99 protein-coding genes, 3 pseudogenes and 1 riboswitch are annotated in these 105,601 nt (G+C 73.5%); of the genes and pseudogenes, 51 read left to right on the forward strand and 51 right to left on the reverse strand.

Annotated elements, in window-relative coordinates:
• Together KBZ10_RS30345 and KBZ10_RS19570 are read right to left on the reverse strand one after the other, a co-directional pair.
• Positions 1 to 113 (reverse strand): annotated as a pseudogene (locus KBZ10_RS30345) (IS607 family transposase); the annotation flags it as partial.
• Between the two features lie 196 nt (positions 114 to 309).
• Positions 310 to 1,131: an NAD(P)-dependent oxidoreductase gene (locus KBZ10_RS19570; protein WP_210988960.1), complete on the reverse strand. Its 822-nt coding sequence runs from the start codon at positions 1,129 to 1,131 to the stop codon at positions 310 to 312.
• A 242-nt stretch (positions 1,132 to 1,373) separates the two neighbouring features.
• Between KBZ10_RS19570 and KBZ10_RS19575 the strand changes: the two genes are divergently transcribed.
• The 12 genes from KBZ10_RS19575 to KBZ10_RS19630 all read left to right on the forward strand — a co-directional run bounded on the left by KBZ10_RS19575 (position 1,374) and on the right by KBZ10_RS19630 (position 16,527).
• Positions 1,374 to 2,582 carry a hypothetical protein gene (locus tag KBZ10_RS19575; protein WP_210988961.1) on the forward strand — a complete coding sequence of 403 codons (1,209 nt, stop codon included), beginning with the start codon at positions 1,374 to 1,376 and terminating at the stop codon, positions 2,580 to 2,582.
• Between the two features lie 172 nt (positions 2,583 to 2,754).
• Entirely contained in the window at positions 2,755 to 3,456 is a 702-nt protein-coding gene (locus KBZ10_RS19580) for a GntR family transcriptional regulator (protein WP_210989048.1), read from the forward strand.
• 353 nt (positions 3,457 to 3,809) lie between these two features.
• Positions 3,810 to 4,712 (forward strand): dihydrodipicolinate synthase family protein, encoded by a 903-nt coding sequence (locus KBZ10_RS19585; protein ID WP_210988962.1) that lies wholly within the window; start codon positions 3,810 to 3,812, stop codon positions 4,710 to 4,712.
• A 74-nt stretch (positions 4,713 to 4,786) separates the two neighbouring features.
• Positions 4,787 to 6,493 (forward strand): L-arabinonate dehydratase, encoded by a 1,707-nt coding sequence (gene araD / locus KBZ10_RS19590; protein WP_247702659.1) that lies wholly within the window; start codon positions 4,787 to 4,789, stop codon positions 6,491 to 6,493.
• A gap of 206 nt (positions 6,494 to 6,699) precedes the next feature.
• Positions 6,700 to 7,623: a carbohydrate ABC transporter permease gene (locus KBZ10_RS19595; protein WP_210988963.1), complete on the forward strand. Its 924-nt coding sequence runs from the start codon at positions 6,700 to 6,702 to the stop codon at positions 7,621 to 7,623.
• The gene (locus KBZ10_RS19600; RefSeq protein ID WP_210988964.1) at positions 7,620 to 8,552 is read left to right on the forward strand and encodes a carbohydrate ABC transporter permease; all 933 of its coding nucleotides are present in this window, start codon (positions 7,620 to 7,622) and stop codon (positions 8,550 to 8,552) included. The genes KBZ10_RS19595 and KBZ10_RS19600 overlap by 4 nt, the downstream gene beginning before the upstream one ends.
• A 41-nt stretch (positions 8,553 to 8,593) precedes the next feature.
• Positions 8,594 to 9,931 carry a Gfo/Idh/MocA family protein gene (locus KBZ10_RS19605; RefSeq protein WP_210988965.1) on the forward strand — a complete coding sequence of 446 codons (1,338 nt, stop codon included), beginning with the start codon at positions 8,594 to 8,596 and terminating at the stop codon, positions 9,929 to 9,931.
• On the forward strand, positions 9,928 to 11,292 hold the full coding sequence (locus KBZ10_RS19610; RefSeq protein WP_210988966.1) for a sugar ABC transporter substrate-binding protein: 1,365 nt from the start codon (positions 9,928 to 9,930) through the stop codon (positions 11,290 to 11,292). Before KBZ10_RS19605 ends, KBZ10_RS19610 begins: the two co-directional genes overlap by 4 nt.
• A gap of 199 nt (positions 11,293 to 11,491) precedes the next feature.
• Positions 11,492 to 12,826 (forward strand): polysaccharide lyase family 1 protein, encoded by a 1,335-nt coding sequence (locus KBZ10_RS19615; RefSeq protein ID WP_210988967.1) that lies wholly within the window; start codon positions 11,492 to 11,494, stop codon positions 12,824 to 12,826.
• A 186-nt stretch (positions 12,827 to 13,012) separates the two neighbouring features.
• Positions 13,013 to 14,545 carry an aldehyde dehydrogenase (NADP(+)) gene (locus KBZ10_RS19620; protein ID WP_210988968.1) on the forward strand — a complete coding sequence of 511 codons (1,533 nt, stop codon included), beginning with the start codon at positions 13,013 to 13,015 and terminating at the stop codon, positions 14,543 to 14,545.
• 187 nt (positions 14,546 to 14,732) lie between these two features.
• On the forward strand, positions 14,733 to 15,392 hold the full coding sequence (locus KBZ10_RS19625; protein ID WP_210988969.1) for a GntR family transcriptional regulator: 660 nt from the start codon (positions 14,733 to 14,735) through the stop codon (positions 15,390 to 15,392).
• A gap of 64 nt (positions 15,393 to 15,456) precedes the next feature.
• Positions 15,457 to 16,527, forward strand: coding sequence for an aminotransferase class V-fold PLP-dependent enzyme (locus tag KBZ10_RS19630; RefSeq protein WP_210988970.1), 1,071 nt, complete (start codon positions 15,457 to 15,459; stop codon positions 16,525 to 16,527).
• Between the two features lie 169 nt (positions 16,528 to 16,696).
• On the opposite strand, the gene thpD is transcribed toward KBZ10_RS19630, so the two are convergent.
• The 4 genes from thpD to ectA form a co-directional block, all read right to left on the reverse strand.
• The gene (gene thpD, locus KBZ10_RS19635; protein ID WP_210988971.1) at positions 16,697 to 17,596 is read right to left on the reverse strand and encodes an ectoine hydroxylase; all 900 of its coding nucleotides are present in this window, start codon (positions 17,594 to 17,596) and stop codon (positions 16,697 to 16,699) included.
• Positions 17,597 to 17,657: 61 nt separating this feature from the next.
• Positions 17,658 to 18,062, reverse strand: coding sequence for an ectoine synthase (locus KBZ10_RS19640; RefSeq protein ID WP_210988972.1), 405 nt, complete (start codon positions 18,060 to 18,062; stop codon positions 17,658 to 17,660).
• Between the two features lie 86 nt (positions 18,063 to 18,148).
• Positions 18,149 to 19,417: a diaminobutyrate--2-oxoglutarate transaminase gene (gene ectB, locus KBZ10_RS19645; protein WP_210988973.1), complete on the reverse strand. Its 1,269-nt coding sequence runs from the start codon at positions 19,415 to 19,417 to the stop codon at positions 18,149 to 18,151.
• Between the two features lie 112 nt (positions 19,418 to 19,529).
• Positions 19,530 to 20,093 (reverse strand): diaminobutyrate acetyltransferase, encoded by a 564-nt coding sequence (gene ectA / locus KBZ10_RS19650; RefSeq protein WP_210988974.1) that lies wholly within the window; start codon positions 20,091 to 20,093, stop codon positions 19,530 to 19,532.
• Between the two features lie 454 nt (positions 20,094 to 20,547).
• On the opposite strand from ectA, the gene KBZ10_RS19655 reads away from it, so the two are divergent.
• Both KBZ10_RS19655 and KBZ10_RS19660 read left to right on the forward strand, forming a co-directional pair.
• Positions 20,548 to 21,639, forward strand: coding sequence for an amidohydrolase family protein (locus KBZ10_RS19655; RefSeq protein WP_210988975.1), 1,092 nt, complete (start codon positions 20,548 to 20,550; stop codon positions 21,637 to 21,639).
• Positions 21,640 to 21,879: 240 nt separating this feature from the next.
• Complete coding sequence (locus tag KBZ10_RS19660; protein WP_210988976.1) at positions 21,880 to 22,893, forward strand: SCO1860 family LAETG-anchored protein; 1,014 nt, start codon at positions 21,880 to 21,882, stop codon at positions 22,891 to 22,893.
• A 445-nt stretch (positions 22,894 to 23,338) separates the two neighbouring features.
• Here KBZ10_RS19660 and cobC read toward each other — a convergent pair whose 3' ends face one another.
• The 9 genes from cobC to KBZ10_RS19705 all read right to left on the reverse strand — a co-directional run bounded on the left by cobC (position 23,339) and on the right by KBZ10_RS19705 (position 34,998).
• Positions 23,339 to 24,394: an Rv2231c family pyridoxal phosphate-dependent protein CobC gene (gene cobC / locus KBZ10_RS19665; RefSeq protein WP_210988977.1), complete on the reverse strand. Its 1,056-nt coding sequence runs from the start codon at positions 24,392 to 24,394 to the stop codon at positions 23,339 to 23,341.
• Positions 24,391 to 25,065 carry a cobalamin biosynthesis protein gene (locus KBZ10_RS30615; protein ID WP_374223374.1) on the reverse strand — a complete coding sequence of 225 codons (675 nt, stop codon included), beginning with the start codon at positions 25,063 to 25,065 and terminating at the stop codon, positions 24,391 to 24,393. Before KBZ10_RS30615 ends, cobC begins: the two co-directional genes overlap by 4 nt.
• 224 nt (positions 25,066 to 25,289) lie before the next feature.
• Positions 25,290 to 26,933, reverse strand: coding sequence for a cobyrinate a,c-diamide synthase (locus KBZ10_RS19675; RefSeq protein ID WP_210989050.1), 1,644 nt, complete (start codon positions 26,931 to 26,933; stop codon positions 25,290 to 25,292).
• An 89-nt stretch (positions 26,934 to 27,022) separates the two neighbouring features.
• Entirely contained in the window at positions 27,023 to 27,619 is a 597-nt protein-coding gene (gene cobO, locus KBZ10_RS19680) for a cob(I)yrinic acid a,c-diamide adenosyltransferase (protein ID WP_210988979.1), read from the reverse strand.
• Positions 27,619 to 29,976: a putative cobaltochelatase gene (locus KBZ10_RS19685; RefSeq protein ID WP_247702664.1), complete on the reverse strand. Its 2,358-nt coding sequence runs from the start codon at positions 29,974 to 29,976 to the stop codon at positions 27,619 to 27,621. The genes cobO and KBZ10_RS19685 overlap by 1 nt, the downstream gene beginning before the upstream one ends.
• Before the next feature lie 241 nt (positions 29,977 to 30,217).
• Positions 30,218 to 31,795 carry a cobyric acid synthase gene (locus KBZ10_RS19690; protein ID WP_210988980.1) on the reverse strand — a complete coding sequence of 526 codons (1,578 nt, stop codon included), beginning with the start codon at positions 31,793 to 31,795 and terminating at the stop codon, positions 30,218 to 30,220.
• Positions 31,792 to 32,742 (reverse strand): cobalamin biosynthesis protein, encoded by a 951-nt coding sequence (locus KBZ10_RS19695; protein ID WP_374223375.1) that lies wholly within the window; start codon positions 32,740 to 32,742, stop codon positions 31,792 to 31,794. Before KBZ10_RS19695 ends, KBZ10_RS19690 begins: the two co-directional genes overlap by 4 nt.
• Before the next feature lie 381 nt (positions 32,743 to 33,123).
• A riboswitch (cobalamin riboswitch) is annotated at positions 33,124 to 33,251 on the reverse strand.
• 220 nt (positions 33,252 to 33,471) lie between these two features.
• Complete coding sequence (locus KBZ10_RS19700) at positions 33,472 to 33,717, reverse strand: hypothetical protein (RefSeq protein WP_210988982.1); 246 nt, start codon at positions 33,715 to 33,717, stop codon at positions 33,472 to 33,474.
• Positions 33,718 to 33,741: 24 nt separating this feature from the next.
• Positions 33,742 to 34,998 (reverse strand): inorganic phosphate transporter, encoded by a 1,257-nt coding sequence (locus tag KBZ10_RS19705; protein ID WP_210988983.1) that lies wholly within the window; start codon positions 34,996 to 34,998, stop codon positions 33,742 to 33,744.
• 485 nt (positions 34,999 to 35,483) lie between these two features.
• Between KBZ10_RS19705 and KBZ10_RS19710 the strand changes: the two genes are divergently transcribed.
• The 3 genes from KBZ10_RS19710 to KBZ10_RS19720 all read left to right on the forward strand — a co-directional run bounded on the left by KBZ10_RS19710 (position 35,484) and on the right by KBZ10_RS19720 (position 39,356).
• Positions 35,484 to 36,143, forward strand: coding sequence for a class II aldolase/adducin family protein (locus KBZ10_RS19710; RefSeq protein ID WP_307847518.1), 660 nt, complete (start codon positions 35,484 to 35,486; stop codon positions 36,141 to 36,143).
• 261 nt (positions 36,144 to 36,404) lie between these two features.
• Positions 36,405 to 37,526: an alpha/beta hydrolase gene (locus KBZ10_RS19715; RefSeq protein WP_210988984.1), complete on the forward strand. Its 1,122-nt coding sequence runs from the start codon at positions 36,405 to 36,407 to the stop codon at positions 37,524 to 37,526.
• Positions 37,527 to 37,901: 375 nt separating this feature from the next.
• On the forward strand, positions 37,902 to 39,356 hold the full coding sequence (locus KBZ10_RS19720) for a hypothetical protein (protein ID WP_210988985.1): 1,455 nt from the start codon (positions 37,902 to 37,904) through the stop codon (positions 39,354 to 39,356).
• Positions 39,357 to 39,372: 16 nt separating this feature from the next.
• Here the strand turns inward: KBZ10_RS19720 and KBZ10_RS19725 are convergent, their stop codons facing one another.
• Positions 39,373 to 39,834: a VOC family protein gene (locus tag KBZ10_RS19725; protein WP_210988986.1), complete on the reverse strand. Its 462-nt coding sequence runs from the start codon at positions 39,832 to 39,834 to the stop codon at positions 39,373 to 39,375.
• A gap of 335 nt (positions 39,835 to 40,169) precedes the next feature.
• On the opposite strand from KBZ10_RS19725, the gene KBZ10_RS19730 reads away from it, so the two are divergent.
• The 3 genes from KBZ10_RS19730 to KBZ10_RS19740 all read left to right on the forward strand — a co-directional run bounded on the left by KBZ10_RS19730 (position 40,170) and on the right by KBZ10_RS19740 (position 43,303).
• Positions 40,170 to 41,768 carry an ABC-F family ATP-binding cassette domain-containing protein gene (locus tag KBZ10_RS19730; protein ID WP_210988987.1) on the forward strand — a complete coding sequence of 533 codons (1,599 nt, stop codon included), beginning with the start codon at positions 40,170 to 40,172 and terminating at the stop codon, positions 41,766 to 41,768.
• A 349-nt stretch (positions 41,769 to 42,117) separates the two neighbouring features.
• Positions 42,118 to 42,339: a helix-turn-helix domain-containing protein gene (locus tag KBZ10_RS19735; RefSeq protein ID WP_069811969.1), complete on the forward strand. Its 222-nt coding sequence runs from the start codon at positions 42,118 to 42,120 to the stop codon at positions 42,337 to 42,339.
• A 181-nt stretch (positions 42,340 to 42,520) separates the two neighbouring features.
• Complete coding sequence (locus KBZ10_RS19740; protein WP_210988988.1) at positions 42,521 to 43,303, forward strand: enoyl-CoA hydratase/isomerase family protein; 783 nt, start codon at positions 42,521 to 42,523, stop codon at positions 43,301 to 43,303.
• 69 nt (positions 43,304 to 43,372) lie between these two features.
• Here the strand turns inward: KBZ10_RS19740 and KBZ10_RS19745 are convergent, their stop codons facing one another.
• The 5 genes from KBZ10_RS19745 to KBZ10_RS19765 form a co-directional block, all read right to left on the reverse strand.
• The gene (locus KBZ10_RS19745; RefSeq protein ID WP_210988989.1) at positions 43,373 to 44,128 is read right to left on the reverse strand and encodes an SDR family oxidoreductase; all 756 of its coding nucleotides are present in this window, start codon (positions 44,126 to 44,128) and stop codon (positions 43,373 to 43,375) included.
• The gene (locus tag KBZ10_RS19750; protein ID WP_210988990.1) at positions 44,109 to 45,926 is read right to left on the reverse strand and encodes a glycoside hydrolase family 15 protein; all 1,818 of its coding nucleotides are present in this window, start codon (positions 45,924 to 45,926) and stop codon (positions 44,109 to 44,111) included. The genes KBZ10_RS19745 and KBZ10_RS19750 overlap by 20 nt, the downstream gene beginning before the upstream one ends.
• A gap of 95 nt (positions 45,927 to 46,021) precedes the next feature.
• Positions 46,022 to 46,819, reverse strand: coding sequence for an SURF1 family protein (locus KBZ10_RS19755; RefSeq protein ID WP_210988991.1), 798 nt, complete (start codon positions 46,817 to 46,819; stop codon positions 46,022 to 46,024).
• Between the two features lie 68 nt (positions 46,820 to 46,887).
• On the reverse strand, positions 46,888 to 47,121 hold the full coding sequence (locus KBZ10_RS19760; protein WP_210988992.1) for a hypothetical protein: 234 nt from the start codon (positions 47,119 to 47,121) through the stop codon (positions 46,888 to 46,890).
• 60 nt (positions 47,122 to 47,181) lie between these two features.
• The gene (locus tag KBZ10_RS19765) at positions 47,182 to 48,207 is read right to left on the reverse strand and encodes a DEDDh family exonuclease (RefSeq protein ID WP_210988993.1); all 1,026 of its coding nucleotides are present in this window, start codon (positions 48,205 to 48,207) and stop codon (positions 47,182 to 47,184) included.
• 267 nt (positions 48,208 to 48,474) lie between these two features.
• Here KBZ10_RS19765 and KBZ10_RS19770 point away from each other — a divergent pair, with 267 nt between their 5' ends.
• Entirely contained in the window at positions 48,475 to 49,461 is a 987-nt protein-coding gene (locus KBZ10_RS19770) for a sterol desaturase family protein (protein ID WP_210988994.1), read from the forward strand.
• Between the two features lie 92 nt (positions 49,462 to 49,553).
• On the opposite strand, the gene KBZ10_RS19775 is transcribed toward KBZ10_RS19770, so the two are convergent.
• Both KBZ10_RS19775 and KBZ10_RS19780 read right to left on the reverse strand, forming a co-directional pair.
• Positions 49,554 to 51,092, reverse strand: a complete 1,539-nt coding sequence (locus KBZ10_RS19775; protein WP_210989052.1) for a S8 family serine peptidase — start codon at positions 51,090 to 51,092, stop codon at positions 49,554 to 49,556.
• Between the two features lie 97 nt (positions 51,093 to 51,189).
• Positions 51,190 to 52,719 carry a S8 family serine peptidase gene (locus KBZ10_RS19780; protein WP_210988995.1) on the reverse strand — a complete coding sequence of 510 codons (1,530 nt, stop codon included), beginning with the start codon at positions 52,717 to 52,719 and terminating at the stop codon, positions 51,190 to 51,192.
• 592 nt (positions 52,720 to 53,311) lie between these two features.
• Between KBZ10_RS19780 and KBZ10_RS19785 the strand changes: the two genes are divergently transcribed.
• From KBZ10_RS19785 to moaA, 3 genes are all read left to right on the forward strand, one after another.
• Positions 53,312 to 53,677 (forward strand): DUF485 domain-containing protein, encoded by a 366-nt coding sequence (locus KBZ10_RS19785; RefSeq protein ID WP_374223376.1) that lies wholly within the window; start codon positions 53,312 to 53,314, stop codon positions 53,675 to 53,677.
• Positions 53,674 to 55,311 carry a cation acetate symporter gene (locus KBZ10_RS19790; RefSeq protein ID WP_210988996.1) on the forward strand — a complete coding sequence of 546 codons (1,638 nt, stop codon included), beginning with the start codon at positions 53,674 to 53,676 and terminating at the stop codon, positions 55,309 to 55,311. The genes KBZ10_RS19785 and KBZ10_RS19790 overlap by 4 nt, the downstream gene beginning before the upstream one ends.
• A gap of 180 nt (positions 55,312 to 55,491) precedes the next feature.
• Positions 55,492 to 56,481 (forward strand): GTP 3',8-cyclase MoaA, encoded by a 990-nt coding sequence (gene moaA / locus KBZ10_RS19795; protein WP_210988997.1) that lies wholly within the window; start codon positions 55,492 to 55,494, stop codon positions 56,479 to 56,481.
• Here moaA and KBZ10_RS19800 read toward each other — a convergent pair.
• Together KBZ10_RS19800 and KBZ10_RS19805 are read right to left on the reverse strand one after the other, a co-directional pair.
• On the reverse strand, positions 56,464 to 56,748 hold the full coding sequence (locus KBZ10_RS19800; protein WP_307847519.1) for a hypothetical protein: 285 nt from the start codon (positions 56,746 to 56,748) through the stop codon (positions 56,464 to 56,466). The genes moaA and KBZ10_RS19800 overlap by 18 nt on opposite strands.
• Before the next feature lie 303 nt (positions 56,749 to 57,051).
• The gene (locus KBZ10_RS19805) at positions 57,052 to 57,438 is read right to left on the reverse strand and encodes a DUF3099 domain-containing protein (protein ID WP_210988998.1); all 387 of its coding nucleotides are present in this window, start codon (positions 57,436 to 57,438) and stop codon (positions 57,052 to 57,054) included.
• 214 nt (positions 57,439 to 57,652) lie between these two features.
• Between KBZ10_RS19805 and KBZ10_RS19810 the strand changes: the two genes are divergently transcribed.
• Complete coding sequence (locus KBZ10_RS19810) at positions 57,653 to 57,937, forward strand: GlsB/YeaQ/YmgE family stress response membrane protein (protein ID WP_210988999.1); 285 nt, start codon at positions 57,653 to 57,655, stop codon at positions 57,935 to 57,937.
• 145 nt (positions 57,938 to 58,082) lie between these two features.
• Here the strand turns inward: KBZ10_RS19810 and tyrS are convergent, their stop codons facing one another.
• From tyrS to KBZ10_RS19825, 3 genes are all read right to left on the reverse strand, one after another.
• Positions 58,083 to 59,498: a tyrosine--tRNA ligase gene (gene tyrS, locus KBZ10_RS19815; RefSeq protein ID WP_210989000.1), complete on the reverse strand. Its 1,416-nt coding sequence runs from the start codon at positions 59,496 to 59,498 to the stop codon at positions 58,083 to 58,085.
• 61 nt (positions 59,499 to 59,559) lie between these two features.
• Positions 59,560 to 60,963, reverse strand: a complete 1,404-nt coding sequence (locus KBZ10_RS19820) for a metallopeptidase TldD-related protein (protein ID WP_210989055.1) — start codon at positions 60,961 to 60,963, stop codon at positions 59,560 to 59,562.
• A 5-nt stretch (positions 60,964 to 60,968) separates the two neighbouring features.
• Positions 60,969 to 62,495 (reverse strand): TldD/PmbA family protein, encoded by a 1,527-nt coding sequence (locus KBZ10_RS19825; protein ID WP_210989001.1) that lies wholly within the window; start codon positions 62,493 to 62,495, stop codon positions 60,969 to 60,971.
• 570 nt (positions 62,496 to 63,065) lie between these two features.
• On the opposite strand from KBZ10_RS19825, the gene KBZ10_RS19830 reads away from it, so the two are divergent.
• Genes KBZ10_RS19830 through KBZ10_RS19840 form a run of 3 tightly spaced genes read left to right on the forward strand, consistent with a single transcriptional unit; the run spans position 63,066 to position 65,625 of the window.
• Entirely contained in the window at positions 63,066 to 64,193 is a 1,128-nt protein-coding gene (locus tag KBZ10_RS19830; RefSeq protein ID WP_210989002.1) for an ABC transporter permease, read from the forward strand.
• Positions 64,190 to 64,948: an ABC transporter ATP-binding protein gene (locus KBZ10_RS19835; protein WP_210989003.1), complete on the forward strand. Its 759-nt coding sequence runs from the start codon at positions 64,190 to 64,192 to the stop codon at positions 64,946 to 64,948. Before KBZ10_RS19830 ends, KBZ10_RS19835 begins: the two co-directional genes overlap by 4 nt.
• Positions 64,949 to 65,001: 53 nt before the next feature.
• Positions 65,002 to 65,625: a TetR/AcrR family transcriptional regulator gene (locus KBZ10_RS19840; protein WP_210989004.1), complete on the forward strand. Its 624-nt coding sequence runs from the start codon at positions 65,002 to 65,004 to the stop codon at positions 65,623 to 65,625.
• 78 nt (positions 65,626 to 65,703) lie between these two features.
• Here KBZ10_RS19840 and KBZ10_RS19845 read toward each other — a convergent pair whose 3' ends face one another.
• From KBZ10_RS19845 to KBZ10_RS19855, 3 genes are all read right to left on the reverse strand, one after another.
• On the reverse strand, positions 65,704 to 66,492 hold the full coding sequence (locus KBZ10_RS19845; protein WP_307847520.1) for an alpha/beta hydrolase: 789 nt from the start codon (positions 66,490 to 66,492) through the stop codon (positions 65,704 to 65,706).
• Between the two features lie 52 nt (positions 66,493 to 66,544).
• Positions 66,545 to 67,162 carry a DUF1707 domain-containing protein gene (locus KBZ10_RS19850; RefSeq protein ID WP_210989006.1) on the reverse strand — a complete coding sequence of 206 codons (618 nt, stop codon included), beginning with the start codon at positions 67,160 to 67,162 and terminating at the stop codon, positions 66,545 to 66,547.
• A gap of 62 nt (positions 67,163 to 67,224) precedes the next feature.
• The gene (locus KBZ10_RS19855; RefSeq protein WP_210989007.1) at positions 67,225 to 67,680 is read right to left on the reverse strand and encodes a VOC family protein; all 456 of its coding nucleotides are present in this window, start codon (positions 67,678 to 67,680) and stop codon (positions 67,225 to 67,227) included.
• An 84-nt stretch (positions 67,681 to 67,764) separates the two neighbouring features.
• On the opposite strand from KBZ10_RS19855, the gene KBZ10_RS19860 reads away from it, so the two are divergent.
• Positions 67,765 to 68,379: an ABATE domain-containing protein gene (locus KBZ10_RS19860; RefSeq protein ID WP_210989008.1), complete on the forward strand. Its 615-nt coding sequence runs from the start codon at positions 67,765 to 67,767 to the stop codon at positions 68,377 to 68,379.
• The gene (locus tag KBZ10_RS19865; protein WP_307847521.1) at positions 68,376 to 68,804 is read left to right on the forward strand and encodes an SRPBCC domain-containing protein; all 429 of its coding nucleotides are present in this window, start codon (positions 68,376 to 68,378) and stop codon (positions 68,802 to 68,804) included. Before KBZ10_RS19860 ends, KBZ10_RS19865 begins: the two co-directional genes overlap by 4 nt.
• Positions 68,805 to 68,877: 73 nt before the next feature.
• On the opposite strand, the gene KBZ10_RS19870 is transcribed toward KBZ10_RS19865, so the two are convergent.
• The 5 genes and pseudogenes from KBZ10_RS19870 to KBZ10_RS19890 all read right to left on the reverse strand — a co-directional run bounded on the left by KBZ10_RS19870 (position 68,878) and on the right by KBZ10_RS19890 (position 72,879).
• Positions 68,878 to 70,035 (reverse strand): IMP dehydrogenase, encoded by a 1,158-nt coding sequence (locus KBZ10_RS19870; protein ID WP_210989010.1) that lies wholly within the window; start codon positions 70,033 to 70,035, stop codon positions 68,878 to 68,880.
• A 496-nt stretch (positions 70,036 to 70,531) separates the two neighbouring features.
• Positions 70,532 to 71,176, reverse strand: coding sequence for a dihydrofolate reductase family protein (locus tag KBZ10_RS19875; RefSeq protein ID WP_210989011.1), 645 nt, complete (start codon positions 71,174 to 71,176; stop codon positions 70,532 to 70,534).
• A gap of 30 nt (positions 71,177 to 71,206) precedes the next feature.
• The gene (locus tag KBZ10_RS30620) at positions 71,207 to 71,884 is read right to left on the reverse strand and encodes a DUF397 domain-containing protein (RefSeq protein WP_210989012.1); all 678 of its coding nucleotides are present in this window, start codon (positions 71,882 to 71,884) and stop codon (positions 71,207 to 71,209) included.
• Positions 71,881 to 72,186 (reverse strand): annotated as a pseudogene (locus KBZ10_RS19885) (Scr1 family TA system antitoxin-like transcriptional regulator); the annotation flags it as partial. The pseudogene KBZ10_RS19885 and the gene KBZ10_RS30620, both read right to left, overlap by 4 nt.
• A 21-nt stretch (positions 72,187 to 72,207) precedes the next feature.
• Positions 72,208 to 72,879 (reverse strand): enoyl-CoA hydratase/isomerase family protein, encoded by a 672-nt coding sequence (locus KBZ10_RS19890; RefSeq protein WP_210989014.1) that lies wholly within the window; start codon positions 72,877 to 72,879, stop codon positions 72,208 to 72,210.
• 556 nt (positions 72,880 to 73,435) lie between these two features.
• On the opposite strand from KBZ10_RS19890, the gene fabG reads away from it, so the two are divergent.
• The 3 genes from fabG (at position 73,436) to KBZ10_RS19905 (ending at position 75,674) form a co-directional block, all read left to right on the forward strand.
• Positions 73,436 to 74,155, forward strand: a complete 720-nt coding sequence (gene fabG, locus KBZ10_RS19895; RefSeq protein WP_210989015.1) for a 3-oxoacyl-[acyl-carrier-protein] reductase — start codon at positions 73,436 to 73,438, stop codon at positions 74,153 to 74,155.
• Between the two features lie 5 nt (positions 74,156 to 74,160).
• Positions 74,161 to 74,931 (forward strand): enoyl-ACP reductase FabI, encoded by a 771-nt coding sequence (fabI, locus tag KBZ10_RS19900; protein ID WP_210989016.1) that lies wholly within the window; start codon positions 74,161 to 74,163, stop codon positions 74,929 to 74,931.
• Positions 74,932 to 75,254: 323 nt separating this feature from the next.
• On the forward strand, positions 75,255 to 75,674 hold the full coding sequence (locus tag KBZ10_RS19905; RefSeq protein WP_210989017.1) for a hypothetical protein: 420 nt from the start codon (positions 75,255 to 75,257) through the stop codon (positions 75,672 to 75,674).
• 42 nt (positions 75,675 to 75,716) lie between these two features.
• Here the strand turns inward: KBZ10_RS19905 and KBZ10_RS19910 are convergent, their stop codons facing one another.
• A complete protein-coding gene (locus tag KBZ10_RS19910) occupies positions 75,717 to 76,388 on the reverse strand; it encodes a FadR/GntR family transcriptional regulator (RefSeq protein WP_210989018.1) in 672 nt (223 codons plus the stop codon).
• A 398-nt stretch (positions 76,389 to 76,786) separates the two neighbouring features.
• Between KBZ10_RS19910 and KBZ10_RS19915 the strand changes: the two genes are divergently transcribed.
• The 4 genes from KBZ10_RS19915 to KBZ10_RS19925 all read left to right on the forward strand — a co-directional run bounded on the left by KBZ10_RS19915 (position 76,787) and on the right by KBZ10_RS19925 (position 79,689).
• Positions 76,787 to 78,316 carry a CynX/NimT family MFS transporter gene (locus KBZ10_RS19915; protein ID WP_374223377.1) on the forward strand — a complete coding sequence of 510 codons (1,530 nt, stop codon included), beginning with the start codon at positions 76,787 to 76,789 and terminating at the stop codon, positions 78,314 to 78,316.
• A gap of 43 nt (positions 78,317 to 78,359) precedes the next feature.
• Positions 78,360 to 78,476: an SGM_5486 family transporter-associated protein gene (locus KBZ10_RS30085; RefSeq protein ID WP_282107856.1), complete on the forward strand. Its 117-nt coding sequence runs from the start codon at positions 78,360 to 78,362 to the stop codon at positions 78,474 to 78,476.
• A 354-nt stretch (positions 78,477 to 78,830) separates the two neighbouring features.
• Positions 78,831 to 79,043: a hypothetical protein gene (locus KBZ10_RS19920; protein ID WP_210989020.1), complete on the forward strand. Its 213-nt coding sequence runs from the start codon at positions 78,831 to 78,833 to the stop codon at positions 79,041 to 79,043.
• 94 nt (positions 79,044 to 79,137) lie between these two features.
• Positions 79,138 to 79,689: a histidine phosphatase family protein gene (locus KBZ10_RS19925; RefSeq protein ID WP_210989021.1), complete on the forward strand. Its 552-nt coding sequence runs from the start codon at positions 79,138 to 79,140 to the stop codon at positions 79,687 to 79,689.
• Positions 79,690 to 79,839: 150 nt separating this feature from the next.
• On the opposite strand, the gene serB is transcribed toward KBZ10_RS19925, so the two are convergent.
• Together serB and KBZ10_RS19935 are read right to left on the reverse strand one after the other, a co-directional pair.
• Positions 79,840 to 81,090: a phosphoserine phosphatase SerB gene (gene serB, locus KBZ10_RS19930; RefSeq protein ID WP_210989022.1), complete on the reverse strand. Its 1,251-nt coding sequence runs from the start codon at positions 81,088 to 81,090 to the stop codon at positions 79,840 to 79,842.
• Positions 81,091 to 81,417: 327 nt separating this feature from the next.
• The gene (locus KBZ10_RS19935; protein WP_374223378.1) at positions 81,418 to 83,001 is read right to left on the reverse strand and encodes a streptophobe family protein; all 1,584 of its coding nucleotides are present in this window, start codon (positions 82,999 to 83,001) and stop codon (positions 81,418 to 81,420) included.
• A gap of 254 nt (positions 83,002 to 83,255) precedes the next feature.
• Here KBZ10_RS19935 and KBZ10_RS19940 point away from each other — a divergent pair, with 254 nt between their 5' ends.
• The gene (locus KBZ10_RS19940) at positions 83,256 to 85,811 is read left to right on the forward strand and encodes an FHA domain-containing protein (protein ID WP_210989024.1); all 2,556 of its coding nucleotides are present in this window, start codon (positions 83,256 to 83,258) and stop codon (positions 85,809 to 85,811) included.
• A gap of 200 nt (positions 85,812 to 86,011) precedes the next feature.
• On the opposite strand, the gene KBZ10_RS19945 is transcribed toward KBZ10_RS19940, so the two are convergent.
• Positions 86,012 to 86,782 (reverse strand): transglycosylase SLT domain-containing protein, encoded by a 771-nt coding sequence (locus KBZ10_RS19945; RefSeq protein WP_210989025.1) that lies wholly within the window; start codon positions 86,780 to 86,782, stop codon positions 86,012 to 86,014.
• Positions 86,783 to 87,493: 711 nt separating this feature from the next.
• Here KBZ10_RS19945 and KBZ10_RS19950 point away from each other — a divergent pair.
• The 3 genes from KBZ10_RS19950 (at position 87,494) to KBZ10_RS19960 (ending at position 89,993) form a co-directional block, all read left to right on the forward strand.
• A complete protein-coding gene (locus KBZ10_RS19950) occupies positions 87,494 to 88,651 on the forward strand; it encodes a GAF domain-containing sensor histidine kinase (protein WP_210989026.1) in 1,158 nt (385 codons plus the stop codon).
• Entirely contained in the window at positions 88,644 to 89,291 is a 648-nt protein-coding gene (locus KBZ10_RS19955) for a response regulator transcription factor (protein WP_210989027.1), read from the forward strand. Before KBZ10_RS19950 ends, KBZ10_RS19955 begins: the two co-directional genes overlap by 8 nt.
• Before the next feature lie 174 nt (positions 89,292 to 89,465).
• Positions 89,466 to 89,993, forward strand: coding sequence for a chaplin (locus KBZ10_RS19960; protein ID WP_210989028.1), 528 nt, complete (start codon positions 89,466 to 89,468; stop codon positions 89,991 to 89,993).
• A 292-nt stretch (positions 89,994 to 90,285) separates the two neighbouring features.
• Here KBZ10_RS19960 and KBZ10_RS19965 read toward each other — a convergent pair whose 3' ends face one another.
• Complete coding sequence (locus tag KBZ10_RS19965; protein WP_210989029.1) at positions 90,286 to 91,104, reverse strand: hypothetical protein; 819 nt, start codon at positions 91,102 to 91,104, stop codon at positions 90,286 to 90,288.
• 124 nt (positions 91,105 to 91,228) lie between these two features.
• Here KBZ10_RS19965 and KBZ10_RS19970 point away from each other — a divergent pair, with 124 nt between their 5' ends.
• From KBZ10_RS19970 to KBZ10_RS19985, 4 genes are all read left to right on the forward strand, one after another.
• Positions 91,229 to 92,020 carry an ABC transporter ATP-binding protein gene (locus KBZ10_RS19970; RefSeq protein WP_210989030.1) on the forward strand — a complete coding sequence of 264 codons (792 nt, stop codon included), beginning with the start codon at positions 91,229 to 91,231 and terminating at the stop codon, positions 92,018 to 92,020.
• A gap of 64 nt (positions 92,021 to 92,084) precedes the next feature.
• Positions 92,085 to 92,510 carry an NfeD family protein gene (locus tag KBZ10_RS19975; protein ID WP_307847522.1) on the forward strand — a complete coding sequence of 142 codons (426 nt, stop codon included), beginning with the start codon at positions 92,085 to 92,087 and terminating at the stop codon, positions 92,508 to 92,510.
• 117 nt (positions 92,511 to 92,627) lie between these two features.
• Positions 92,628 to 93,590 carry an SPFH domain-containing protein gene (locus KBZ10_RS19980; protein ID WP_210989032.1) on the forward strand — a complete coding sequence of 321 codons (963 nt, stop codon included), beginning with the start codon at positions 92,628 to 92,630 and terminating at the stop codon, positions 93,588 to 93,590.
• Between the two features lie 58 nt (positions 93,591 to 93,648).
• Complete coding sequence (locus KBZ10_RS19985) at positions 93,649 to 94,416, forward strand: sulfite exporter TauE/SafE family protein (RefSeq protein WP_210989033.1); 768 nt, start codon at positions 93,649 to 93,651, stop codon at positions 94,414 to 94,416.
• A gap of 53 nt (positions 94,417 to 94,469) precedes the next feature.
• On the opposite strand, the gene KBZ10_RS19990 is transcribed toward KBZ10_RS19985, so the two are convergent.
• The 3 genes from KBZ10_RS19990 to KBZ10_RS20000 all read right to left on the reverse strand — a co-directional run bounded on the left by KBZ10_RS19990 (position 94,470) and on the right by KBZ10_RS20000 (position 96,570).
• Entirely contained in the window at positions 94,470 to 94,979 is a 510-nt protein-coding gene (locus KBZ10_RS19990; protein ID WP_210989034.1) for an HNH endonuclease, read from the reverse strand.
• A gap of 229 nt (positions 94,980 to 95,208) precedes the next feature.
• Complete coding sequence (locus KBZ10_RS19995) at positions 95,209 to 95,748, reverse strand: YbhB/YbcL family Raf kinase inhibitor-like protein (RefSeq protein ID WP_210989035.1); 540 nt, start codon at positions 95,746 to 95,748, stop codon at positions 95,209 to 95,211.
• Positions 95,749 to 95,787: 39 nt separating this feature from the next.
• A complete protein-coding gene (locus KBZ10_RS20000) occupies positions 95,788 to 96,570 on the reverse strand; it encodes a sporulation protein (RefSeq protein WP_210989036.1) in 783 nt (260 codons plus the stop codon).
• Positions 96,571 to 96,779: 209 nt separating this feature from the next.
• Between KBZ10_RS20000 and KBZ10_RS20005 the strand changes: the two genes are divergently transcribed.
• The 3 genes from KBZ10_RS20005 (at position 96,780) to KBZ10_RS20015 (ending at position 98,507) form a co-directional block, all read left to right on the forward strand.
• A complete protein-coding gene (locus KBZ10_RS20005; RefSeq protein ID WP_210989037.1) occupies positions 96,780 to 97,088 on the forward strand; it encodes a DNA-3-methyladenine glycosylase in 309 nt (102 codons plus the stop codon).
• The gene (locus KBZ10_RS20010; RefSeq protein WP_210989038.1) at positions 97,085 to 97,696 is read left to right on the forward strand and encodes a DNA-3-methyladenine glycosylase; all 612 of its coding nucleotides are present in this window, start codon (positions 97,085 to 97,087) and stop codon (positions 97,694 to 97,696) included. Before KBZ10_RS20005 ends, KBZ10_RS20010 begins: the two co-directional genes overlap by 4 nt.
• 436 nt (positions 97,697 to 98,132) lie before the next feature.
• The gene (locus tag KBZ10_RS20015) at positions 98,133 to 98,507 is read left to right on the forward strand and encodes a hypothetical protein (protein WP_210989039.1); all 375 of its coding nucleotides are present in this window, start codon (positions 98,133 to 98,135) and stop codon (positions 98,505 to 98,507) included.
• A 511-nt stretch (positions 98,508 to 99,018) separates the two neighbouring features.
• Here the strand turns inward: KBZ10_RS20015 and KBZ10_RS20020 are convergent.
• On the reverse strand, positions 99,019 to 99,747 hold the full coding sequence (locus KBZ10_RS20020; RefSeq protein WP_210989040.1) for an SDR family oxidoreductase: 729 nt from the start codon (positions 99,745 to 99,747) through the stop codon (positions 99,019 to 99,021).
• Between the two features lie 387 nt (positions 99,748 to 100,134).
• Between KBZ10_RS20020 and KBZ10_RS20025 the strand changes: the two genes are divergently transcribed.
• Both KBZ10_RS20025 and KBZ10_RS20030 read left to right on the forward strand, forming a co-directional pair.
• Positions 100,135 to 100,431, forward strand: a complete 297-nt coding sequence (locus KBZ10_RS20025; protein ID WP_210989041.1) for a hypothetical protein — start codon at positions 100,135 to 100,137, stop codon at positions 100,429 to 100,431.
• A gap of 137 nt (positions 100,432 to 100,568) precedes the next feature.
• Complete coding sequence (locus KBZ10_RS20030) at positions 100,569 to 101,153, forward strand: recombinase family protein (protein ID WP_210989042.1); 585 nt, start codon at positions 100,569 to 100,571, stop codon at positions 101,151 to 101,153.
• Positions 101,154 to 101,378: 225 nt separating this feature from the next.
• Here the strand turns inward: KBZ10_RS20030 and KBZ10_RS20035 are convergent, their stop codons facing one another.
• The 6 genes from KBZ10_RS20035 to KBZ10_RS20060 form a co-directional block, all read right to left on the reverse strand.
• Positions 101,379 to 101,540 carry a hypothetical protein gene (locus KBZ10_RS20035; RefSeq protein WP_247702656.1) on the reverse strand — a complete coding sequence of 54 codons (162 nt, stop codon included), beginning with the start codon at positions 101,538 to 101,540 and terminating at the stop codon, positions 101,379 to 101,381.
• Between the two features lie 59 nt (positions 101,541 to 101,599).
• Complete coding sequence (locus tag KBZ10_RS20040; protein WP_247702657.1) at positions 101,600 to 101,803, reverse strand: hypothetical protein; 204 nt, start codon at positions 101,801 to 101,803, stop codon at positions 101,600 to 101,602.
• A gap of 88 nt (positions 101,804 to 101,891) precedes the next feature.
• Complete coding sequence (locus KBZ10_RS20045; RefSeq protein ID WP_210989044.1) at positions 101,892 to 102,725, reverse strand: helix-turn-helix transcriptional regulator; 834 nt, start codon at positions 102,723 to 102,725, stop codon at positions 101,892 to 101,894.
• On the reverse strand, positions 102,722 to 103,237 hold the full coding sequence (locus tag KBZ10_RS20050; RefSeq protein WP_210989045.1) for a DUF6879 family protein: 516 nt from the start codon (positions 103,235 to 103,237) through the stop codon (positions 102,722 to 102,724). Before KBZ10_RS20050 ends, KBZ10_RS20045 begins: the two co-directional genes overlap by 4 nt.
• Positions 103,221 to 103,427, reverse strand: a complete 207-nt coding sequence (locus KBZ10_RS20055; RefSeq protein ID WP_210989046.1) for a hypothetical protein — start codon at positions 103,425 to 103,427, stop codon at positions 103,221 to 103,223. The genes KBZ10_RS20050 and KBZ10_RS20055 overlap by 17 nt, the downstream gene beginning before the upstream one ends.
• Positions 103,428 to 103,683: 256 nt before the next feature.
• A complete protein-coding gene (locus KBZ10_RS20060; protein WP_374223379.1) occupies positions 103,684 to 104,955 on the reverse strand; it encodes a recombinase family protein in 1,272 nt (423 codons plus the stop codon).
• Between KBZ10_RS20060 and KBZ10_RS20065 the strand changes: the two are divergent.
• Positions 104,867 to 105,229, forward strand: a pseudogene (locus KBZ10_RS20065) (DNA-3-methyladenine glycosylase); the annotation flags it as partial. The gene KBZ10_RS20060 and the pseudogene KBZ10_RS20065 sit on opposite strands and share 89 nt — an antisense overlap.
• Between the last annotated feature and the right edge of the window lie 372 nt (positions 105,230 to 105,601).

Raw genomic sequence — 105,601 nt, forward strand, 5'->3', positions numbered from 1 at the left:
ATCGTGCGTGGCCCGACCCGCTGAGCCGGTACCGGCAACATCCCCTCACGGAACCAGCGATACGCGGTCTGCGGATGCACGCCCTGCGTCTTCGCCCATTCCGTCAGATTCACGCTCTGACAACGACCCTCACTCATACATGGTTACGCTCACTTACCCGACTTCGAGGACCAGCAGATGGCGACCCCTCTCCGGACGCGTCCAGCCCGTGGACGAATATCTGGCGGCCCTCTGCGCCGCCTCGCGGAGCGCGGATTCCGGACCTCCGGCCTGAGGCCCGGCCCGTGCCCCCGTCCGGCGGCCGGGTGGTCAGTGCGGCCAGCGGGGCGGGTTGGTGCAGAAGTGGCCGCCCAGGTGGGCGTGGTCGGGGTCGGCCGGGTCGAGTCCGCCCTGTTCCGCGAGGAGCTTCGCCGCGTACGGCTCCGAGTCGTCCCGCGGCTCGTAGCCCAGCGCCCGCGCGGAGGAGAGGTCCCACCACAGGCGGGTGTTGGCGGAGCTGCCGTAGACGACGGTGTGGCCGACGTCCCGGGCGGTCAGTGCCGCGTGCAGCAGCCGGGCGGCGTCGGGCGGGCTCAGCCAGAGCGAGAGCATCCGCACCGTGGTGGGCTCCGGGAAGCAGGAGCCGATGCGGACGGAGACGGTCTCGATGCCGTGCTTGTCCCAGTAGAGGGAGGCCAGGTCCTCGCCGAAGCACTTGGAGAGGCCGTAGAAGGTGTCGGGCCGGTGGGGGGCCTCGACGGGCAGCGGCGCGGTGTCCTCGCCGGCCGGGCGGGGGAGGAAGCCGACGGCGTGGTTGCTGGAGGCGAAGACCACGCGGCGCACGCCTTCCTCGCGGGCGGCCTCGTAGAGGTGGTAGGTGCCGCGGACGTTGGAGTCGAGGATCTTCTCGAAGGTGGATTCGAGGGAGATCCCGGCGAGGTGGACGATGGCGTCGACGCCGCGGACCGCTTCGCGGAGCGCGTCCCGGTCGGCGAGGTCGGCCGTGATGGAGACGGTGCCGTCGGGGACGCCGGCTACGGGGACGCGGTCGAGCAGCCGGAGGGTGTAGCCGTACGGGGGCAGCAGGTCGCGCATCAGGGTGCCGAGGCCGCCGGCGGCGCCGGTGAGCAGGACGGTGCGGTCTGCGGGCATGGCGGTGTCTCCTCGGGAGGGCGGCGGCCGGCGGGCCGGGGGCCGGTTCGGGGCGGACGTCGTGCGCAGCCGTGCGCGGCGGAGCGGGTGGGCGATCTCCGCGACAGACTCTGCCATCGCGCAGTAAGCGCTGTCATCCCCTCGTCGGCGCTCTCTTGACCGCCTTCGGGGCCCGTCCTAGCGTGACCGCTTCCGCGGACGGGTCCGCCGGCCGGACGGCCGGCGGCCGGTGAGGAGACGACATGCGAGCCTCGGCCTTTCTCTACCCCTGGGACGTGGTCGGCGATCCGTACGCCCCGGTGCGGGTGGCCCGGCTGGGGGTGCGGCAGGTGACGCTGGCCTCCGCCTACCACGCCACCCGGGCTCTGACACCCCGTCATCCACGGCACCGGATCGTCACGGCACGGCACGCGGCGGTGCTCTACCCACCCGACCCGGTCCGCTGGTCGGGGCGCGCGCTGCGGCCGTACGAGCAGCGGTGGACGGAGGGCCCCGACCCGTTCGGGGAGGCGGCGGAGGCGCTGGCCGGGGCGGGACTGGAGGTGCACAGCTGGGTGGTGCTGGCGCACAACTCCCGGCTGGGCGAGGAGCATCCGGAGACCTCCGTGCGCAACGCCTACGGCGACCGGTATCCGTGGGCGCCCTGCATCGCCCGGCCCGAGGTGCGGGACTACGCGGTCGCGCTGGCCGCCGAGGCCGCCGTGCGGCCGGGGGCGCGCGGCACCGAACTGGAGTCCTGCGGCTGGTACGGCCTGGCGCATCTGCACGCGCACGACAAGACGGCGGGGGTCGCGCTCGGCGGCGCGGGGCACTACCTGATGTCGCTCTGCTTCTGCGCGGTGTGCGAGGAGGGGTACGCCGGGGCGGGCGCCGATCCGGAGCGGCTGCGGGCCGCGGTGGTGACGGCCCTGGAACCGCTGTGGCGCGGGGAACCCGGACCGGAGACGGGACCGCCCGGCGACCGCGGGGCGGAGTGGGCGGCGGTGGAGAAGCTGCTCGGCGAGGAACCGGCGGACGCGACGCGCCGCTGGCGCACGGGGGTCGCGGACGCCTTCCGGCGGGCGGCGGTCGCGGCGGTGCGCCGGGCGGCGCGGCCGGGGTTCCGGGTGCTGCTGCACGCGGACCCGGCCTGGCACCGGTGCGGAGCCAACGCCGGCGCGGACCCGGCGGACCTGCTGGACGTCGCGGACGGTGCCGTGCTGCCCTGCGCGGGCGGTGCCGCGGGGCGGGTCGAACGGGCCGCCGTTCTGGGGCCGTTCGCCCGGGTGCGGACCGAAGGGGCCGTCCTCGCGGCGAACTTCGCGGTCGTCTCCGGTATGGGCGGCAGCCCGGGCACCCTGGCGGCGGACGCGGCCCATGCGGCGGAGCTGGGCGCGGACGAACTCCGGCTCTACCACGCCGGACTGGCCTCCGACACCGACCTCGCGCAGGTCCGGGCGGTGCTGGCCTGAACCGGGGCGCGGGGCGGGGCGGTTGGCGTCCCCGGGTTCTCCGGGGACCGCGGAAAGCTCTTTCTGCGCGGGGCATTGACGGGAGGGCGGTGCGGCCCTAACTTCATCGCGTCGTCCCTCGTATGTCATATATCAGACGCGATACGCGAGATCGGAGAACGTCGTGGTCACCGTGCCCGGTCCGCTTTCCGCTACCCCGGCCCCGATCCCCTCCCGCACGCAGGTCGTGCTGGAAGCGGTCAAGCACGGCATCCTCACCGGCCGGCTGAGCCCCGGCCAGCCGCTGGTGGAGACGGAGCTGGCACAGCGGTTCGGGGTCTCCAAGACCCCGGTCCGGGAGGCCCTGAAGACGCTCGCGGGCTCCGGACTCGTCGTCATGAACCAGTACAAGGGCGTCACCGTACGGACCGTGGACGCCGCCATGGCCCGGGAGGTGTACGACGTCCGGCTGCTGCTGGAACCGGAGGCGCTGCGCCGCTCGGTCCTCCGGGAGGCGTCGCTGGACGCGGCCCGGGAGGCCCTGGAGCGGGCCGACCACTCCTCCGACCGGGCCGACCGGAGCCTGGCCAACCGGGACTTCCACCGGGCGCTGTACCTGCCGTGCGGCAATCCGCTGCTGGCCCGGATGCTCGACGACCTGCGCGACCAGGCGGCCCTGGTGTCGGCGGTCGCCTGGGCGTCGGTGCCGTCCTGGGAGCGGGAGGCGCGCGAGCACCGGGAGATCCTGCGGACGGCGCTCGCGGGGGACGCGGACGGCGCGGCACGGCTGCTCCACGAGCACATCGGCTCCTTTGTGCGGCGGGCCTTCCCGGACGCCGTACCGGATCCGGCCGTACCGGATCCGGTGGCGCCGGAGCGGACCGCCGGTTCCTGACCCGCGGCCCGGGCGGCGGCCGGCCGGCGACGGCCCCGCCCGGACCGCGCGCAGCACCACCCCCGTACCGCACGACGACCGCATTACGGCAGAACCGCACCACGGCAGAACCGCATCACGGCCGTACCGGCCGGCGGCGGCCCCCGTCCGCCGGGCGCTACCCGGCCCGGCGCACGAACAGCACCCGCACCGCACCACCTCGCACCCGCACCACCCCGCACCGCACAGCACCGCACCGGCGGCCCGGCGCAGGAACATGCCGGCGGGCCGCCATCCAGGCCACGGGCCGCCCGCGCACCGGGGGCCCGGAGCACAGACCGCGGCACGCGCCGCGCACGGAAAGGGCGGACAGCATGGACCAGGCACGGCTGAAAGCGGCTCTCGCCGAGGTCGTGGCGATACCGGTGACGCCGTTCGACGCGGACGGCCGCGTCGAACGGGCGGCATACCGCGCGCTGCTGCGCCGGCTGCTCGACGGGGGAGTCGTCACCGTCACCCCGAACGGCAACACCGGGGAGTTCTACGCCCTGACCCCCGGGGAGCGGCGCACCGTCGTCGAGGACACCCTGGCGGAGACCGCCGGGCAGGCCACCGTCGTGGTCGGGGTCGGCCACGACGTGCCGACCGCCGTCGGCGCCGCCCGGCACGCGCGGGACTGCGGCGCCGAGATGGTGATGGTCCATCAGCCGGTGCACCCCTACGTGTCGCAGGACGGCTGGGTCGACTACCACCGCGCCATCGCCGAGGCGGTGCCCGAACTGGGCGTCGTCCCGTACATCCGCACCGAGCGGCTGGACGGGGAACGCATCGCCCGGCTCGGCGGGCTCTGCCCCAATGTGGTGGGCGTGAAGTACGCGGTGCCGGACGCCGCACGGTTCGCGGCCGTCGCCCGGGACGCGGGCCTGGACCGCTTCACCTGGGTCGCCGGGCTGGCCGAACTGTACGCGCCGGCGTACTGGGCGGTGGGGGCCACCGGTTTCACCTCCGGCCTGGTCAATGTCGCCCCCCGGCTGTCGCTGGCGATGCTGGTGGCGCTGCGCGCCGGGGACTACGCCGCCGCCATGGCGGTCTGGGAGCGCGTACGGGAGTTCGAGGAGCTGCGCGCGGAGCGGCAGTCGGCGAACAACGTCAGCGTCGTCAAGGAGGCGATGGCCGTCCTCGGTCTCTGCCGGCGCGCGGTGCGGCCGCCCAGCCGGCCGCTGCCCGAGCCGGAACGCGGCCGGGTCGCCTCGCTGCTGGCGGGGTGGGACCTGTGACCGGCGGCCCCGGCAACGCCGGCGCGGCCGCGGACGGCGCCGCCCGGCCCGAACGGGGGCGCGGCCCGGAGGAGCTGCGCAGCCACGCCTGGTACGGCACCGGGGGCCTGCGCGCCTTCAGCCACCGGGCCCGCACCCGGCAGCTCGGCTACCTCCCCGAGGAACACCTGGGCAAACCGGTCGTCGCGGTCCTCAACACCTGGAGCGACATCAACCCCTGCCACCAGCACCTGCGCGAGCGGGCCGGGGCCGTGAAGCGGGGCGTCTGGCAGGCGGGCGGTTTCCCGCTGGAGTTCCCGGTGGCCACGCTCTCGGAGACCTTCCAGAAGCCGACGCCCATGCTCTACCGGAATCTGCTGGCGATGGAGACCGAGGAGCTGCTGCGCTCCTACCCGGTGGACGGCGCCGTGCTCATGGGCGGCTGCGACAAGACCACCCCGGCGCTGCTGATGGGGGCCGCCTCCGCCGGGCTGCCCGCCGTCTTCGTCCCGGCCGGGCCGATGCTGCGCGGTCACTGGCGCGGCGAGACCCTCGGCTCCGGCACCGACATGTGGAAGTACTGGGACGACAAGCGCGCCGGGCTCATCGGCGACCGCGAACTGGCCGAACTGGAGTGCGGGCTGGCCCGTTCGCCGGGCCACTGCATGACCATGGGCACCGCCTCCACCATGACGGCCGTCGCCGAGGTCCTCGGGGTGACCGTGCCCGGTGCCTCCTCGATCCCCGCCGTGGACTCCGGGCACAGCCGGATGGCCGCCGCCGCCGGGCGCCTCGCCGTCGACCTGGTGCGGCGGGACCTGCGGTTGCCCGAGATCCTGACCCGCGAGGCGTACGAGGACGCGATCACGACCGCCGTGTCACTCGGCGGCTCGACCAACGCCATCATCCATCTGATCGCGATGGCCGGCCGCTCGGGCGTGAAGCTCACCCCGGACGACTTCGACACCATCGCCCGGCGGGTGCCCGTCCTCGCCAACCTCCGCCCCGGCGGGGCGTATCTGATGGAGGACTTCCACTACGCGGGCGGGCTGCCGGGCCTGCTGGGGCGGCTCGCCGAGGCCGGGCACCTCCACCTCGACCGGCCCACCGCCGCCCACACCACGCTGCGGCAGCAGATCGCCGGGGCGCTGGTCCACGACGACGACGTCATCCGCCCGGTGGACCGCCCGCTCGCTGCGGAGGGCGGTATCGCCGTGCTGCGCGGCAACCTCGCCCCCGACGGGGCCGTGATCAAGCACATCGCCGCCGATCCCCGGCTGCTGCGGCACACCGGCCCCGCCGTCGTGTTCGACGACTACCGGCAGTTGCAGGAGCGGATCGACGATCCCGCGCTCGGCATCACCGCCGCCAGCGTGCTCGTGCTCCGCGGCTCCGGCCCGCTCGGCGGCCCCGGGATGCCCGAGTACGGGATGCTGCCGATCCCCGCGCATCTGCTCAAGGAGGGGGTGCGGGACATGGTGCGGCTCTCCGACGCCCGGATGAGCGGCACCAGTTACGGCGCCTGCGTGCTGCACATCGCCCCGGAGTCGCACGCCGGCGGGCCGCTGGCCCTGGTCCGCACCGGGGATCCCGTCACCCTCGACGTGCCGGCGCGGCTGCTGCGCCTGGAGGTGGACGAGGCCGAACTCGCCCGCCGCCGCGAGGCACTGCGGCCGTCGCCGGACCGGTACGGGCGCGGCTACGGCGCGCTGTACCAGCGGCACATCACCCAGGCCGACACCGGCTGCGACTTCGACTTCCTGGCCCGGCCCGGCGAGGTCCCCGAACCCTACGCGGGCTAGCGGCGCGCGCCGCGCCCCAGCCCCCGCCCCAGCCCCCGCCCCTGCTCCCGCGCAAGCCCGCGTCCCCGCCCCGTGCCGCCCCGCACCGTCCCGTCCCCGTCCCGCGAACGGAGCCGCCGCACCCCGCGCAGTAAGCGCTTAACCCCTCGCCGGCGCACCCCCTCCGACACCCGTACCGCTCGCCCCGCTCGACCGAAGGAGCAGTCATGGCCCTCGCCGTGGCGAAAGAACCCCGCGGGACCGGCCGCCGCCGGGCGGGCGGCCCGGCCCGTCTCCCGTATCTGCTGATCTCACCGGCCGTGCTGCTCATGCTGGGCTTCCTGGCCTATCCCATGATCAGCGTCCTCTACTACAGCCTGCGGCACTACAACGTCACCAAGCCCTGGCGGAACGGCTTCGCCGGGCTCGACAACTTCTCCGCCCTCCTCGCCGACGACCTCTTCTGGCAGAGCCTGGTCTTCAGCGCCCAGTGGGTCGGCACCGAGGTCTCCCTCCAGCTCGCCCTGGGCCTGGCACTGGCGCTCATCGTCAACCAGACGTTCGTGGGCCGCGGCATCTCCCGGGCCCTGGTCTTCTCCCCCTGGGCCGTCTCCGGCGTGCTGACCACCACCATCTGGATGCTGCTCTACAACCCGTCCACCGGGGTCAGCCGCTATCTGGCGGACGCCGGTGTCGGCTCGTACGGCACCTCGGTGCTCTCCGACCCCGGGACCGTCTTCTGGGCCGCCGTCCTCGCCGAACTCTGGCGCGGTGTCCCCTTCTTCGCCATCCTCATCCTGGCCGACCTGCAGTCCATCCCCCGGGATCTGTACGAGGCGGCCTCCGTCGACGGCGCCGGGCGGACGCGGCAGTTCCTGCACATCACCCTGCCGCACCTCAAGGACGCGATCGTCCTCTCCACCCTGCTGCGGGCGGTGTGGGAGTTCAACAACGTCGACCTGCTCTACACCCTCACCGGGGGCGGGCCGGCCGGCGCGACCACCACGCTGCCGCTCTACGTCGCCAACACCGGTATCCACGGTCACGACTTCGGCTATGCCTCCGCGCTCACCACCGTCGCGTTCGTGATCCTCCTCTTCTGCTCGATCCTCTACCTGCGGCTCAGCAAGTTCGGAGGCGACCGCTCATGACCACCACCGCCATCACCGAGCAGGGCGCGGCCACCCGGGTGCGCGCCGGAGCGCACTCCGGAAGCGCGCCGCCCGCGCGCCGCTTCCGGCGCGGCCCCGGCACCGGCGGCGGCGCGGCCGGGGACCGCACGCCGCGCTGGCAGATCCACCTGCCGCTGGGGCTGTATCTGCTCTTCACCCTGGTGCCGTTCTACTGGATGCTGCTGTTCGCCCTGCGGCCGGCGGGTTCCACCTCGCTGGTGCCCTGGCCGGCCACGGCCGCGCACTTCGACAAGGTGTGGAACGACCTCGGGTTCGCGGTCTTCTTCCGCAACAGCCTGCTGGTCGGCGTCGCGTCCCTGCTGATGACGACGGCCGTGGCGCTGGCCGGCGGCTACGCGCTGGCCCGGTTCCGGTTCCGGGGGCGGAACGGCTTCATGCTGGCGCTGCTGTGCTCGCAGTTCATCCCGGGCGCGCTGATGCTCGTACCGCTCTTCGAGATCTTCCGGGAGCTGGCCCTCGTCAACTCGCTGTGGAGCGTGGTCATCGCCGAGACGGTCTTCCAGCTGCCGCTCTCGCTCATCCTCATCAGCGGTTTCATCCGCAATGTGCCGGCCGAGCTGGAGGAGGCCGCCTGGGTCGACGGCTGCGGGCGCTTCCGCGCCTTCTGCGCGGTGGTGCTGCCGCTGCTGCGGCCGGGACTGATCGCGGTCGGTTCCTTCGCCTTCGTGCACAGCTGGAACCACTTCCTCTTCGCACTGATGTTCCTCAGTTCGCAGGAGAAGTACACGATCCCCGTCGGACTCAACTACACGATCGGCGCGGAGAGCGTCGACCTGGGCGCACTGGCCGCGGGCGGTGTCGTGGCCGCCGTGCCCGTGGTGATCGTCTTCGCCTTCATCCAGAAGTGGCTCATCGCCGGCTTCAGTGCCGGGGCGGTCAAGGGCTGAGCCGCCCGCGGGCGGCCGGGAACAGCGCATCGGAGAATGACATGACGGCAGTTGACGGAGCGAACGCCGGGCCGGGCACCGTACCGGAGGCCGGGCCCGGCCCCGGACCCGCGGGCGGCCCGGACGGGCCGGTGCCCGTGGTGCTCGCCGGGGGGCGCGGCCACGGCTCCTGGCACCTGGAGAACCTGCGGCGGCTCGCGGCGGCCGGACGGGTCCGGCTCGCCGGGGTGTGCGAACCCCGGCCCCTCGCCGCGGCGGAACTGGCCGGATTCGACGGGGTCGAGCAGTCCCCGGACCTCGCCGGGCTGCTGGAGCGCACCGGCGCGCGGATCACCGTCGTCTGCACGCCGATCCACACCCACACCGAACTGGCGCTCACCGCCGCCCGCGCCGGCTCCCACCTGCTGCTGGAGAAGCCGCCGACGCCCTCGTACGCGGAGTTCCTGCGGCTCACCGAGGGCGTCGCGGCCGCCGGCACCGCCTGCCAGATCGGCTTCCAGTCGCTGGGTTCACACGCCCTGGACGCCATCGCGGAGCTGATCGGCGGCGGGGCCGTCGGCCGGGTGCGCGGCATCGGCGGTGCGGGAGCCTGGGTGCGCGGCGAGGACTACTACACCCGCGCCCCCTGGGCCGGGCGGCGGGCCCTCGGCGGCCGGGACGTCGTCGACGGCGTCCTCACCAACCCCCTCGCGCACGCCGTCGCCACGGCGCTCCGCATCGACGGCAGCGACCGGGCCGAGGACCTGGCCGGGATCGAACTGGAGCAGTACCGGGCCCACGAGATCGAGGCGGACGACACCTCCTGCCTGCGGCTCACCACGGTGCGCGGCACCCGGATCACCGTGGCCGTCACCCTCTGCGCCGAGCGGTCGTCCGACCCGTATCTGATCGTCCACGGCGACCGGGGCCGGATCACCTTCTGGTACACGCGGGACCGGGTGCTGCTGCGGCGCGCCGGACACCCGCCGGAGGAACGCCGGTACGGGCGGACGGATCTCCTGGAGGACCTGCTCGCCCATCTGGCCACCGGCTCGCCCCTGCTCGTGCCGGTGGACCGCACCGGCGCGTTCACCCGCGTCGTCGAGGCGGTCCGGACGGCGCCGCCGCCGGTGCGGCTGCGCGAGCCCGACTGGCACCGGGCGGACGGCCCGGCCCGGCGCACCGGCGGCACGGCGCCGCGCCGGGTGGTCGCGGGGGTCGACGCGCTGGTCGAGGCCGGTGCCGAGACCCTCTCGCTCTTCTCCGAACTGGGCGCGGACTGGGCCGTACCGGCCGCGGCGGCGGAGCGCACCGGCACGGCGGTACCGCAGCAGGCGGCATGGCAGCAGCACATCGAGAACGTCGAACCGAGGACCGAGAACCGAGGAGAGCCGGCATGACGACAGCACACCGACCCCAGCGCCCGGGCCCGCGCCCCGCGAGAGCGATACGGCCCGCGGCGGCCGTGGCCCTGACCGCCGTACTCGCCCTGACGGCGGGCGCCTGCGGGGACTCCGGCGACGCGGCCGGGGGAGAGGGCGACGGCAAGGGCACCGTCGAGTTCTGGGACAACAACGGCGGGGTCCGCACCCCCGTCTGGAAGAAGATCATCGCCGCGTTCGAGAAGAAGCACCCGGACATCGACGTCACGTACGTGCCCGTGCCGATCACCGAGGTGCAGCAGAAGTACGACACCGCGATCGCCGGCGGCGGGCTGCCGGACGTCGGCGGCGTCAAGACCGCGGATCTGGCGAACATGGTCGCGCAGGGCGCGCTGGAACCGGTCGGTGACCGCATCGAAGAGGGCCCGCTGGGCGGCACGCTGTCGCACGGCATGGTGGAGAGCGTCCGTGCCGCGGGCGGTGAGGGCGAGGAGATGTTCTCCGTCCCGACCTCCGCCAACCAGAGCGTCCTGTGGTACCGCACGGACCTCTTCGAGAAGGCGGGGCTGGACGCGCCCGACGACTGGGAGACGTTCTACGAGGCGGCGGAGAAGCTGACCGACGCGGACGCCAACGAGTTCGGCTTCACCCTCCGCGGCGGTGCCGGATCCGTCGCCCAGGCCCTGGACATGATGTACGCCCAGTCCGGGATCGACACCTTCTGGAAGGGGGAGAAGACCACGGTCAACGCCCCGGAGAACGTCGAGGCGCTGGAGAAGTACGTGGGCCTCTACAAGAAGGCCACGCCCGCCGCCGACCTCAACAACGACTTCACCAAGATGGTCGCCCAGTTCGACAGCGGCGACATCGGGATGCTGCTGCACAACCTCGGCTCGTACCCCGACCATGTGAAGGCGTTCGGGAAGGACCGGATCGCCGGCATCCCGCTGCCGCCCTCGGCGGAGGGCGCGCCGCGCACCATCCCGTCCAACCCGGTCGACGGGCTGGGGCTGTTCCGCAGCAGCGACAACAAGGCCGCGGCCTGGACGTTCATCGAGTTCGCCGTCTCCCACGAGATGAACAGCCTCTGGAACGAGGAGGCGGGCGCCATCCCGGCCCGCACGGACGCCGCCGGGGACGCCTGGATCGAGGACGCGGCGCCGGTGCAGGCCGCGATGGAGTCCGTCAACGACCCCGAGACGAGGATCGTCCAGCTGCCGTACCAGCTGCCGGACTGGAACCACATCAGCAAGGCCGGCACCGAGCCGGACTTCCAGAGACTGCTGCTGGGCGAGATCACCGCCAAGGAGTTCGCGGACAAGCTCGCCGGGCTCCTCAACGAGGCCCGGGCGGAATGGTCGGAGCAGCAGGACCAGTGAGCTGTCCCGCGGGCACGCGGCGGCCGCACCCTGCCCCGCCGCTCCGCGACCGGTCCCCGCCGTCGTGACCGCCGCCGCCCCGGCCGCGGCGGCGGGCGGCCCCCGCCCGGGGAGCGGCTCCGGCGCGCGGCTTCCCGGCCGGGCGCCCCGGCTCCCCTCCCTTCCGTACGTTCCCCTCTCACCCCCCCAGGAGTCCGACATGCCGAGAGTGTCATGTCCCGTGCGTGCCGCCGCCGCTCTGCTGTGCGGCGCCGTGCTCGCCCTGGCCCCCGTCCCCGCCGGGGCCGCCGGGCCGTCCGCTTCTGCTCCCGTCCCCGTGCCCGCACCGCGCGGCGACCGGCCGGTGCTGCCCGCCGGAGACGGCTGGGCCTCGGCGGAGGGCGGCACGACCGGTGGTGCGGCCGCCGACGCGGACCACGTCTTCACCGTCCGCAGCCGGGCCGAGCTCGCCGCCGCGCTGAACGGCGGCGACCCCACCCCCAAGGTCATCCGCGTCGCGGGCACGATCGACGCCAACACCGACGACGCCGGGCGCCCCCTCTCCTGCGCCGACTACGCCACCGACGGTTACTCCCTCGACGGCTATCTCGCCGCCTACCACCCGGACACCTGGGGCGACGCCGACCCCTCCGGGCCGATGGAGGACGCCCGCGCCGCCTCCGCCGCCCGGCAGGCGGCGCGGGTGCGGCTGGCCGTCGGCTCGAACACCACCATCGTCGGCGCGGGTCCCCATGCCCGTCTGCTCGGCGCAAGCCTCCAGGTCAAGGCTGCCGAGAACGTCGTCATCCAGGGCGTCATCTTCGAGGACGCGTACGACTGCTTCCCGCAGTGGGACCCCACCGACGGTGCCCACGGCAACTGGAACTCCGAGTACGACAACCTCGTCGTGTACGGCTCCCGCCACGTCTGGATCGACCACAACACCTTCACCGACGGCCGCCGTCCCGACAGCGCGCAGCCGCACCACTTCGGGGTGCTGTACCAGCAGCACGACGGCGAGCTGGACATCGTGCGCGGCGCCGACCTGGTCACCGCCTCCTGGAACGTCTTCGCCGACCACGACAAGACCCTGATGATCGGCAACAGCGACGGTGCGGGCGACACCGACCGCGGCCGGCTGCGGGTGACCCTCCACCACAACCTCTTCCGCGATGTGACCGAACGGGCGCCCCGGGTGCGCTTCGGCCGGGTCGACGTCTACAACAACCACTATCTGACGACCGGCGGCCGCTACGGCTACAGCTGGGGCGTCGGCTTCGAGTCCCGCCTCGTCGCCGAGGCGAACGCCGTCACCCTGCCGGACGCGGTGGACCCGGCGAACGTCATCAAGAGCTGGAAGGGCACGGCCCTCACCGAGCGGAACAACCTGGTGAACGGAGCGGCCGTGGACCTGCTCGCCGTGCACAACGCCGCCGTCCCCGACGAGCGGCTCGGCGACGACGCGGGCTGGACGCCCCGGCTCCGGCCCCGCGTCGACCACCCGCGCGCCGTCCCGTACCTGGTGGCCCGGCACGCGGGCGCCGGGCGGCGCTGACCGGGCAGGGCCCGGCCCCGGGCGGGGGGCCGGGCCCGCCGGGCCGGCCGGCACCAGCGGTGGTCCCGGGGACGGGAGAGCCTTGACCCCCTCGGCGGCCCGGAAATAGGGTCCAGGGTATTCAGTATCAGGAACAACGTTCAGTATCTCGAACGCCATCGAGTGGAACGAGCTGGAGGAACCGCAGTGGCCGCAAGCGTGTGGAGCGTCGACCCCCGGACCGGGAAGCGGCGGGAGGAAGTGGCCGTCGAGGCCACGCCCGCGGAGGTCGACGAGGCCGTGCGCGCCGCTCACGCGGTGCGCGGCAGCCTCGCCGACCGCGCCGTGCGCACCGCCTTCCTGCGCACGGCCGCCGACCTCCTGGACGAGTCCGCCGGCCATGTCGTCGAGGCCGCCGACGCGGAGACGGCGCTCGGCCCCGGCCGGCTCACCGGGGAGCTCGCCCGGACGACGTACCAGCTCCGGGCGTTCGCCGACCTCGTCGACGAGGGGGCCTTCCTCGGCGTGATGATCGACCACGCCGTCCCGGACCTCAAGCCGGTCCCGCGCCCCGACCTGCGCCGCCACAAGGTGCCGCTCGGTGTCGTCGCCGTCTACTCCGCGAGCAACTTTCCGCTCGCCTTCTCCGTCCCCGGCGGCGACACGGCCAGCGCGCTCGCCGCGGGCTGCCCCGTCGTCGTCAAGGCCCACCCGGACCACCCGGCGACCTCCGAGCTGTGCGCCTCCGTGCTGCGCCGCGCCGCCGTCCGGGCCGGACTGCCGGCGGACGTCGTCCGCCTGGTCCACGGCTTCGAGGCGGGCGTCGAGCTGATCAAGCACCCACTGGTCTCGGCCGCCGGGTTCACCGGGTCGGTCCGCGGCGGCCGGGCACTCTTCGACGCGGCGGCCGCCCGCCCCGTGCCCATCCCGTTCCACGGCGAGCTCGGCAGTCTCAACCCGGTCGTCGTCACCGGGGCCGCCGCGGAGGAGCGCGCCGACGAGATCGGCGCCGGCCTGGCCGGGTCGATGACCCTCGGGCACGGCCAGTTCTGCGTCAAGCCCGGTCTGGTGCTCACCCCCTCGGGCGCGGCCGGGGACCGGCTGCTGGCCGCCCTCACCGATGCCGTCGGCAAGACCGGGGCGGGGGTGCTGCTCGACTCCCGGATGCGCGACAACTTCGTCCGCGGAGTGCGCGAGCGGCTGGGGCTCCCCGGAGTCGGCAGCCCGGTGACCCCGGGCGAGAGCGGTGAGCTGGCCGTCGGCGCCGGGTACCTCACCGTTCCGGCGGCGCGGCTGGCCGAGGGCGACGTCCACGCACTGCTGCTGGAGGAGTGCTTCGGCCCCGTCACCGTCGTCGTCCGGTACGAGAACGCGGCCGAGGTCTCCGCGGTCCTGGAGCGGCTGCCCGGCAACCTCACCGCCACCGTCCACATCGGCACGGGCGAGGCGGAGGAGGAGCACGGCTTCGCGGCGCGGCTGCTCGCCGAGCTGACCCCGCTGGCCGGCCGGCTGCTCGTGAACGGCTGGCCCACCGGCGTCGCCGTGGCCCCCGCACAGCACCACGGCGGCCCCTACCCGGCCACGACCTCCACCTCCACCTCGGTCGGCGCCACAGCGATCGAGCGCTGGCTGCGCCCGGTGGCCTACCAGAACACGCCGCAGGCACTGCTGCCCCCGGAGCTCAGGGACGGCAACCCGCTCGGCCTCCCGCGCCGCGTCGACGGCCGCCCGGAACACTGACCGGAGCCGCCCCCGGCCGGCGGCCACCCGCCCCGGCCGGGGGCCCCGGGACCTGTTCGGCGTAACGGGCGGGCCCGAGGGGGCGCACCCGGGGGTGCGGGGCGGAGAACGGGAAGCGGCCGCACAGCGCGCCCGTTCCCCGGCGGAAGCGGAGTGCCACCCGCTGCCGAAAAGGGACAATAGGGGCATGGCGGAAGGGAATGCCGCGGTGCACGAGGCGTACGACGCCGTCCGGACGCGCATGACGGACGGCCGCTACGCCCAGGGGCAGATCATCAGCCCGGAAGCGGTCGCGGCGGAGACGAGCCTGCCGCTTCCGGCCATCGAGGCCGCCTTCGGCCGCCTGGTCGAGGAGAACGCCCTGCGTCTCTACCCGCGGCACGGTGCGCTGGTCCTCCCGCTGGATCTGGAGGAGGCGCGCGAGGTCATGGAGGCCCGGCTGCTGCTGGAGATCTTCGCGATCGACTCCGTGGTCGCCCGCGGCCGGGAGCACGCGCGCCGCCTGGGCCGCGATCTCGCCCCGCTGCTGGAGAAGAGGGACACCTCCGAGGCCACCCTGCTCCAGGCCCGGCGTTTCCACGGCGAACTGGTGGCGGCGGCGGGCAACGCCGTGGTCGCCCGGATGCACGAGACGCTGTGGGACCGCAGCCTGCATGTCGCCGCCGCCTCCACCGCCGGGGCGGAGAACCGGGACAGCAACATCGCCGAGCACCGGGAGATCGCCGAGGCCCTGTCCCGGGGCGAGGGCGCGCGCGCCCGCCGGCTGGTGTACGAGCACGTCTCCGCCATCCTGCGCCGCGTCGGCGTCGGCGACGAGCTGACCCTGCCGCGCCCGGCGGACGCCTGAGGGACCGCGGCCCGGCCGTTTCCCCGTGGACGGGCGGACCGCGTCCCCCGCATAGTGGCTCCCCATGGAGACCAGTCTGGGAGCACCGCACTTCGCGCCGGAATCGACCTATCTCAACACCGCCTCGATGGGACTGCTGCCCCGGAAGGCCGCGGCCGTCCTCCGGGACGGGATCGCGAACGCCGTCGCCGGCCGCCCCACCCCCGAGCTCGGCTTCCCCTCGGTGGACGGAGCCCGCGCGGCCTTCGCCCGCCTGGTGGGCGTGGACCCCGGGCGGGTGGCCACCTCGGGAGCCGTCGCCGTGCACGTCGGGCTGATCGCCGGCTCCCTGCCGGACGGGGCCGAAGTCCTGGTCGCCGACGGGGACTTCAGCTCCCTGGTCAACCCCTTCGCCGTCCGCCCCGGCCTGAAGCTGCGCAGCGTGCCGCTCGACGCCCTGGCGGACGCGGTCCGGCCCGGCACGGCGCTCGTCGCCGTCAGCGCCGTCCAGTCGGCCGACGGCCGCGTCGCCGACCTGGCCGCGATCCGGGAGGCCGCCCGCGCCCACGGCGCCCGTACGCTCGTCGACGCCACCCAGGCCGCCGGCTGGTTCCCGCTGAACGCCGGCGACTTCGACTACACCGTCACCGGCTCCTACAAGTGGCTGCTCTGCCCGCGCGGGGTCTCCTTCCTCACCGTCCCGGAGGACGGCGGCGGCCTGCGGCCGGTCTTCTCCGGCTGGACCGCGGGGGAGGACCCCTGGGAGAGCTGCTACGGACCGGTGCGCCGGCTCGCCCGCTCCGCGCGCCGGTTCGACGAGAGCCACGCGCTGCTGGCGTATCTCGCGGCCCCGCACGCCCTCGCCGTCATCGAGGAGACCGGCACGGAGGCCATCCGGGCCCACAACCTCGCACTCGCCGCGCGCTGCCGCGCCGGACTGGCCGAGCTGGGGTACGAGCCGCTGCCCGGGCCCGGCTCCGCGATCGTCGCGGTCCCCGGGCTGGGTGGCCGGGCCGAGGAGGCCCTCACCGCGGCGGACGTCCACGTGGCGGTCCGGGCCGGCAACCTGCGGGCGGCCTTCCACCTCTACAACACCGCCGCCGACGTGGACCGGCTGCTCGACGTGCTCTCCGGCCTGCCCGCCGCCCCGGCCTGACCCGGCACCGGCCCCCAACGGCGCGACGGCGGCCGCCGCCGGGAACGCCTCCCGGCGGCGGCCGCCGTCACTCGCCCAGTGGGAGCCCGATCCGGACGCGCCCCTCCCCCTCTCGTGAGGAGGCCACGGCCCGGACCCAGGTCACACCCTGCGAGCCTGGGTCATCTCGTCATGTCAGCGGCGTGAAGTCCCGGGCGCCGAGGAACTCGGGCCGGCGGATGGGGGCCGCGAACGGCTCCACGGCCGTGTTCTCCACGCTGTTGAAGACGATGAAGACGTTGCTCCGCGGGAACGGCGTGATGTTGTCACCGGAGCCGTGCATGCAGTTGCAGTCGAACCAGGTCGCCGACCCGGCCTTGCCGGTGAACAGCTTGATGCCGTGCTTCTCGGCGAAGCCGGACAGCGCCTCGTCGGACGGGATGCCCGCGTCCTGCATCTGCAGCGACCGCTTGTAGTGGTCCTTCGGGGTCTCACCGGCGCAGCCGAGGAACGTCTTGTGCGAACCCGGCATGATCATGAGACCGCCGTTGGTGTCGTAGTTCTCGGTCAGCGCGATCGAGACGGACACCGTGCGCATGTTCGGCAGGCCGTCCTCGGCGTGCCAGGTCTCGAAGTCCGAGTGCCAGTAGAACCCGGAGGCCCCGAACCCCGGCTTGACGTTGATCCGGCTCTGGTGGACGTAGACGTCCGAGCCGAGGATCTGCCGGGCGCGGTCCAGCACCCGCGGGTCGCGCACCAGCCCGGCGAAGACCTCGCTGATCTTGTGCACCTCGAAGACCGACCGGACCTTCTGCGACTTGGGCTCGACGATCGAACGCTCGTCGTCCTTCATCTTCGGGTCGGTGACCAGCCGGTTCAGCTCGTCGCGGTAGACCGCGACCTCGTCGGGGGTGATCAGCTGGTCGATCGCCATGAAGCCGTCGCGGTCGAAGGCGCTGATGTCGTTCTCGGAGATCGGGCCGGGGGTTCCGGGAGCCGACCACACGACCGGGTCAACGCGCGGGGTGGCCACCTCCGTGGCGCCGCGGGTCGGGTAGAGATCGGTCGTCCGCTCGGGTGCGATGGTCATGGTGCTGCACCTTCTCCTCTCGTTACGTCCCTGCTTCGTCCGTTTCCCTCGGTGAGGTGAATCAGCCCTCTTCGGGCTCGGTGAGCAGCGGGTAGACACCGTTCTCGTCGTGGTCCTCACGGCCGGTGACCGGCGGGTTGAAGACGCAGACGCAACGGAAGTCCGTCTTGGGCCGCATCGTGTGGCGCTCGTGCCCGTCCAGGAGGTACATCGTGCCGGGCTCGATCCAGTGCTTCTCGCCCGTTTCCTCGTTGGTGAGTTCGGCCTCGCCCTCCACGCACAGCACCGCCTCGACGTGGTTGGCGTACCACATCTTGGTCTCGGTCCCCGCGTAGAGCGTGGTCTCGTGCAGGGAGAAGCCGACGCGCTCCTTGGCGAGGAGTATGCGCTTGCTCTCCCAGGTGCCCGACTTCGACTTGACGTGCCGGTCGGTGCCCTCGATGTCCTTGAGGGATCGGACGATCACAGTGCTTCTGCCTTTCGTTTCTACGGTCGGCGATACGCGGGCCCGGGGCAACCCGGCGAACGAGCCGGATTGCCCCGGGAGACGGCTCAGACCGTCTCGCGCACCGCCCGGGCGAGGATCCGCAGACCCTCGTCCAGCTCCTCGGGGGTGGTGGTCAGCGCGGGCAGCAGCTTGACGACCTCGCTCTGCGGCCCGGACGTCTCGACCAGCAGCCCCAGGTCGAAGGCGCGCTTGCAGACGGCGCTCGCGCGGGACTTGTCGGTGAACTCCATGCCCCACACCAGGCCGCGGCCGCGCACCTGGCCGCCGAGCCGCGGGTGCTCCTCGACGATCGCCGTGAGCGCCTGCTCGACCTGCTCGCCGCGGCTGATGGTCTGCTTCTCCATCTGGCCGTCGGCCCAGTAGGTGTCGAGGGCCGCGGCGGCCGTCACGAAGGCCGGGTTGTTGCCGCGGAAGGTGCCGTTGTGCTCGCCCGGCTCCCACACGTCCAGCTCCGGCTTGAACAGGGTCAGGGACATCGGCAGCCCGTAGCCGCTGATGGACTTCGACAGCGTCACGATGTCCGGCGTGATGCCCGCCTCCTCGAAGGAGAAGAAGGCACCGGTGCGGCCGCAGCCCATCTGGATGTCGTCGACGATCAGCAGCATGTCGCGGCGCCGGCACAGGTCGGCGAGGGCGCGCAGCCAGTCGGCGCGGGCGACGTTGATGCCGCCCTCGCCCTGCACCGTCTCGACGATGACGGCGGCGGGCTGGTTGAGCCCGGAGCCCTGGTCCTCCAGCAGCCGCTCGAACCACAGGAAGTCCGGGACCTTGCCGTCGAAGTAGTTGTCGAACGGCATCGGGGTGCCGTGCACCAGCGGGATGCCGGCGCCGGCGCGCTTCATCGAGTTGCCGGTGACGGCGAGCGAGCCGAGGGACATGCCGTGGAAGGCGTTGGTGAAGGAGACGATCGCCTCGCGGCCCTTCACCTTCCGGGCCAGCTTGAGCGCGGCCTCGACGGCGTTGGTGCCGGTCGGGCCGGGGAACATGACCTTGTACGGCAGGTCGCGCGGCCGCAGGACCGTGTTCTGGAAGGACTCCAGGAAGGCCCGCTTGGCGGTGGTGCCCATGTCCAGGCCGTGCGTGACGCCGTCGCGCTCCAGGTAGTCCAGCAGCGCGCGTTTCAGCACCTCGTTGTTGTGGCCGTAGTTGAGGGCGCCGGCGCCGGAGAAGAAGTCGAGGTAGGTGTGGCCGTCCTCGTCGTACATGTAGCTGCCCTTGGCCCGGTCGAACACGGCCGGCCAGCCGCGGCAGTAGCTGCGAACCTCGGATTCCAGGCTCTCGAAGACGCTCAGGGCGGGCGGGGTGATGGTCACAGCGAACTCCAGGGAGTGGTCTGGGGAGTGAAGAAAGTCGGTGGGGGTGGTCAGGGCTCGGAGGCGGGGTTTCCGGGGGCTTCGGGTGCGGAGCCCGGGGTGAGGGGCCGGGTCAGCGCGGGGGCGCCGCCCACGGAAGGGGGCCTATCCGGTACAGCACCTCGGGCAGGTGGCCCTCCTCGGGGAACAGACCCGGGTCGAACAGGACCTCACGCTCCACGGCCGCGCCGTGCCGCTCGGCGAACGAGGTGAACAGGCGGTTCGACGCCGTGTTGTCCGGGGTGATCGTGGTCTCCACCCGGTGGACGCCCTTCTCGCGGGCGACCCGCTCGGTCAGCCCGTCGAGCAGCGCGCCGGCGAGGCCGCGCCCGCGCTGGCTCGCGTCGACGGCCACCTGCCACACGACGAGCGTGTCCGGGGCCTCGGGGCGGACGTATCCGGTGACGAAGCCGACCGGCTCGCCCTCGGCGCCGCGGGCCACCACGGAGGTGGCGGCGAAGTCGCGGCACCACAGGAGGTAGCTGTACGACGAGTTGAGGTCGAGCACCTCGGAGTCGCGGGCGATGCGCCAGATCGCGGCTCCGTCGTCGACGCGGGGCGTGTCGAGCTTGAGTCCTTCCGGCATTTCCAGGAATTCCGTACGGGGACCTGCGGGGTCTGCTTGCGCGGCGGTCATGCGTATTCAATTTACCGAGCAAAAAGTGAAAATGCATCGGGGCGGGGGGTTACGCGGGCGGGGGTGTCTGTGTTATTCGGGCGCGGTCGTGCGGGCGCGCGAAACCCGGTCGGAGTGCCCTGATATATGGGCTCATTCCCGGAAGAACCGGGCGGCCTGTGGATCGCGTCACATATCAGTAACAACCCAGGTCGCGGGTGCGGGAGGGGCTGCTGGGGGCTGTGACGAATCCGTGTGTTTGAGATACGGGAAACCGGGAAGAAGAGTTCCGGACCCTACGCATTTGGAGAATTGGCAATTCCGTTGAGGAGAACATAGCGCGAATGCGCGAAACTGTCACCGGAATCACGGAACCTGCCCGCCGCGGAGTCCGTCCGCCCCTTCCCGCCGCCGGACCCCGCACCGGACCGGGCCGGCCCGCCGCACGGACCGGCCCGCTCGTAGAGTGCCTGTCATGAGCGAAGGCACGGTGCTGCACATCAAGGGACGGGTGCTCCTCGGCCCGGAGGACGTCCGGGACGAGCTGTGGGTGCGGGACGGCCGCATCACCTACGAGGCCCCCGCCGCCGCGCGGGAGGTGACCACCCTCACCGGCTGGGTCCTCCCCGGGCTCGTCGACGCGCACTGCCACGTCGGCCTGGACGCCCACGGCCCGGTCGACGACTCGACCGGCGAGAAGCAGGCCGTGACCGACCGCGACGCCGGAGCGCTGCTGATCCGGGACGCCGGCTCCCCGTCGGACACCCGCTGGATCGACGACCGCGAGGACCTGCCGCGGATCATCCGCGCCGGCCGGCACATCGCCCGCACCCGCCGCTACATCCGCAACTACGCCCACGAGATCGAGCCGGGCGACCTCGTCGCGTACGTCGCCCGGGAGGCGCGCCGCGGCGACGGCTGGGTCAAGCTCGTCGGCGACTGGATCGACCGCGCCGTCGGCGACCTCGCCCCCTGCTGGCCGCGCGGCGAGGTGGAGGCCGCCATCGCGGAGGCCCACCGGCTCGGCGCCCGCGTCACCGCCCACTGCTTCGCCGAGGACTCCCTGCGCGATCTGGTGGAGGCGGGCATCGACTGCGTCGAGCACGCCACCGGACTGACCGAGGAGACCATCCCGCTCTTCGCCGAGCGCGGCGTGGCCATCGTCCCCACCCTCGTCAACATCGCCACCTTCCCGCGGCTCGCCGACGGCGGGCAGGAGAAGTTCCCCCGCTGGTCGGACCATATGCGGCGGCTCCACGAGCGGCGCTACGCGACGGTGGCCGCCGCCTACGAGGCCGGTATCCCCGTCTTCGCCGGCACGGACGCGGGCGGCTCCCTCCCGCACGGCCTGATCGCGGGGGAGGTCGCCGAACTGGTGAAGGCCGGCCTGCCGGCCGCGGCGGCGCTGTCGGCCGCCACCTGGGGCGCGCGCGAATGGCTCGGGCGCCCCGGCCTGACGGAGGGCGCCCCGGCGGACCTGGTCGTGTACGAGGCCGACCCGCGCGAGGACGTCCGTGTGCTGGCGGCACCCCGGCACGTGGTGCTGCGCGGCCGCGTCATCGGCTGAGCCGCCGTCCGGCGGGCTCCTCCGCACCCGGCCCGGCCCCGGAGCGCTGCCGCTCCGGGGCCGGCCCGGCTTCCGGACCTGTGATCGAACGCGAGCGCAGAAACCACCCGATGGTGTGAACTCACGCCATGTTGCTGCCTGTTCACCGACAGTACGTAAGTATGCGTTGCGTCGAGGTCGCCGCGCCGAAGCCTCCGGGCCGCGTCGGCGACTCCATTTCTCTTGTGGGGGTTCCACACCTTGAACAGCAATGCCTTCGTCCCGCCCGTGCGCCGTACCGCCGCCGCGCTGACGGCCGCCGCCCTGGCCGCCGCCCCGGTGCTCCTCGCCGGTGCCGCGCCCGCGTACGCGTCCGGAGGTGACGGCAAGGCCGGAGCGGTCGTGCTCCGCGCCGACCTCGGGGTCTCCCTGCTCGACCGGACCCGGGTGCCGCTGAACGTCACGCTCAACGAGGTCCAGGCCCCGGAGTCGGCCAGGGAGACCCTGCTCACCGCCCGGGTGAAGGGCGCCCACCAGGGCCGTCCCGTCACGATGCTGGACGCGAAGGTGGCCACCGCGGACGCCACGACCGGAGACGGGAAGGCGGAGGGACGGGCCAATCTCGTCAACGCCCGGGTCTCCGTGCCCGGCCTGAACCTGAAGCACCGCCCGCTGATCGAGCTCGACCAGGTCACGTCCACCGCCGTCTGCGCGGCCGGCCAGCAGCCGCAGGCCGACTCGAAGATCCCCGGCCATGTGACGGTCCTCGGCAAGCGGATCGAGCTGAGCGCGAGCGGCACCGCGCGGGCCGACGTCGAGGGCGTCGGCTCGGTCCGGCTCGACCTGGCGAAGACCAGCACCACGGCGACGACCGCCGCCGCCACGGCGCTGAAGCTCCAGCTGTCCGTCACCCCGGAGCGGCTCGACGTCGCCGCGGTGGAGGGCACGATCACCCTGGTCGAGGCCACCTGCGAGAGCCCCGCCGGCGGCTCCGGTGACGGAGAGCCGGAGCCGGGCACCGGTGACGGCGGCGCGACCGAGGGCGCCACCGGCGGCTCGGGCGGGTCCGGCGACGGCTCGGGTGACGGCTCCGGCTCCGGTGACGGCGACGGCGTCAGCACCCAGACCGGCACCGGGAACGGCGACGGCAACCTCGCCGCGACCGGCGGCAACTCCAGCACGCCGTACCTGGCGGCCGGTGCCGGCGCCCTGCTCGCGGCCGGCGGCGTCTCGGTCTTCGTCGCACGGCGCCGGGCGGCCGCACGCCGCGGCTGACCCCGGCCGACCGTGACGGTCCCGGGGCCGCCGGTCCCGGGACCGTCACGGGGGAGACGGCGCGGCCCCGCCCCGGGCGTGGGGCGGGGCCGCGCCGCCGGCCATCCGCTCCCTGCCGCGGCCCCGCCCGGGGCCCCGCCCCGCCGGGTACGGAGCCCCGCCGGGTACGGACGCCCCGGTCGCCCGCGGTCCGCCGGGCGGACCGGCGGGCGGCCGGCGGCGGTGACGACCGACCGGGCTCTCACGCGGCGCTCCGGTCCGCCGGCCGGCGGCGCCCCGTCCGCGACTGCGGTGAGCGCGGCGCGGGCGCCGAGCGCCGGGGCCCACGCGACGAGGGCGTCGGCGGCCCCGGCTCGCCGGACGGCAGGCCGGATCCCCGACCGGTCCGGGAGCCCGTGCGGCGGGGCCCGCGGGCCGCGTGCGGCGCGCCCGGGAGACCGGCCGGTCAGCGGTCGGCGAGGGCCTTGGCCAGGGCGTCGGCGAACAGGTCCGTCGTCCGGGGATCGCGGACCGCCAGCCGCAGCCACTCCGCACCGAGCCCGGGGAACGTGTCGCCCCGGCGGACCGCGAAGCCGCGCTCGCGCAGCCGTTCCCGTACAGCGGCGGCGTCCGGCAGCCGGAGCAGCACGAACGGCCCCGCGGCCGGGCCGCAGACCGCGACCTCGCCGAACTCCGCGAGCCGCGCCAGGAGATGCTCCCGGTCCGCCGCCACGCGCTCCGCGGCGCGCGCCGCCTCCGCGAGCGCCGCCGGCTCACAGCAGGCCTCCGCCGCGGCGAGGGCCGGCGCGGACACCGGCCACAGCGGCTGGGCGCGCTCCAGCGCCGCGATCCGCTCCGGTTCCGCGAGGACGTAGCCGACCCGCAGCCCGGCCAGGCCCCAGGTCTTGGTGAGGCTGCGCAGCACCACCAGACCCGGCAGCTCCGTCCGCGAGGCCAGCGAGGCCCGCTCGCCCGGCACGGCGTCCATGAAGGCCTCGTCGACGACGAGCAGCCGCCCGGGCCGGGCCAGCGACGCGAGACCGTCCGGGCCGTCCGCGGGATGGAGCACGGAGGTCGGGTTGGTGGGGTTGCCGATCACGACCAGGTCGGCGTCCTCCGGCACGGAATCCGGCCGGAGCCGGAAGCCGTCCTCGCGCCGCAGCAGCACCCGCTCCACTGGGTGGCCGGCGTTCCGCAGGGCCGCCTCCGGCTCGGTGAACTGCGGGTGCACCACCACCGGGCGGCGGGCCGCGAAGGCCCGGGCGACCAGGACGAACGCCTCCGCCGCCCCGGCCGTCAAGAGCACCCGGGAGACGGGCAGCCCGTGCCGGCGCGCGACGGCCTCGCGGGCCGGGGCGCCGTCGGGATAGGCGGCGAGCGTGCCGAGGGAGGCGGCGATCCGGGCCCTGAGCCAGTCCGGGGGCGTACCCGCGCGGACGTTGACGGCCAAGTCGGTCAGATCCGTGCCGCGCACCTCGGCGTCGCCGTGGTGGGCCAGATCGGGTCCGGTCGGCGCGGTCACGGGAGTCCTGCCTTCTGTCGGGTGCGGGCCTGCCCCGGTTCCGGCGGAGCGGGGGCGGGGCCTGCGGGACGCGGAGCTGCCGGGCGGCGGCCCGCGGGCCGGAGGGCCGTGGAGTGCGGATCCGCGGAGTGCGGGTCCGCGGGGGCGGGGGCGGGGGCTGCCGGCATGAGGGGCTGCCGGTTGGCGGCACACGGGGCCGGAGCCCGCGAGGTGGTGCCGGGCGGCTCCGGGACGGCCGGGTGGCCGGCCACGGCCACCGTCGCCCGGGACGAGGCGGACTTGGGCACGAGGAGCACGGCCCCGGGCCCCGCGGCGAGCAGGGCGGCGGCCTCGGCCACACTGGGCGTGCCCGTCGCGCCGAGCACGGTGGGGGACGGGTGCGGGACGTCCACGGCGGCCAGCTCCGCCGCCGGGTACGTCACCAGTGGTACGCCGAGCCGGGCCGCCGCCCCGGCGATGCCCGGCTCACCGGCCTTGGCCTCGGCCGTCGCCAGCACGGCGACCGCCGGGCCCCGCCGCCCGGCCGCTCCGGCCGGGCCTGCTTCGGCCGGGCCCGCTCCGGCCGTGTCGGCGGCTCCGGCGATTCCCGCCGTCTCCAGCGCCTCCCGGAGCAGCGCGAGCACCTCGTCCGCGGTGACCCCGGCCCGCGCACCGACCCCGGCCGCGAGCACCGGGTACCGGCCGCCGTCCTCGCCTGCTCCGCCGTCCTCGCCTGCTCCGCCTGCTCCGCCTGCTCCGCCGGCCCCGCCGGCCCCGCGGTCCCGTACGGCGCCGGGCGGCCCGGCCCCGACGGCCGTCGCCGGAACGGCCGTTCGGAAAGCGGTTGTGCCGCTACCGGTCGTCCGGGCCGGGCGGTTCCGGGGGCCCGCCGTGATCCGCTCGGCGGCGGCCCCCGTCATCCCGCGCACCGCCCGACGAATCTGCGGGCGGTGCCCGGGGCGCCCGCCCAGTGCAGATGGACGTAGGAGGCGTGCAGGCCCCCCTGGACGAAGCCCTCGACGCGGCGCGACGGCCGGTGCAGCCCCCAGGCCGGTGCGGTGCCGGCGCCCGGCTCGATCACCGTGCGGTGGAACTCGTGTCCGCGCAGCCTCGCCCCCACCGGGGCCAGCGCGCTGTCCGACAGGGCCACGGCCTCGCGGTAGCCGAGCGTCAGCCGCTCCGTCATCCGCGCCTCCGCGTCCAGGACCCCGCACATCGGCCTGCCGTCCAGCGACCGGGCCAGGTACAGCAGGCCGGCGCATTCCGCCGCCACGGGGGCGCCCCGGGCGGCGAGCGCCGCGACGGCCTCGCGCAGCGGCTCGTTCGCCGACAGCTCGGGCGCGTACATCTCGGGAAAGCCGCCGCCGACGACCAGTCCGGCGGTGCCCGGCGGCAGCTTCTCGTCGCGCAGCGGGTCGACGGTGACGACCTCGGCGCCCGCCGCCGTGAGGAGTTCGGCGTGTTCGGCGTACGAGAAGGTGAACGCCGGCCCGCCGGCGACGGCGATCACCGGGCGGCCGGGCCGGTCCCGGGAGTCCGGCGCCGGTGCGTCCGGTCCGGCCGGTGCGCTCGCGGCGGAGCCCGGGCGGGCCTGCGGACCGCTGCGGGAGCCGGCCCGGCGCGCCCCGGTCCCGTGCCCGGGCGGGTCCGGCTCCGGGGCCGCCGGGCGGTGCGCGAGCCGGTCCCCGGGCCGCTCGGCCTCCGCCCCGGGGGGCACCGCCCCCGGGGAACCCGCCGGGACCGGGGAGACGGGGGAGCCCGGGGAGCCCGGGAGAGTGCCGTGGGCCGCGCTCCCCGTCACCGGGACCCGCCCCGCCCGGAGTTCCCCCGTCCCCGCTTCCGCCGCCGGGTCCCACACCGGTCCCGGCACGGGCGGGGCGCTGCGTGCCAGGGCGAACAGCGCGTCCAGATCACAGCCGGCGCGCACCCGCTCCGCCAGGGCCGCGACCGACGCGACCGCCTCCGCCCGCCGCTCGGCGGCCGGCACCAGCCCCAGGTGGCGCGAGGGCGTACCGGCGTCCGGTGAGCGGCGCAGCGCGCCCAGCACCGGCACCCCGGACGCGTCCAGGGCCTCCCGCAGCAGTTCCTCGTGCCGGTCGGAGCCGAGCTTGTTGAGGATCACCCCGGCGAGCCGCACCTCCGGGTCCCAGGAGGCGAAGCCGTGCACCAGTGCCGCCACCGAACGCGACTGCGAGGACGCGTCCACGACCAGCACCACGGGGGCCCGGAGCACCTTCGCCACCTGCGCCGTCGAGGCGAGTTCGCCCTGCCCGGCGGCACCGTCGTAGAGGCCCATCACGCCCTCGACGACGGCCAGGTCGGCGCCGGCCGCGCCGTGCAGGAAGAGCGGGGCGATCCGCTCGGGGCCGCACAGATACGCGTCCAGGTTGCGTCCGGGGCGGCCGGCGGCGAGCGCGTGGTAGCCCGGGTCGATGTAGTCGGGGCCGACCTTGTGCGGGGAGACGGTGAGACCGCGGCCGGCGTAGGCGGCCATCAGGCCGGTGGCCACGGTCGTCTTGCCGCTGCCCGAGGCGGGCGCGGCGATCACCAGGCGCGGCACCCGGTGCGGGGCCGTGGCGGGCCCGGCCGCGGACGGCGCCGCGCCCGGGCCGGCGGCGGAGGGGCCGGCGGCGGAGGGGCCGGCGGTGCTCACCACTCGATGCCCCGCTGGCCCTTCTGGCCCGCGTCCATCGGGTGCTTCACCTTCGTCATCTCGGTGACCAGATCGGCCGCCTCCAGCAGTTCCGGCGGAGCGTTGCGGCCGGTGACCACGACGTGCTGGGTGCCCGGCCGGCCGCGCAGCACCGAGACGACCTCCGCCGTGTCGATCCAGCCCCAGTGCAGCGGATAGGCGAACTCGTCCAGGACGTACAGGCGGTGGGTCTCGGCCGCGAGGTCCCGCTTGACCTGCTCCCAGCCCTCCCGGGCCGCCTCCTCGCTCGACCCCATGTCCCGCTGCGTCCAGGACCAGCCCTCACCCATCTTGTGCCAGACGACGGGGCCGCCCTCGCCCGAGGCGCCCAGGACGCGCAGGGCGCGCTCCTCGCCGACCCGCCACTTCGCGGACTTCACGAACTGGAACACCCCCACCGGCCATCCCTGGTTCCAGGCCCGCAGCGCCATTCCGAAGGCGGCTGTGGACTTCCCCTTGCCGGGGCCCGTGTGCACCATCAGCAGCGGCCGGTTGCGGCGCTGACGGGTCGTCAGTCCGTCGTCCGGCACCGTGCTCGGCTGTCCCTGCGGCATTACGCGGCCCTCCCGGTGGTCCTCGTCGTCCGTGCCGTCCTCGGTCCGGCTCCCTGTCCGGCTCCCTGCCCGGCTCCCTGTCCGGCTCCCTGTCCGGCCGTCCGGCCGGTGTGGCGTCCGCCCGGCCGGCCGGGCCCCCCTCCCGTGTCCGGCGCGCCCGGTGCCCCCGGGGCGTACGGTGCGTGCCGCGCGCCCCGGACGCCGCGGACGAGTCCGGCCACACTGTCCGCGCGCAGCTCCTCCAACGTCACCGCCTCGCCGCCCAGTTGGCGGGCCAGCGCCCCGGCCAGCCCCAGCCGCACCGGTCCCGACTCGCAGTCCACGACCACCGAGGCCGTGCCTTCGGCGGCGAGCAGGCGCGCGGCCCGGGCCACCGGTGTGAGCGGATCGGCCCCGCGCCCGGCGTGCGCTCCGCCGCCCGTACCGCCGTGCCCGCCGGCCCCGGCACCCCGCGCGGCGGTCGCCCGGCCGTCCGTGACGACCACCAGCAGCGGCCGCCGCGACGCGTCCCGCAGCCGCTCCACCCGCAGCACCTCCCGGGCCCGCAGCAGCCCGGCGGCCAGCGGGGTGCGACCGCCCGTCGGCAGCCCTTCCAGCCGCGCCGCGGCCGCGTCCACGGAGGAGGTCGGCGGCAGCACCAGCTCCGCGTCCACGCCACGGAACGTGACCAGCCCGACCTTGTCGCGCCGCTGGTACGCGTCCAGCAGCAGCGACAGCACGGCGCCCTTGACCGCGCTCATCCGCCGCCGCGCCGCCATCGATCCGGAGGCGTCGACGAGGAACAGCACGAGATTGCCCTCGCGCCCCTCGCGCACCGCCTCCCGCAGATCGTCGCGGCGCACGACCAGGCCGCTTCCGGCCCGTCCCCGCGCGTGCTGGTAGGGGGCCGCGGCCCGTACGGTCGCCGCCAGGTGCAGTTTCGCCAGCGCGCCTCGCGGCCGTCGCGCACCGGTGGTGCGCCCGTGCCCGGTACGGGCGCGCGAGCGACGCCCGGCCGCCCCCTCACCCAGGCCCGGCACGCTCAGCACCCGGGCCCGGAACGGCTCGGCGGCCCCCACCGCGCGCTGCTCCGGGCCGTCGTCCCCGGCGACCGGGCGGGCCTCCCCGGCAGGCCCGTCCCCGGCGGTCGCGGACGGCTCGCCCGCCGGCTCCCCGGCGCCGTCCGGACGGCTGCCCGGGCTCTCCCCGGCGCCCCCCTCCTCCGGCCCGCCGGGGCCCTGCTCCGGTGCGCCGTCCCGGTCCGGCGCGTTCCCGTCGCCGGCCCGCCCGCCGTCCGTGCCGCCGCCGTTCCCGGTGGCTCCGCCGTCCTCGCCCCCGGAACCGTCCGGTCCACCCGCCGGACCCTCCGGCCCGCCGGGGCCCGGGTCCGTCGGGTCGTCGTCACCGCCGAACTCCTCCAGCGTCCGGTCCAGCAACTCCTCGTCCAGCCCCGGGGCGTCGAACGGATTGCGCCGCCGGCGGTGCGGCAGCGCCAGCAGCGCCGCGCGCCGCACGTCCTCCTCGCGCACCTCCGTGCGCCCGGCCCAGGCCGCGAGCGCCGTCGCGGTACGGGCCATCACGATGTCCGCGCGCATCCCGTCCACCTCGAACGCGGCACAGACCGCCGCGATGCGGCGCAGCGAGCGGTCGTCCAGCAGCACCGACGGCAGCAGGGCGCGCGCCGCCGCGATCCGCTCCCGCAGCGCCGACTCCTCGGCCGCCCAGCGGGCCGCGAAACCGGCCGGGTCGTCGTCGTGGGCCAGCCGCCGCCGGACGACCTCCACCCGCAGATCCGACTCGCGGGAGGCGGAGACCTCGACCGTCAGCCCGAACCGGTCGAGCAACTGCGGCCGCAGCTCGCCCTCCTCCGGGTTCATCGTGCCGACCAGCAGGAAGCGCGAGGCATGCCGCACGGAGACCCCTTCGCGTTCCACATAGGAGGCGCCCATGGCGGCGGCGTCCAGCAGCAGGTCCACCAGGTGGTCGTGGAGGAGGTTGACCTCGTCGACGTAGAGCACGCCGCGGTGGGCCTCCGCGAGCAGCCCCGGTTCGAACGCCTTCCTCCCCTCCGCCAGGGCGCGTTCGATGTCGAGCGCACCGGCGAGCCGGTCCTCCGAGGCGCCGACCGGCAGTTCGACCATCCGGGCCGGCCGCTCCGTCCCCGGGCCCGCGGGATGCGGACCGTCGGGGCAGGCACCGTCCGGCGCCTGCGGATCGCAGGAGAAGCGGCAGCCGGGCACCACGGCGACCGGCGGCAGCAGGGCCGACAGCGCACGCACGGCGGTCGACTTGGCGGTGCCCTTCTCGCCGCGCACCAGCACCCCGCCCACGGCCGGGGACACCGCGTTCAGCAGCAGTCCCAGCCGCAGATCGTCCATGCCGACGATCGCGGTGAACGGGTAGTGCGGGTCGGGGGAGCGGGAAACGGTGCCGGTCCTGTCGCTCGCGGCCGTGTCGCCCGTGACGGTCTCGCTCATGCGGTGCTGCCCTCCGGTGGAACCCTCGGGAATCGGTCAGGTGCCCGCCCCCGCGGCCCGGACGGCCCGGACGCCGCTCGGCGGGACGGTGCGCCGGGCCACGCGCCCACGGCGGCGCGCCCGGCGGCGCGGACTGCCGCGTTCACGGCGCGCCCGGCGGTACGAACGGCAGGTCCGGCGGCGCCCCCTCCTCGATCAGCCGCAGCAGCGCCCCGGTGTCGGCGTGCTCCTCGATCAGGTCTCCGAGCCGGTCGAGCTGCTCCTCGCGCAGCTGCCCGAAGGCGGTGTCCGGTGCGGGGACGAAGCGGCGCCCGGCGTCCCGCGCCACCCGGCGCAGGAAGGCCCGCCGGAAGGCGTCGCTCTCCAGCGAACCGTGCCAGTGCGTGCCCCAGACGGAGCCCGCGTGGCAGCCGTCCAGCGCCCGGCCCCGCCCGTCGGTCATGAACGGCTCGGCGGCGCCCGCCACCTCCGCGACCCCGTGGTGGATCTCGTAGCCCGCCACCGGTTCGCCCAGGGCCTCACCCGCCGGCCGGGCCAGGGTCTTCTCCACCGCGAAACGCACCCGCAGCGGCAGCAGGCCCAGCCCGTCGACCGTCCCGGCCCGCGACTCGACCTCGTCCTCGATGCGCTCGCCCAGCAACTGGTAGCCGCCGCAGATGCCGAGCACCGGCCGCCCCTCCGCGGCCCGGCGCGCCACGGCCCCGGCGAGCCCGCGTTCGCGCAGCCAGGCGAGCGCCCGGACGGTGCCGCGGGTGCCCGGGAGGACGACGAGATCGGCGTCGGCCAGCTCCTCCGGCCGGTCGGCGAACCGCACCACGACACCCGGCTCGGCGGCCAGCGCGTCGACGTCCGTGAAGTTCGACATCAGCGGCACGGCCACCACGGCGACCCGCAGCACCTCCTCGCCGTGCGGCGGTCCGGCGGCGGACTCGCGCACCGTCCCGCGCAGCGAGAGCCGCAGCCCGTCCTCCTCGTCGATGCCCAGGCCGTGCGCGTACGGCAGAACGCCCAGCACCGGCCGCCCGGTCAGCCCGCGCAGCATGTCCAGCCCCGGTGCCAGCAGCGACGCGTCGCCGCGGAACTTGTTCACCACATAACCGGCGACCAGCGCCTGGTCGGCGCGGCTCAGCAGGGCGGTGGTGCCGAAGAAGGAGGCGAACACACCGCCCCGGTCGATGTCGCCGACCACCACGGCCGGCAGTCCGGCCGCCCGGGCGAGCCCCATGTTGACGATGTCGTGCCGGCGCAGGTTGATCTCCGCCGGGCTGCCCGCGCCCTCGCAGATCACCGCGTCGTACCGGGCGCGCAGCCGTGCGTAGCAGTCGAGGACGACCGGGAGCAGCGCCTCCCGGCGGTTCGCGGCCGGGGCCTCCCCGGCGCCCGGGCCGGCCGCGAAGTAGCCCCGGGCACTCAGCTCGCCGGCGGGCTTGCCGAGCACCACGACCTGGCTGCTGCGGTCGCCGCCGGGCTTGAGCAGCACCGGGTTCATCAGCGCCGACGGCTCCACGCGCGCCGCCTGCGCCTGCATGGCCTGCGCGCGGCCGATCTCGGCGCCCTCGGGCGTCACGAAGGAGTTCAGCGACATGTTCTGCGCCTTGAACGGGGCCACGGAGACCCCCTTGCGGGCCAGCCACCGGCAGATGCCGGCGGTGACGACGCTCTTGCCCGCGTCCGACGTGGTTCCCGCGACCAGCAGACCGCCGCCGTCGGTGCCCGTCATCCCCGCCCCTCCCCGCCGGGTGCCCCGGCGGGCCGCCGGCCGCCCCGGAACGCCCCGTACAGCAGCCGCCCGCCGGCGCACACCGCCAGCGCCAGCGCGCTCACCCGGCGCGAGAGCCGTACCGCGCGCTCGATGTCGCCCGGTTCCACGGGACGGTTGCCCGCCCCCAGCACGGGCCGGTGTTCGACCCGGCCGCCGTACGCCAGCGTGCCGCCCAGCCGTACGCCCAGGGCCCCCGCGAACGCGGCCTCGACCGGGCCGGCGTTGGGGCTCGGGTGGCGCCGGGCGTCGGAGCGCAGCACCCGCAGGGCGCCGCGCGGGTCCGGGCCGGCGAGCACCGCCAGTGCGGCGGTGAGCCGGGCCCCGGGGAAACCCGCCACGTCGTCCAGCCGGGCCGGGGCCCAGCCGAACCGGCGCAGCCGCGGCGACGTGTGGCCGGCCATCGCGTCGAGGGTGTTGACCGCCCGGAACCCGGCCAGCCCGGGCACCCCGGCGACGGCGCCCCACACCAGCGCGCCGACGACCGCGTCCGAGGTGTTCTCCGCGACGGACTCCACGACGGCGCGGGCGAGCTGCGGGGCGTCCAGCGACTGCGGATCCCGCCCGCACAGTCCCGGCAGCCGTTCGCGGGCCCGTGCCAGGTCACCGGAGTCCAGCGCGGCGCCGATCGCGCGCGCCTCGCGGCCGAGCGACGTACCGCCCAGCACGGTCCAGGTGACGGCGGCCGTCAGCGCCGCGGAGGCGGCCGGGGAGCGGCGTACGGCACGGGAGAGCCCGGCGGCCGCGGCCACCGTGCCGCCGGCGCACAGGGCGGTGTACAGCGCCCCGGCGCCCCGGTGGTCACGCCACAGCAGCCGCTCGGCGGCCGTCGCGGCCCGCCCGAACGCGGCGACGGGATGCCCGCGCCGGGGGTCGCCCAGGACGAGGTCGCCGAGGAAGCCCAGCACGGTACCGGCGGCGAGGACCGCGTCCGCCGGGCGCGGGCGGCCGGGGAACGGAGGGCGGGCGTCCGGGGTCCGGGGGGCCGCCCGGAGAGCGGGGGTCCGGGACGCGGAGGACCCGGCGGGGGCGGACCGGCGAGGGCCCCGCGGGCCGGCGGCCCGGCCGCGGGCCCCGGCGGCGTGGTCGGCGCGCATCGGCTCAGACCGCCGTCACGCCTCGGGGGAACGGCGGGGGCGGCGGGGCCGCCGCGCGCGGGGGGAGCGGTGCCCGTCCGCGGGCCACGCGGTCACGGGGCGTTCGACGGCAGGGCGTACTGCGGCGGTAGCCGGGCATCGCACAGGTCCTCACTCAGGGTCCGCGCCCTGGTTCGACATGACCGGCGGTGAGAGTCTCCTGGCTCCCGGATCGGCGCGGGCCCCGGTCTTCCCGCCCGTCGGAACGGGCCGTGACATCGGTGGGGTGCGCTCCCCGGTGACAGTGGCGGGACCGCGCCGGATTCGCACCGGCTTCCTCTCCTGCCGCCGTTCGGCCCCGGCAGTCCACCACGCCCGGGAACGCCCGTCAACTCGCCCTTGACCTGCGGGGGATCAGTGTGCCGAGTCCCACACCGGCCCGTGAGCGCCGGTCGTACCGCGCGGCGCCGGGACGGCGGAGGCGCACGGGCCCCGGGTGGTGCGGTGTGCCCCGATGGGCCCGCCGGCGGTTTCCGCTCCGGCGGGCCCGGCGGAGGGCTGTCAGGCGACGATCAGATAGATCCCGTACGCCACGACCGCCGCGGAGAGCGCGAAGCAGACGGAGGCGAGGACGCGTGCCAGGGCGGTCGGTGCCTCGGTGACCGTGGCGCCCTCCGCGCCGTCCGCCTGCGGGCGCCGCTTCGCTGCGGTGCCGACGATGCCCAGGGTGAAGACGCCGACGATGGCGACGGTCGCCACGAGGCTGACCACGGAGACCTGGCCGAGTGCTGCCCAGTCGATGTTCATCCGGTTCTTTCCTTGCCTGAGCCGTCAGACGACGGTGGTCTTGGACGCGGCGGGCGACTGCGGGGAGCCGGTCTCGCCGTCGTGGGCGGCCGCCTCCAGCGCCGAGTCGGTGGGCGGCGGGGAGAGGGACGCGACGACGTCGGCGACGATGTCCTCGTGCTCCGGGTCGGCCCCCGGGGCGGGGACGTCGTTCACATTGCTGTGGTCGACCCGCTCCTGGCGCGACTTCAGCCAGATCCAGGCGCTGCTCGCGACGGCGAGCGCGGCGACCAGGGCGACGCCCCAGGTGCCCCGCCCCGCGAGCAGGGCCGCCAGCCCGGCGACGAGGCCCGCCGCCGGCAGCGTCAGGCCCCAGGCGACGAACATGCGGGTCGCGGTCGACCAGCGCACCACGCCGCCCTTGCGGCCCAGGCCCGAGCCCATGATCGCACCGGAGGAGACCTGCGTGGTGGAGAGGCCGAAGCCCAGGTGGGAGGAGGCGAGGATGACGGTCGCGGCGCCGGTCTGGGCGGAGAAGCCCTGCGGCGGCCGGATGTCGGTGAGGCCCTTGCCCATGGTGCGGATGATGCGCCAGCCGCCGAGGTACGTGCCGAGGGCGATGGCGACACCGGCGGAGGTGATGACCCAGAACGGCGGGCCGGAGTCGGGAGCGAGCACGCCGCCGGTGATCAGCGCGAGGGTCATCACACCCATGGTCTTCTGGGCGTCGTTGGTGCCGTGCGCCAGGGAGACCAGGGCGGCCGAGGCGATCTGCCCGGAGCGGTAGCCCTTCGCGGTGTCCCGCTCGTCGCGGTCGCGGGCGAGCCGGTAGGTGAGCCGGGTCGCGGCCATCGCCGCGAGGCCCGCGACGATCGGCGCGGCCAGGGCCGGCAGCAGGACCTTCGACAGGACGACGTCGAGGTGGATGGCCCCGATGCCCGCGGAGAACAGGGTGGCACCGATCAGTCCGCCGTACAGGGCGTGCGACGAGCTGGAGGGGAGGCCCACCAGCCAGGTCAGCAGGTTCCACATGATCGCACCGACCAGGCCGGCGAAGATCACTTCTGGGCGGATGCCGCTCTCGTCGACGATGCCGCCGGAGATGGTCTTGGCGACCTCCACGGACAGGAACGCGCCGACGAGGTTGAGGACCGCCGACATCGCCACCGCGGTCCTGGGCTTGAGCGCCCCGGTGGAGATGGTCGTGGCCATCGCGTTGGCGGTGTCGTGGAAGCCGTTCGTGAAGTCGAACACCAAGGCCGTGATGATCACGATCCCGATGAGAAGCGTGATGTGTTCCATTCACCCAGGCAATCGTTCGGGGGCCGGTTACACGGCGACGGTAGGGACGTTCGGTGAACGGAAGATGAATAGGAGTGGGCTTGCAGGTGCGTCTGCGGGCGGGCCTGCGGGGAGGCGGCCGCGGCCAATTCTCCCCATAAGGGCGGCATACCGCCCGAAAATGCCGTGGCTGTATGACGGACAGCTGAATACGGGCGGGTGTGAAGGTGAACGCGGGGATGCGGTCATGCGGGTGACCACGGGGACCCGGTGGAGGCGGGCGGCCGGGCGGCGCCCGCCTCCACCGGGCCGCGGCGGACGGCTCGACGGAGAGTGACCGCCGGGCGGCGCGGCCGGCGCACCGCTGCCCGGTCGCCGCCGGTCGCCGGCCCCCACCGCCTCCGGCCTCCCGCGCACCCCCCGGCGGCCGTCCCGTCGCCGTCTCCGCCGGTCCCCGTACCCCCGCCGTGCCGTCTCTGCCAGGATCGGCCCCGGAGGTGAGAGCAGTGACGGAACCGCTCCCGCAGGAGCTCGCCGACGCCTGGGCCGAGCTGGTCGCCACGGCCCGGCGCACCACCGACGAGGGGCTGGTCGTCGGCACCTCCGGCAATGTCTCGGTACGCGTCGGCGACACGGTCCTCGTCACGCCCAGTGGTGTGCCGTACCACCGGCTCGGCCCCGGGGACGCGGTCGGGGTGAGCCTCGGCGGGCAGCGCGTCCTCGGCGGCCTGCGCCCCACCAGCGAGCTGCCGATGCACCTCGCGGTCTACCGGTCCACCGGCGCCCGCGCGATCGTGCACACCCACGCCGTGCACGCCACGGCCGTCTCCACGCTCGTCACCGAACTGCCGCCGGTCCACTACATGGCCGCGGCGCTGGGCGGTCCTGTCCGTGTCGCCCCGTACGCGCTGTACGGCAGCGAGGAACTGGCCCGTCACACCCTCGCCGCTCTCCGCGACCGCAGCGGATGCCTGCTGCGGAACCACGGCACGCTCACCCACGGCGCCACGCTCGACCAGGCGTACGACCGGACCGCGCAACTGGAGTGGATGTGCCGTGTCTGGCTGACGGCCCGGTCCGTGCCCGGCCTCAGCCCCGCGCTCCTCTCCCGCGACGACCTGGCCGAGGCCGCCGGGAAGCTCCGCGGATACGGCCCGCGCCCCTGACCGCCGGACCGGCCGCCGCTCCGGACCGGCCGCGCCCCGGTCACCGCGCGTACCCGCCACCGCGCTCCGCACGCACTCCGCTTCACGGCACTCCGCTTCACGGCACTCCGCTTCACGGCACTCCGCTTCACGGCACTCCGCTTCACGGCACTCCGCTTCACGGCGCTCCGCACCACCGTGCGGGCGCGCCCCGCCCGCACGGTCACCCTCCGGGCAGGCCGGCACTGGCCGCCCCGCCGTATCCCGAGCACACTGGGACCAATGCGACCTCGTACAGCGGCGGCTCTCGCCGCCACAACCGTCCTCGGTGCCGGTACGGCGGCGGTGGCCGCCGGCCGGTACGCCGGTGACACGGCCCTGTCCCCGTCCCGGCCGCTGCCGAGCGACCCCCGGCTCACCGTCCACGCCACCACGGCCGACACGGTCACCCTCACCCGCAGCCTGGCCTCGCTGCGGCCCGGCACCTACGGGCTGACCGGCGGCGGCATCCACGCCGTCATCGGGGAGGTGGCCGAGGACGCGGACTGCCCGCCGGACTCGGTGGTGCGCCGCCTGGAGCGGGTCGAGCGCGGCAGCCTGCGGCGCGGCGCCAAGGTGCGCTTCACTCCGCAGGTCCACACCGGCAACCCCGGCGAGGCGCACGGTCTGGAGTACGAGGACGTGGAGGTCCCCGGCGAGCTCGGAGCGCTGCCCGCCTGGCTGGTCCCCGGTACCCGCCCGACCTGGGTCGTCACCGTGCACGGCCTCGGCACCACCCGCGAACACCCCCTGGTGGTCCTGCCGTTCCTGTCCCGCCTCGGTCTCCCCGTGCTCGACCTCTCCTACCGCGGCGACCCGGGCGCGCCCCGCGACCCGGACGGAACCGGTCACTTCGGCGCCACCGAGTGGCGCGACCTGGACGCCGCCGTCCGCTTCGCCGTGCACCGGGGCGCCGAGCGGGTCGTGCTGTACGGCTGGTCCACGGGCGGCAGCATGGCCGTGCACACCGTGGCCAACTCGGCGCTGCGCGACCGGATCAGCGGCCTGGTGCTCGACTCGCCCGTGCTGGACTGGCACTCCACGGTCCGGGCCCTCGCCGCCGCCCACGGCACCCCCAGGGCGCTGCTGCCGCTGGCGGTACGGGCCGCCGAGGGCCGGGCGGGGCTGGGCGCGGAGAGCCTGGCGGAGGCGTCGGCGCCGTCCCGGGTGTCCGTCCCGACGCTGATCCTGCACGGACCGGACGACCGGCTGGCCCCCTGGGACCGCTCACAGCTCCTCGCCGACCGCCGTCCCGACCTCGTCACGCTCCACCCCGTCCCGCAGGCCCCGCACGCCGCGATGTGGAACGCCGACCCGGCGGGCTACGAGGAGGCCGTCCGCCGCTTCCTCACCCCCCTGCTGTAGCCGCGCGGCCGGCCGGTACCGCGCCCGGGTACCGGTTCCGGCCGTCCCCGTGCCGGTACGGCGGCGCGGGCGGCGGGGCGGGATTCCGGGAAAAGGGGGTCCGGCGGGAGACCGCGAACGGCGGCCTCTCCGCGGCCGGGGGTCCGGCCGGGCACGGGCGCGGCGCCGCCCGGTGGCCGCGAGCGCGTCGGGGGCGGGCCGCCGGAGAGCGGCGGTGCCGCCCCCGTGCGGGACGCGGGCCCTCCGCCGCCCCGGTCCGCGGCGCCGCGGAGTCTTCGGCGGCGGCACCCGCCGGCGGCCGTTCCGGACCCGCTGCGTCATGGGTGCCGCACCCTCCGATTGGGCTTTCGGGCCGTCACCCGGGACACTGCTGCCGTGACGTCCCGTACTCCGCGCGACTCCCGGCTCCATCTCGTCCCGAAACGACCGACCGCCGCCGCCCGGCGGGCGGTGACGACCCGTCGCAAACGACAGGGCCCCCCGGCCTGGGGGGCCGCCGCCCCCCGGCCCCCCGCGGGCACCCCCGCCCCCGCCGAACTGGCGCGGCACGCGCGGGAGATCCTCGCCGGAGCGGTGCGGATCGCCCGCTGGGCCGACGCCGAGCGCGGCCGCGGCGCCCGGCTCGGACCGGGCGGCACCGGGGCGCTCTGCGGAGAGGCCGCCGAGCGGGCCGCCGGCGCCCTCGGGCTGACACCGCATCAGGTCCGCGCCGACTGGGACCGCGCCCGGCTCGCCGGACTCGTCGAACTCCACGGTGACGTGGCCCGCCCCGGCTGGCGCCTCCAGGCCTGGGACCGCGACGACACCGCCGCGCTGCGCGGCTGGGTCGCCCTGCTCGACGCCTGGTCGATCGCCCACCCGGCCCCGTCCGCCTTCGCGCCCACCGTCGTCGCCGAAGTCGTCGAAGCCGTACCGCAGGTGCTCTCCGTGCTCCAGCTGTCGGCCGGGCCCGTGCCGCTCGGAACCCTGGGGGACATCCTCGAACAGCGGGTCGCCGAGCTCCGCACGGAGCGCTGCGAGGTGCCCTGCACCGGCAGCGGCACGCCCGACACCGGCCCCGGGGAGCGGCCCGCGGAAAGACCGGCCGGGGAGGGCCGCGCCGGCGGCCCGCCCCCCGCGCCCCTGCTGGACTGGGCGCTGGACGGCCTGGTGTCCGTCGGCGCGCTGACCCGGGAGGACGGCCAGGCCACGATGACCCCGCTCGGCAACTGGGCGGTCTGGGTCAAGCTCGAACAGATCTGCGTGGCCGCCCAGAGCCCGGCCGGCAACATCGAACAGCCCGCCGCCGACATGCTCCGCGGCTGCGCCGGCCTCACCCCGGGCCCGGCCCGCGCGGAGTGCCGCGCCTGGCTCGCGGCCCGCCCCGTCGGCAGCGCCGTCGAGGAACTGCTGGAGGTGGCCCGGGGCGAGGACGCCCTGCTGCGCGGCCTCGCCTTCGAGGCGCTGCGCGTCGTCGGCGCCCCCGCCGAGCCGGCCGTGCGGGCGGTGACGGGCGAACCCTGTCTGCGTCCGTACGCCCTGCTGTGGCTGGCCGAACAGGAGGGTGGCGATCCCGAGGACTCCCCGGACGTGCTCACCCGCGAGGAGGCGACCTGGCTCTGGGTCGACACCGCCGCCGCGGTGGCCGACCACGGCGAGGGTCAGCTGCTGGTCCACCATCTGGAGTCCGCGGTGCAGGATTCGGTGCCCGCCCTGCTGAGGGAGGTGCGCTCGGTCGGTCACCCGCGCACGGTCCAGGTCCTGGTCGCCCTGGCCGCGGCCCACCCGGACCCGGCCCTGGCCAAGGCCGTCCGCCGGGCGGCCTTCCAGGTCCACACCGGCGGCGCGTAGCCCTCGGACCGGGGGCTCAGACCGGGGGCATCGTGCTGGGGACGTAGTCGCCGAAGCTCCACACATTGCCCTCGGTGTCCCGCGCCGTGTACGTCCGTGCGCCGTAGGGCTCGTCGGCCGGGGCGGCGAGGATCTCCGCCCCGTGGGACCTGGCGCGGCGGTGGTGGGCGTCGACGTCGGCCACGCGCACGTAGACCCCGACCGGGCCGCCGCCCGGCGGGGCGCCGGTGAGCGCGCCCTGCTCCGTCCTGCTGCCGAGCATCACCACGCCGTTGCCGTACGACAGCTCGGCGTGGACGACCGTGCCGGTCTCCTCGTCCTCGTACACCGCGACCTCGGTGAAGCCGAAGGCCCGGGTGAGCTGGCGGAGGGCGGCGTGCGGGTCCTCGTAGCGCAGGGTCGGGCAGACGCTCGGATGGGCACTGCCCCCGGTGCCGGCACGGTCCGTCCGGTCCCGGCTGTCCGTCAGGTCCGTCATATCGGTCACTCCTCACCGGATCTCCGGATCCGCTCCGGCGGACGGTGGCGCACCGGCCGTCCGCCTCCAGTCTCCCCGCCCGGTCCCGGAAGGGCCCGCCGGGCGGACCGGTGACCACCGGATCCCCGCCCGCGAGCCACGGGGCGAAACCGGGTTGCGCCACACGGTTAGACTGGCCCGTATGGCAATTCTCCTCGCTCATTAGACGGCGTCGCGCCCGCGCCGTGCCGCGGCCCCGAGAGATCCGCGATCCGTCCGGCACCGGCCCGGATCCGCCCGGATCCGCCCGTCGATCCGACCGCCCGACGTCCGTCCGTTCCGCCTGGAGTATTCCCGTGATCACCGCCACCGGCCTTGAGCTGCGCGCCGGAGCCCGTCTTCTCATCGAGTCCGCCTCCTTCCGCATCGCGAAGGGCGACCGCATCGGCCTCGTCGGCCGGAACGGCGCCGGCAAGACCACCCTGACCAAGGTCCTCGCCGGCGAGGGCATCCCCGCCGCCGGCACCGTCACCCGCTCCGGCGAGGTCGGCTACCTGCCGCAGGACCCGCGCACCGGGGACCTGGACGTGCTCGCCCGCGACCGCGTCCTCTCCGCCCGCGGCCTGGACGCCGTCATCCGCAAGATGCGCGAGAACGAGCAGCGGATGTCCACCGGCCAGGGCGCCACCCGCGACAAGGCGATGAAGAAGTACGAGCGCCTGGAGACCGAGTTCCTCACCAAGGGCGGTTACGCCGCCGAGGCCGAGGCCGCCACCATCGCCGCCAGCCTGGGACTGCCCGACCGGGTCCTCGGCCAGCCGCTGCACACCCTCTCCGGCGGCCAGCGCCGCCGGGTCGAGCTGGCCCGGATCCTCTTCTCGGACTCCGACATCCTGCTGCTCGACGAGCCGACGAACCACCTCGACGCCGACTCGATCGTCTGGCTGCGGGACTACCTCAAGACCTACAGCGGCGGCTTCGTGGTCATCTCCCACGACGTCCAGCTCGTCGAGACCGTCGTCAACAAGGTCTTCTACCTGGACGCCAACCGCTCCCGCATCGACGTCTACAACATGGGCTGGAAGCAGTACCAGGCCCAGCGCGAGGCCGACGAGCGGCGCCGCAAGCGGGAGCGCGCCAACGCCGAGAAGAAGGCCGCCGCCCTCAACAGCCAGGCCGACAAGATGCGGGCCAAGGCCACCAAGACCGTCGCCGCCCAGAACATGGCCCGGCGCGCGGAGAAGCTGCTCTCGGGCCTGGAGGAGCAGCGGGTCTCGGACAAGGTCGCCAAGCTCCGCTTCCCCGACCCGGCGCCGTGCGGCAAGACGCCGCTCACCGCCGAGGGCCTGTCGAAGTCCTACGGCTCCCTGGAGATCTTCACGGACGTCGACCTGGCCATCGACAAGGGCTCCCGGGTCGTGATCCTCGGCCTCAACGGCGCGGGCAAGACCACGCTGCTGCGGCTGCTCGCGGGCGTGGAGAAGCCCGACACCGGCGCGGTGACCCCGGGCCACGGCCTCAAGCTCGGCTATTACGCGCAGGAGCACGAGACCCTCGACCCGGACCGCACGGTCCTGGAGAACATGCGCTCCGCCGCCCCGGACCTCGATCTGGTCGCGGTCCGGAAGACCCTCGGCTCGTTCCTCTTCTCCGGTGACGACGTCGACAAGCCCGCGCGGGTCCTCTCCGGCGGGGAGAAGACCCGGCTGGCGCTGGCCACTCTCGTGGTCTCCTCGGCCAACGTGCTGCTGCTCGACGAGCCGACGAACAACCTCGATCCGGCCAGCCGCGAGGAGATCCTCGGCGCGCTGCGCACCTTCACCGGCGCGGTGGTCCTGGTGACCCACGACGAGGGCGCCGTGGACGCCCTCCAGCCGGAACGGATCATTCTGCTCCCCGACGGCGTGGAGGACCTCTGGGGCGAGGACTACGCGGATCTCGTCGCCCTGGCCTGATCTCGGAGCGGTCCCACTCCGTGATCCACTCCGGCTGGATCATTCGGCCCATACGTGATCCGTCATATGAGTGAGTCCGGGTCGTACTCCGGTGCGTCTCCGGGCCTCCGCGCCCTTGCTGTGCCATGCCCGGCCCGCCGGTCCGCCCACCGCGTCTGACCTGGCCCTTCCCCGCACACGGCGGAATGCGGCGGGTGGGAACGGAAGGGGAATTCCGGTCTTCCGGGCCATTACGTGCCGTATACAAGGGCCGGGGATGTCGTACGGACCTTGTCGAATGGGTGGCCAGGACGGCGGATAGGGGTGATCATGAGAAGTCCAGAGGCGCACTTCCCATGAGGAGGCACGGGTGGCCGAGACTCTGAAGAAGGGCAGCCGGGTGACCGGCTCCGCGCGCGAAAAGCTCGCGGCTGACCTGAAGAAGAAGTACGACTCCGGTGCGAGCATCCGGGCGCTGGCCGAGGAGACCGGCCGCTCCTACGGATTCGTCCACCGGATGCTCAGCGAGTCAGGGGTGACCCTGCGGGGCCGCGGCGGCGCCACACGCGGCAAGAAGGCCGCCTCGTCCTGATCTCCGTCCCGTCCGCAAGGACGGTGCGCCCCGACGGAACGGGTGGTGACCACCCGGTCGGTCTTCCGGCCGCCCGGGTGGTTACTGTGCAGTAATACAGTTGCCCGGGAGCGGACCGGTACCGTCACGGCCCCGCTGCGCGACCGGCGCTGATCCACTGCGGCCCATTCCGGAGGCACCCATGACCCTGCTGGACCGGGACGGCGTACGGCTCACCCTCGACGACGACGGCTCCGTCGCCACGGTGACCCTGGCCAACCCCGCCAAACGCAACGCCCAGACCTTCGCCCTGTGGCGCGCCCTGGCCGAGTCCGGGCGGCTCCTGCCGGGAACCGTCCGGGTCGTCGTGGTGCGGGCCGAGGGCCAGTCCTTCTCCGCGGGCCTCGACCGGCGCGCCTTCACCCCCGAGGGCTTCGACGGCGAGCCCTCCGTGATGGAGCTGGCGGCCCGGGAGGACGGCGGCGAGTCGGCCATCGCCGAGTTCCAGGAGGGCTTCACCTGGCTCCGGCGGAACGACATCGTCACCGTCGCCGCCGTGCAGGGCCACGCCATCGGCGCCGGCTTCCAGCTCGCTCTCGCCTGCGATCTGCGGGTCTGTGCCGACGACGTCCGGTTCGCGATGCGCGAGACCGGCCTGGGCATCGTGCCGGATCTCACCGGCACCCACCCCCTGGTCGCGCTCGTCGGCTACGCCCGCGCGCTGGAGATCTGCGTCACCGGCCGCTTCGTGCAGGCCGCCGAGGCCGAGCGCACCGGTCTCGCCAACCTCGTCGTCCCGGCCGCCGAGCTCGACGCCGCGGCCCGCGACCTGGCCGCGGCGATCCTGGTGGCGCCGCGCAACGCCGTCATCGAGACCAAGGCACTGCTGAAGGGCGCGGCCGGCCGCACCCTCGACGAGCAGCGGGCCGCGGAGCGCGCGGCCCAGAGCCGCCGCCTCCGCGATCTGGCGGGCCTCTCCGACTGACCGGCATCCGCCCGGCCTCCGCGGGACCGGCCGGTCACGGCAGTCCCGCGGAGGCCGGAGCCGGGCGGTTCAGAAGCCGTGCCGGAAGCCGCCGTCCACCGGGAGCATCACCCCGGTGAGGTACGAGGCCGCGGGGGAGAGGAAGAAGGCCGCGGTCCGGCCGAACTCCTCCGGGGTGCCGTAGCGGCCGAGCGGGATCGCGGCCGCGTTGCGGGCGCGGGCCGCCTCCGCGTCGCCGGAGAGCGCGTCCAGCTCGCGGACCCGGTCCGTGTCGATCCGGGCCGGCAGCAGCCCGATGACGCGGATGCCGCGCGGGCCGAGCTCCACGGACAGCGACTTGGCGAAGCCGGCCAGCCCCGGGCGGAGCCCGTTGGAGATCGCCAGCCCGGGGATCGGCTCGTGGACGGAGCCGGAGAGGACGAAGCCGATGACGCCGCCCTCGCCCAGCTCGCCCGCCGCCGCGCGGGCCATCCGGACGGCGCCCAGGAAGACGGACTCGAACGCGGACCGCCACTGCTCGTCCGTGTTGTCCGCGCCGGAACCGGGCGGCGGGCCCCCGACGCTGACCAGCACGCCGTCGAAGCGCCCGAAGCGGTCCCGGGCCGTGCCGATGAGCCGGCCGGGGGTTTCCGGATCGGCGTTGTCGGCGGCGATCCCGATCGCGTTCGGGCCCAGGCCCTCGGCCGCGGCGGCGATGCTCTGCCCGTCGCGGGAGGCCAGCACGACCCTCGCGCCGTCGGCGACCAGCTCGCGGGCGGCGGCCAGGCCGAGGCCCCGGGAGCCGCCGGTGACGACGTACACACGGTCATTCAGTCCAAGATCCATGGCCCCATGGTCTCGTACCGTCCGCCGAGGAGAGCGCCCGGGCCGTGTTGACCAGACCCACATGGCTGAACGCCTGCGGGTAGTTGCCCAGTTGGCGGCCGGTGACCGGATCCCACTGCTCCGCCAGCAGCCCCACGTCGTTGCGGAGGCCCAGCAGCCGCTCGAACAGGTCCCGGGCCTCGGCGCGGCGGCCGGTGGCGAGCAGCGCGTCGGCCAGCCAGAAGGAGCAGACGAGGAACGCGCCCTCGCCGCCGGGCAGGCCGTCCTCCCCGTAGCCGGTCTCGTAGCGGCGGATGAGGCCGCCGTGGTCGAGTTCGCGGCGCACGGCGTCCACGGTGCCGACCACGCGCGGGTCGGAGGGCGGCAGGAAGCCCACCGCGGGGATGAGGAGGGTGGCCGCGTCCAGCCCCCGGGAACCGTAGTACTGGGTGAAGGTGTTGCGCTCCGGGTCGTAGCCCTTCTCGCACACCTCCCGGTGCACGGTCTCCCGCATCGCCCGCCAGCGTCCGGTGTCGGCCTTCAGCTCCGGGTGGGCCTCCGTGGTGCGGATCGCCCGGTCCGCGGCCACCCACGCCATGACCTTGGAGTGGACGAAGTGGCGGCGCGGGCCGCGTATCTCCCAGATCCCCTCGTCCGGCTCGCGCCAGTCGCCCTCCAGGAAGTCCATCAGCGCCCGCTGGAGGTTCCAGGCGTTCTCCTCCGGCGCGAGTCCGCTGCGCCGGGCGAGGTGGAGGGAGTCCAGGACCTGGCCGTAGACGTCGAGCTGGTGCTGCTCCACGGCGGCGTTGCCGATCCGGACCGGGGCGGAGCCCTCGTAGCCCCCCAGCCAGGGCGTCTCGATCTCCGTCAGCCGCCGTTCGCCCGCGATCCCGTACATGATCTGGAGGTCCGCGGGGGAGCCGGCGACGGCCCGCAGCAGCCAGTCCCGCCAGGCGGCGGCCTCGGCGAGATAGCCCCCGGAGACCAGCGCCTTGAGGGTGAGGGCGGCGTCCCGCAGCCAGCAGTAGCGGTAGTCCCAGTTGCGGACGCCGCCGATCTCCTCGGGGAGCGAGGTGGTGGCCGCGGCGACGATGCCGCCCGTCGGGGCGTAGGTGAGGGCCTTGAGTGTGATCAGGGACCGCAGCACGGCCTGCCGCCAGGGCCCCTGGTACGTGCACTGCGCGGACCAGGTCTCCCAGTCCTGAAGCGTGTGGGCCAGGGACTCGTACGGGTCTATGGCGTGCGGCACCTCCTCGTGCGAGGGGTGCCAGGTGAGGACGGAGGCCACGCGCTCGCCCGCGGCGACGGTGAAGTCCGCGCGGGCGCAGCCGTCCTCGCCGCGGGTCCAGACGGCCTGCTCGGTGCGCAGCCAGGCCGAGTCCGGGCCCGCGACGGCGATGTGGTGGCCGTCGGCGCGGCGCTCCCAGGGGACGATGCCGCCGTAGTCGAAGCGCAGCCGGATCTCGCCGGTCATCTCCACCCGGCCGGACAGGCCCTCGACGATGCGGACCAGGTCGGGGGCGCGGTCGCGCTGCGGCATGAAGTCGGTGACCCGGACGCTGCCCTCCGGGGTGTCCCAGACGGTGTCCAGCACCAGGGTGTCCCCGCGGTACGAGCGGCCGGCGCAGACCGTGCCGGGGCCGGCGGAACGGGGAGCCAGCCGCCAGCGGCCGTTCTCCTCGCCGCCCAGCAGCGCGGCGAAGCAGGCGCCCGAGTCGAAGCGGGGCAGGCAGAGCCAGTCGATGGAGCCGTCGCGGCCCACGAGGGCGGCCGTCTGCAGATCGCCGATGAGCGCGTAGTCCTCGATCAGTCCCGGCACGTCGTCCCTTCCCCGTCGGTGCCCGGGCTCCCGCCGCCCCGGGCCTGTGCCTCCTGCCTACCCCGGCCGGGCGCGCGGACGCGGGGCGCGGCGGGTCAGGACGGGACGGGCACGGGTTCGCCGCTCTCCCCGTCCCGGGCCCTGCCGTCCGCGCGGCGGCGGTCGGCGAGCTCGCGGCGGAGGAGGATCACCCAGCCGGCCGGGACCCCCGCGGCGAAGATCCACCACTGCACGGCGTAGGCCATGTTGACGCCGATGCTGTCGTGGTCGGGCTCGGCGAGGGGCTGCGGGCTGCGGGCCGCGGGCTTCACCAGCTCGATGTAGCCGCCCAGCACCTCCCGGTCCAGCCGCTCGGCCTGCCGGCCGCTGTTGATCAGCATGTACTGCCGGTCGGGCAGCCCCTGCTTGTCCTTGATGCCGCTGGCCTCGGTGGTCTCGTCGCCCATGAGCCGGCCGGTGACGGTGACCTGCCCGGCGGGCGGGGCGGGGATCTCCGGGAACGCGGCGAGGTCCGCGCCCGTCCGGATCCAGCCGCGGTTGACGAGCACGGCGCGGCCGTCGCCGAGGAGCAGGGGAGTCAGCACGAAGTAGCCGATGCGGTCACTGTCGGGGGCGGTCCGCTGGCGGATCACGGCCTCGTTCGCGGTGTCGAAGGTGCCGGTGGCCGTCACACTCCGCCAGTAGTCGTCCTTCGGCACCACGTGGCCCGGGGAGGTCAGCTCGGTCACGGGCACGGGGCGGGCCCGAAGGTTCCGCTCGATCAGCCGGTTGTGCGCGACCCGGTTCTCATGGCGGTGGAGCTGCCAGAAGCCCAGCTCGATCATCACGGGGACGAGGAGCAGCGCCACGAGGGTGAGGATCACCCACTGCCGGGTCAACAGGAAGCGGTACACCCCACGACCGTACAACTCGGTCGCGGGGTGCGGGACGGTAGGGCCCGGTGGGCCGTGGCCGGACGGGGTCAGACGTGGTCGACCAGGCCCACCTTCCCCTCGGCCCGGGCACAGTGGGCACTGCAGTAGAAGTGCCCGTCCGCCTCCGTGCCCTGGCCGATGATCCGGGAGTCGCAGTGCTCGCAGATCGGCGCCATGCGGTGGATGGCGCAGGAGAAACAGTCGAAGACGTGCACGTCGCCCTGGGCGTGCACTTCAAAACTCATGCCGTAGTCGTTTCCGCATACCTCGCATCTGGCCATGCGCCACAGACTGCGGGCGCGGGGCGGCGGACGGGGGGCGTGCGGCGGGCGCGTCGCGCCTCATTCACCTGATTGCGGGGCGGCGTCCGCTGCCGGGGCGACATCGCCCAGCAGCTGCATGAACGCGGCCTCGTCGACCACGGGGGTGCCGACGGCCCGGGCCTTGACGGTCTTGGAGGTGGCCGAGCCGGGGTCGTTGGTCACCAGCAGACTGGTGAGCCGGGACACACTCGTGGCGACGTGCAGGCCGGCCTCGGTGGCGCGGTCCTCCAGCAGCTCCCGGTCCACGGAGGTGTCGCCGGAGAAGGCGACCCGCATGCCCTGTATCAGGGGCTTGCCCGGCTCGTACCGGCCCGGGTTCGGATACGGGCAGGGCGGGCGCCTGCGGCTGGGCCGCCAGCTCGCCGGGCGGTACGAGCCGCGGGTCCCCCCGGCGGGGGAGGGGCCGTCGTGCCACTCGGTGAGCGGCCGGCAGGTGTGCAGCGGCAGGGCCATTCCGCTGCCGGCCGCCAGGTGCAGGCTGGGACGGAACGCCTCGGCGAGCACCCGGGCGTCGTCCAGGGCGTGGTGGGCCCGGCGCTGCTGGACGCCGTAGTGCGCGGCGAGCGACTCCAGCTTGTGGTTCGGCAGGGGCAGCCGCAGCTCCTTGGCGAGCGCGATGGTGCACAGCCGCTGCCGCACCGGGGCCGTGCTGCCCGCCCGGGCGTACTCCCGGGCCAGCATCGACCAGTCGAACATGGCGTTGTGCGCGACGAGCACCCGGCCGTCGAGCCGCGCCGCGAGCTCCTGGGCGATCTCCGGGAAGAGCGGGGCGCCTTCGAGGACGTCGCTCGTCAGACCGTGGATCCACACCGGTCCGGGATCGCGCTCGGGGTTGACCAGGGTGTACCAGTGGTCCTCCACCTCGCCCCGTGCGTCGAGCCGGTAGACGGCGGCCGACACGATGCGGTCGTCCCGGGCGAGACCGGTGGTCTCGACGTCGACCACGGCATAGCCCCGCGGATACGCGGGGGGCCAGGCGGTCGGGGGCGTCGGAACGGACTGCCGCCCGATGAGGGGCGGGGCTGCCGTGCGGTCTTCGAGCATGGTCACTGAGAATACGGGGCCGCGCCGACACCGCCGCCGCCCCCCGGCCCGGCGGCCGGAACGGCACTGGTGCCCGGGCGGCTCCGGAGCCGCAACGCGCGGCGGGGGAGGGGGAGTTCGGGTCGGCCCGGCCGTCCGGCCGGCGGGGTTCCGGCCCCGGCCGCGGGGCGTCCGGCCGCTCCGCGGGGGCCGGATCCGGTACCCGCGGGAAATACTGCTCGGTAACTACCTCTGGCGGCGCGGCGCGGCGGGTCCTATCGTGCGTGCATGCCCAACCTTCCCGACGTCGTGCTGTGGTCGATACCCGCCTTCGTGCTGCTCACCGTCGTCGAGGCGGTGAGCTACCGGCTGCACCCGGACGAGGACGCCGCCGGCTATGGGTCCAAGGACGCCGCCACCAGCATCGGTATGGGGCTCGGCAGCCTGGTGTTCGATCTGCTGTGGAAGATCCCGATCGTCGCGATCTACACCGCCGTCTACGAGCTGACGCCGCTGCGGGTCCCCACCGTGTGGTGGACCGTGCTGCTCCTGCTGGTCGCCCAGGACTTCTTCTACTACTGGTCCCACCGCGGCCACCACGTGATCCGCATCCTCTGGGCCTGCCACGTGGTGCACCACTCCAGCCAGAAGTTCAACCTCTCCACGGCGCTGCGCCAGCCGTGGACGAGCCTGACCACGTGGCCGTTCTACCTGCCCATGATCGCCTGTGGTGTGCATCCGGCGGTGCTGGCCTTCCTCTCCTCCGTCAGCCTCGTCTACCAGTTCTGGATCCACACCGAGCGGATCGGCAAGCTGCCCCGGCCGCTGGAGTTCGTCCTCAACACCCCCTCGCACCACCGCGTGCACCACGCCTCGCAGGGCAGCTATCTGGACCGCAACTTCGGCGGCATCCTCATCGTCTGGGACCGGCTGTTCGGTTCCTTCGCGGCCGAGGTGGAGCGGCCCGTCTACGGGCTGACCAAAAACATCCACACCTACAACCCGCTGCGGGTGGCCACCCACGAGTACGTGGCGATCGCCCGGGACCTCCGCGCCGCCCGGAGCTGGCGCGAACGCGCCGGCCGGGTGCTGCGCGGGCCCGGCTGGCAGCCGTCGCCCGCCGCCGCCGCCGTGCCGCCCGCCGCCGCCGTGCCGCCCGCCGCCGCCGTGCCGCCCGCCGCCGCCGTGCCGTCCGCGGGCGCCGTGCCGTCCGCGGACGCGCCGCCGGACGTGCCCGCGGCCGCCGCGCCGGGCGCCGTACCGGCCGGGGAGTAGCGCGAGGGAAACGGCGCGTCAGGACAGGAACGGCCGGAGGGCCGGGCGGTGGTGACCGCCCGGCCCTCCGGTGCTGAACTCCCCTCAGGGGGTCAGCGCTTCACCGCGTCCAGGGCGTCGGTGAGCCCGGCCCCGTAGAAGCCGTTGCCGTACCGGCCGCCTTCGCAGACCGCGTCGGCCTCGCCGTCGCCGTTGATGTCGTACGGGTTGGTGCAGGCCTTGCGGTCCGCCTGGACCTTGAGCAGGGCCTTGACCATGCGCGGCGACGCCCACGGGCGCTTGCTCTTGATCAGCGCCGCGACACCCGCGACATGCGGCGAGGCCATGGACGTACCGGCCATGTAGCCGTAGCGGTCGCCCGGCAGCGGGCCGAGGATCAGCCCGCTGGTCGCCGGGGCCTCCGGCGGCTGGTAGGCGGTGCTGTCACCGCCCGGGGCCGCGATGTCGATGACCCCCTTGCCGTAGTTGGAGAACGAGGACTTGAGGCCCTTGGCCCCGGTGGCGGAGACGGTCACCACGCCGGGGAGCTGGGTCGGGATGTCCGGGCACACGCTCGGGTCGATGTCGCGCTCGACCGGAGTGGAGTCGTTCGGGCTGGAGGCGTCGATGATGGAGTCGGACGCCAGGTCGAAGTTGGAGTTGCCGGCCGCGGCGACGTTGACCGCGCCCTTGCGCTCCGCGTAGCGGGTGGCCCGGGTGAGGGCCTCCACCAGCGCCTTCTGGTCGGGGTCGTCCGTGCAGTTGAACATCCACGGGTCGACGTAGTAGCTGTTGTTGGTCACGTCGACGCCGTGTTCGGCCGCCCACATGAAGCCGCAGACGACGGCCTCCGTGTAGAACCAGCCGTCCGCGGTCGACACCTTGATGCCGGAGACCTTGACGCCCGGGGCGACGCCGGTCACGCCGACGCCGTTCTTCGCGGCGGCGATCTCTCCCGCGACGTGCGTCCCGTGCGGGCTCTCGCCCTCGCCCGGACGCCAGGCCCCGTCGCTGGTGTCGGGCTTGCCGGCCACGCAGTTGACGGAGGCCTCGCGGTCGAAGTTGGGTGCCAGGTCCGGGTGGGTGTCGTCCACCCCGGTGTCGATCACGGCGACGGTCACCTTGTCGCTGCCGAGCGAGACCTCGTGGGCCCGGTCCGCCTTGATGGCGGGCAGGTCCCACTGGAGCGGCTGGAGCGGGTCCTCGTCCTCCTCCGCCGTGGCCTCCGCGGCCTTCATCTGGCGGGGCGTCAGCTCCTGCGGGGCGCCCACGTCCGTGGTGGCGGCCGAGGGCAGCGGCGCGGTGCGGGTGGCACCGGCCGACTGGACGCCCTTCACGGCACGGATCCTCTCGGCGAAGCCGGGGTCGGAGGCGTGGACGACGATCACACCGATCTTGTCGTACGCCTGGACGACGGTGCCGCCCGCCCTGGCGATCGCCTTGCCGACCTTCGTGCTCGTGCCCTTCCCCGGGCGGACGTTGACGACGTAGCTCAGGGACTCGCCCCCGGCGGCGGCCGGCGCGGCGGCTTCCGCACCGGCGTCGGCCGCGGCGGCGCTCGCCGACCCGGGCAGCACGGCGAGTGCGGCGGCCAGGGCCATGCCCGCCGGTATGGCCACGGCACGGCGCGACCGTGCGGACAGCGGCGTCATGGTCATGAGGTCTCCACTTCGTCGGAAAGAACAGGACGGTCGGAACGGCGGGTGCCGGCGGTGCGCCGGATACGGGAAGGGCGACCCGTGTGCCGCATCACTTCTTTACCGCGTCGAGGGCGTCGACGATGCCGAAGCCGTAGAAACTGTTGACGTGTTCGGTGCCCTCGCACTCGGCGCTGATCTTGCCGTCACCGTCCGGATCGTACGGCTCCGAGGGGCAACCCGGGTTGTCGGCACCGGCCTTGAGCAGCCACTGCACCTCCTGCGGGCTCGCGTCCGGACGTGCGCTCATCGCCAGCGCGGCCACCCCGGCGACATGCGGGCCGGCCATCGACGTCCCCTGCAGATAGGCGTAGTCGCCCTCCGGCATGGTGGAGAGGATCCGGCCGTCCTTCGCGGGCAGCTCGGGCACCTGGTACTTGTCGCCGCCCGGGGCCGCGACGTCGATCTGGCCGAGACCGTAGTTGGAGTAGTACGACTTCAGGGAGCGGACACCGGTCGCGGCGACGGTGACGACACCGGGCAGCTGGGCCGGGATGTCCCAGCACTCACCCGGGTCGATCTCCCGCTCGACCGGGGTGGTGTCGTTCGGGCTGGAGTCGTCGGTGAGGGAGTCCGCGGCGAGGTCCATGTTCGAATTGCCCGCCGAGGCGACGTTCACCGCTCCCTTGCGCTGCGCGTACGCCGCCGCCCGGCCGACCGCCTCGCGGATGGCCTTCTGGTCCGGCTGGTCCGCGCAGGCGAACAGCCACGGGTCCACGTAGTAGCTGTTGTTGGTGACCTCGACGCCGTGGTCGGCGGCGAAGACGAACGCACACACCACCGCCTCGGCGAAGAACAGGCTGGTGCCGGGCTCGCTCACCTTGATCGAGGAGACCCGGACGTTCGGCGCCACCCCGGCGACACCGATGCCGTTGCGCGCGGCGGCGATCGAGCCGGCGACGTGCGTGCCGTGGTAGTCGTCGGCGGTGTACGGGCGCCAGGCGCCGGGGCTGGTGTCCGGGACGCCCCCGACGCAGTTCGCCGACTGGCGGCGGGAGAAGTTGGGCGCCAGGTCGGGGTGGGTGTCGTCCACCCCGGTGTCGATCACCGCGACGGTCACCGCGCGGCTGCCCGGGTTGACCTCGGCCGCACGGTCCGCCTTGATGGCCGGGATGTCCCACTGCAGGGACTCCAGCGGCTCCCGGCCCTCGCCGGCGGCCGCGCGGCGGAGCGGGGCCGCGGGCTCGCCGACCTTCTCGGGCCGGCCGACCTCGGTGGTGGCGGCGGACTGGAGCGGCGCGGTGCGGGTGGCGCCGGCCGAGTGGACTCCCTCGACGGCGCGCAGGGTCGCGCCGAACTCCGGGTCCGTGGCGTGGGCGACGATCACACCGATCCGGTCGTGGCCGGCGACGACCGTTCCGCCGGCCCGGGTGACGGCCCGTTCCACCCGGGCGGCGGCGCGCCGGCCGGGGGCGGTGTTCACCACGTACGAGAGCAGCGGGCCCTCCGGGGCCGCGGCCTTCGCCGGCGCCCGGTGCGGGGCGGCGGAAGCGGCACCGGGCAGGATTCCGACAGACGCCGCCAGCGCGAGCCCGAGGGGCAGGGCGAGAGCGCGCGAGCGTCTGGAGCGGAGATGAACCATGGGTTCTCCACATCATCCGTGAGTCCGTCCGCACGCGGGTCGCGTGTGGACGGGTGCATGACAGCGGAAGCTAGCGCCGAACAGCCGACCTGATCAATTGAATCTGACGGAAAGTCGGGCTTTCGCTGCCGATTGGACCGGCCGGGCCAAGAAGGCTGCCCGTCCGGACGGCCCCGGGTCCGGGGCCGCGCGGGCGGTCCGCTCGCCGCCCGCGCCCATCACCGCCGTATACGCTCGGTAACCCCAGGTGTTCGGTTCTGCCGCGCCGGCCCCCCGCGGGAGCCGCCGGACGCGTTCGCCCTGGTGACCCCGCGTGCCACAAGAATGACCGGAACTGGAGGGCGGAACGGCCGGACACCGCCGTCCGGCCATCGGCCGCAAGGCGGGCAAAGGGCTCTGATCTGCGTGTTCGCCAGGTAACGATGAGGTGATCCACCGCTGGTGAGAGCGCTCGTCGGCAGATCATGCGAAATTGAAATGACAACCCTCTGTTCGAATGGCTGAGAACGCGCCTAACATGCCGAGTCCGGCGCCGGAGTGATCTGTCACTCAGTGCCAACGTTCCGTCTCAGCTACACCCACTGGAGAGCCCGTGGACACCGCATCGCCCCCGCCCCAGGGGAACGACTACACGCAGAGAGCGGCGCTCGGCGCCGTGGCGTACAGGGAAGCGCAGGAGAGTGCCGAGTTCGCCGAACTGCGTCACGCACACCGCTCCTTCGCCTTCCCGCTGACCATTGCCTTCATCACCTGGTACTTCCTGTACGTCCTGCTGTCCAACTACGCGGGCGGCTTCATGGGCACCAAGCTCCTTGGGAACATCAACGTCGCCTTCGTCCTCGGCGTGGCGCAGTTCGTGAGCACCTTCCTCATCGCCTGGTGGTACTCCCGCCACGCGGAGGCGAAGCTTGACCCGAAGGCCGACGCGATCAAGGCCCGTCTGGAGGGTCAGGCATGAGAACTCTCTCCCTCGACACGGCCACGGTGCTGGCCGCCGGTGACGCGGGTGAGCACCGCGTCCTGATCATCAGCCTCTTCGTCACCTTCGTCCTCGCCACCCTCGGCATCACCATCTGGGCCGGCCGGCAGACGAAGGACGCCACCGACTTCTACGCCGGCGGCCGTTCCTTCACCGGTTTCCAGAACGGCCTGGCGATCTCCGGCGACTACATGTCGGCGGCGTCCTTCCTGGGCATCGCGGGCGCCATCGCCCTCTTCGGATACGACGGCTTCCTGTACTCCATCGGCTTCCTCGTCGCCTGGCTGATCGCGCTGCTGCTCGTCGCCGAGCCGCTCCGCAACTCCGGCCGGTTCACCATGGGTGACGTGCTGGCCTTCCGGATGCGGCAGCGTCCGGTCCGCACCGCGGCCGGTGTCTCCACCATCGTGGTCTCGATCTTCTACCTGCTCGCCCAGATGGCCGGCGCGGGCGCCCTGGTGGCGCTCCTGCTCGGCATCACCTCCGAGGCCGGCAAGGTCTCGATCGTGATCCTGGTCGGCATCATGATGATCCTCTATGTCGCCATCGGCGGCATGAAGGGCACCACCTGGGTCCAGATGATCAAGGCGGTGCTGCTGATCGCGGGTACGCTCCTGATCACGGCGCTGGTCATGTTCAAGTTCAACTGGAACATCTCCTCGCTGCTCGGCGCGGCGGCGGAGAACAGCGGTAAGGGCGCGGCCTTCCTGGAGCCCGGCCTCAAGTACGGCGTCAGCTCGATGACGAAGATCGACTTCATCTCGCTCGGCCTCGCCCTCGTGCTCGGCACCGCCGGTCTGCCGCACATCCTGATCCGCTTCTACACGGTGCCCACCGCCCGGGTCGCCCGGAAGTCCGTGAACTGGGCCATCGGCATCATCGGCGGCTTCTACCTGATGACCATCGCCCTGGGCTTCGGCGCCGCGGCGCTGCTCAAGCAGGAAACGATCATAGAGTCGAACGCGGCGGGCAACACGGCGGCACCTCTCCTCGCGCAGGAGATCGGTGGCGGCGCGGGCTCCGCGGGCGGCGCCATCCTGCTCGCGGTCATCTCCGCGGTGGCCTTCGCCACCATCCTCGCGGTGGTCGCCGGCCTGACCCTGGCGTCCTCGTCGTCCTTCGCGCACGACCTGTACGTCAACGTCATCCGCAAGGGCAACGCCTCCGAGAAGGAGGAGGTCCGCGCGGCCCGGCTGTCGACCATCGGTATCGGTGGCGCGGCCATCTTCCTCGGCGTCTTCGCCCGTGACCTGAACGTGGCCTTCCTGGTCGCGCTCGCCTTCGCGGTCGCCGCCTCGGCCAACCTCCCGACCATCCTCTACAGCCTCTTCTGGAAGCGCTTCACCACCCAGGGCGCGCTGTGGTCGATCTACGGTGGTCTGGCGTCCTCGGTGCTGCTGGTGCTCTTCTCGCCGGTCGTGTCGGGCAAGCCCACCTCGATGTTCTCCGAGGTGGACTTCCACTGGTTCCCGCTGGCGAACCCGGGTCTGGTCTCCATCCCGCTGGGCTTCCTGCTCGGCTGGATCGGCACCCTGCTCTCCAAGGAGCAGCCGAACATCGACAAGTACGCGGAGCTGGAGGTGCGTTCCCTCACCGGTACGCACGCCCACTGATCGCACTGATCGCACAGCACCGCACCCGCAAGGGTGAGGGCGGCCCCACCACGGAGGCGGGGTGCGCGGCCCCGGTGGACAGCTCGGTTGTCACCGGAGTCGCGTACCCTGCACGGAACGGAGCCCGGAGCCTCGGCCCCGGCTCCGCGTCCGCAGGAATCCGTGGGAGGGGCCGCCTTCATGCTCATCGACACCTTCGGACGGGTCGCCACCGACCTGCGTGTCTCCCTCACCGATCGCTGCAATCTGCGCTGCACCTACTGCATGCCCGAAGAGGGCCTCCAGTGGCTGGCCAAGCCGGACCTGCTCACGGACGACGAGATCGTCCGGCTGATCGGCATCGCCGTCACCGCGCTCGGCGTCGAAGAGGTCCGCTTCACCGGCGGCGAACCGCTGCTCCGCCCGGGGCTGGCCGGGATCGTCGAGCGCTGCGCCGCCCTGGAGCCCCGCCCCCGGATGTCCCTCACGACCAACGGCATCGGGCTGGAACGCACCGCCGGAGCCCTGCGCGAGGCCGGTCTCGACCGGGTCAACGTCTCCCTCGACACGCTGCGCCCCGAGGTCTTCCGCACCATGACGCGCCGCGACCGCCACCGGGACGTCCTCCGTGGTCTGGAGGCCGCCCGGGCCGCCGGCCTCGATCCCGTCAAGGTCAACGCCGTCCTGATGCCGGGCCTCAACGACGACGAGGCGCCCGAGCTGCTCGCCTGGGCCGTCGAACGGGGTTACGAACTCCGGTTCATCGAGCAGATGCCGCTCGACGCCCAGCACGGCTGGACCCGGGACGGCATGATCACGGCCGGAGAGATCCTGGCGAGCCTCCGCGGCCGCTTCCACCTCACCGCCGAGGAGGAGGGCGAGCGCGGCTCCGCGCCCGCCGAGCGCTGGCTGGTGGACGGCGGCCCCGCCCGCGTCGGCGTCATCGCCTCCGTGACGCGCCCGTTCTGCCGGGCCTGCGACCGCACCCGGCTCACCGCCGACGGCCAGGTGCGCACCTGCCTGTTCGCCCGGGAGGAGTCGGATCTGCGCGGCGCCCTCCGCTCCGGGGCCCCGGACGAGGAGATCGCCCGGCTGTGGCGCACGGCGATGTGGGGCAAGAAGGCCGGTTCGGGCCTGGACGATCCCTCGTTCCTGCAGCCGCAGCGCCCGATGTCAGCGATCGGCGGCTGAGGGCCCGTCCGCGCGGGGGCTCTCCCAGTCGGCGAACGCCACCACGTCCTTGAGGAAGCCGCGGACCCCGAGGAACGACGACAGATGCTCGCGGTGCTCCTCGCAGGCCAGCCAGGTCTTGCGCCGCTCCGGGGTGTGCAGCTTCGGGTTGTTCCAGGCCAGCACCCAGACGGCCGGGGCCCGGCAGCCCTTGGCGGAGCACGGGGGAGGGCCGTCGCCGGAGGGCTCGGTGCGCGGGAGGGGCGGAGGGTCCTGGGGAGCGTTCACGGGACCAGCCTAGGCCGGGGGACACGGGGTGCCGCCGGGTGGGGTGGCCGGGTGGGGTGGAGCGGTATTCCGCGGAGCGAACCGGAAGAGGAATGCCCGGTTCGGACATGACGACGCCGGGCAGCCACGGGGGGAGCCGCCCGGCGTCGGTCCGTCGCCCCGACGGGGGATGCGGAGCGCGTACGCAGTATGGCACGGCGGGCACACGCCGGTGCACCGGAACCGCATGATTGATCTGAGCTTTTCTTGAGGCTTCTCCAGAGCTCGACGGGCCGTCGCACCGGCCGCCGCGGGCCCTCCCGCTCAGCCCGCCCCGCCCGGTTCCCGGTCCTGCCGGGCACCGGCGGGCCCCGGCCCGGATTCCGGCCCCGGTTCCGGGCCGCCGCCCACCGGCCTGCCCTCCAGCACCGGCCGGACCGGGTCCGCCAGATGCGCGGACGGCAGGGAAACGGCGTTCTCCCGGCCGCCGTTGGCGATCACCACGGCGATGTACGGCAGCAGCACGCCCAGCACGAGCGCGACCACCGCGACATGCCGTTCCACGTTCCAGAGGACCGCGGCGAGCACCACCGAGACCGTGCGCACCGACATCGAGATCACATAGCGCCGCTGCCGCCCCCGCACGTCCTCCGCCAGCCCCTGGCGGGCCCCGGTGATCCGGAAGACCTGCGCCTCGTTCTTCTTCCGCATCGCGTTCCACCACCTGAGTCCGTGCCGGGCACCCCGAGACCGGCGTTCTGTCCACGGTACGCCGGAACGGCCCGGGGCCACCCACCGGGTACCGGCTCGTCCCGCCGTACGGCACTGCGCCGGGCCGCGTAGCGCTCCATACGACATGCGGCGTAGGGAAACCGGGCGGAGACTGGCGGTGTATGGGTTCGTACCGCCGTACGAGGAGGAGAGCATGAGCTGGTTGTGGGCGATTGTCGTCGGTCTGATCCTGGGTGTGCTCGCCCGGGGCCTCCTCCCCGGGAGGCAGAACATCCCCCTCTGGCTGACCGTCATCTGCGGCATGCTCGGCGCACTGGGCGGCAATGCCCTGGCCCGGGCGGCCGGAGTGGACGAGACCAGCGGCATCGACTGGTGGCGGCACGCCTTCCAGCTGGCCGGCGCCATCGTGGTCGTCGCCCTGATCACCCCGCTCTGGGCCAAGATGCGCGGGACGAAGCGCTACCGCGAACGGGCCTGAGGCGCCCGCCCGGCCGGACGGCCCGGTGCACGGAACCGCGCACCGGATCCGCCGCCCGGGCTCAGCCGCCGCCCGGCACCGGATCCGCCGCCCGGGTACCGGATCCGCCGCCCGGGCACCGGGCACACCCCGCCCGCCGCCGGGTTCAGGCGTCCGTCACCCGGGCGAGCTTCCGCCCCGCCTTGAGGTAGACCTCCGCGGCGCCGATGGCCCCGGCCCCGGACAGCGACTCGGCCAGCACCTCACCCAGCGGGCGGGCGGCCGCGGCCTCCGACAGGACGACGGCCTTCTGGCCGTTCTCGGTCTCCACCACCAGCCGCAGCCCGTTCTGTTTGGCGATCCGCCGCGCGGCCGAGACGCTGGGCGTGAACTCCAGCACCTTCGTCAGCACCACCGCCACGGACTCGGTGCCGTGCTCGGCCACGTCCACCCCCGGCAGCTCCCCGACGTCCGAGAAACTCCGCCGCGAGAACTGCGCGGTGAAGCCGGCCCGCGCGGCCATCGCCGCCTCCACGCCGTACAGCGCCGCGACCACCTCACCCGCCAGCACCTTCTTGAGGTCCATCGGGTGCAGCGAGCGGTCCGCGACCCGGCCGAGGGCGAGCTCGATCTCCTCGTCCGTCCACTCGGTCCACGCCTTGAGGTAGGGCTCCATCAGCCGGTCCGGCACCGACATGATCTTGCCGAAGACGTCGTCGGGCGCCGCGGTCAGGCCCACGTAGTTGCCCTTGGACTTGGACATCTTGGCGCCGGTGCCGTCCGTGCCCTCGATGAGCGGCATCGTCAGCACCAGCTGCGGCCGCTGCCCGCGCAGCTCCATCAGCTTCCGGCCCATCTGCAGATTCAGCAGCTGGTCCGAGCCGCCCACCTCCACATCACAGTCCAGCGCGACGGAGTCCAGGGCCTGCGCGATCGGGTAGAGCAGCTCCGACATGGTCAGGCCCGAGCCGGCGGCCAGCCGGTTGCGGAAGTCCTCCCGCTGGAGCAGCTGCGAGGCCGGCACCTGGGAGAGCAGCTCCAGCAGCTCCGGGAAGGTGTACGGCGACAGCCACTCGCTGTTCTGCCGAAAGCGGACCTTCTCGAAGTCGAAGAACGGCCGCACCTGCTGCCGGTACCCGGCGAGGTTGGCGGCGATCTCCTCGTCCGTGAGCGGCGGGCGCTCCGCCGTACGCCCCGAGGGGTCGCCGATCTTGGCGGTGAAGTCCCCGATGAGCAGGGTGACGTCGTGGCCCATCCGCTGGAAGCGGCTGAGGACGATCACCGGCACGGCGTGCCCCAGGTGCACATCGGCCGCCGTGGGGTCGATGCCCAGCTTGATGTGGAGGCCCCGGCCCTCCGCCCGGCGCTCCTCGATCCGCGCGGCGAGCTGCTCCACCCCCGGCAGCACCTCGACCGAGCGGGAGCTGATCAGCTCCGCCTGCTCCTTCGCCGGCAGGTCGGACAGGTCGAGATAGCGCCTGGCCTTCGTCTCCGTGAGCAGCCGCTCCACGGCCTGGTCGGAGGAGAGGTCCTGCGCCAGCAGGTCGCTGGTGCGCGTGACGGAGTCGCCGAGGCGTGTCATCGTGTCGTTCCCGCGGATCGAAGGGGAGAGAGGTCGGGGGTCAGTCTAGAGGGGCCCGGTGTCACACCCCCTGGCTGACCGAGCTCATGTGGAAGTCCGGGACGCGCAGGGCCGGCATGGCGGCCCGGGTGAACCAGTCGCCCCACTCCCGCGGGAGGGTGCGCTCGGTGATCCCCGCCTCGGTGGCCCGGCCCAGCAGCGAGACCGGCGACTCGTTGAAGCGGAAGTTGTTCACCTCGGCGGTCACCTCCCCCTTCTCGACGAGGTAGACGCCGTCCCGGGTCAGCCCGGTGAGCAGCAGCGTCGCCGGGTCCACCTCGCGGATGTACCAGAGGCAGGTCAGCAGCAGACAGGGCCCGTCGTGGCCGGAGGCCGCCACCATCTCGTCGAGGGAGCGGCCGCCGCCCGCGTCGAGGACGAGGTTGTCCATGCCCGGCGCGAGCGGCAGACCGGTGAGGCCCGCGCTGTGCCGGGTGGTGATCAGCCGGTTCAGCTCGCCGTTCCGCAGCCACTCGGTGGGCTCCAGCGGCAGGCCGTTGTCGAACACGGAGGCGTCGTCGCCGGAGGAGTGGGCGAGGACGAACGGGGCCGATTCGAGGCCGGGTTCACGGGGATCGCTGCGCAGCGTGAGCGGCAGGTCCGACAGCTTCTCGCCGACGCGGGTGCCGCCGCCGGGCCGGGAGAACACGGTGCGGCCCTCGGCCGCGTCCCGGGCCGTCGAGGACCACTGCTGGTAGATCAGCAGATCGGCCACGGCGGTGGGCGGCAGCAGCGTCTCGTAGCGGCCGGCGGGCAGCTCGGTGCGGCGTTCCGCCCAGGCCAGCCGGCGCGCCAGCTCCGCGTCCAGGGCGAGCGGGTCGACGTCGCGGAAGTCGCGGGTGGGGCGGCCCGCCCACGCGGAGCGGGTGCGGTCCGGGGACTTGGCGTTGAGTTCGAGGGTGCCGGTGGGCTGGTCGTGGCGGAGCCGGAGACCGGTGGAGGTGCCCAGGTAGCTGGAGGTGAGGTTGTGGGCGGCGAAGCCGTACAGCTCGCGGCCGCCGGCCCGGGCCCGCGCGAAGGACTCCCCGAGCGCCGGGGCGAAGGCCGCGAACACCTCGGAGGAGGTCTCGGCCGGGGGCTCGGTGAACTCCGGCGCCGGTGGCACCCCCTCGACCAGCGGCTGGGCGTCCTCGGCCGGGCCGGCCTCCCGCGCGGCCGCCTCCGCCGCCCGTACCAGCGGCTCCAGGTCGTCCGCCGTGACGGCGGAGCGCGAGACCACGCCGGAGGCGGTGCCCTCCGCGCCGCCGACGGTGGCGATGACGGTGAGGGTGCGGCCCCGGGTGACGCCGTTGGTCGTCAGGGCGTTGCCCGCCCAGCGCAGATTGGCGCCGGAGTGCTCGTCGGCGATGACGACGCAGCCGTCGGCGCGGGACAGCTCCAGCGCGCGCTCGACGATCTCGTGCGGCCTGCCGCTCGCGGGGTTCACCGTGCTCACTGACCGGCCTCCTGCGTGGTGTTGAGGATGGTGACCTGTTCGAAAAGGGCCGAGGGGCAGCCGTGCGAGACGGCCGCGACCTGCCCCGGCTGGGCCTTGCCGCAGTTGAACGCGCCGCACAGGAGATATGTCTCCGGGCCGCCGACGGCCTTCATCGAGCCCCAGAAGTCGGTGGTCGTCGCCTGGTACGCGACATCGCGGAGCTGGCCCGCGAGCCGCCCGTTCTCGATCCGGAAGAAGCGCTGGCCCGTGAACTGGAAGTTGTAGCGCTGCATGTCGATGGACCAGGAACGGTCGCCGACGACGTAGATGCCGCGCTCCACCCCGGAGATCAGCTCCTCGGTCGACGGGCCGTCCGGCGCGGGCCGCAGCGACACATTGGCCATCCGCTGGACGGGCACATGGGCGGGGGAGTCCGCGTACGCGCAGCCGTTGGAGCGCTCGAAGCCGCTGAGCCGCGCGATGCGGCGGTCGAGCTGGTAGCCGACGAGCGTGCCGTCCTTCACCAGGTTCCAGGACTGGGCCGCCACGCCCTCGTCGTCGTAGCCGACGGTCGCCAGGCCGTGCTCGGCGGTGCGGTCGCCGGTGACGTTCATCAGCTCCGAGCCGTAGCGCAGACGCCCGAGCTGGTCGAAGGTGGCGAAGGAGGTGCCGGCGTACGCGGCCTCGTAGCCGAGGGCGCGGTCCAGCTCGGTGGCATGTCCGATCGACTCATGGATGGTGAGCCAGAGATTGGTGGGATCCACCACCAGGTCGTAGCGGCCGGCCTCGACGCTCGGCGCGCGCATCTTCTCGGCCAGCAGCTCCGGGATCCCGGCCAGCTCCGCGTCCCAGTCCCAGCCGCCCGCGCCGGTGAGGTACTCCCAGCCGCGCCCGACGGGCGGCGCGACGGTCCGCATCGACTCGAACTCGCCGCTCTCCGGGTCCACGGCGACGGCCGTCAGCTCCGGGTGCAGCCTGATCCGCTGCTGGGTGGTCGTGGTGCCGGCGGTGTCCGCGTAGAACTTGTTCTCGTGGACGGTGAGGAGCGAGGCGTCCGCGTGGGCGACGGAGGAGGCGGCCAGCAGCCGGGAGCTCCACTCGGCGAGCAGCCCGGTCTTCTCGGCGTCCGGCACGGTGAAGGGATCGGTCTCGTAGGACGACACCCAGGTGCGGTCGGCGTACACCGGCTCGATGGCCAGCTCCACCCGCTCGTCCGAACCGGCGGCCGCGATCACCCGGGCCGACAGCTTGGCCATCTCCACGGCCTGGCCCGCGACCCGGGCGGCGGCGTCCGTCGTCAGGTCGACCCCGGAGGCGAAGCCCCAGGCCCCGCCGTGCACGACCCGGACCGCGTAGCCCAGGTCCGTGGTGTCCGAGGATCCCGCCGGGCGGGCGTCCCGCAGCCGCCAGGCGGCGCTGCGCACCCGCTCCAGCCGGAAGTCCGCGTGCGCGGCGCCCAGCGTGCGGGCTCGCGCCAGCGCGGCATCGGCGAGCGCGCGCAGCGGCAGCGCCAAGAACGACTCATCGACCTCATGGGGCACGGGCGTCTTCCCTTCGTCTCGTGTCATTGGCGCACTGCCGTGGGTCACCGTCCGGCAGCAGTGAATCACGGTGGGGAGGCTGTCGGCTTCTCCATTGCCCCGGCCCGCTGCTTGGGCGTGCCGCGCACCGCGGGAAAGGGGCTCGGAATGTCCCATGGGGTGCGGGGGAGGGCTCGTACACGTCCCGGGACCACGTGTGTTCGGCGTTCAGAGCCCTCTGGCCACGATGCCCGCCGGGACGCCCGTCCTTCACGTCCCCCGGGCCTCGCCCGTGCTCCCCGGCCTCGCCCGGTATCCGTGCACCGCCTCCGGCGGCTCCGGCCGGGCGCATCCTGTGGCGGCTCCGTGGGCCGAGGGTGCCGACAGTGGTGTCGGGAAGAGCGGCTATGATGCCGACAGGCGTGTCGTCAAAGTTCGGCAAAGTCCGTATCCGGTGCGCCCGGTGGTCCCGTGCCTCCGTGTCCGAGTGCTCAGCGGCAACGGGCCTCAGGGGGCGACAGGGCTTCGGGGCCGTCCGGGCGGCCGGGCGGCGGCCGCCGCGCCATCCGTGTCCCCCACCGGGAGTCCTCCGTGTTCCTCGCCCTCCGCGACCTGCGGTTCGCCCGCGGCCGCTTCGCCCTGATGGGCGCCGTGGTCGCGCTCATCGCCGTCCTCGGCGTCCTGCTCTCCGGCCTCGCCTCCGGGCTGGCCGACGCCGGCATCTCCGGCCTCCGCGCCCTGCCCACCACCCACATGGCCTTCGACGCCAAGGCCACCAGCGAGCAGTTCTCCCGCTCCACCATCGAGCGGGAGGACTGGCGGGCCTGGGCCGAGGCGCCCGGCGTCGAGCGCGCCGAGCCGTTCGGCAACGCCCTCGCCAACGCCGAGGTCACCGAGGGCGCGGCGAAGGGCGCCTCCGTCAACCTCGCCGTCTTCGGCATGGAGCCGGGCTCCGCCCTGGCCCCCGAGCCCGCCACCGGCAAGGGGCTCGCGGACGGCGGCAACGGCATCGTCATCAGCGAGGAGATCGCCGACGAGGGCGTCCGCGTCGGCGACGTCCTCACCGTCGACAAGAGCGGGATCGAGCTGACCGTCACCGGCACCGTCGACGAGAAGGTCTCCTACGGCCACATCGGCGTCGTCTACGCGAGCCTCGACACCTGGCGCCACGTGCACTACGGCCTCCCCGGCGAACTCCCCGCCTCCGCCCGCGCCCAGGCCACCGCCGTCGCCCTCACGCTGGAGCCCGGCGCGGACACCGCCGCCGTCGAACAGGCCACCGGCACCCGCGCCGACACCATGGAGAAGGCGTACGGCGCCTCGCCCGGCTACCTCGCCGAGTCCAGCACCATGGCCCTCATCAAGGGCTTCCTCTACGCCATCTCCGCCCTGGTCGTCGGCGCCTTCTTCACCGTGTGGACCGTGCAGCGCAAGGCCGAGATCGCCCTGCTCAAGGCCCTCGGCGCCTCCACCGGCTACATCCTGCGCGACGCCCTGGCGCAGGTCGTCGCCGTGCTGCTCGGCGCCACCGCAGCCGGCACGGCCGTGGGGCTGGCCCTCGGCAGCGCCATGACCGGCAAGGCGCCGTTCACCCTCTCCGCCCCGGCCGTCGCCACCGCCGCCGGGCTGCTCATCGGCCTCGGCACCCTGGGCGCCGTCGTCGCCATCCGCCGCATCACCGCCGTCGACCCCCTCACCGCGCTGGGAGCCCACCGATGACCACCTCCGCCACCGGCCCCGCCGCCAACGCCACCGCCCCGGACGCCGCCGCCTCCCCGGAGCGCCGGGAGCACGACGGGACGCCCGGCCTGTGCCTCTCCGGCGTCACCCTCGCGCTCGGCGACGGGGACACCGCCGTCACCGCCCTGGACGGCGTCTCACTGACCGTCGGGCCCGGGGAGTTCGTCGCCGTCGTCGGCCCCTCCGGCTCGGGCAAGTCCAGCCTGCTCGCCGTGGCCGGAGGACTCCAGCGGCCCACCTCCGGCACCGTGGAGATCGCCGGCACGGAGCTCACCGCGCTGAGCGACAAGGAACGCACCGCCGCCCGCCGCCGCCACATCGGCTTCGTCTTCCAGCAGTCCAACCTGCTGGCCTCGCTGACCGTCCGCGAACAGCTCCTGCTGCCGCTCCACATCGACGGCCGCCTCGACGCGGCGGCGCGGGCCCGCGCCGACGAGCTGATCCAGGCGGTCGGCCTGACCCTCCGTGCCGGGGCCCGGCCGCACCAGCTCTCCGGCGGCGAACGCCAACGCGCCGGACTCGCCCGGGCATTGATGACCTCCCCGGCGGTCCTGCTGGTGGACGAGCCCACCTCGGCGCTGGACCGCGTCCGCTCCACCGAAGCCGTACGGCTGCTCGCCGAGCAGACGCACGAGCGGGGGACGGCCACGGTCATGGTGACCCACGACTCGGCGATACTGGATGCCGCCGACCGCGTGTACGAGATGCTGGACGGCCGCCTGACGACCACCTGACCCGCCCCCCTGATCCGCCGGTGCCGCCCGCGCCCGGCTCTGGAGACCCCGGAATGCCGAAGATCAGCGCCGCCACCGTCGCCGAGCACCGCGCCCGCCAGCGGGAGGCGCTGATCGAGGCGGCGGTGGACATCCTGGTCGCGGAGGGCGCCACCGCCGTCACCCCGGCGGCGGTCGGCGCCCGGGCCGGGCTGGCCCGCTCCAGCGTCTACCAGTACTTCGACTCGGCCGCCGCCCTGCTGGCCACCATCGTCGAAGAGGCGTTCCCGCGCGCCAACGCGGCCCTGGCCGAGGCGCTCGCGGGGGCGGACGGCCCGGCCGCCCGTATCGACGCGTACATCGCCACCATGATCCGGCTCGGGGCGGAGGGCGCCCACCGCCCGGCCGCCGCCCTGATGGCCTCCGACCTGCACCCCGCCTGCCGGGAACGGCTCATGGAACTCCACCACGAACAGGCCGCCCCGCTCCGGGACGCCGTGCGGGACCTGGGTGTTCCCGACCCCGGCCTCACCGCCGACCTCCTCGGCGGACTCCTGCACGGCGCGCTGACGGCCGCCGACCGCGGGGCCCCCGCCGATACGGTGCTGGCGCGCACCCTTTCCCTGGTCCACGAGGGCCTGGCCGGAGCCGGGCCGCACCGACCGCACACCGGAGGAACGGACAACGCCGCGCGCTGACGGGCTCGCGCGGAGACACCGGGGACGGCGGGGGACGTCCGCCCGGAGGCACGCGGCGGCAAAGACGGCCGGCCGGCACTACGCGTTGTGCTCGGACGGGCCGTGCACCGTCTGTCGGGCGCGAGGTGCGATTCCGGCGGCGTGGGCGAGGAGGCGCGCCGTCAGGTGTCCGGCCCGTACGGCGTGTTCGGCGCTGCTGGGTCGGCAGCGGCAGGACTCGGGGTCGTACTCGGTCATGATCACGCCGGCGTGATCGGTGCCGGGTTCGTCGAGCGAGGTGGGCAGGCCCCGCTCCTCGAGCGCCGTGCGGAGCCGACGCGACTGCTGAATGTCCACGACCGGATCAGCCGTTCCGTGAATCAGCCGTATGGGAACACCGGGCAGCGTTTCCCCGGCCTGTGCCAGTGCGTCGATCGGGGCGCGGGCTGTCAGTGGTTCCGGTCCGGTGTAGCTTCCGGCGATCCCGACGACGGCGCGAGGTCTCCAGCCGCCGAGTGCGCTCGGGTCCAGAGCGGCGGCCACCGCGGCCTTGGCGCCCAGGGACCAGCCGGCGAGCGCGATCCGCCCGCTGTCCCCGCCGAAATCGGCCGCGTTCCGCCGGACGAACGCGGCGGATGCGCGGAGGTGGCTGCGCCCGCCGTCGTGGGCGTCCGGCCGCCAGTCCGGGACGAAGCAGACAACACCCAGTGAGGCCGCGGCCCGGGCAAGCGGCGCGAGAACGGCTCGCTCCTCGGGACCGCGCCCGTGCCAGAGAAGCACGACCGGGGATCCCTCCGGAGCGGCTGCGGGCCGGTACACGTCCAAACGTTGTCCAGTGGCCTCATAGATGAGCCCGTCCACCACGGCGATGTCCACGGTCAACCCCACCTGCTCCATTCCAGGGCCGTTTCAGCTTTTGATCAGCGCCTCGGCATGTGTCCTAACCCTGGGCCGGATTGCTGTGCAGCTTGCGCCGTTCCCGGTGGTTGGGGTGCCGGATGACCACCCCCGCCATGCCGCCGGACCCGGTGAGCCTGATCAGCGGAGTCCCCGGGAGCCGGTCGGGAGTGGTCTCGTCCGTCAGGCCGCCGGTGCCGGGATCCATGCCGCTGGTCTCCGTGGCCCAGCCGTCGGGGATGACGATCGTGACACCGGATGTCTCCCCGTACGCCTCCACTGCCACCTCCGTGTGGTGGCACTCGACCCGGGTGAAGTCAATCTTGACACCCCCCACGCCTCCGTGAGCGATCACGTGCCCGGGTACCTCCCAGCGCCCGGGGCCCCGGGACGCGCCGGACATGCCGCCCTTCAGCACCAGCGGCGGCCGGTTGTCAGGTGAGCCCGGCCTCGGCAAGTCGGCGGTCAGGACGGCCAACTCGGCGAGAAGTTTGGACTTCAGCGCCTGCTCCAGGCGTGAATCCAGCTCATCGAGATCGATTCGCCCCTCGGCCGCCGCGTCGCGCAACCGCTCCACGACTGCTTCCCGGTCGTGGTGAGAGGCGCGGAGCTCTCCTGATAAGGCAGGGCGCGGAGAGGGCTCTGGAGGCTGGTCCGTCATGGTCGCAAGGATAAGTGCCGATGGGCTGGGCATGTGCCTTTCCAGCACTGCCTGTTGCGGCACTAGTTGACGCAGAATTCATTGCCCTCGGGGTCGGCCATGACGACCCAGCTTCCCGAGGGCTCGTCCACGGTGTGCCGCACGGTGGCGCCCATTCCTTGGAGCCGGGCCACCTCCGCGTCGCGCTGCCCGGGGGCGAAGTGCAGGTCGATGTGGAGCCGGTTCTTGACCGTCTTCGGCTCCGGGACGGCCTGGAAGAGCAGCCGGCGGCCGAGCCCGGCGCCGGTGTTCCCGTCCACCGGGTCCTCGGGGTGGCGCACGGCGGCGAGGGTCCGCCACGCCTTGTGGCCGTCGACCACCGTCCAGTCGTCGTCGCCGACCAGGCCCGTGCCCGAGGCGATCAGCCGCTCGATGAGTGCGCTGTTGTCCTCCTGCGCGTAGCCCAGGGCCCCGGCCCAGAAGCGGGCCAGGCGGAGCGGGTCGGCGCAGTCGACGACGAGTTTCCAGTGCACGGCCATGCGGTCCTCCCGGGTCCGGTGGGGCTCCGGTTCCGGCTGTCCCCGGCTCCGGCCTGCGCCGCCGTAACCACATATACTGGTTACATGAGTGAGGTGGCAACCGGTTTGGTCCTTCAGGCGCGGGACGGCGCCCGTTTCCGCTTCGACCCGGGTGCCCTCTGCCTGGAATTCCTCACCACCGGCGGACCGGGCCCGCTCTCCGGCTACGAGGCGCTGCACGGTCCCCGGGAACTGGCGGACTGGCTGGCCGTCTCCCGTCTCGGCCTCGACCCCGGCGAGGTCCGGGCCGGCCCTGACGACGCGGCGGCGGGCCGCCGGCTCCGCGACGCCCTGTGGCGCCTGGCCCGCGCCGTCATCGCGGGCGACCCGCTGCCCGCCGGTGAGGTGGCCGAGGTGAACCGGGCGGCGGCGCGCCCGGCGCTCGTGCCGCGCATCGCTCGGGACCGGACGCACGCCTGGAACCCGCCGGTCACTGGCGCCCAGGCTCTCTCGTCCATAGCCCGCGACGCGGTCGAGCTGCTGACCGGCCCCGACGCCGGCCGCATCCGCGAGTGCGGCGCCGGCGACTGCCCGCTCGTCTTCGTGGACCTGTCCCGTTCCGGCCGCCGCCGCTGGTGCTCCATGGAGCGCTGCGGCAACCGTCACAAGGTCCGGGCCCTGCGCGCCCGCCGCGACCGCGCCGAGGAGGACTCCCCGTGACGCGTTCCACTCCCACCGGACTCACCAAGGACGCCGGATACGAGATCGGCGTCTCCAGGACCCTGCCGCTGCCGCCCGGAGCCGTCTGGCGCTTCCTCACCGGGCCGGAGGGGCTGGCCCTGTGGCTGGGCCGGGACGCCGAGGTCACACCCGAGCGCGGCTCGGCCTACCGCACCGGCGACGGCACCACCGGCGAGGTCCGCGGGTACCGCGAGGGCTCCCGTATCCGCCTCACCCACCGTCCCCCCGGCTCGGAACGGGACAGCACGGTGCAGATGACCGTCACGCCCAGCGGGGAGAGGACGGTCCTCCGCTTCCACCAGGAACGCCTGACGAGCGCGGCGGAGCGCGAGGACCGCCGCCGTCACTGGCGGTCGGTCATGGACGATGTGGCCGCCGCGCTGCTGCCGGAGGGGAATCGCTGAACGGCTCTGCCGCAGTCGGCCGCCCTTCCTCATGGCGGCACCCGGGACCGGTCAGGACCCGGTCAGGACCCGGTCAGGAGACCGTCTCCCGCAGGGTGACGTTGGCGTGGCTCTCCTGGAAGCTCTGGTCCGAGACGAGCGTCAGCCGGGCCGTGGACCGGAACTCCGGGAGGGTGGTCGAGCCGCAGGAGACCATCGTGGTCTTCAGCTTGGCGACGGTCAGGGCGAGTCCTTCGCCGAGGTCGCCCGCGTAGGGGACACAGCCGTCCACGCCTTCCTCGAAGACCAGCCCCCGGCTGCCGCCCTGGCCGTAACGCTGCCAGTTGCGGGCCCGGTTGGAGCCCTCGCCCCAGTACTCCTTGACGAAGCCGTCACGGGTGGGCAGCTTCGCGCCGGCCGCCTGGTCGAAGCGCGCGAAGTAACGGCCCATCATGACGAAGTCGGCGCCCATCGCCAGTGCCAGCGCCACGTGGTAGTCGTGCACCAGCCCGCCGTCGGAGCAGACCGGCACGTACGCGCCGGTGCGTTCGCGGAAGGCGTCCCGGGCCGCCGCGACGTCCAGCACGGCGCTGGCCTGACCGCGCCCGATGCCCTTCTGGTCGCGGGTGATGCAGATGGAGCCGCCGCCCACCCCGGCCTTGACGAAGTCCGCTCCCGCCTCGGCGAGAAAGGTGAACGCCTCGCCGTCGACCACGTTGCCGCCGCCGACGGGGATTTCGGGGTAGTGCTTCTTCACCCAGGACAGAGCCTGCGCCTGCCAGTCGCTGTAGCCGTCGGACGAGTCGAAGCACAGCGCGTCCGCGCCCGCCTCCAGCAGGGCCGGGACGCGCTCCCGGTAGTCGTGGGTGTTGACGCCCGCCCCCACCCGCAGGCGTCCGGCGGCGTCCACGAGCCGGTCCGGGAAGCGCTGATCGTCCCTGACGGGCCCGGCCCCGGAGTCCTTCACCTGCCGGACCGCCGCGGCCTGGTCCTCGACGGGCTGGTTGTGGTGCAGGAAGCTGAGACCGCCGTTGCGCGCGAGCGCGATCGCCAGCTCGGGTGTGCTGACGGCCTGCATGATCGCGGAAGTGAACGGGGACCGCAGCTCGATCGCCGGAGCCTCGCCCGCCATGTGCCGGACCAGGGGCGTGCGCAGGTCGACCGTCGCCGGCGAGCAGCCGGTTCGCGTCCGGTTGGGCAGGAGCAGGAACTCGTTGAACGTCCGTGAGACCTCGGCGATGATCTGTGCCACTCGTTCCTCCTGACCGGCCGGCCGGGGCCCGGTGCCCCGCCGTGGGGAGCGCCCCCGTATCCCGGAGTCCGGGCGGGCAGGGACCGGCACGGCAGCCGTGGACGTCACGTGGACGTGGCGGTGGAGGTGCCACGGGCTGCGGCAGAGCCCTGACCGGCCCGCGCATCGAACGGGGCGGGGTCGTGACCAGGCACCCTATCGATCAACCCGGCCGTTCCACGAATCGTCCGTCACGGGCCGTCCCTCTGAAGTGGTTGCCCCGGCCGCGGGGTGAACGGGCGTCGCGGCGCGTCATACGACGCGGACTCCGGGCCGTCATCGACCACGTCCGACGGCTGGCACCGGTGCCCGGGACAGCCTGGCGCCCGTCCTGGGCGACGACACCACACCGCGGCGGCGGAAACCTTGAACGCCCCCGCGCCAAGGGCCGCTTCCGGCAGCACACTGACGCCTGACGCCTGACGCCTGACGCCTGAGGCCGGCGGGACGGGCGCCGTCAGTCGCCGCGCGCGGCACCGCGGTCGGGGGCGCCCATGTCCCCCGTCCGGGGCGTGCCCCCGGCGAGCCCGTAGCGCAGGTACACGGTGCCCTTCGGGCCGGCCGCCGGCGGTTCGAGGAGGGTGAGGTTCGTGGGCACCTCACCACCGTCGAACACCTTCTTCCCCACGCCGAGCACGATCGGGTGCACCCAGAGGTCGAGACGGTCGAACAGCTTCTCGCGCAGCAGGGTCTGCACCAGGTTGAGGCTCCCGACGACCTTCACGTTCTCGTGCCGGTCCCGGATCTCGCGCACCGCGGCGGCCAGGTCCGGGCCGAGCCGCGTGGACCCGGCCCACGAGAGGTCGGGCCTGCCGCGGGAGGCCACGTACTTCGGGACGCTGTTGAAGAGCGTGGCGATGTCGCTGTCCTCACCGCCCCCCTGATGCGGCCAGTAGGCGGCGAAGATGTCATACGTCCGCCGGCCGAGCAGAAGGGCGTCCGTGCCCTTGTACGCGGCGCCGACCTGCGCCCCGGCCACCTCGTCCAGCAGGGGCGCCTGCCAGCCGCCGAACGGAAACCCCACCGGGTCCTCGTCGGGGCCGCCCGGTGCCTGCCCGACGAGGTCGAGGGTCGCGAACAGTTCGATGCGGATGAGGCCCATGCCGTACTCCCGGTGCCTGATGAGTGGTTGTCACGGTCGGGAGGCAGACCTGTGGGAGCCGGCCGACTCATCGCCGCGACGGCATGTGACGTGCGGCATCCGGATGCGGATGCGGAGGCGGCATGCGGCATGCGGTTTTCGGCGTCCGGCAGCAGGGCCCGGCAGGCATGCCGAGCGCCTTGATCGCGGCGCGCGTCTCCGATGTCCCGGGCAGCACCTGCCGACCGATGGTGAAGCGCGCCGCACGGTACCGTGCCGACGCCACCGGGCCCGGACGCCACACCGGCACGCCCGCTCACGACAGACCACGGGCCGCGTCCGCCTGGGTGGCCGGCCCGCACTGCCGGACACGGGGGAACGGAACGACGGCTGCCTTCGGCAACGGCTGCGGCCGCTGTCGGCCCTGTTCTCTCTCCCGGTCACGCCGAAGGCCTTCCCGTGGTGCGACGGGACGGCCTTCGGGGGATGGCTCAGGGCGGTACGACCGCGCTCAGGCGCCGAACCGCCCGGCCCGCAGGCCGTCGTGAACGCGGTCCACTCGCCGTCGCGGAAGGAGAGCTGTGGCCCCGTCCGGTTCTTGGAGTCGCGTACGCGGACGGTGCCGGGGGCGGTGGCGACCTCCACGCACATGCCGCCTTCGCCGCTGCTGTAGCTGCTCGTGAACCACGGTCGCTCGGAAGGGGCCCTGCCGGTCTTCTCGTTGCTCATGTCTGTCCCCGCGGCTTCTCGATGAGCTCAAGCGACTCCCGTGGGCGGAGAGCCTGAGCGCGGATGATTCCGTACCGTTGCTCGATCCGGCGCACACTTGCTCGATCAGTCAGAAGGGTACTGACGTTCTGCACCTCGACGTAGGCCATCATCGGGCGCCCCTTCGGCTGGAGCAGCGCGAAGGGGCCACCGGCTCCCGCGTGATCTTCCGAACCGGTGGGCATGACCTGCAACTCCACGTTGCGCATTTCGCCGATGCGCAGAAGGTGTTCCAGTTCCCCCCGCAGTACGTCTCGTCCGCCGCCGGGCCGTCGCGGCCGGGCTCAGCCCAGCGGGTTCTCCGTGTCCCGGAGGGCTTCCAGGGCGGGCGTGTACATGCGGGACTTGATGGTGCCCAGCGTCGGGCCGGTCTTCGCCGTCAGCGCCCCGGCGATCTCCAGCGCGGTCGCGCGCACCGCGTCCTCCTCGACCGCGCGGTCGACGATGCCGGCGGCGAGGGCGTCCCGGCCTCCGTAGCGGCGGGCGGTGGTCATGGACTCGTGCGCGGTCTGCGGGGACAGCCGGGCCTGGATCAGCGCGGACATGCCCGGGGTGAACGGGATGTTGATGTCGGCCTCGGGGAGGCACCAGAAGCCGCGGTCGGCCCGCATCACGCGGAAGTCGTGGGCCAGGGACAGCATGGCGCCGGCGGCGAAGGTGTGTCCCTGGAGGGCGGCCACGGTGATGACCGGCAGGGACAGCATCCGCGCCAGGAGCGCGTGGACGGAGACGACGTAGTCCCGGTGCTGCTCGGGGTGCGCGAACAGCCAGTCCAGGTCGAGGCCGTTGGAGAAGAACTTGCCCGTCGCGGCCGTGACCAGGGCGCGGGGCCCGTCCGCCTTCTCGACCTCGTCCAGCGCGGCGTTGACGGAGGCGATCCAGTCGGGGTGGAAGCGGTTCTCGGTGTCCCCGATGTCGAGGATGAAGACGTCGTCCTGGCGGTCGAGCACGGGCATGGGACTCCTCGGGCTGTGCGGGGTCGGGCGGGGACGTCACCGGCGGGCGCCGCCGCTGGGGCCGGACCTCTGACCTCGGCATGGAAACTACCGTTCGGTAACTTATGGTGCGCCGCGGAGAACATGCAAGGGGATGCCCCTCTCCGCTCGTCCCGGGCCACCGGCCCCGCCCCCGGCCGGCCCGCACGGTGCGGAACGCGGGGCGGTCCCGGAGGTCTCCGGGACCGCGGAACTCTCCGAGTTGAGCCCGGATCCGCTCCGGTGGCAAGGAGCGGGTGCGTCCGGCTTGTATGGCGCGGATCACACGGCGGGGCGGCGGCGGGCCGCGGCCGCGCCGGACACCCGTCGGACTCCTCGGACATCTGTCCAGCGTGGAAGCCCGGCGGGCGCCCCGGGCGGCGCTGCCCGGCCGGCCGGGGAAGGACGGAGAGGGCCGGGGGTTCTGTAGGGATCCAACAGAGAGCGGCGGAACCCCCTGTCGGGGGCGGGACCCCCTCCCCGCGGCCGGGGCCGATAGTTTCGGGGGGACCCAGTCCGCTACCGAAAGGGTGATCCGTTGAGCCGCTCGGTTCTTGTCACCGGAGGAAACCGGGGCATCGGCCTCGCCATCGCCCGGGCTTTCGCCGACGCGGGGGACAGCGTCGCGTACACCTACCGGTCGGGCGAGCCGCCGGCCGAACTCGCCGAGCTGGGCTGCCTGGCGGTGAAGTGCGACATCACCGACCCCGAGCAGGTGGAGCAGGCGTACAAGGAGATCGAGGACCGGCACGGCCCGGTGGAGGTGCTCGTCGCCAACGCCGGTGTCACCCGCGACCAGTTGCTGATGCGGATGTCCGAGGAGGACTTCGGCGCCGTCCTGGACACCAACCTCACCGGCACCTTCCGGGTCGTGAAGCGCGCCAACCGCGGCATGCTCCGGGCCCGCAGGGGCCGGATCGTGCTGATCTCCTCCGTCGTCGGCCTGATGGGCTCCGCCGGCCAGGCCAACTACGCCGCCTCCAAGGCCGGACTGGTCGGCTTCGCCCGCTCGATCGCCCGGGAACTGGGCTCCCGCAACATCACCTGCAACGTCGTCGCGCCCGGGTTCGTCGACACCGACATGACCCGTGTGCTCAGCGACGAGCAGCGGCAGGGCATCGTGAAGCAGGTGCCGCTCGGGCGCTACGCCCGGCCCGAGGAGGTCGCCGCCTCGGTCCGCTTCCTCGCCTCGGACGAGGCCGCATACATCACCGGAGCCGTCATCCCCGTCGACGGCGGATTGGGCATGGGTCACTGAACACCATGAGTGGAATCCTCGCAGGCAAGCGCATCCTGGTCACGGGTGTCCTCACCGAGTCCTCGATCGCCTTCCAGGCCGCCAAGATCGCCCAGAACGAGGGCGCCGAGGTCGTCCTGACCGGCTTCGGCCGGCTCTCGCTCGTCGAGCGGATCGCCAAGCGGCTGCCCAAGCCCGCCCCCGTCATCGAACTGGACGTGACGAACCAGGAGCACCTGGACGGGCTCGCGGACGGCATCCGCGGGCACCTCGGCGAGGACGCCGCCCTCGACGGCGTCGTGCACTCGATCGCCTTCGGCCCCCAGGGCGCGTTCAACTTCCTGGAGGCGGACTGGGAGGACGTCGGCACGGCCGTGCACGTCTCCGCGTACTCGCTGAAGTCGCTCACCATGGCCTGCCTCCCGCTGATGCCGCGCGGCGGCTCGGTCGTCGGCCTCACCTTCGACGCGCAGACCGCCTGGCCGAAGTACGACTGGATGGGCGTCGCCAAGGCCGCCCTGGAGTCGACCAGCCGCTACCTCGCCCGCGACCTCGGCGCGAGGAACGTCCGCTGCAACCTCGTCTCGGCCGGGCCCATCAAGTCCATGGCCGCCAAGTCCATCCCCGGCTTCGAGGAACTGGCGGACGTCTGGAACCACCGCGCCCCGATCGGCTGGGACCTGGCCGACCCGGAGCCCGCGGGCCGGGGAGTCGTCGGACTGCTGTCCGACTTCTTCCCGAAGACAACGGGAGAGATCGTGCACGTCGACGGCGGTGTGCACATGATGGGCGCCTGAGCGCCGCCGTCCCCGGCGCTCGCCGCCCCGTAGCCGGCGCCCACCACACGCGCCGACGCCCCGGATCCCGCCACAAGCGGGGAGCGGGGCGTCATGCGTTGCGGGCGGGCCGGGGAGTGCCCGGCGGGGTCAGGGCCGGCACGACCGGTCCCCGTGCGGCGGAGGCGGCGGCGTCACGCGTTCGGAGTACCAGGCCGGGCGGCGGGGTGCCGACAGCGCGCACGCTGGGAGCACGCGCCCTCGGGCGCGGCCCCTGAAGGTGCGGCAAGGGCGGCCGGTGCGCGGCCCGGTCCGGCCGCCCCGCGCGGCCGAGGAGGTCCGGAATGTGTGGCCCGTGCCGTCACCCCCTGGCGACCGTCCTGATCGCGGCGGTGGTCCTGGTCTCTCCGGTGGCCGCCGCCGCGGCGCTCGCCGCCGGGAAGGGACCGGCGGGCGCGGACGGCCGGGAGCGGCTGTCCGCGGCGCTCCTCCGCCCGGCCGGAGCAGCGGCGGAGGGGGAGCGGCCGCGCGCGTACCGGGCGGGATGCCGTACGGAGGTCCGGGGCTCGCAGGCCACGGTGTACTGCCACAACCCGTATCCCGTGGTCGACCGGGTGCGGCTGCACGTGGAGTGCGAGCAGTGGTGGGATCTGGACGTGGACACGCGCCCCGTCGAGATTGGGCCCGCCCAGACGGCGCAGCTCACGGCCCGCTGCTGGAAGGCCATAGGGCGCGCCTGGGTCAGCCACGACGTGGCGCGGTGAGAGACGGCCGGGCCCGGCGCCCTCCCCGGCCGCCCGGCTCCGCTAGCCCTCCGGGACGCAGCGGAGGGCGTAGGCCGACGCCTCCGCGCCCGCCAGCTCGCCGTCGCCCGCGCGGATCGCCTCCACCAGACGCGTGTGGTCCACGTAGTTCTCCGGCAGCAGCTCCGGGCCCACGTCGCGGCGGAGGTGATCCTTCAGGACCGCCCCGAGATCGGCGTACAGCGCGGCCAGGACGTCGTTGTGCGACGTGGTCACCACGGCCAGGTGCAGGGCGGCGTCGGCCGCGACGAACGCCTCCGCGTCGCGTGACTCCCATGCCTCCTCCCGCCGCGCGAGCGCCGCGTCGAGCTGCCGCAGATCCCGCTCGGTGCGCCGCCGCGCGGCCATCCGGGCCGCCGAGGACTCCAGCGTGCCGCGCAGTTCGGCGATGTGCCGCGGATCGGCGTCCGCGAACCGCCGGTGCATTACACCGGCCAGCTCGCTCGTGGCCAGGACGTACGTGCCCGAGCCCTGGCGGATGTCCAGCAGGCCGTTGTGCGCCAGGGCGCGAACGGCTTCCCGGACGGTGTTCCGGGCCACGCCCAGCTGCTCGACCAGCGCGGACTCGGCCGGGATCCGCGAGCCCACCGGCCACTCACCGGACGTGATCTGGCGGCGCAGCTCGGCGATCACCTGGTCGGCGAGCGCGGAGCGCCGGAGCGAGGTCAGCGGCATGGGGCAGGACTCCTCGGTGCGGACGGTGCGGACGGTGCGGACGGTGCGGACGGTGCGAGCGGAATGGACGGTGCGAGCGGGATGGACGGTGCGAGCGGGACGGACCGGCCCGGTGGGCGGGCGGCGCAACGCCCGGATGGGACAGGGCCGTCCGGGTGCGGGACGGGTGCAGGGTACGGGAGCCCGGGCCGGGCACCCGGTGCCGCGGGCCCGGGAGGGGCCCCGCCCGGTTCCGGGCCGGCACCGCGGCCGTTCCGCCGGGCGGACGGGCCGTCCACCGGCCACCGCGGCCGGTCCGGTGAGGGCGGCGGCGCCGGTCCCCGTACCGGCCCCGGCGGCTCCGGCGCCGGAGTCACCGAGTGGACACCGAATCATCCCATGATTCTATGATGGGTGGCATGCCCGAGGACGATACCCGCGGCCGGCCGGCTCCCCGCCCGGACGCGGCCGCTGTGCGGAGCGGCGAGAAGGCGGGCGACCGCGCCGCCGGAGGTTCCGGCCGGACCGGCGCGAGCGTCTCCGCCGCGGCTCCGGGAGCGGCCCCCGCGGCGGCCGCCCGGCCGTCCGTCTGGCGGACCCGGCTGCTGATCGCCGGCATCGCCCTGGCCGCGCTGAACCTCCGCCCCGCCATCACCAGCCTCGGCGCCCTCCTGGAAGAGGTCCGCGACGGGCTCGGCATGAGCGGCGCGACCGCGGGCCTCCTCACCTCCCTCCCCTCCCTGTGCTTCGCCGTCTTCGGCGTCATGGCGCCCGGGCTGGCCCGCCGGGGCGGGCCCGCGCCCGTGCTCCTCGCCGGAATGGCGGCCATCGCGGCGGGCGTGCTGCTGCGGCCCTTCGCCGGCGGCACCGGCGGTTTCCTGGCGGGCAGCGCGCTGGCACTGGCCGGTATCGCGCTGAGCAACGTGCTGATGCCGGTGGCCGTCAAGCGCTGGTTCCCCGACCGGGTCGGCACCATGACCGGCCTCTACTCGATGACCCTGGCTCTGGGCACCGCCCTGGCCGCGGCCGCCGCCGTACCCGCCGCGCAGGTTCTCGGAGGCAGTTGGCGGGCGGGGCTGGCGGTGTGGGCTCTCCCCGCCCTGGCGGCCGTGCTGGTGTGGCTGCCGCTGGCCGGTGTCCGCACCGGCCGCCGCGGACGGACGACCGGGGCAGCCGGGGCCGCCGCACCCGGGGGCCGTCCGTTCCCGGGAGAGCGGGACCGCGACCGCACGGTTCCCGCCGGAACGCGCCCCGGCACGGCACCCGAACCGTCCCCGGCCCCCGGGCAGGCCCGGGAACCGGAGCCGGGACGGGCGCCCGGGCCCGCACCGGACCCCGCGGCTCCCGCCCCCCGCATCACCCGCAGCCCCACCGCCTGGGCCCTGGGCTGCTTCTTCGGCTTCCAGTCCACCGCCGCCTACATCATCATGGGCTGGCTGCCGCAGATCTTCCGCGACGCCGGGCTCCCGGCGTCCACCGCGGGGACCCTGCTCGCGGTGACGATGGGCCTGAGCGTCCCGCTCTCCTTCCTCCTGCCGAGGATCGCGGCCGGAATGCGCCACCAGAGCGCGCTGGCCGCGCTCCTGGGGGTCAGCGGCCTCGCCGGTTACGCGGGGCTGTACCTCGCCCCCGCCGCCGGGGCCTGGGCCTGGGTCCTGCTCCTCGGCATCTCCAACTGCGCCTTCCCGCTGGTTCTGACACTGATCGGCATGCGGTCCCGCACCAGTGCCGGGGTCACCCGGCTCTCGGCCTTCGCCCAGAGCACCGGATACCTCATCTCCGTGCCCGGCCCGCTGCTCATCGGCGTGCTCTACCAGCACACCGGGGGCTGGAGCCTTCCGCTCGCCCTGATGTCGGGACTGATGGTGCTGCAGCTCGGGCTCGGTGTGCGGGCGGGCCGGCACCGCTATGTCGAGGACGAGGGACGGCGCCCGCTCCCCGCGGGCTGAGCCCCCGGCCGAGGGGCGGGGGCGGGGATGGGAGACTGGACGCATGCCAGTCCTCGACCCGAATCCCCAGAACGGCCAGAAGAAGCTGCTCGGCGTGCTCGGCGCGATGCTCGCCATCGGCGTCCTCATCGCCGTGATCGCCACCATCCTCGCCCCCTGACGCCGCCGCCGGGCCCGGGCACCCGGCCGTGCCCGGGCCCGGGCACCCGGCCGTGCCGGGGCTCCGGGCTCCGTCGCCGGCACTGCTCCGCGCCGGCCGTCCCCGGGGCACCGGTGTGCCGCCGGGCCTGCTCCTCCCCCGCCGCGGCCGTGTCCCGGCCGCCTCGGCCCCACCCCCGAGGGTGGGGCGGACCCCACCACCCCTAGGGGGGCAAGGTCAGGGTCGGCTGGGTGGGTCACCGGATGGGAACCGGACGCCCGGGTCCGTAGGTTCGTGGGTGCACCGTGACGCAGCGGTGGACGCGGCCGTGGCAGGCGGCCGCGTCATCCCCGAACCCGCAGGGAGGCGGTCCCCATGCCGGCCGGTACCCACGCGTCCCACCCGGCGGACCGCGCCGCGCAGGCGCGGCTGCCGTGGTGGGCCGTCGTCCTCCCGGCCGTGGCGTTCGCCGTCCTGCTGGCGCTGATCACCAGCGCGCAGGACGCGCAGGCGGCGGCCGGCGCGCCCACCGGCCTGCGGCAGCTCCTGGACCTGCTGCGGAACACGCTGTTCCGCGGCCTGGGCTGAGCGGGGCCACCGTCCCTCCGGCCGGTCGCCGGAGCCGCCGTGAGAGCCTCAACAACCGGGGCCGTACAGCGGTTTCCGTGCGAAGCTGGGTGTCATGAGCGTCGCTGAACCGCCCAGGGAGAGCACTCCCGGAACCCCGGATTCCCGCAGGATCGTCCTCGTCCGGCACGCGAAGGCCGACTGGCCCGACGTGGCCGACCACGACCGGCCGCTCGCCGAGCGCGGGCGCAAGGAGGCACCGGTCGTCGGCCGCTGGATCGCCGACACCGGCATCAACCCCGATCTCACCCTCTGCTCGACCTCCGTCCGCACCCGCGAAACCTGGAAACTCGTCGTCCACGAGCTGCCGCACCGCCCGCGGACGGTCTACGAGGACCGAATCTACGAGGCCACGCTCGGCGACCTGCTCGCCCTGCTCAAGGAGACCCCCGACGAGGTGCGGGACCTTCTCGTCGTCGGCCACAACCCCGGCATGCACGCCCTGGCCGACGCCCTCGCCGGCTCCGCCGAGGGGGACACCCTGGCCCGGATGAACCGGGGCGGCTACCCGACCGGGGCCGTGGCCGTCGTCGGCCTCACCGGCCCCTGGAAGACCGTCGAGCACGGGGTGGGCCGGCTGGTCCGGTACTGGACACCGCACGACTGAGACGGCACCGCGCCGCACGGCTCACGGGACGGCGACGGACGCCGGTGCCCGGTCCGCTGCGCGTGGCGCGGGCCCGCACGGCCGGGCCGGCGGTCGTGCGGGCCCGCCTCGCTCCACGGGGGCCGGGCCGTCCCGGCCCCCGTCCCGGCCTCAGTCCTCGTCCGCCTGCGTGTCCGCCGCCTCGACCTCTTCCCGCGTGATGCCCAGCAGATAGAGAACGGTGTCCAGGAAGGGCACGTTGACCGCCGTGTGGGCCGCCTCCCGCACGACCGGCTTGGCGTTGAACGCCACCCCCAGACCGGCCGCGTTGAGCATGTCGAGATCGTTGGCGCCGTCACCGATCGCGACGGTCTGGGCCAGGGGCACCCCGGCCTCGGCGGCGAACCGGCGCAGCAGCCGCGCTTTGCCCGCCCGGTCGACGATCTCGCCGGTCACCCTTCCGGTCAGCTTGCCGTCCACGATCTCCAGGGTGTTGGCGGACGCGAAGTCGAGCCCCAGCCGCTCCCGCAGGTCGTCGGTGACCTGGGTGAAGCCGCCGGAGACGACCCCCACCTGGTAGCCGAGACGTTTCAGGGTGCGGATGAGGGTGCGGGCGCCGGGCGTGAGCCGGATATCCGAGCGCACTTTCTCGACCACGGATTCGTCCAGCCCGGCGAGCAGCGCCACCCGGGCGTGCAGCGACTGCTCGAAGTCCAGCTCCCCGCGCATCGCCGCGGCCGTCACCTCGGCAACCTGCTCCTCGCAGCCCGCGTGGGCCGCGAACAGCTCGATCACCTCGTCCTGGATGAGGGTGGAGTCCACATCCATCACCACCAGCCGCTGGGCCCGGCGGTGCAGCCCGGCCGCTACCACGGCGATGTCCACGCCCAGCAGCGCGGCCTGTGTGGCCAGGGCGGTGCGCAGCGGAGCCGTCTCGGCGCCGGAGACCGCGAACTCCACCGCCGTCACCGGGTACTTCGCCAGCCGGAAGATGCGGTCGATGTTCCCGCCGGTGCCGGTGATGGCCGCCGCTATGGCGGCCGTGGACCCGGCGGTCAGCGGATGGCCCAGCACCGTGACGATCGAGCGGCCGGTGCCGCGCGGCCGGTTGTCGCCCCGGCCCGAGATGATCTCCGCCTGCAGCCGCAGGGACTCCGCCCAGCTGTGCACGGTGGCGCGCAGCTCGCCCTCGGCGCTTCCGTAGGGCCCGGTGGGCGGCGGGGCGGTGACCAGCGCGCAGAGGGTGATCCGGCCCCGGGTCACGACCTGCTCGATGTCGACCACGTCGAGGGAGTAGGCGGCGAGGGTGTCGAACAGCCCGGCGGTGATGCCCGGGCGGTCCTTCCCGAAGATCTTGATGAGGAGGGTGGGTGTGTCATCGCCCGGAACGGCGGTGGCAGGCAGGGTCTGCGATGCGCTCATGGTGATTCCACCGTATCCGGCATCCGTGACGGCGCGCGCGGCCGTCCCGCACTACGGAACGGGGGTGCCCGCGCCGGGCCGGGCGCCCCCCGCACGCGCCGCCCGGAGCAGGGCCGCCACCCACCGCTGCGCCGGTGGACACGCCCAGGCCGGGACGGGGAGCGGGCCGGCACCGCCGGGTCCGCCGTACCGCACGGCCGGGCCCGGAGGTTCGGCCGTACGGGGGACGGGCCCGTGCGGGGGACGGGCCCGTGCGGGGACGCGGCCCGTGCGGGGCCCGGCCGGTGGACTCCCCGGGGGGGCCGGACCGGCCCCGGCCGGCCCCGCTCAGCTCGTGGCCGGCGGCTGCGGGGGAGGGGGCGGCGGGTTCCGGTACGGGTCCGGCCCGGAACCGGGCGGGGCCCCTCCCGGGCCGGCGGGACCGGCCGGCCCGCGGTCGTAGGCCCCGTACGCGTACGCCCCGCCGGAGCGGGGATGCGGTGCCGTGCCGGGGGCGGAGGCCCGCCGCCCGGCGACCCCCGCCGCCCGGGCCGCCAGCGCGCCCGCGGCCCCGGCCGCCGCGCCCCACCCGGCCCCGAGCAGCAGCGCGAGCCCCGCGCTGCCGCGCAGTTCCAGCCCGGCCCCGAACGCGTCGAAACCGAAGACCGACAGGCTCGCGCCCGCCGAGACACCCGTGAGCCCGGCCAGCAGCGGAAGCCCGAGCCCGGTGGCGGCGGCGAGCGGCACCGCGCAGCGCAGGGCGAAGGCGGCCGTTCCCCCCGTGCCGCCCCCGCCGGAGGTTGCGGAACCGTCCGGCCCGGTGATGCCCCAGGGCGTGCGGACGGCCGTGAGCACCCCCGCGCAGAGCAGTGCGAGGATCGCGCCCGGAACCAGCAGCCACGCCCGGCCGTCGAGCTCGGCCAGCCGGCTGACGGTGATCGTCTCCTCCGACGGCGTCAGCAGCCGGTCCAGCGGAGCCGGGAGGAACCGCACCAGGGCCCCGCTCGCCCAGCCGGTCCAGGGCACGAAGAGCCCGAGCAGCATCCCGGTCCAGGCGCCGTTCGGCCCGACGAGCAGGGCCGTACCGGCGACCCGGGCCGGATGCTCGTCCCCCGCGGCCGCCCACACCGCCGCGGCCAGGCCCGCTCCGACGGCGAGCAGCAGGGTGGCGCAGAGAGCCGAGACGGCCGGACGCACCACGTGGTGCAGCACCTCCCAGCCGGGCGGCAGCGGTGTACGGCGGGAGGCCAGCAGGGCGATCACCAGCACCCCGGTGACCCACACCGCCCCGCCGAGCAGCGAGGGGCCGGCGTCCACCCGGAAACCGACCGAGGCCTCGGCGCGGACGAGGTCCGCGAGCCCGGAGGCGAGGCCCCCGCCGAGGTCCCCGAGCCCTTCGGGCAGCAGCTCCGCGATGCCGTCCGGCAGCCCCGGGTCCTGCAGCGCGGAGTCCGGCAGTTCCCCGGCCAGGTCCCCGAGTTCGGCACCGTCGAAGGTCACGGTGTCGTGCCCGGCCCAGGAGAGCCCGCCGAGCACTGCGAGGAACAGCGCCACCACGGCCCCGGACCGGGCCGCCAGCTCGCCCGGCCCCATCACTCCGCCCGCCCCCCGCAGCGAGCGGAGGAAGACCGCGGCGAGCACCAGGGCCCCGGCCAGGGCCACGCCCAGAGGCATGATGTCGACGGAGGCGGCCGCCCGTCCGCCCTCCAGACCGAAGATCCCGATGTCCCCGGCCGGGACGACCCGGCCGTTCACGGCGAGGACCACGGCCGCCGCGGTCATCGGCCCGAGGGACCCGACCGCGTCGGCCTCCAGCAGATGCAGGGCCAGGGCGGCGGTGCCCGTCATCGCGACGAACGCCCAGCCCACGGCGGCGAAGGCGGTCACCACCGCGTCCGCCCGGCGGATCCGCCGATTCTCCTGCACGCGCATGAGCAGCCCCGATGGACAGCCGCCGGAGAGACCGGAGACGGCGAGAAAACAGTGACGTGCGGTGATTCTTCATGACCGGTGGGCAATCGGCGGCGCTTGCCCCCCTCCGGGCGTGTTCCGTCCCCGCAGGCGCTGCCCCGGCGTGTCCGCTCGCCCGCAGCCGGGTTGGGGATGGAGGCGCGCGCCTGGAATAGTTCCCCCGATGTCCGCCATCCCTAGACTCCCTCTGCAGGGGGTAACTCGGGGGAAAATCAGTGGGGCTTGGAGTGCCGGAACTCGTACTGGAATTGAACGGAAGGACCTGGACGCTCGACCCGTCCCGGTCCTACAGCCTCGGACGTGATCCGAAGGGCGACATGGTGCTGGAGGACGCCAGAGTCTCCTGGCGTCACGCCACCGTCCGCTGGGACGGCAGCGGTTGGGTCATCGAGGATCTCGGAAGCACCAACGGCACCTATGCCGGGGGCCGGCGGGTCCAGCGGGAGCGGATAGGCGCCGGTGCCGCCGTGCATCTGGGCAACGCGACGGACGGGCCGGTGCTGACCGTGTCCGCGCCCGCCGGAACCGCCGCCCCGGCGGTTCCGGCGCACAGTGCGCCCGCCGTCAGCGCACCGCACGCGCCGGTGCAGCAGCCGCCCGTACCGCAGCAGCAGCCGCCGCGGGGCGGGCCCGGCCCGGTACTGCCCGGGCAGCCGCAGCAGATGCCGCCGCAGCAGACGCCGCCGTCCCCGCAGGGATACGCGCCGCGGGTACCGCCCCAGGGCGGCCCGCAGCAGCCGCCGGCCGCCGCCGGCGCGGCGCCGTACGGCGGCCAGCAGCCCACCGGGCTGCACCGGCTGGCCGTCGGAAGGGTCATGCGCATCGGCCGCGCGCTGGAGAACGACCTGGTCGTCTCCGACCTCCAGGTGTCCCGCCACCACGCGGAGTTCCGGTCCACGCCGGACGGCCGCTTCGAGATCGTCGACCTCGGCAGCCACAACGGCACCTACGTCAACGGCCAGCCGGTCCGGCAGCAGATCATCGGCCCGCACGACATCGTCGGCGTCGGCCACTCCACCTTCCGGCTGGTCGGCGACCGGCTGGAGGAGTTCGTCGACACCGGGGAGATCTCCTTCTCGGCCCGCCACCTCACCGTCACGGTCGACGGCGGCAAGCAGATCCTCAAGGACGTCTCCTTCGGCGCCCCGGAGAAGTCGCTGATCGCGGTGATCGGCCCGTCCGGCTCCGGCAAGTCCACGCTGCTGCGCGCGCTGACCGGCTACCGGCCGGCCGACCAGGGCGAGGTCCTCTACGACAACCGGAACCTCTACAAGCAGTTCGCCGAGCTCCGCCAGCGCATCGGCCTGGTCCCGCAGGACGACATCCTGCACAAGGAGCTCACCGTCCGCACCGCCCTGCGGTACGCGGCCAAGCTCCGCTTCCCCGGCGACACGGCGGAGGCCGAGCGCGAGGCCCGGATCGACGAGGTCCTCCGCGAGCTCAAGCTGGACATCCACAAGGAGAAGAAGGTCACCTCCCTCTCCGGCGGCCAGCGCAAGCGCGTCTCCGTCGCCCTGGAACTGCTGACCAAGCCGTCGCTGATCTTCCTGGACGAGCCGACCTCCGGCCTCGACCCGGGCATGGACCGCGACGTCATGCAACTGCTGCGCGGCCTCGCCGACGACGGCCGCACGGTTCTGGTCGTCACCCACTCCGTCGCGGAGCTGGCGCTCTGCGACAAGCTGCTGGTGATGGCGCCGGGCGGTTCGGTGGCGTACTTCGGCCCGCCGGACGAGGCGCTGAACTTCTTCGGCTACGGCTCCTGGGCCGATGTCTTCTCGGCCTTCGAGAACTACCGCGACTACGACTGGTCGGGCCGCTGGCGCGGCTCGCAGCACTACCAGATGTACGCGGCCGACCTCGACGCCGTCGCGCCGCAGCCGGCGTACGTCCAGCCGCAGCAGATGCGCCCGCCCAAGCAGCAGAGCTGGGGATCCCAGCTCTGGACGCTGATCCGCCGCTACGTCTCGGTGATCGCCTCGGACCGCGGTTTCCTGGGCCTGATGCTGATCCTGCCCGCCGTACTCGGCGTGGTCAGTGTCCTCATCCCGGCCGACTACGGACTCGCCCGGGGACCGGCGAACGGCGGCCCGCCCTTCTCCAACCGGGACGGCAGCGTCATCCTGCTGATCCTCGCCGTCGGCGCCTGCTTCGCCGGCGCGGCCAACTCCGTACGAGAACTGATCAAGGAGCGGGTCATCTACGAACGGGAACGGGCCACCGGCCTGTCCCGCTCTGCCTATCTGATGTCCAAGGTGATCGTGCTGGGGGCCATCACCGCACTCCAGGGCGCCATCATCTCCGGCATCGGCTTCGCCCCCCGGGACCTCCCGGAGGAGGGCGTCCTCCTGGAAGGGCTGCCCGCCGTCGAGCTGACCCTGCCGATCATGGCCCTGGGCTTCACGTCCATGATGTTCGGCCTGGTCATCTCCTCGCTCGTGAAGACGGCGGAGAAGACCATGCCCCTGCTGGTCATGTTCGCCATCGTCCAGGTCGTCTTCACCGGCTGCCTCTTCCAGCTGAACGACAAGCTCGGCGCCGAGCAGCTGGCCTGGCTCATGCCCTCCCGCTGGGCGGTGTCCGCCGCGGGGTCCACGGCCGAGCTCAACGTGCTGCTGCCCTGGGAACCGGGCAACCCCGACCCCCTGTGGGAGCACGAGCTCGGCACCTGGCTGCTGGACATGGGCGTCCTGGTGGCGCTCGGTGTGGTCTGCGGCCTCGCCGTCGCGCGTCTGCTGCGCCGCCACGAGCCGGAGGTCATGCGCAAGTAGCGGCGCGGGCGAAGCCGCGCTCCCGGAACGGAGCGCCGGCCCCGCGCACACGACAGGGCGGCGGCACCCCCCCGGGGGTGCCGCCCCCCAGGGCCCGCAACGCCCCCCCGTGACCGCGCCCCCCCCGGGGCGGCGCCCCCCCCGGGGGGGCCCCGCCGCCCTGGGCCGTCACGGCCCGCCGGTGACCTGCGCGGTGCCGGTCAGTAGGCCGAGTCGACGTTGTCCATGGAGCCGTACTTGTCGGCGGCGTAGTTACAGGCCGCGACGATGTTGGCCACCGGGTCGTACAGGTCGTTCGCCGTGCCCTCGACGTGGTAGGCGTCGAAGGTGGGCTGGATCACCTGCAGCAGGCCCTTGGACGGGATGCCGTTCTTGGCGTTGATGTCCCAGGTGTTGATGGCCTGCGGGTTACCACTGGACTCCCGCATGATGTTGCGGTGGATGCCCTCGTAGCTACCGGGTATGCCGTGCTTCTTCATGATGGACATGGCCTCGCGGATCCAGCCGTCGAGGTTGTCCGGGTACGTGACCGGAGCCGGGGCGGCCGGCTTGGCGGCCACACGCTCGGTCGAGCGGCTGGCGGCCTGCTCGGCGGCGCGCTCGGCCTTGGCCTTGGCCTCGGCCTCGGCGTTCTTGACGGCCTCGGTCTTGGGGGCGTCCTTCTTGGAGTCGCCCTTGTCGGCCGCGGGCTCCACGGGCTTCAGGAGAGCGTTCTTGACGCCGGCGGTGTCCTCGGCCTCGTCGGCGGCGAACAGCGAACCGGTCTTCGGCTCGTCCTGGCCGGTGCTCGCCGGGGCGGTGTACGCCGCCGGCAGGTTCCGCGCGGTCTCGGCCTTGTCGGCACCGGAGGCGGAGCCGGGGGCGGCCGCGAAGGCCAGGGAGGCGACGCTCACCGCGGCCAGGCCGGCTGCCGAGATCTTGTGGGGCTTGGCGAGTCGGGTGCTGTTACCGGAGAAGGTGGGGACGCGCATGGTGAAGGACCAATCCAATCGCTGGGCCGCCTGAGCGGGCTGGTCGGAAGCGGCGCTGCGAGACGCTCTCTCAGGGATGAGAGCCACGCGCCGTTCCGGCGGAATGCACCGCTTCGATCCGCGGTGCCTTGCGACGTAAACCATTCTTAGCGGCGCAAATCGGGCGTGGCAAAGGTGTGATCTACTACGGCTTATCGTGATGAAACGGGCCCCGTGGCCCGGCAGGGGAGGCCTGGACGCCCATCGGCCCCGGCGCGGCAACTCCTAAGCTCCGTCGTACGTGACCTGGGCCCTATGCCCCGCTTCACAACGGGCCCGCTCACGTCCCACTCCGCGTGAGGGGGCCCCTCCGGAGGGTCACCTCACCAGGGGCTCCCGGGCCCCGGCCCCGCGGGTACGCGGCGGCCGCCCCGGGCCCGGCGGTGCCGCCCCGGGCCCGGCGGTGCCGCCCCGGGCCCGGCGGTGCCGCCCCGGGCCCGGCGGTGCGGCCGCGGTGCCCGCCCGGCGGCCCCGCGGCCCCCGCAACCGTCCACAACCGGGAACGGCCCGGGGCCGGGCCCTCCCCGCCCCCCGGCCGCCCTCCCCGCCCCGGGGGCCGCGATCCGGCGCGCGGCCCGCGCGGGGCCGTACGGGAGTCCTGGTCCCGAAGTCCCGGGCCGGAGCCGTCCGCGGCCGGATACGGACCCGGCCCCCGCCGGTTACGGTGTGGCCATGACCACCGGCCCCGTCCCCCCGTCGGGACTCGCCGCGGTGAGCGAGGCCCTGCTCGCCATGAGCCGCCACCTCGAAGTGCGCGACGTCCTCAAGACGATCGTCGTGTCCGCCCGGGACCTCCTCGACGCCGAGTACGCGGCCCTCGGCGTCCCGGACGACCACGGAGGCTTCGCCCAGTTCGTCGTCGCCGGGGTCAGCGACGCGCAGTGGAAGGCCATCGGCCCGCTGCCCCGCCAGCACGGCATCCTCGCCGCGATGCTCCGGGACGCCACCCCGCAGCGGCTCGCCGACGTCCGCGCCGACCCCCGCTTCGAGGGCTGGCCGGACGCCCACCCCGACATGTCCGACTTCCTCGGTCTCCCGGTGGCCGACGGCGACGAGGTCCTCGGCGCGATCTTCCTGGCCAACAAGCGCTGCCCGCTGCCGCGCACGGAGCGTGCCTGCGGCTTCACCGCCGAGGACGAAGCCCTGCTCTCGATCCTCGCCCAGCACGCGGCCATAGCCCTCACCAACGCCCGCCTCTACGAGCGCAGCCGCGAACTGACCATCGCCGGTGAGCGGGCCCGGCTCGCCCACGAACTGCACGACGCCGTCTCGCAGAAGCTGTTCTCGCTGCGCCTCACCGCGCAGGCCGCCGCGACCCTCCTCCACCGCGATCCCGGCCGCGCGCGGGACGAGCTCCAGCAGGTCGCGGACCTGGCCGCCGAGGCCGCCGAGGAACTCCGCGCGGCCGTCGTCGAACTGCGGCCCGCGGCCCTCGACGAGGACGGTCTCGTCGCCACCCTCCGCGCCCAGGCCCGGGTCCTCGACCGCGCCCACGGCGCCCGCGTCACCTTCCGCTCCTCGGGCGTGCGGGCCCTGCCCGCGGCCCAGGAGGAAGCCGTCCTCCGGGTGGCGCAGGAAGCCCTGCACAACGCGCTCCGGCACGCCGATCCGGCCCGCGTCGACATCGGTCTCCACCGGCGGGGCCAGGGCGCCGTGCTGCGCGTGGCCGACGACGGCACGGGCTTCGACCCCACCGCCGTGCGCCGCGCCGGACGCCATCTGGGCCTGGTCTCCATGCGGGACCGGGCGAACGGCGTGGGCGGCGGCCTGACCGTGGAATCGGCTCCCGGCAAGGGCACCGTGATCGAGATGGAGGTCCCCGGTGGCTGAGAGAACCACCGTCCGCGTCCTGCTGGTCGACGACCACCAGGTCGTGCGGCGCGGCCTGCGGACCTTCCTGGAGGTCCAGGAGGACATCGAGGTCGTCGGCGAGGCGTCCGACGGCGCCGAGGGCGTCGCCCGCGCCGAGGAGCTCCGCCCCGACGTCGTGCTCATGGACGTCAAGATGCCCGGCACCGACGGCATCGAGGCCCTGCGCACGCTCCGTGAACGGGGGAACCCGGCCCGGGTCCTCGTCGTCACCAGCTTCACCGAGCAGCGCACCGTCGTCCCGGCCCTGCGGGCCGGCGCCTCCGGCTACGTCTACAAGGACGTCGACCCCGAAGCGCTCGCCTGCGCCATCCGCTCCGTGCACGCCGGGCACACGGTCCTGCAGTCCGAGGTGGCCGGGGCCCTGCTCGCCCAGGAGGGCGACCGGGCCGGCCAGGGCCGCGCCGGCACGCTCACCGACCGGGAGCGGGACGTGCTGGGGCTGCTCGCCGACGGCCGGTCCAACCGGGAGATCGCCCGCGCGCTGGTGCTCTCCGAGAAGACGGTCAAGACGCACGTCTCCAACATCCTGATGAAGCTCGACGTGTCGGACCGCACGCAGGCCGCGCTCTGGGCCGTGCGCCACGGCCTCACGGCCTGACCCCGGCGCGCCGGCCGCTGCCGCGGCGGCACCGGGGCGTCGACGCGCGGGCGGCGCGTTGCTCCGTTCGGAGGCATCCGGCCCGCGATCCGTGCCATACGGGCGACACCCCGCGTTCATTCGGGTGGCCCCGTGCTCAGGGGCCCGAATGCCATCAGGAGAAGGAAGCTCTTCATGAAGACTGCCAAGAAGGCCGCTCTCGTCATCGCCGCCGCGGGCGCCGCGATCGGCGCCGCCCCGGGATCCGCGTTCGCCGACTCCGGGGCGAACGGCGAGGCGACGGGCTCGTGGGGCATCGGCTCCGGCAACCTCGTCCAGGCCCCGGTGAACGTGCCGGTCAACGTCTGCGGCACGACCGCCAACGTCGCCGGCCTCTTCAACCCCGCGGCCGGCAACGGCTGCGGCGCGGCCGGTGACAGCGCGATCCCCGGCGGGGCCGCCGCCACCCCCCTCGCCGCCACGCCCCGGTCCGGGGGCGGCGCCGAGCTCGGCAACGATCTCGCCGGACTCAGGGGCGACGAGAACGGTCTCGACGCGGAGGCCGGGCCCGCTCTGCTCCGGGGCGACGAGAGCGGCCTCGGCGCCGGCGCCGGCCCCGCCCGTCTCCGCGGTGACGACGAGGGCATCGGCCTGGACAGCGGGATCGGCTCCGACGGCGGCGAGGAGACCCGTCTCCTGTCGTACGACGCGTTCGGCGCCTGACGGCACCCGGCCCCGGCGCCGGGCACGCCACCCACGACGGCCACCCCCGACGGTCACCCGGGCAAGCGCCACGACCGTCACCACGCGCCACCGCTGGGCGGCTCCGGGCTCCGCGGACCCCACGATGGTCCGCGGAGCCTTTCCCACCGCCCACCGCCCACCGCCGGAACGCCGCACCGGCGACGGCCCTGCCCGCCCTGCCGCCCCGCCTCGGCTCCGTGCCCCCCGGCCGCCGCGCCCCGCCGTGTCGCCGGCCACACCCCCGGGCGCCCGGTGCGCGGTGACGCCCCCCTCAGCCCCGCTCGCGCTCCTCCACACAGGCGTTGTACGCCGCGACCTGCGCCCGCCGGGCCGTACGCTCCACCGGCCGGAGCGCCTCCTCCCGCACCGCCATCTGGGAAGCGCTCACCGCGGCCCCGTGCTCCGCGCCCGCGGACCCCCCGCGCCCGCCGGCCGCCCCCGGGGCACGGGCGATCGCCACCAGGGCGCCCACCCGCTGCGCCAGCTCCAGCACCCGCGCCGCGCGCGGCGGATACCCCGGGGCGAGCACCTCCCGGTCCCGCTCGGCCCGCGCCCGGTAGGCCTCCAGCGCCGCCTGCGCCGCGGGACCGGCTCCGGCCAGGTCCAGCCGGGACAGCAGCTCCGTCGCGTCCCGCAGCGCCTCCGCCAGCTCCCGCTCCGCCTCGCCGAGCGACGGGACGTCCGCCGGCGGCGCCTCCCGCACCGGCAGGCAGTGCCACACCACCTCGACGTGCACATCGCCCTCCGGTCCGGCCTCGGAGACGTCCGGGACCAGCCCCAGCGCGGCCCCCGGCACCAGCACCGCCTCCTCGCGGGCCAGCGCCCGCGTGTTGAACTCCGGCGGCCCGCTCAGCCCCAGCGGATGCCCCGGCACGGGCAGCGCCACCCGGAAGCCGGAGGCGCCGAGGCCGCGCAGCCGGCCCAGCGCGAGCGAGAGCCCCACCGGCCCGGACTCGCCCGGCAGTCCGTCCACCCGGTGCAGCGCGTCGTCGCCGACGATCCGCTGCACCGCGTCATCCGGCGAGACCAATCCGGCAAGAAGGGCATTTCCCCAGGCGGCCAGCCGCCCCGATCGAGGTTCCGTGAGCATGCGACCAGCCTAAGGACAGGTGCCGACATCGCGTGGCGTAGGTTTGCTGAGAGCGGCTGCGCCCATCGGCGCACGAGACGTTCCGACACGGCGATCCGACACTGCAAGGGGAGACGACGCGCTCATGAGCGATGTACTGGAGCTGGTGGACGTATCAGTGGTCCGCGAGGGGCGGGCTCTGGTGGACCAGGTCTCCTGGTCGGTCGCCGAGGGTGAGCGCTGGGTGATCCTCGGCCCCAACGGCGCCGGCAAGACCACACTGCTCAACATCGCCTCCAGCTATCTGTTCCCGACGAGCGGCACCGTCCAGATCCTCGGCGAGAAGCTCGGGAGCGTCGACGTCTTCGAGCTGCGCCCCCGGATCGGTATCGCGGGCATCGCCCTGGCCGACAAGCTGCCGCCCGGCCAGACGGTTCTCCAGACGGTGCTCACCGCCGCCTACGGCATGACCGCCCACTGGCAGGAGAGCTATGAGCGGATCGACGAGGAGCGCGCCCGCGCGTTCCTCGACCGCCTCGGCATGACGGACTACCTCGACCGCAAGTTCGGCACCCTCTCCGAGGGAGAGCGCAAGCGGACCCTCATCGCCCGCGCCATGATGACGGACCCCGAACTGCTGCTCCTGGACGAGCCCGCGGCCGGCCTGGACCTCGGCGGCCGCGAGGACCTCGTCCGCCGTCTCGGCCGGCTCGCCCGCGACCCGTACGCCCCCTCCATGGTGATGGTGACCCACCACGTCGAGGAGATCGCCCCCGGTTTCACCCACGTCCTGATGATCCGTCAGGGCAAGGTCCTCGCGGCCGGCCCCATCGAGCACGAACTGACCTCCCGCAACCTCTCGCGCTGCTTCGGGCTGCCGCTGGTCGTCGAGCGCAACGGTGACCGCTGGACCGCCCAAGGGCTGCCGCTCAGCTGACAGTTGGCCCGATAGTTGACCGGGGCCATTCCCCCGGGCGCACCACCGCGCCTACCATGAGTGCGTGGAACCATGGGTGTGGTGGCTGATCGCCGCCGTAGGGTTGGGTATTCCTCTCGTCATGACGGCGATGCCCGAATTCGGGATGTTCTCCGTCGGGGCCGTCGCCGCGGCTGTCACCCAGGCATTCTTCGGGGGCGGCATCGTGGCGCAGGTCCTCGTCTTCGTCATCGTCTCGGTCGCGCTGACAGCGGTCGTGCGCCCCCTCGCGGCCCGCAGCCGGGCCCGGACGCCTCTGGCGGCCACCGGAGTCGACGCTCTGACAGGCCGTCAAGCACTTGTGCTGGAAAGGGTCGACAGCCAGGGCGGACGCATCAAGCTCGCGGGCGAGGTCTGGTCCGCGCGCACGCTCGACGCCGGCCAGGTCTACGAAAAGGGACAGCAGGTGGACGTCGTGGAGATCGACGGCGCGACGGCCGTCGTCATCTGACGCGCTCCGGCGTACTTCGGGGACACAGCACGGCCGTGTGTGGCCGAAGGCCCCCCGGGACAGCCTGTTCTCTGACAGACTGATGATCAAGCGACCGAAGGGGTACGGAGAGCATCCATGGAACCGATCATCATCGTCCTGATCATCCTGGTGGTGCTCGTCTTCATCGCCCTCATGAAGACGGTGCAGGTCATCCCGCAGGCCAGCGCCGCCATCGTGGAGCGCTTCGGCCGCTACACCCGCACCCTCAACGCCGGGCTCAACATCGTCGTCCCGTTCATCGACTCGATCCGCAACCGCATCGACCTCCGCGAACAGGTCGTGCCGTTCCCGCCGCAGCCGGTGATCACCCAGGACAACCTGGTCGTCAACATCGACACCGTCATCTACTACCAGGTCACCGACGCCCGTGCCGCGACCTACGAGGTCGCCAGCTACATCCAGGCGATCGAGCAGCTCACCGTCACCACCCTCCGCAACATCATCGGCGGCATGGACCTGGAGCGCACCCTCACCTCCCGCGAGGAGATCAACGCGGCGCTCCGCGGCGTCCTCGACGAGGCCACCGGCAAGTGGGGCATCCGCGTCAACCGCGTCGAGCTGAAGGCCATCGAACCGCCCACCTCCATCCAGGACTCGATGGAGAAGCAGATGCGCGCCGATCGCGACAAGCGCGCCGCGATCCTTCAGGCCGAGGGCGTCCGGCAGTCCGAGATCCTCCGCGCCGAGGGCGAGAAGCAGTCCGCCATCCTCCGCGCCGAGGGCGAGGCCAAGGCCGCCGCCCTCAAGGCCGAGGGCGAGGCCCAGGCCATCCGCACCGTCTTCGAGTCCATCCACGCCGGCGACGCCGACCAGAAGCTCCTCTCCTACCAGTACCTCCAGATGCTGCCGAAGATCGCCGAGGGCGACGCCAACAAGCTCTGGATCGTCCCGAGTGAGATCGGTGAGGCGCTCAAGGGCCTCGGCGGGGCCCTCGGCAACTTCGGCGGCGCCCCGGCGGCCCCGGCAGCCGGCAACGGCGCCCCGCGGGAGACCGCCGTCCCGCCCGCTCCGCGCCGCGAGCAGCCCCCGCTCGACTGATCCGGCGGCCGCTCCGGCATGATCGGTGCAGCAGGCACCGATCACGGAGAGGCACGGCGTGGGTATCTGGGAAGCGGTCGCGGTCCTCGCCGCAGGCATCGGCGCCGGGACGATCAACACCATCGTCGGCTCCGGCACGCTCATCACCTTCCCGGTGCTGCTCGCCACGGGCCTGCCGCCGATCACCGCCAACGTCTCCAACAACCTGGGTCTCGTCCCCGGGTCCGTCAGCGGCGCCATCGGCTACCGCCGCGAACTCGCCGGGCAGGGGCGGCGGATCGTCCGTCTCGGCGCCGCGGCGTTCACCGGCGGCCTCACCGGAGCCCTGCTGCTGCTCTCCCTGCCTTCCCGGGCCTTCGACGCGATCGTGCCCGTCCTCATCGCCCTGGCCCTCGTCCTGGTCGTCCTGCAGCCGCGGCTCGGGCGAGCGATCCAGCGCCGGCGCGAGCGGACGGGAAGCGGCGCCCACCGGGACGGCGGCCCGCTGCTGCCCCTCGGCATCCTGCTGTCGAGCGTGTACGGCGGCTACTTCGGCGCCGCCCAGGGCGTCATCTACCTGTCGCTGATGGGACTGCTGCTCAGCGAGGACCTCCAGCGGATCAACGCCGTCAAGAACGCCCTCGCGGTCGTCGTCAACGGCGTCGCCGCCCTCGTGTTCCTCTTCGTCGCGGATTTCGACTGGCCGGCGGTCCTGCTCATCGCCGCCGGCTCCGCGCTCGGCGGACAGATCGGCGCCAAGGTCGGGCGCCGTCTGCCGCCGGCCGTCCTCCGCGGCGTCATCGTGGCCGTGGGAACCGCCGCCATCGTCCTCCTGCTGCTCCGCTGAGCATCCGCCGGGCAGCGGCCCGACGGATGCTCAGCGACGCCCGGCGGCCCGGCTCAGGCAGGCTGCGGCAGCCACTCCGGAAGGGCGTCCCGGCCCTCGCCGCGCCCGCCGACCGCCAGCAGCAGCGCGTCCGCCGGTGTCGGCTCGAACGGCCTGCTGAGCAGCCGCATCCCCGCCTGCTCCGGAGTCCGGTTCGCCTTGCGGTGATTGTCCTCGGCGCAGGCCGCGACCGTGTTCAGCCAGGTGTCACCGCCCCCGCGGGACCGCGGCACCACATGGTCCACGGTCGTCGCCCGCCGCCCGCAGTACGCGCACCGGTGCCGGTCCCGTACGAGCACACCCCGCCGGGACCAGGGCGCCCGTTGTCGGAACGGCACCCGGACGTACCGGCAGAGCCTGATCACCTGCGGCACCGGTACCTCGACGGCCGCGGCACGGACGCGGAGACCGGGGTGGGCCTGTTCGACGACCGCCTTGTCCTGCAGTACCAGCACCACCGCACGCCGCAGCGACACCGTCGACAGCGGCTCGAAGCTCGCGTTGAGCACCAGCGTCTCGCGCATCCCGCCCACCTTCCGCTCATGCCCCGCCCGTGGCGGCGGACCGGGATCAACTCTGACCGGGCCCACCCGCCGCGACAACGCAATTTCCCGCACGGATACGGGAAACGGCGCACGGCACCGGAGTGAACGGCCGGCACTGACGGGCCGGCGGAGCGGCGCCCGGCGCCCCCCTGCGGACAGCACTCCGCCCCGCCCACCAAACGGTGGACGGGGCGGCAGGGCGGCGGCGTCAGAGCGGCGCCGGAACGGCGTACTCACTCACGATGTGCGCCCGCGCGAGCGTGTGGAACCGCAGGTTGAAGCCCACCACGGCCGGCGTGGCGTCCGCGTCCGGCCCCAGCTTCTCGGTGTCCACGGCGTACACCGTGAAGACGTAGCGGTGCGCCGGGTCGCCGGGCGGCGGGGCCGCACCGCCGAACTCCCGCTCGCCGTAGTCGTTCCGCACGTGCACGGCCCCCTCCGGGAGCCCGGTGAACGCACCGCCGCCCGCGCCGCGCGGCAGCTCGGTGACCGTCGCCGGGATGTCGAAGAGCGACCAGTGCCAGAAGCCGCTGCCCGTCGGCGCATCCGGGTCGTAGCAGGTCACCGCGAAGCTCTTGGTCTCCGGGGGAAAACCGGACCACCGCAGCTGCGGCGAGACGCTGCCGCCCTCGAGTGTCTGGTCCCGGCCGAGCTCGGCTCCGGGCGCCACGTCGTCGCTCACCACGGTGAACGACGGCACCGGCGGCAGGAAGTCGTGGGGGAGTGGTGGCCTCTTGGAGTCGGTCACGTCGAAACCTCCGGATCGGTGATCACGTCACCTCCGAGCCTAGAACCAATTGCGCTTCCCGCCGACCTCCGCCAGCCACGCGTTGAGGTAGGCCGCCCAGTCCGTCTGCTGGTAGGAGTTCAGCCCCACGGTGAACGCCCGGTAGGAGTCGGTCCCCTCGGTGAAGAGCCCCGGCCGCTTGTCCATCTCCAGGATGACGTCCATCTCGCCGCTGTCCGCGACGAACGTCAACTCGACCTGGTTCAGCCCCCGGTACTGCTGCGGCGCGAAGAACTCGATCTCCTGGTAGAACGGCAGCCGCTGCCGCGTCCCCCGGATGTGCCCCCGCTCCAGGTCGGCGCTCTTGAAACGGAAGCCGAGCGAACCGAAGGCGTCCAGGATGGCCTGCTGGGCGGGCAGCGGGTGGACGTTGACGGGGTCGAGGTCACCGGAGTCCACGGCCCGCGCGATCTCCAGCTCCGTCGTCACCCCCACGTCCATCCCCGTCAGGTGCCGCCCCATGAACATCGTGACGGGCGTCTCCCACGGGACGTCCAGAGCGAACGGGACCGAGTGCACGGCGCCCGCCTGCACCTCGAAGGCACCGCCGAGCCGCTGCTTGTGGAACGCGATGTCCTGCTTGTACTCCTGGTCGCCGCTCTCCACCTCGACCCGCGCCTGCAGGCCCACCGACAACCCTTCGATCTGCTGGGCCACCGAGCCGCCCTGGATACGGACCTCGCCCTGGACGATCCCGCCCGGCACCACGTTCTGCTCCGTGAGCACCGTCTCCACCGACGCTCCGCCGGCACCCAAGCTCGCGAGCAGCTTCTTGAAGGCCATGTCCGCCTCTTCCTCCCCTGGGCGAGCCCTGTCCGGACTCGCTCGAACCGTCGATCCCTACATACGCGGAACAGCGCACCGGCGGTTCCCGCCCGGTCCCGCACCGCACCCGCACCGGAGCCCCGCCGGCCGGACGCGCTCCGCTGCCCCCATGCTCCCGTATCGCACCCGCCCGCCCGGCACCGCCCGGTGCATTACGCTCGGTCGGCATGCTCGACCACCACCGGGGAGGAACCCCCGAGCCGCCCGCCCGGCTCGACCGCACACCCCTGACGCGCGACTTCTTCGACCGCCCCGTGCTGGAGGTCGCCCCCGATCTCCTCGGGCGCGTCCTGGTCCGCAACACGCCCGGGGGTCCGGTGGAGCTCCGCCTGACGAAGGTAGAGGCCTACGACGGCGAGTCCGACCCGGGCTCCCACGCCTACCGGGGGCGCACGGAGCGCAATGCGTCAATGTTCGGCCCCCCGGGCCACGCGTATGTCTACTTCATCTACGGCATGTCAAGGCGATCAGCATGAACGTTGACCTCCTCGCCCACCCTGCCGAAGAGGTCGCTCCCAAGCTGCTCGGGAGTGTCCTCACCTGCAAGACCCCCGAGGGGACCGTGAGCATTGCCATCACGGAGACAGAGGCGTACTCCGGTACGGCTGATCCAGCCTCCCACGCCTACCGGGGCCGGACACCCCGCAACGCCGTCATGTTCGGACCCGCAGGACACCTGTACGTCTACCGTTCCCACGGTCTTCACTGGTGCGCCAATGTCGTCACCGGGACGGACGGCATCGCCTCGGCTGTCCTCATCCGGGCAGGCAGGGTCATCGAGGGGGAAGACCTGGCACGCAAGCGACGAGGGAAGAGGGTCGAGAGTCCACGGCTTGCCCGAGGTCCGGGGAACTTCTGCCAGGCACTCGGCATCACGGCGGAGCACAACGGCGCAGACCTCCTGACAGGTACCTCGGTCGTGTTGTCCGAGGGTGAGCCGGTACCTGCCGCGCTCATCCAGGTTGGTCCTCGGGTAGGCGTGAGCAAGGCCCACGACTGGCAACACCGGTTCTACCTCGCCGGTGATCCAACGGTCTCGGCGTACCGACTGAGCCCGAGAGCCAAGCCGCCCGCCGGAGCCTGAGCCGCTGTGCGCCTCGCTCACGGCTCGCCGGTAAGTCGGTGCGGAGCTGGGTCAGAAGACGGGTGATCGCTCGCGAGCGTGGCACGTGACGCGTTCCTGGCCGGGTGAGCGACTGCCGACGGGCGCCGACTCGGGCCGGACGGGTGGGGGAGGGCCGGGCACATCAGCGGATGGCCGAACAGAGCAGCACCACACGGGAGGGCTCCCTGAACGGGGTCGTCCTCCCTCCTTCGTGTACGATCCCTCGGCCAGGTCGCCGCCGTCGCTCCCGACTGCACGAGACCGAGTCCAGGCCCGAAGGTTTGGGCGCCCACCTGTGAAGAGAGACCGTGCCATCCGTGCACGGTCCACCCCCGCAACGAAAGGGAGGCACATGTCCCGCCGTCCGGCGGGGGTCAATGGCGCACTCTGCGCCACACAGGAAGGGACTGCCACAGTGGGACGTATCCCATTCCAGTTCGAGGGCGACTTCGCCGCCGTGTCTCAGGAGGAGTACAAGCGGCGAGCGAGAGACCCGCGCTTCGACTACGCCCACCGCGTCGAGTACGCGGCCATGGGATGGGCGAACCAGATCGGCCACGCCGAGTTCCCACCAGGGGAGCTGAACAAGATCCTCGCCGACAGGGACGAAAGGGTGCCGAGCAACAACGCCGTGAACAACCACGTGCGCAAAGCCAAGGGGTGGGGCTTCATCGAAGTCGGGTCCAACCGCCGGTGCCTCGTTCTGCCCATGCACCACTTCCAGAAGGGCATCGGGGACAAGACCTGCGACGAGCACGGCATACGCCCGGTGAAGCGGTTTACGCCGTAGCCCACAGGTGGAGGCTGTCGGTCACTCGGGGCACTGACACGCAACGCGTGCCGATCAGAGGGCGAACGACACGCGGCACCTGTAAGCGCAGGGCGTTGACCAGGGAAGATGTGCCGCCCCTTCTTGATCTCTCTTGAGTGCACTGAAAGCCATACGTACAGCAGCCAGCCGAAGGGGCGGCCGGAAGGCCGCCACAGCCGAAGCGGTCAACGGTAGGGCGACCCCCTTCGGGGCCGACAGGGCGAAGCCCCTTGGCTCAGCGGCGAACAAAAGTGGGGGCGCGGCAGCGCCCCCCTTGCGTGAGAGGCAGCGGCAAAGGAGTAATCGGCAGGGACGGCCGGATGGCCGCCACAGTTCGAAGATTTACGACGGAGCGGCCCCGCAGGGGCCGACAGGAGCAAACCCAAGGGGGCGCTACCGCGCCCCACAGGCAAGGACGTAAGACCTCAGGCGCTTGCCATACATACAAGGGGTGAGAGTCCGCCGTGGTGACGTGAGTGTGTGCCGGGGTCTACAGCTGCTCGAAGTGAAAGGAGCGGATGAAGCAGTCTCGCGGTTGGCCGATCGCGAAAAGGACGCAGTCGAGGACGGATTGGGCGGTCAGCGGGTCCTCTGCGGTCCGGGAGGCATGGTCCCAGGTGGAGTGGAGCGGGTCGCCGTCCGTGAAATCCGGCGGGTAGAGCGAGATGACTCGGATGCCCTCGGGGCGGAGCCGATGAGAGAGGACGTCAGCGAAGCCGGCCTGGGCGGCCTTGGCTGCGTAGAACGCAGGATGCGCCTGAGATCGGTGGTTCTGGGCTTCCGCGGCTGAGGAGACCAGGTTGACCACATCTGCACCTTCAGAAGTGCGCAGCAAGGGCAGGAAGTGCTTGACCGTCAGCAGGGTGCCGGTGGCTCCGGAAGCGACGGTGTCGTTGATCGCTTCATCGTCGGCGTCCCACAGGTCAGGGCCTTCCAGGTACCGGGCGCCATTGTTGATCAGCACATCTACCTGGTCGGCGTGAGTGGCGACCCTCTCCGCGAAGCCCCGTACGGTGGCTGGGTCAGCCAGATCACAGGCGAACGCATCCACTCGCGCACTGCTGTCGGCCGCCACCTCGTCGGCCACCTTTTGAGCGGCAGCCAGAGTGCGAGCGGACACGAACACGCGCGCACCCATCCGGCCCGCGTGCAACGCAAACGCCCTCCCGAACCCACGCCCGGCCCCGGTAACCACCACCGTCTTCCCGGCGAGATCCATACGCGCACCTCCTTCGACCTTCTTGTGTTGATCACGGTGAGGGTAACTGCGGCGTCGAACGCACCGAACCCCTCCCTCGGCTGAAGCACAGGCGGGGACATCCACTGAGCACGTCTGGGGCAGACGTGAGCACCACCTGGCCGTTTTCAAAGAGCGCCATCAAGACTTCATTTTGTGCACTCCTGCGCCGCCGCCAACGAGGCCGGGTAAGCCTGTGACCAGGCACTACGCCGCAGTCGGCTGGAGTACCGGCCGGCCTGAAAGGCCCTGAAACCGTGGCAGGATTTGAGCCGGTAAGACCCGGCGGTGGGTCGAGGCCCCTTCAAGGGGTCATACCCCACCCCTCTGGCTCTCGGCCGCTCCGCCCGCCGCTCCTACGATGCAGCCATGATCAAGATGTCTTGGGCGCTGGCAGGCGAGCACGCGGACGCGTGGACCGGAGTCGACATACAAGAGGGCGCAGCGGTACTGGAAGCGCGAGTCAGGGCCGTTGTCGAGGCAAGCGGCATGACTGCCGAAGCCACGCAGCACTGGCAGGAAACCTTCCTCGCACCCGTGGTCAACGGTCTGCGCACCGAGGGACAGTCGGTCCTGTCGCAGGGCGGCGGGACATGGAGCAAGGCAGCCGGGCCGATGCTCGTCTCCGTCTCGCCCGCTCCGACCGTGGCGCAGCGTGATCAGTAACGGGCGTCTCGAAAATCAAGGTTTGTGAGACGAGGCGACAGGCGCCCCAGAAGGGGGCGCAGCCCTGTTCAAAACCCGTCTCGAAACTTCCGTCTCAGACTTGATGTATTGAGACGGGTTCTGAGACGGTCCCGGTCATGACGACGAACACGATCACTGGTCAGCTCATCGGTTACGCCCGCGTCTCCACCGATGACCAGGAAGCGCAGTTGCAGCGCGACGCACTGACGGCCGCAGGCTGCGCCCGCATCTTCGAGGACAAGGCCAGTGGGAAGAACACCAACCGGCCAGAGCTCACGGCCGCACTGGACTACGCCAGACCCGGAGACACCTTGTGCGTGTGGAAGCTCGACCGGTTCGCCCGTTCCCTCATCGACCTTGTGACCATGGTCGACACCCTTCGAGAGCGAGGCATCGGGTTCAAGGTGCTCACGGGGGCACTGGCCAACATCGACCCTGGTACGGCCGACGGCCGTCTCATGCTTCAGGTGGTCGGAGCCATGGCGGAGTTTGAGCGCAGCCTCATCAAGGAGCGCACCCGCGCAGGACTGGACGCAGCCAAGGCGCAGGGGCGTACCGGCGGACGGCCGTCTGTGGTCGATGAGGACGTACTGACCGTGGCCCGTGCCAGGAAGGCGAGGGGCGAGAGCGTGAGCGCCATCGCCAAGGCTCTCGGGATCTCCCGAGCCACCCTTTACCGCCACCTCGGCGAGACCGCCTGAGACTGGCGCACGCAACCGCAGACAGGCTCTCGGTTCCACGCCGGGGGCCGTTGTCATGCACGGGCGTTTGACGCTCTGACAGGCGCAACGATGCCTGCCCCTGTCGACCACGGGGGAAGTCGACAGAGGCAGGCACAGGGGGGCGCGTCGCTCGAACCGCCCCCCTTCCGGCGCACCTCGGGTCGTGGTGCTCGCCGTCCCCTCAGCACGCCGGGGGTCTGTCAGTCACTCGTCCCGGACCACCATCGCGAACGACGTACAGACACGCCGGAAGCCCTTGTGCCCGCTCCGGCCTGTGTGGCTCATGCACTCCACGTCGACCGCCGCGCCGTCCGTCGAGGGCGTGGCTGTCCACTTGCAGTGAAGGCACTCCGCTTCGAAGGTCACGTCAGTGTCCGGGTGCTGCGTGATTCTGTGCCTCACGTACCGCAGGACAGAGCGCACCATCACTCGGCCCCGTGGTCTTCCCGGAGGTGCGTGCGGAGCACGACGTTCGCGTCCGTCGCCTTCGAGTAGTCGCCGAGCGATCGGGCGTTGGCTCGGGTCACGGCGACGCCGAGGCACTGCCGACAGCCCGCGACGGGGTTCGGGTCTCCCTCCGGAAGGGTCAGGTTCACCGGCCCTGCCATCGTCGTCTTGGGTGTGCTCATCCCTGCGACCTCCCGACTGTTCGCCTGCCGAAGGATGATCCCCCGGGGTGCACACGGGAGGGCGCTTCAGTCGCGTAGTCGACTGAAGTCATGCACGGCAAGCGGCGGACCACTCGGCGAGCCGTGCCCGAAGGTCTTCGCCGAAGAGGGCGTGTTCCTCGTACCCGGCGAACTCCTTCAGGTATGCCTGAACATCTCGGCCGTCGCGGAGTACGAGACTTCCCGCCGTCGTCTCGATGGTGACCAACGCGGCGTCGTAGATGGTGAACGTACTCAGCGGGGTTCGGGGCGTCGGTGCCCCTACGGGGATCACCCCGATCCGAACGTTCGGGAGGTAGGACAGGGACGCCAGTCGGTCCATCTGCTCGGCCAGTGCCAGTGGAGAGACGACCGGCCAGCGAACCGCCTGCTCGGTCAGAACGAACGTGAACCGCTTCGAGGCGTCGTAGAGGACGGCTTGCCGTCCCAGCTTCCCCGCTACGGCCTTGCTCGTGTCGGCCGTCGAGTGGGCCAGACTCGCCCGTACGTACTCCGGTGTTGCGAGCAGCCCGGTAACCATCGAGAGCAGGAAGTAGCGCATGTGCGTAGAGGACGCTTCGAGCGACTTCAGCTCGGCCTGTCTCGTACCGAGCCCCTTGCGCCGAAGTTCTCGAAGGTTCCGCCACTCGGTGTTCGCCATCCTGGCGAGGGCGGAGACCTCGGCGACCAGTTCCGGCGGAGCGTCCAGCGCTCGCAAGATCTGCTCGACATCGACCAGGGACGGCCGTGTCCGGCCGTTCTCGATGCGAGACACCTTCGACTGGGACATGTTGCAGCGCGCTGCGAGCCGGTCCCCTGAGAGGCCGGCACGCTTGCGCAAGTCCCGAAGGAGAGAGGCGAGTTCGGTACCAGACTCGCCAAGCTGCTCAGCTTCGAACGTCACCCGTTCACGTACTCCAGGAAGGGAACCGACTCGGCAACGGCGATGCGCTGCCACTCGATGAACGGCGCAGGGTCACCGTCGTACAGCTCTCGGCTGATCTGCGTGCCGTCGACCTCGTAATGCATCAGGACGACCGTCGATCGGTCGAACATCCAGAAGTCCTCGACATCCGGCAACGGGTTCTCTCGCTCGGTCACGTCAAGGATGCGGATGTCCTCCCCGGCGAGTATGTGCGGGGAGTAGTACCGGGAGAACTCGAAGCGCAGGTACTCGGAGAGCGGTCGAGTCAGGACGTGCACTCGCCCCTTGCTCTTCCCCTCGCCGCGTAGACGCTTCAGGTCTTCCGTGTACGCGGACGAGTAGTCGTGCGGGTCGACGCGCTTGCCTGCCCGGAAGGCTTCGAGTTCTTCCGCCTCCTGCGGGACGAGGTACTGGGGCAGGGTCTCCAGCCTCCACGCTTCCGACTGGAAGCCCCGGAGCATCGCCCGCCACTCGTCACCATCCAAGAGCACGAACGGCCTCCCGAAGAACGCTCTCGGGGATCTCCACGAGCCCTTCCCCCTGCGGGGGAGTGAAGGCGTCGGACACGTCACCCTGAACCACGATGGAGCCGGAAGCGGTGCGGTAGACGTTCGGGCAGTCGTCCTCTCCACACGTGCCGTTGCCGTTGCCGGTGAGCCGAGTCAGTTCTTCGCGTGCCATGCGGAACCCCCTTGACCTGGCGGCCCGGTCGGGCCGTCTGAGACGACCGTACGGGGGCCGCTCGTGGCCGTCCATGCACGGACGTGACTCATGCACGTTGTTGCATGAACTGGAGAGCGAGAGGGGCGCACAGAGGCTCTGAGGGATGCCCGGTTCTTCCTCGTCGGGCATGAGGAAGGGCCCCGCCCGACACTCGTCAGACAGGGCCCGTGCTCACTGAGCGCCGATGGTTGGCTCGACTCTCCGTGCTGGGATCTCAGGGGTTCCGGAACGTGATCCGGCAGTGCTCGGCCTTGAACGCTCGGACCCCTCGACCGCGCGGCATCAGCTCGACTCGCTCGCAGACCTGCATGACGACGGTCCGCACGTAGTCGATCCGGTCGGGGTCCTCGTAGTCCAGCTCCTCCCACAGGTACTCGATGTCGCCCAGGTCAACGCGCACCCGATTTGCTACCAGGTCTGCAAGCTCGGCCCGGATCTTGGTCAGGTCGGCGTCACACCTGCCGATGCCCGTCCGCAGGGTCGACGCGTCGATGTCCCCTACAGCGAACATCTCCGCCAGGGCGGTGCGCCTCTCGGATGCGGCAGTCTCCTCGGCCAGCAGTTCGGCCTCTCGCTCCTCGTCTGCGGCATCCGTGGCCGGTGCCGCGTTCCACTCCTCGGCCTTGTCGATGACCTTCCGGACCACGAAGGAGTCAAGAGCGTCTGCCGGGCAGGTGATGCATCGGCCACCTGAACAGGTGTAGATGCGGTACCGCTCGCCTGCCGCGTTCTTCTTGCTCCACCCCTGAGTGGCGACGGCCTGACACTTCGAGCAGCGGACCACGCCGGACAACAGGGCCTTGCGCTTGCCGCCGCCGCCCGTGTTGCGCTCGGGGTCGCTCAGGTAGCGGACCAGGGCCCGGAACATACCCTCCGAGACGATCGCCTCCCAGTTGCCCGCGCCGGTCTCCTCGGTCAGCCGCACGCGCTTCCCGTCCGGCTTCTCGACCCACTGCGAGTACGTCTGGATGCCCGCGTTCCGCGGCTTCAAGAGGACACCCCGAAGGTTCGAGCTGCGCCACTCCTTGCCGTGCGGTGAGAGCAGTTCACGGGCGTTCCAGTCCTTCGCGATGGACCAAAGGGAGACACCCGTCAGGACATCCCGGTACGCCTGCCGTAGGGCTTCCGCCTCTGCCTCACGATGCCTGCCGTCACGCTCGAAGCCGAACGGGCGTGTACTCCAGAAGGGCCTCCCCGACTCTCTACGGCGCTGGTGTCCGAGCACCTGACGCTCTACTCGCATCTCGGTCTCGTTGCGAGCCACCACAGCGCCGATGCGAGCAGCGAGCCGGCCGGACGGGGTGGACAGGTCGAGCACTCCCTGAGCCTGTGCGGCGGCCAGCGTGACGCCGGTCGCCTCGGCCAGGTCCACCAGGTCCTCAAGATCCCAGGGAGTGAAGGCGAGCGGTGTCCTCCTCCGCGCCGGCGAGATCCTGACCGGCGCGGAATGGGCCGGCGAACGCCGCCGGACGGCGCGCAAGCACACCGAACTCGCGCAGGGACCGGCCCGCCTGGCGACGGCCCTCGGCATAGACCGCTCCCTGGACGGAACCGACGTCTGCGCCGGCCCGGACGTCCCCCTCTCCGTCCTGGCCGGAGATCCCCCTTCGGGGGAACGGATCCACAGCGGCCCGCGGACCGGGGTGGGAGGAGACGGCGCGGACCATCCCTGGCGCTTCTGGATCAAAGGGGACCCCACCGTGAGCCGCTACCGCGCCCACGCACCCCGGAACCGCGCCCGCCGCAAGACCGGCGCTTGACGCCGAGGACGGGAGCGCCTAACGTAGCCCGAGCCGCTTGAGACGGGCAGGGTGGCGGGACGGCCCACAGCCGGACCCGCAGAAGCCTGTCAGCGGCACCACCACTACGACGAAAACCCCGGATGGGGCTTTTCGGTCATGCCGGAATTCGATACCGAAAGGCTCGATTATGAGTCGGCCGGGGAATCCGCTAACGTAGGGGCCGCGCCGGAAGGCGCAAGCGGAAACCCTCTCCAACGGGGACCGGAATCGAAATACGGGCGGGAAAGCGGCCCGGAAAGCGTCTGGTAGGGTTGGAAACACCGAAGGGAAGCGCCCGGAGGGCCCGGAGACGGGGCCGAAGGAAGCGTCCGTTCCTTGAGAACTCAACAG

This window comes from Streptomyces sp. F63 (assembly GCF_018070345.1).
Classification (GTDB): domain Bacteria; phylum Actinomycetota; class Actinomycetes; order Streptomycetales; family Streptomycetaceae; genus Streptomyces.

Coding starts and splice junctions, on each gene's coding strand:
- KBZ10_RS19570 (WP_210988960.1), bottom strand. CDS start 1,131: ATGCCCGCAGACCGCACCGTCCTGCTCACCGGCGCCGCCGGCGGCCTC.
- KBZ10_RS19575 (WP_210988961.1), top strand. CDS start 1,374: ATGCGAGCCTCGGCCTTTCTCTACCCCTGGGACGTGGTCGGCGATCCG.
- KBZ10_RS19585 (WP_210988962.1), top strand. CDS start 3,810: ATGGACCAGGCACGGCTGAAAGCGGCTCTCGCCGAGGTCGTGGCGATA.
- KBZ10_RS19595 (WP_210988963.1), top strand. CDS start 6,700: ATGGCCCTCGCCGTGGCGAAAGAACCCCGCGGGACCGGCCGCCGCCGG.
- KBZ10_RS19600 (WP_210988964.1), top strand. CDS start 7,620: ATGACCACCACCGCCATCACCGAGCAGGGCGCGGCCACCCGGGTGCGC.
- KBZ10_RS19605 (WP_210988965.1), top strand. CDS start 8,594: ATGACGGCAGTTGACGGAGCGAACGCCGGGCCGGGCACCGTACCGGAG.
- KBZ10_RS19610 (WP_210988966.1), top strand. CDS start 9,928: ATGACGACAGCACACCGACCCCAGCGCCCGGGCCCGCGCCCCGCGAGA.
- KBZ10_RS19615 (WP_210988967.1), top strand. CDS start 11,492: ATGCCGAGAGTGTCATGTCCCGTGCGTGCCGCCGCCGCTCTGCTGTGC.
- KBZ10_RS19625 (WP_210988969.1), top strand. CDS start 14,733: ATGGCGGAAGGGAATGCCGCGGTGCACGAGGCGTACGACGCCGTCCGG.
- KBZ10_RS19630 (WP_210988970.1), top strand. CDS start 15,457: ATGGAGACCAGTCTGGGAGCACCGCACTTCGCGCCGGAATCGACCTAT.
- thpD (WP_210988971.1), bottom strand. CDS start 17,596: ATGACCATCGCACCCGAGCGGACGACCGATCTCTACCCGACCCGCGGC.
- ectA (WP_210988974.1), bottom strand. CDS start 20,093: ATGACCGCCGCGCAAGCAGACCCCGCAGGTCCCCGTACGGAATTCCTG.
- KBZ10_RS19655 (WP_210988975.1), top strand. CDS start 20,548: ATGAGCGAAGGCACGGTGCTGCACATCAAGGGACGGGTGCTCCTCGGC.
- cobO (WP_210988979.1), bottom strand. CDS start 27,619: ATGCCGCAGGGACAGCCGAGCACGGTGCCGGACGACGGACTGACGACC.
- KBZ10_RS19685 (WP_247702664.1), bottom strand. CDS start 29,976: ATGGACGATCTGCGGCTGGGACTGCTGCTGAACGCGGTGTCCCCGGCC.
- KBZ10_RS19690 (WP_210988980.1), bottom strand. CDS start 31,795: ATGACGGGCACCGACGGCGGCGGTCTGCTGGTCGCGGGAACCACGTCG.
- KBZ10_RS19700 (WP_210988982.1), bottom strand. CDS start 33,717: ATGAACATCGACTGGGCAGCACTCGGCCAGGTCTCCGTGGTCAGCCTC.
- KBZ10_RS19705 (WP_210988983.1), bottom strand. CDS start 34,998: ATGGAACACATCACGCTTCTCATCGGGATCGTGATCATCACGGCCTTG.
- KBZ10_RS19715 (WP_210988984.1), top strand. CDS start 36,405: ATGCGACCTCGTACAGCGGCGGCTCTCGCCGCCACAACCGTCCTCGGT.
- KBZ10_RS19725 (WP_210988986.1), bottom strand. CDS start 39,834: ATGACGGACCTGACGGACAGCCGGGACCGGACGGACCGTGCCGGCACC.
- KBZ10_RS19740 (WP_210988988.1), top strand. CDS start 42,521: ATGACCCTGCTGGACCGGGACGGCGTACGGCTCACCCTCGACGACGAC.
- KBZ10_RS19745 (WP_210988989.1), bottom strand. CDS start 44,128: ATGGATCTTGGACTGAATGACCGTGTGTACGTCGTCACCGGCGGCTCC.
- KBZ10_RS19760 (WP_210988992.1), bottom strand. CDS start 47,121: ATGGCCAGATGCGAGGTATGCGGAAACGACTACGGCATGAGTTTTGAA.
- KBZ10_RS19765 (WP_210988993.1), bottom strand. CDS start 48,207: ATGCTCGAAGACCGCACGGCAGCCCCGCCCCTCATCGGGCGGCAGTCC.
- KBZ10_RS19770 (WP_210988994.1), top strand. CDS start 48,475: ATGCCCAACCTTCCCGACGTCGTGCTGTGGTCGATACCCGCCTTCGTG.
- KBZ10_RS19775 (WP_210989052.1), bottom strand. CDS start 51,092: ATGACGCCGCTGTCCGCACGGTCGCGCCGTGCCGTGGCCATACCGGCG.
- KBZ10_RS19780 (WP_210988995.1), bottom strand. CDS start 52,719: ATGGTTCATCTCCGCTCCAGACGCTCGCGCGCTCTCGCCCTGCCCCTC.
- KBZ10_RS19790 (WP_210988996.1), top strand. CDS start 53,674: ATGAGAACTCTCTCCCTCGACACGGCCACGGTGCTGGCCGCCGGTGAC.
- moaA (WP_210988997.1), top strand. CDS start 55,492: ATGCTCATCGACACCTTCGGACGGGTCGCCACCGACCTGCGTGTCTCC.
- KBZ10_RS19805 (WP_210988998.1), bottom strand. CDS start 57,438: ATGCGGAAGAAGAACGAGGCGCAGGTCTTCCGGATCACCGGGGCCCGC.
- KBZ10_RS19810 (WP_210988999.1), top strand. CDS start 57,653: ATGAGCTGGTTGTGGGCGATTGTCGTCGGTCTGATCCTGGGTGTGCTC.
- tyrS (WP_210989000.1), bottom strand. CDS start 59,498: ATGACACGCCTCGGCGACTCCGTCACGCGCACCAGCGACCTGCTGGCG.
- KBZ10_RS19835 (WP_210989003.1), top strand. CDS start 64,190: ATGACCACCTCCGCCACCGGCCCCGCCGCCAACGCCACCGCCCCGGAC.
- KBZ10_RS19840 (WP_210989004.1), top strand. CDS start 65,002: ATGCCGAAGATCAGCGCCGCCACCGTCGCCGAGCACCGCGCCCGCCAG.
- KBZ10_RS19850 (WP_210989006.1), bottom strand. CDS start 67,162: ATGACGGACCAGCCTCCAGAGCCCTCTCCGCGCCCTGCCTTATCAGGA.
- KBZ10_RS19855 (WP_210989007.1), bottom strand. CDS start 67,680: ATGGCCGTGCACTGGAAACTCGTCGTCGACTGCGCCGACCCGCTCCGC.
- KBZ10_RS19860 (WP_210989008.1), top strand. CDS start 67,765: ATGAGTGAGGTGGCAACCGGTTTGGTCCTTCAGGCGCGGGACGGCGCC.
- KBZ10_RS19875 (WP_210989011.1), bottom strand. CDS start 71,176: ATGGGCCTCATCCGCATCGAACTGTTCGCGACCCTCGACCTCGTCGGG.
- KBZ10_RS30620 (WP_210989012.1), bottom strand. CDS start 71,884: ATGAGCAACGAGAAGACCGGCAGGGCCCCTTCCGAGCGACCGTGGTTC.
- KBZ10_RS19890 (WP_210989014.1), bottom strand. CDS start 72,879: ATGCCCGTGCTCGACCGCCAGGACGACGTCTTCATCCTCGACATCGGG.
- fabI (WP_210989016.1), top strand. CDS start 74,161: ATGAGTGGAATCCTCGCAGGCAAGCGCATCCTGGTCACGGGTGTCCTC.
- KBZ10_RS19905 (WP_210989017.1), top strand. CDS start 75,255: ATGTGTGGCCCGTGCCGTCACCCCCTGGCGACCGTCCTGATCGCGGCG.
- KBZ10_RS19910 (WP_210989018.1), bottom strand. CDS start 76,388: ATGCCGCTGACCTCGCTCCGGCGCTCCGCGCTCGCCGACCAGGTGATC.
- KBZ10_RS19915 (WP_374223377.1), top strand. CDS start 76,787: ATGCCCGAGGACGATACCCGCGGCCGGCCGGCTCCCCGCCCGGACGCG.
- KBZ10_RS30085 (WP_282107856.1), top strand. CDS start 78,360: ATGCCAGTCCTCGACCCGAATCCCCAGAACGGCCAGAAGAAGCTGCTC.
- KBZ10_RS19920 (WP_210989020.1), top strand. CDS start 78,831: ATGCCGGCCGGTACCCACGCGTCCCACCCGGCGGACCGCGCCGCGCAG.
- KBZ10_RS19925 (WP_210989021.1), top strand. CDS start 79,138: ATGAGCGTCGCTGAACCGCCCAGGGAGAGCACTCCCGGAACCCCGGAT.
- serB (WP_210989022.1), bottom strand. CDS start 81,090: ATGAGCGCATCGCAGACCCTGCCTGCCACCGCCGTTCCGGGCGATGAC.
- KBZ10_RS19935 (WP_374223378.1), bottom strand. CDS start 83,001: ATGCGCGTGCAGGAGAATCGGCGGATCCGCCGGGCGGACGCGGTGGTG.
- KBZ10_RS19945 (WP_210989025.1), bottom strand. CDS start 86,782: ATGCGCGTCCCCACCTTCTCCGGTAACAGCACCCGACTCGCCAAGCCC.
- KBZ10_RS19950 (WP_210989026.1), top strand. CDS start 87,494: ATGACCACCGGCCCCGTCCCCCCGTCGGGACTCGCCGCGGTGAGCGAG.
- KBZ10_RS19960 (WP_210989028.1), top strand. CDS start 89,466: ATGAAGACTGCCAAGAAGGCCGCTCTCGTCATCGCCGCCGCGGGCGCC.
- KBZ10_RS19965 (WP_210989029.1), bottom strand. CDS start 91,104: ATGCTCACGGAACCTCGATCGGGGCGGCTGGCCGCCTGGGGAAATGCC.
- KBZ10_RS19970 (WP_210989030.1), top strand. CDS start 91,229: ATGAGCGATGTACTGGAGCTGGTGGACGTATCAGTGGTCCGCGAGGGG.
- KBZ10_RS19980 (WP_210989032.1), top strand. CDS start 92,628: ATGGAACCGATCATCATCGTCCTGATCATCCTGGTGGTGCTCGTCTTC.
- KBZ10_RS19990 (WP_210989034.1), bottom strand. CDS start 94,979: ATGCGCGAGACGCTGGTGCTCAACGCGAGCTTCGAGCCGCTGTCGACG.
- KBZ10_RS20000 (WP_210989036.1), bottom strand. CDS start 96,570: ATGGCCTTCAAGAAGCTGCTCGCGAGCTTGGGTGCCGGCGGAGCGTCG.
- KBZ10_RS20005 (WP_210989037.1), top strand. CDS start 96,780: ATGCTCGACCACCACCGGGGAGGAACCCCCGAGCCGCCCGCCCGGCTC.
- KBZ10_RS20010 (WP_210989038.1), top strand. CDS start 97,085: ATGAACGTTGACCTCCTCGCCCACCCTGCCGAAGAGGTCGCTCCCAAG.
- KBZ10_RS20020 (WP_210989040.1), bottom strand. CDS start 99,747: ATGGATCTCGCCGGGAAGACGGTGGTGGTTACCGGGGCCGGGCGTGGG.
- KBZ10_RS20025 (WP_210989041.1), top strand. CDS start 100,135: ATGATCAAGATGTCTTGGGCGCTGGCAGGCGAGCACGCGGACGCGTGG.
- KBZ10_RS20030 (WP_210989042.1), top strand. CDS start 100,569: ATGACGACGAACACGATCACTGGTCAGCTCATCGGTTACGCCCGCGTC.
- KBZ10_RS20040 (WP_247702657.1), bottom strand. CDS start 101,803: ATGAGCACACCCAAGACGACGATGGCAGGGCCGGTGAACCTGACCCTT.
- KBZ10_RS20055 (WP_210989046.1), bottom strand. CDS start 103,427: ATGGCACGCGAAGAACTGACTCGGCTCACCGGCAACGGCAACGGCACG.